This is a genomic window from Arthrobacter sp. ISL-85, assembly GCF_018613675.1.
Lineage (GTDB): Bacteria > Actinomycetota > Actinomycetes > Actinomycetales > Micrococcaceae > Arthrobacter.
Genome location: NZ_JAGGPQ010000024.1, coordinates 113,444 through 208,510, shown reverse-complemented (window position 1 = coordinate 208,510; position 95,067 = coordinate 113,444). Strand labels below are relative to the sequence as shown.

Genomic DNA, 95,067 nt, shown 5'->3' with positions numbered 1-95,067 from the left:
GGGACGTGGTGCACGTGGCGATGGCAGCACGCGGAGCTAACTCGAGAAACCGCTATGAGCAGACGGACCAAACCGTCGACGCTCGATCCTAGACACCGATAACGCTCCAGCCGAACACATCGTCATGCGGTAACCAACCCGCGAATGTCAGCCTGACACTGCCAGTCGAAAACGACTCGCCACCACCACTCACACCACGACCGGACCGGCACCCGATGAGCGGCCCCCGGAACCACACGGGCCCAGGAGCCGCTCATCTCTGCCCTCTTGACAATCCAACCTACATATCAGCGGTGACGTGCGCGGCGGAAGATCCAGTGCCGCAGCATACTGAAGCGCACGGCGGTGGCCAGGAAGCCGGACAGCGTGGTGGCCACCAGCTCGTCGCCCACGCTTGCATCCGGATTGAACCAGTGCAGGACGCCCAGGCTGCTCCCCGTGATCACCAGGGCAACGGCAATCACCACCAGGCCATCGAGGTGGTCACGGGTACGGCGCTGCTGGCTTGCAATTTTGAAGGTCAGCCACCGGTTCAGGGCCGTGTTCAGCAGGGACGTGAGAACCAGGGCCACGGCATTGGCCAGCTGGGCGCCAAGCCACGGCCGCAGCAGCGCGTAAATCCCCAGGGACGCCGCCGTGCAGATGACGCCGACGCCGGAGAAGCGGATCAGCTGCCGGATGACGGGAAAGCGCAGGATCCCGCGGTAGTGCCTGGTGGCGGGAAAGCGGTGGCTGGTGGTCTCGGGGATGGCGGGGGCGGACGTACCGTCCCTCACGCGGCGTTACCGGGGACCGCCGGCATCAGTACAGCTCGCCCACAGGGATGTCCACTGCCAACCGGTTGGACGGCCCGGGCAGGGGGCATGCCCACGCTTCGTTGTAGGCGCAGGAGGGGTTGTAGGCAAAGTTGAAGTCCAGCACGAACGCGGCGCCCGGCCCGGTGCCGCTGACTCCGTGGAATGCGCCCTTGAGGGTGTCCAGCAGGTAGCGCCCCGCCCCGTAGCTTCCGCCCGGCTGGCCGGCCGTGGCGTCGCGGAACGGAACGAAGATACCGCCGCCGTATCCATGGATCTTCCACACCCCCAGCTGGCCCATTTCCGGAAGGTCGAACGTGCCGAGCCGGACAAAGTGGACCACGCCGTCGGTTCCTGTATCCACGCTCAGCTCCCGGCCCGCGCCTTCCTTGGTGAGCGGGACGTGGAACCGGTAGATGGGATCGTAGTCGGCTGTTTTCAGGCCGGAAAAGCGTGCCTTGTCCGCCGCAGTCAGCGCTGAAGCCGGATGCGTGGCGAACATCAGGTCGCGCTGATGGCGCCAGTATGAGTGCGCTTCGGACGGGCTTTCGGCTGAGATCCGGCGGACGGTGTCGTAGAGTGCGAAAGTCCGGAGCCGCCAGTCGGCGATGTCCAGGGCGGATATGTCCGCGGGATTCTCTTCGGCTGCGCCGTGCTGCTCTTCCGACATAGTCTCCAGCCTAGTCCCAGCCCGGGGTGATAAAGGTCCGACGGCGACACGCCGGGCAGCTGCCGCGGCCGGCGGGCCGGTTGCCTGGCGGCTGAGGGGCCGCGCCGGGGGCTGCAGGAAACACCTCCGCGACAGGCAGGAGAGGAGGAGCAGCCCCCATTAGGCTGTGTCCCATGACAGGTTCGCCAGCAAAGGCTGTTCTTTCCGGTATGGCCCTGGCGGCCGCCGCGGTTCTGCTGGCCGGTTGCTCCGGACCCCAGGCCGGCAGCCCGGCCTGGACCGCGCAGCCGGAACCTTCCCGAACAGCAACGTCGGGGCCAGCAACTTCCGGAACAGCGTCGCCTTCGGCAGGCAGCGGCACCGCATCCGCCCCGGCTCCTTCCGGGGAACCCCAGAGTGTACCCACGGCAGCGTCGTGGAAGACGTTCTCCGATCCCGCGAAGACGGTCAGCTTCGATTTGCCGTCGGACTGGATCGCCCAGTCCGTGGCGCCGGAGGAAGGCGTCCTGCCCGGCGGACTGAAGGTTGACGTGAAGAAGCCCGACGGGACCTTTGTGGCCTCGCTCCGGACGGGACTGCCGCCGTCGTCCGCTGAGTGCCCGGAAAGCGCACGGCACCCGTATACGGTGATCAGCAGCGTACCGTTTGATCTCGCCGCAGAGGGCGGCGACGGAACCATCCCGCCGCGCATGGTCTACCGGGTGATCCAGGGCTACCGGTTCTTCGGTTCCTACGGCATCACCAACCTGGCGGGTGGAACTGACGGGCAGGCGTGCGTCCTGCGCAATGTGGTGCGGGGACCGGCCGCCAAGGGGGACTATTCGTTTGGCGACCTTGTGACCCTCAAAGCCTTCGCGCCGGAGGAGAAGGTGGCTCCGGCGAAGGCCTTCGACACCCTGGGCCAGGCGGCCCAGTACGTCAGCGAGAGCCCTGACTTCGCCAACGTGCAGCGGATGCTAATGTCGCTGAAGGTCAAAAACTAGTCCCGCTGCCGGCGCTCACCAGATGCCGGGGCACCCGACTTGCCGCCCGCCCCCACACCCCCGGAGAGACATGGAACGCACTGTTTCCGCACGCCTGGCCTTCAGGACCATCGCCAACACCAAGGTTGCCATGGCCATCGCCGTGGCGAGGAACAGCGGCTACTCCTCCTTTGAAGAATCACTGTCCGTCCTGGCCGGCGGAGCGGAGGTTCCACTCACGGAAGTTTCGGACCACCACGGCGGCCGGTTCCACTACATGGAGTTCGCCGGGGCCACCGAGGTCACTGTTGAATATTCGGCCAGGGTGGCAGGACGGGCCGTGCCAGAAGAGGCCAGCCTGGCCGACCGCATCCGTTACGTCCGTCCCAGCCGTTATGCCGAGTCGGACCGGCTGCTGCCCACTGCCTACGCCGAGTTCGAAGGTGTCCAGGGGGCGGACCTGGTGCATGCGGTCCGCGACTGGGTTAACGGCGAATTGCGGTACATCAGCGGTTCCTCCCGCGGCACGGACGGTGCGGTGGAGACCCTCCTCAGCCGGCGGGGTGTTTGCCGGGACTTCGCGCACTTGGCCATTGCCCTCCTGCGGTCCAAGGACATCCCCGCCCGTCTCGCGGCGGTCTACGCCCCCGGCCTGAACCCCATGGATTTCCACGCGGTGGCGGAAGCCTATGTGGAGGGGGCCTGGCACATCATCGACCCCACGGGGCTTGCCCCGCGGGAGTCGATGCTGCGTATCACTGCGGGCCGGGACTCGTCGGACACGGCCTTCCTTTCCACGGTTGGCGGGAGCCTGGTGTTGAACCAGCTGCGCGTGACCGCGGTGGTCAACGGGGACCTGCCCGCCGAGGACCCCGCCCGGCTGGTGCAGCTGGGCTAGCGCTTCCCCAGGGAGTTCCGCAGCTTGTCCGTAAGGCGCTTGAGCTCCTTCTGTTCGGCGGCGGTCAGCGCGGGACCCACCAGGGCCGAGATGTCCCGGACATGCTCCCGGCCAATCTCCTTCTGCAGTTCCCGTCCCTCGTCCGTCAGCTTGAGCAGTACGCCGCGGCCGTCATCGGGTGCCGGCATCCGCGCTACCAGTCCCCGCTTTTCGAGCCGCTCCACCAGCCGGCTGAGGCTGGACTGGCTCAGCAGGACGTTGTCGTTGAGTTCGTTGAGCCGCAGCCAGCCGGACGGGCAGCGGGAGAGCGTGAACAGCACGTCGTATTCATTCACGGCCAGCTTCCGGAACGCGGGTCCGGCCTGCAGTTTCCGCATCACCGCTACCTGCGTTCGGAACAGTGACTCCCAGGTTTCCGCCGCAAGCCGCACCGGCGATTCCGCTCCTCCCGCAGCCATCACGCCTCCGAGGTGGCTTTGTCGGCGTCCTGGGATGCCGCCTGGGAGGCCGCCGCAGACGCCTCCTGCGATGCCAGCAGGGCAGCCACGCGGCCGGCATGGGTGGGCGGCTCCGGAACGTGCGCGGGCTTGAGGGCCGCGTACTCCTTGCGCAGGACCGGCAGGACTTCCTCGCCGAACAGGTCCAGCTGCTCCAGGACGGTCTTCAGCGGCAGGCCGGCGTGGTCGATCAGGAACAGCTGGCGCTGGTAGTCACCGAAGTACTCGCGGAAGGTCAATGTCTTTTCAATGACCTCCTGCGGGCTGCCCACGGTCAGCGGGGTCTGCGACGTAAAGTCCTCAAGGGAAGGGCCGTGGCCGTAGACGGGGGCGTTGTCAAAGTACGGGCGGAATTCCTTGACCGCATCCTGGGAGTTCTTCCGCATGAAGAACTGGCCGCCGAGGCCCACGATCGCCTGGTCCGCCTTGCCGTGGCCGTAGTGTTCGTACCGCTCGCGGTAGAGGCCGATCAGCTGCTGGTAGTGCTCCTTGGGCCAGAAGATGTTGTTGGCGAAGAAGCCGTCGCCAAAGTAGGCGGCCACCTCGGCGATCTGTGGAGTGCGGATGGAGCCGTGCCAGACGAAGGGGGCAACGCCGTCGAGCGGACGGGGCGTTGAGGTGAAGTTCTGCAGCGGGGTACGGAACTTGCCGGACCAGTTCACCGTGTCCTCGTCCCACAGCTTGCGCAGGAGGCTGTAGTTCTCGATGGCCAGCTCCACGCCGTCCTGGATGTTCTTGCCGAACCACGGGTACACCGGGGCCGTGTTGCCGCGGCCCAGGACCAGGTCCACGCGCCCGTCCGACAGGTGCTGGAGCATGGCGAAGTCTTCGGCGATCTTCACCGGGTCATTGGTGGTGATCAGCGTGGTGGCCGTGGAGAGGATGATGCGTTCGGTCTGGGCTGCGATGTAGGCCAGGGTGGTGGTGGGGGAGGAGGAGAAGAAAGGGCGGTTGTGGTGCTCGCCGATGGCGTAGACATCCATGCCGATTTCCTCCACCTTTTTGGCGATGGCGACCGACGCCTTGATGCGCTCGTGTTCGGTGGGGGTACGGCCCGTGGTGGGGTCCGTGGTGATATCGCTGACGCTGAAAACACCGATTTGCATGGCGTGCCTTTCCGTTCCTGGGCTTGGGGCTTGGTTCCAGTGTAGACCAATGTAGATGCATTTGCATCTATCGCCGGGTATAACGGAGTCGTGCTGGAAATATTCCGCTGATTTATTAGGCGTCGCCGGGAGCGGCGCGCCGGCCGGTGACCTTGGGCACTTGTCCGGTGGTCCAGTCCCTGAACTCGGCGTCGATGTCGGAACCCGGGCCGCCCTGTGGACGGGCCTGCAGGTCCCGCAGCAGCGCCCTCTTCTCCCGCCGCCCCTCCACCAGCCGGTAGAGCACCGGCACCAGGATCAGGGTCAGCGCCGTGGAGGACACCAGGCCGCCGATTACCACCACGGCCAGCGGCTGGGAGATGAACCCGCCGCCACCCGTGAGGCCCAGGGCCATGGGGGTCAGCGCAAAGACGGTGGCAAGGGCTGTCATGAGGATTGGCCGGAGGCGCTGCCGGGCGCCGTTCGTGATGGCGTCCGCCACGTTCATGCCGGGCCGGCCGTCGCGGGGCTGCCGGTACTGGTTGATCAGGTCGATCAGCACGATCGCATTGGTGACCACGATGCCCACCAGCATCAGCATGCCGATGAGCGACGGCAGGCCCAGCGGCACCCCGGTGAGCAGCAGCAGGGCCACCGCGCCGGTCGCCGCGAACGGAACCGAGACCAGCAGGATCAGCGGCTGAATGAGGGACTTGAAGGTGGCCACCATGATCACGTACACGATGGCGATGGCTGCCAGCAGGGCCAGGCCCAGTTGCCGGAAGGACTCCGCCTGCTGGGTGGTGGCCCCGCCGATTTCGGCGGTGACTCCAGGCGGCAGCTGGACGCCAGCCATGCGCTTTTGGACTTCGGTGTTCACGGCGCCCAAGTTGGAGCCCGACGGCGTAATGGACACCTTGGCGGTGCGCTCACCGTTGCTGGAAGTGATGGAGACGGGGACGTCCACCTGCTCCACGGATGCGATGCTTCCCAGCGTCACCGGCCGGCCGCCGGCGGGTAACGGGATGTTCCGGACCGCATCGATGCTGGTGAACTTCGTACCCTGGCCGATCCGGACGGGGAAGTCATTGGTATCAATCCGCACCGTGCCGGCCGGGATAGGGCTGATGGTGGAGGCGAGGACACCGGCCACCTGTTCCTCGTTCAACCCGGCGGCAGTGGCTTTGGCCCGGTCCACCTTGACCTGCACCACGGGGTTGCTGGCTGCGAGGTTGCTGGCCACCTCGCTGGTGCCCGGGACGCCCGTCATGGCCGCCACCATGGTGTCGCTGGCTGTCCGCAGGTCTGCGCTGGAGGCAGCCTTCAGCGTGATGTCAACGGTGGATGAGGTGCCGAGGCCGCCCTGCTGGGTTCCTACGGAGACCTTTCCGGAATCGGGAACCTTGGCGAGCTCCGACCGTACGGTGTCCTGGAGGCGTTCCTGGTTGGCCTTTTCGTCCGTGACCACCGTGAATGTCGAGTTTGAGGATCCGGTGGAGGTGAGTGCGGCGAAGCCGGCCTGCGCGTTGCCGGAAGTAACCTGGACGTCCTTGATGCCGTCGATGCCGCGCAGGACCCCTTCGAGGCGGATGGCGGCGGCACTGGTGTCGGCCAGGCTGGTCCCGGCCGGGAGCACCTGGCGCACGGTCAGGCTGTTCTGCCCCGAGTCTCCCAGGAGGTTGGTGGCCAGCAGCGGCGTCATGGCACCGGTGGCGCCGAGCACCAGGACAGCCGCCACCAGTGTGATCACGGGATGCTTCTGCGTGGACCGGAGGATGGGGAGGTAACCGCGCTGCAGCCGGCTGCGCTGCTCGGCGTCGTGGGCCCTGGCCTTGGCCTCGTCGGCCATGCGCCGGGCCTCGACGGAGCCTGCGGGCGCGACGGCGGGGCCACCCTTGGGATTCTTGAGGAACCAGTAGGCCAGCACCGGAACGATCGTCAGCGACACCAGCAGCGACGCCAGCAGCGCCATGGTGACCGTCAGGGCGAACGGCCGGAACAGTTCACCGGCCAGTTCACCGACGAATGCGATGGGCAGGAACACCGCCACCGTGGTCAGGGTGGAGGCAGTGATCGCGCCGGCCACTTCCCTGATGGCGGTGAGGATCGCCGTCGACTTTTCCTCCCCGTAACTGAGGTGTCTCTTGATGTTTTCGATGACGACGATCGAGTCGTCCACCACGCGCCCGATTGCGATGGTGAGCGCGCCGAGCGTCAGGATGTTCAACGAGTAGCCGGTGCCGGACAGGCCGATGAACGTGATCAGCAGTGACAGCGGAATGGACACTGCCGTGACCAGCGTGGAGCGGGCGGACATCAGGAAGAGCAGAATGACGGCGACGGCGAACCCAAGCCCCAGCAGGCCTTCCGTGGTGAGGTCCTTGATGGACTTTTCGATGAAGGGTGCCTGGTCGAAGACGGGGGTGAACTTGGCGTTGGAGCCCAGTTCAGCCTCCAGTTGATTCAGGGAGTCCCGCACGGCGTGGGAAATCGCCACCGTGTCGCCCTCGGGCTTCTTGGTCACTGAGACGGCAAGGGTCTCTGCCCCGTTGGTGCGGGTGATGGAGGTGCGCTCATCGTCCTTGAGGGAAACATCGGCAACCGAACCGATGGTCGCGGCGTTCTTCGCGCCAGCCAGCGGCAGGGCCTTGATGGCGTCGAGGGAGTCAACCGGGCTGCCGACCTGCAGCGAGAGGGTCCTGCCCTGGTCCTCGAGGGTCCCCGCAGGCACCAGCGCACCGTTGTTGGACAGGGCGTCGCGGATGGCGGTGACGCTTGTCCCTGCCGCGGCGATGGCGTCGGCCCGCGGGAGGATCTCGATGTGCTGGGAGGCGCCGCCCGTGACATCGGCACTGCGGACGCCGTCGATCTTCTGCAGCCGGGGGACGCTGAGGCGCTGCAGGTCGGCGTTCAGTTCGCTCAGCGGCTTGTCCGACGAAACGGCGAGGAAAACGATGGGAAAGTCGCTGATGCTTCCGGCGATGGCCTGCGGCTGGACGTCGCTGGGCAGGGTCCGCTTGGCGTTGGAAATGGCCCGGTCGATCTGGTTCCGGGCCCGGTCCAGGTTCGACCCGTAGGTGAAGACCATGGTGATCTGGGAGACGCCGGTCCGCGACGTGGAGGAGGTGGATTCCAGCCCCTCCACGCCGTTGAGCGCCTTCTCCAGTGGACCGCTGACCTGCTTGTCCACTACTTCCGGTGATGCGCCCGGCATGGAGCTGAGCACCGTGATCTGCGGGAACTCAATGGAAGGAATGAGTTCCTGCTTCAGCGAGGACATGGTGATCACGCCGAAGACCGAGGCAAAGACAGTGATCAGCGCGATCAGGGCCCGGTTCGCCAGGGAAAGGTGCGCCAGCCGGAACATGGGTGGTCTCCTGAGGGGTTAAGTGACTGGTACATGCCCTGGGGGGTGCCAGCCGCTGGCCCCGGCAGGGTCAGTGGCTGGCGGAAACACTCTCCAGCTGGAGGGACTTGGCCGTTGCCCGCTCCAGCTCGGCGGCGAGGTCCGGATTCTCATCCAGCTTCACCCCGTAGCCGGGCATCATGTCCTGGAGCTTGGACTGCCAGCCCTTGAAGTTCTTGGGGAACGTCTTCTGGAGCAGCTCGATCATGATGGGGACAGCGGTCGACGCCCCCGGCGAAGCGCCCAGGAGCGCACCGATGGAGCCGTCACGGCCGGCAATCACTTCCGTGCCAAACTGAAGGATGCCGCCCTTCTGCGGGTCTTTCTTGATGATCTGTACACGCTGGCCGGCGGTGATGAGTTCCCAATCCCTGCCCTTTGCCTCGGGGTAGTACTCGCGCAGCGCCTCCACCTTCTGGTCGTGCCGCTTGACCACTTCCTTCACCAGGTAGGCGGTGAGGTCCATGTTGTCCTTGGCCACGGCCAGCATCGGGATGATGTTGCCCGGGCGGATGGACAGGGGCAGGTCCAGGTAGGAGCCGTTCTTCAGGAAGTTGGTGGAGAAACCCGCGTACGGGCCGAACAGGAGGGAACGCTTCCCGTTGACGTAACGGGTGTCCAGGTGCGGGACCGACATGGGCGGGGCGCCCACCGAAGCCTGGCCGTACACCTTGGCGCTGTGCTGTGCGGCGATAGTCTCATCAGTGCAGCGGAAGAACTGGCCGGAGACCGGGAATCCGCCGTAGCCTTTGCTTTCCGGAATGCCGGATGCCTGGAGCAGGTGCAGGGCCCCGCCGCCGGCGCCGACAAAGACGAACTTGGCGTGGATCTTGCCGTGTTCCCCGGACCGGGGGTACTTCAGCGTCAGGTCCCAGCCGCCGTCGGACGCGCGGGTGATCCCGGTGACGTCGTGGCCATAGTTGATTTCGACGCCGTTGTTCCCGAGGTAGGTGGTCAGCTCGCGGGTCAGGGCGCCGAAGTCGACGTCGGTGCCCTCGGCGGCACGGGTGGCGGCAATGCGCTGCTGCGGGTCGCGGCCCTTGACGATCAGTGGTGCCCACTTGGCGATCTGGGCGTGGTCTTCGGAGTATTCCATGCTGCGGAACAGGGGGTGCGGCTTGAGCGCCTCGTACCGGGTCTTCAGGAACCGGGTGTGGTCCTCGCCGATCACGAAGCTCATGTGCGGGACGGTGTTGATGAAGCCCTTGGGCGAACCGATGAGGCTGTTGTCCACCAGGTGGGACCAGAACTGGCGGGAGAGCTGGAACTGTTCGTTGATGAGCAGTGCCTTGGCGGGGCTGACCGAGCCGTCTTTGGCTGCGGGGGAGTAGTTGAGTTCGCAGAGGGCGGCGTGGCCCGTTCCTGCGTTGTTCCAGGGATCCGAGCTTTCGAGCCCGGGCTGGTCCAGGCGTTCGAACAGGGAGATGGTCCAGTCCGGCTCCAGCTGCTTGAGGAATGCCCCCAGCGTGGCGCTCATGATGCCGCCGCCTATCAGGACAACGTCGGCGTGTGGGGTCTTGGAAATGAAGGTCACGATCAGTCTCCGATTGCAGCGGCTCTGGCTGTCACAGAATATCCCCGGGCAGCCCGCATACTGAAATTGGCCCGGCCCGTCAAGGCTTTAGCTGTACCTTGGTGAAAACTTCATTTAAGACCGGTGATGCGGGGTAGCTCAGCACGCGGTCCGACAAGGCCAGTGCGGAGATCGGGAAGGCGATGGGAACAGCTGGCACCGTGGCCGCGATCTGGGCGTTGATGGTGTGATAAAGCTCATCCCGCTCCTTGCCGTCAGGCAGTCCCCGCGCCCGGTTGATCTTCGAAAAGACCTGCGGATCCTGGTACCCGAATTCGCCGTTTTTCTCCCCAAAGAGGGGGCCTACGAAGTTGTCGGCGTCGGAGTAGGAGCCGTTCCAGCCAAGGATATGGAGCGCATGGTCGCCGGTGGACTGGACCTTTTGCAGGTAGCCGTCCGACCAGTCAACGGGAACGGGCTTGATGTTGAACCCGACGGCGGTGAGCTGTCGGCTGAGCTCGGCATAGACCTTTTCCGGGGTGGGCAGGTAGGGCCGGGTGACATTCATGGGGTAGTAGAACTTCAGCTCCTCGCCCGCGTATCCGCCTTCCTTCAGGTAATCCTTGGCCTTCGCCGGATCATGGCCGAGTTCCGGCGCCTCATTGTTGAAGCCGCTGATCTTGGGCGGGACAAACTGCGTGGCCTTGGCAGTGTTGTCGATGAAGAACTTCCGGATCAGCGTTTCCTTGTCGATCGCGAGCTCCACCGCCTGCCGGATCTTCTGGTTCTGGAGGACCGGGATGTCCTGGTTCAGGCCCACGTACATCACCGAGAACGGGTCGCGTTGCACGATCTGCTTGCCACGCTTGACCAGCTGGTCGAAATTCCCCACGGTCACGGCGTCGTAGCCGTCGATCGTGCCGTCCAGCAATGCCTGGAGGCGGGTTTGGGGGTGGTTGTAAGCCAGGAAATTGATGGTGGCGATCTGGCCCCGGTCGCCCCAATATGTCTTGTTGCTGGCCAGCGTGACGTTGTCGGTGCCCCACGCGGCAAGGGTGAAGGGGCCGGTGCCGACAGGGTTCGTGGCGAACGCGGACATCGCCTGACCGCCCCGGTTCTGGTCCAGGATGTCCGCTCTCCCCGCGGCGAGGGCTGCAGGGGATGCGATGGCGAAGGCTGGGAGGGTCAGTGCCTGGAGGAAGGCCGTGAACCGCTGGGTGAGGTCTATCTGTACCGTGTCCGGCGCCAGCGCCGTGCAACTCTTGAAAATCGATAATCCGGGCTCGTCGGAATATGCCTTGAACACGCCCTTGAAGGAGCTGCCCGGCGCCTGCTTCCGAAGCTCCGGAGGAAACGCGAACCAACGGTTGAAGTTGGTGCAGACGGCGTCAGCATTAAACGGGGTGCCGTCCTGGAATGTAACCCCGGTCCGGAGTTTGAAGGTGTAGGTCCGGCCTTCGTTGGAGTCGCTCCATTCCGTCGCCAGCAGCGGGGTGGGCTTGCCGGTGGTCTGGTCCACCCCCACCAGGCCTTCCAGGATCTGCCGGGTGATGCGCTGGGACTCCACGTCATTCGACAATGCAGGGTCCAGTCCCAGGGGCTGGGCGGCGGTGCCGAAACTGAACGTGGCCTCAGGCTCCGTCGGCGTGGAGGTGGACGGCCCGGACGTGGGGGAGGGGGCCGGCATGCCAGTGCACGACGTCACGCCCAGCGCCATGAGGACGGCGCCGGCCTTGATGACCGTCCGCCGCGATGTACTGCTGGGCACTCGTTAATCACCTCTGGATGCTGCCGGCTCCGCCGCTTGCGGGCCGGGATCCAGTCTAGGGGACAGCGCCTGCGGCCCGCCCCAGTAAGCGCGTGACGCGCCAGGGCCGGGTCCGCCGGGTTGCCGGCGGACCCGGCCCTGTGTCGGGGCGGGGGAGAGTGCTTACTTGGGCATGAGGACTGAGTCGATCAGGTAGACCGTTGCGTTCTTGGTCTTGACGCCGCCGCAGATGACGTTGGCGTTGTCCACCTTGAGGGTGTCGCCGCTGCCGGTCACAGTGACGGAGCCGCCCTCAACCGTGGCGTGCGTCCCGGCGATCTTGTCGGGGGTGATCTGGCCGGGAACCACGTGGTAGGTCAGGATCTTGCTCAGCAGTGCATCGTCCGTCTTCAAGGTGTCGATGGTGGCGGCGTCGACCTTCTTGAAGGCGTCATCGACTGGTGCGAAGACCGTGAACTCGCCGCCGTTGAGCGTGTCAACCAGGTTGACCTTGGGGTTCAGCTTGCCGGAAACCGCCGCGGTAAGCGTGGTCAGGATGGGGTTGTTCGAGGCTGCGACGGCCACGGGGTCCAGCGCCATGCCCTCCACCGAACCTGCGCCAGTGGGAACCTGCTTGGCGTAGGCCGCGCAGCCGGGTCCAACCAGGTTGGCGGCCGGGGCCATGCCTGCTGCCGGGGAGCTCGCGGACGGGGACGCCATGCTGGAGCTCGACGGCGATGCCATGCTGGAGCTGGGGGCCGATGACATCGGCGCCGACGACGCCGTGGAGCCGGAGGTGCTGCCGGAACCGCCACATGCCGTGAGGCTGAGCAGTGCCGCCGCTGCAACGCCTGCGACGGTGAAAGTTGTGCGCTTGAAGGTCTGCATTGGGTTCTCCTTGGATCGTTTGCCTGCCGCCGACGGACGGTGTGTTCGGGGCGTGCAGCCTGCCTTGGGGTGGGCACCTGCCCTTGGCCGGTGTCTCAATGGCTATTCGGCCGGTGGGCAGCGGCGGATGGGTGGATCTTTGGAGTTTCTCGGTTCGTCGCACCAATGCGGCAGCAGGGTTGCCGCATTGGTTAACGCAAGAATCCCCCGGCCGGAGCCGGGGGATTCCCTGTGCGCAAGGGGGGACTTGAACCCCCACGCCCGAAGGCACAGGAACCTAAATCCTGCGTGTCTGCCAATTTCACCACTCGCGCGCGGCTTCCTGGCGTGAACGCGAAAACGTTCGACGGCGGATGCCAGTGTCCATTGTAGCGTTGCGCCGGGCAAGGTCCCCGGCAGCTGCGGGCCGGGTCAGGCGTCCAGGTTGAGGTCTCGCCGGAGTTTGGCCACGTGGCCGGTGGCCCGGACGTTGTACTGCGCAAGCGCCACCTTGCCGTCAGGGCCCACCACGACGGTCGATCGGATCAGGCCTTCATAGGTCTTGCCGTAGTTCTTCTTTTCGCCCCAGGCGCCGTAGGCCTCGGCCACGGCATGGTCCGCGTCTGAGAGCAGCGGGAAGGTCAGCGACTCGTTGGAGGCGAACTTTGCCAGTTTTTCGACGGGATCGGGGGAAATGCCAAGGACGTCGTAACCGGAGGCCTGCAGCGAGGCAAGGCTGTCCCGGAAATCACAGGCTTCCTTGGTGCAGCCCGGAGTGGAGGCCGCCGGGTAGAAGTAGACGATGGTGGAGCGGCCGGGCCGGGGAGCCAGGCTGACGTCCTTGCCGGTGGAATCCTGCAGGGTGAAAGCGGGCGCATTGTCCCCGGTAATGAGTCTTTCAACCATTGTTTTTCTCCTTGTTGCGGGCGGGACACAACAGCCTAGTAAGCAGGTGGAGCGAGTGCTAATCGGCATTTGGCTATACTTGCTGCTATGCCTGATATGGATCACTGGCCCACAGGGCGCCTTCTGTCCACTGCTGCGCGACTCGTTGAGCACTCCTGGAATGAAAAACTCGGCGCCATCGGACTCACGCATGCCGGTGTTATCGCCATCGAAGTCCTTGCCGCGCAAGGGCCCATGACCCAGGCCCAGCTTGCCCAGTACGTCCGCGTGCAGGCCCAGACCATGGGCAAGACGCTCAGCCGGCTTGAGTCCCACGGCCACATTGCGCGTGTCCGCAGCACCTCGGACCGCAGGAGCCACGTGGTGTCGCTGACCGAGCAGGGCAAGGAAGCCGTTGCCCAGGCCGTGGAGATGGAGCGCTCCGTCCTGGCCTCTGCCTCGATAGACCCCGAACTGCTGCGGCAGGAACTCAAGGCTGTGGTCCGGGAACTGGCCAGCCAGTTTTCCACCACGCCCAGCAACGCCGGAGCCCTCATGGACAAGGTCGCCAAGTAGCCGTCGGCGCTACAGACCGTATAAGGAAAGCGTGGCCCTGGCTTGCAAAGCCGGTGCCGCGCTTTTTTGTGCCCGGCTGGACGGTCAGCCGCCGAACCTCTCCGTCCAGCCCCTCCACCACCATCCATTGCTGCGTAGCTGCCCTCTTGGGTCCCGAAAACGGCAGTTACGGAGCAACCGATGATGGGGGCCCGGCCTGAGCTTTGCGAAGGTGGGCAATTGATGATGCAGGCCGGCAAAACAAAACAGCCCCCGGTTTGTGTTTCCACAAACCGGAGGCTGTTTTCCCAGTGGTGCACCCCCCGGGACTTGAACCCGGAACCCATTGATTAAGAGTCAATTGCTCTGCCAATTGAGCTAGAGGTGCATCTTATTTGCTTTCATCCCCGGGCTATTTCTTTCCCGTTGATCTCCGCAACGACATGAAACTCTACACGAACTTCCGGTGCAAGTGAAATCGGCTCTGGCGGAGGCATTCGCTTCACGGAGAGAGCCGCAAAACCAGCACGAAATCAGGGTTTTGGTTGTTCGTCAGCAGCCACAAGCCTCCGCTGGGGGTCCGAATTACGTCCCGGATCCGGCCATACTTGCCTGTGAAATAGGCCACAGGACTGCCGGCTTCCGTTCCATGCAGCGGTACAGCCCAGAGCCTTTCGCCCCGAAGCGCACCGAGGTAGGCAATTCCGCCGAGGATTTCCAGCCCGCTGGGGGACGACTCGCTGGTCGAGGGCCATACGGCTTTTGCATCCTGGAAGCCGGGGCGGTGCGGCGCCCCGGTGACGTCCGGCCAGCCGTAGTTGGCACCGGGCAGGATCAGGTTCAGCTCGTCGTCCACGTCGGGGCCGAACTCACTGGCCCACAACCGGCCGGATTCGTCCCATGCCAGGCCCTGGACGTTCCGGTGGCCAAGGCTGTAGACGGCGTTTCCGAAGGGGTTGCCGGGCGCGGGTCTGCCGTCCGCACTGAGCCGAAGGATCTTCCCGCCCAGGGCTTTGGGGTCCTGGGGCTGCTCGCGGCGCTGGGCGTCGCCGGTGCCCACGTACAGGAAACCGTCCGGGCCAAACCGGATCCTGCCCCCGTTATGGGTGTTTGCTTTTGGGATTCCTGAAAACACGGTCTGTGGCTGGCCCAGCGTCAGTGAACCGTCCGCGTTGGCATCGACGGTAAGCCTGACCACCCGGTTGTCCTCCCGCGTAGTGGTGTAGGCATAGAGGAACCGGTCAGCGTCAAAATGCGGCGAGAGCGCCAGGCCCAACAGCCCACCCTCTCCGGCGGGGGCCACCTCCGGGACTTTCCCGAGGATTGTGGCCTTGCCGTTTCGGACAGCCTTCAACAGTGCGGTCCCGCGCTCGGAAATGATGGCCGTGCCCTCCGGAAGGAATACCGCCGCCCAGGGCGTGTCCAGCTGCAACTCCAACCGCTCCTGCACCGTGGGCGGCGGAAGGGTGGGCGCAGGGACTGCGACGGCGGCTCCTGGCGACGTCTCGCCGCCGGCAGGGCTTGTGATGGGCGCAGGAGGCCCCAAGGTGCCAGTGCAGGCGGCCAGCGCCAGGCACAACGCCAGGCAAGGAAGGACGGCCGCAACATGGCGGGCCTTCCTGCTGCTAGAGCCGTTTGCGCCGTGGAGCGCGGAAGCCCGCAGCCTCCGCATGCGCGGCGGATTCAAACCAGACTTCCGCCCGGGTCTGCTCATAGTCGGGATGACCTTCTTCGTAGTAGACCATTGCTGCGGCATCACCCTTGACGGTGTAGTCCGAAGGTCCGCTGCCATCGGGGCCTGCCGCAGCCGAACCTGCGCCGTACGGCTCATCGGCTGCCAGGTGCCCGGCCGGCTCGGGGGCAGCTGTGGTCTGTTCCTGGGCGAAGTCCTGTCCCTGCCCGGATGGCTGGTGCTGGTTCACTGATCCTGGGTTGTCCGCCCGGCGCTGGGGCGCCTGGCTGCCGGCGAGCCCGCCAGCTGCCGTACCGCCGTCGTCCACTCCCTCCACGGCGGCCGTTTCTGCGCCGGGAAGCGTGGGGGCGTGGGGTGCCGTGTATTCGTCATGGTGGACGGGCTGGGATGCAGCGGGGATTGCCTGACCGGAGGGCGCATCGGCGCCCGCGCCGGACTGGGCCGCCATCTGCGGGGGAGCTGCGGCCGCCCCGGTAACCGAGGAGCCGGACCGGGGCCCGGCTCCGGCCTCGGACCACTGGGTTTCCCATTCACCCTGGCCGGCAGCCTCGTCTACGGTGTTGTCCTGGGGCGAAGTGGCTGTGCCGGAAACGCCGTGGCCAGCTGCCTCGTCCGCCGGCTCGGTAGGCGCGGGAGCAGAGGGACGTGCCGGGGGAGCGGAAGAGGCGGACGACTCGGCCGGCTCCTCGGCCGTGACTGGCGGGGCAGGCTCGGCGGCCTTCCCGAAACCAGCTGCTGTTGGGATGCCGGTGGTCCCCGCAGCCGCCGCCGACGCGGCGGCACTCCCCCCTTCAAGGGCTCCATCGGCACGGGTTCCGTCGGTCCTTGCGCCGGCTGACGTTCCGCCCGGCGAATTGGCGGACTTGTTGCGTTTAAGCAGCCACCAGACGATGACGGCAATGACGACTACGAGGATGATCCAGAAGACAATGTCCATTTGAGGCCCTTCGGTACGGGTGGCGGGTGTCCTGTCCCCGACGCTACGTCGGGTCCCCACTGCTGTCCATAGATGCCGTGGGGCGCGGGAGAGGGCGTGATGGAAAGCTGGCCCGGTCGCACCCAGGTTCACGACCCAGCGTGTCTCAATATATGAGATGAACGTCCATTATTTGGCACCTACTTTCGGTATTTTCCCCAAAACCGGGCGCCGGCGGTCGTTCAGCCACTGTTCGAGCCCTAGACTTTCCCCATGAGTGACAGCCGGAGCGCAACCGATACCAAGCCTGACATCAAGCCGCGCAGCCGCGTCGTAACCGACGGGATCCACGCAGCCCCTGCACGTGGCATGTTCCGTGCCGTTGGCATGGGGGATGACGACTTCGCCAAGCCCCAGGTGGGCGTGGCGAGCTCCTGGAATGAGATCACCCCCTGCAACCTTTCGCTCAACCGGCTGGCGCAGGGCGCCAAGGAGGGCGTGCATGCGGGCGGCGGTTTCCCCATGCAGTTCGGCACCATTTCAGTCTCCGACGGCATCTCCATGGGCCACGAGGGCATGCACTTTTCCCTGGTCTCCCGCGAAGTCATCGCCGACTCCGTTGAGACTGTCATGCAGGCGGAGCGGATTGACGGCTCCGTGCTCCTGGCCGGCTGCGACAAGTCCCTGCCCGGCATGCTCATGGCAGCCGCCCGCCTGGACTTGGCCAGCGTGTTCCTTTACGCCGGTTCCATCATGCCGGGCTGGGTCAAGCTGGAGGACGGCTCCGAAAAGGAAGTCACCCTGATCGACGCCTTCGAGGCAGTTGGTGCCTGCGCCGCCGGCAAGATGAGCATGGAAGACCTGACCCGCATCGAAAAGGCCATCTGCCCGGGCGAAGGCGCCTGCGGCGGCATGTACACGGCCAACACCATGGCCTGCATCGGGGAGGCCCTGGGCATGTCCCTGCCGGGCTCTGCCGCCCCGCCGTCGGCAGACCGCCGTCGTGATGAATTCGCCCGCAAGTCCGGCGAAGCCGTCGTCAACCTGCTGCGCCTGGGCATCACGGCCCGGGACATCATGACCAAGAAGGCCTTCGAGAACGCCATCGCCGTCACCATGGCCTTCGGCGGCTCCACCAATGCCGTCCTGCACCTGCTGGCGATTGCCCGCGAAGCCGAGGTGGAACTGACCCTGGACGACTTCAACCGCATCGGCGACAAGATCCCGCACCTGGGCGACCTCAAGCCATTCGGCCGCTACGTCATGACCGACGTCGACAGGATCGGCGGGGTGCCGGTCATCATGAAGGCACTGCTCGACGCCGGCCTGCTGCACGGCGACTGCCTCACCGTCACCGGCAAGACCGTCGCCGAGAACCTGGCAGCGATCAACCCGCCGGACGTTGACGGCAAGATCCTGCGCGCGCTGGACAACCCCATCCACAAGACCGGCGGCATCACCATCCTGCACGGCTCGATGGCTCCCGAGGGCGCGGTCGTCAAGAGTGCCGGCTTCGACGCCGATGTCTTTGAAGGCACCGCCCGCGTCTTCGAGCGCGAGCAAGGCGCGCTGGACGCGCTGGACAACGGCCGGATCCATGCCGGCGACGTCGTGGTCATCCGCTACGAAGGCCCCAAGGGCGGACCCGGCATGCGGGAAATGCTCGCGATCACCGGCGCCATCAAAGGTGCCGGCCTGGGCAAGGACGTCCTGCTCCTCACCGACGGCCGGTTCTCCGGTGGCACTACAGGGCTGTGCATCGGCCACGTTGCACCGGAAGCTGTCGACGGCGGTCCCATCGCCTTCGTGCAGGACGGAGACAGGATTCGGGTGGACATCGCCGCCCGCACCTTCGACCTCCTGGTGGACGAAGCGGAACTCGAGGCCCGCAAGGTGGGCTGGAAGCCCCTCCCCGCCAGGTACACCAAGGGCGTGCTCGCCAAGTACGCAAAGCTGGTGCACAGCGCAAGCCAGGGCGCCTACACCGGCTAATGCCTTCCCCGTCGTGCGGCGCTGGGCGCCGTACGACGGGGCCCCTCGGCATCAGCCTTATTAAGCCCTTCCGGGCATGGGTGCGTCGCTGAGGTAAGGGTCCTGTGCTGACGGGATCGATCAGTTAGTGGACAATGGGGTCCACATGGTGAGATTGGGTTGTTGCTCGTTGACACCCATCTTGCCAAGAGGGAAAACTGAACGCATGACTTCCGTTACCGCCGGCACCGTCGTCGTCGTCCTTACCAAGCGCGTGGCACATTAGCCCCTGGTAACGAACCGTCACGCGCAAACCCCTCACGAAGCCGCCAGGCCGAGGGGTTTTTTTATTTCCCACCGTTTGAACCAGTTCCACAACCAGAGAAGATCCACAAGGAAGAGTCCGATGAGCAAAGGATCGCCCATCAGCCCCTCGCTGATGGCCACCAAGTCCGCTGGAGCCCCCAAGGCTCCGGAACGCGCCGACCGGACGGCTGACCATGCCGCTGTCGTCGCTGACCTTGCTGCCGTCTCTCCTGTCCTTGGGCCGAACAACGTCGTACCCCCGACGGTGATGACCGGCTCGCAAGCGATCGTCCGCTCGCTCGAAGAACTCGGCGTCGACGACATTTTCGGTTTGCCTGGTGGCGCGATCCTGCCCACCTACGACCCCTTGATGGCCTCCACCATGAACCACGTGCTGGTCCGTCACGAACAGGGAGCCGGCCACGCCGCGCAAGGCTACGCCATGGTCACCGGGCGGGTGGGCGTCTGCATCGCCACCTCGGGCCCAGGTGCCACCAACCTCGTTACCGCCATCATGGATGCCCACATGGACTCCGTGCCCCTGGTGGCCATCACCGGCCAGGTATCCAGCGGCGTGATCGGCACCGACGCTTTCCAGGAAGCCGACATCGTGGGCATCACCATGCCCATCACCAAGCACTCTTTCCTGGTGACCGACCCCAATGACATCCCGCACGTCATGGCCGAGGCCTTCCACCTTGCCTCCACCGGCCGTCCCGGCCCGGTGCTGGTGGATGTTGCCAAGGACGCCCAAGTGGGCCAGATGACGTTCTCCTGGCCGCCCAAGATCGACCTGCCGGGCTACCGGCCGGTCACCCGCGGCCACAACAAGCAGGTGCGCGAGGCGGCGAAACTCATTGCCGCTTCCACCAAGCCTGTCCTGTATGTGGGCGGCGGTGTGGTCAAGGCCCATGCCTCGGCCGAACTGCTCGCCCTCGCCGAAGCCACCGGGGCGCCAGTGGTCACCACCCTCATGGCCAAGGGCGCCTTCCCCGATTCCCACCCGCAGCACGTGGGCATGCCCGGCATGCACGGCACCGTTTCAGCCGTCACTGCCCTTCAGCAATCCGACCTGCTGATCACCCTCGGCGCCCGTTTCGATGACCGCGTCACCGGCGTCCTGAAGACCTTCGCACCCAATGCAAAGGTCATCCATGCCGATATCGATCCGGCTGAAATTTCCAAGAACCGCACCGCTGATGTGCCCATCGTCGGATCCGTCAAGGAGATCATCCCGGACCTGACCGAGGCCGTGCGGAGCCAGTTCGAGGCGTCGGGCAGCCCCGACCTCACCACCTGGTGGGCGTTCCTGAACAATCTCAAGGAAACGTACCAGCTGGGCTGGACGGAACCGGACGACGGCCTCATCGCCCCGCAGAAGGTCATCCAGCGGATTGGCGCCCTCACCGGCCCCGAAGGCATTTACGTGGCAGGCGTGGGCCAGCACCAGATGTGGGCTGCGCAGTTCATCAAGTACGAGCGCCCGCACGCCTGGCTGAACTCGGGCGGCGCCGGCACCATGGGTTACGCCGTTCCGGCCGCCATGGGCGCCAAGGTGGGCGAGCCGGACCGCGTGGTCTGGGCCATCGACGGTGACGGCTGCTTCCAGATGACCAACCAGGAGCTGGCTACCTGCGCCATCAACAAGATCCCCATCAAGGTAGCTGTCATCAACAACTCCTCGCTGGGCATGGTGCGGCAGTGGCAGACCCTCTTCTACGAGGGCCGCTACTCCAATACGGACCTCAACACCGGCCATGACACCGTCCGCATCCCGGATTTTGTCAAGCTGGGGGAGGCCTACGGCTGCGCGTCGTTCCGCTGCGAACGCGACGAAGACATTGATGCGACCATCCAGAAGGCCCTCGAGATCAACGACCGCCCCGTGGTTATCGACTTCGTGGTGAGCCCCAACTCCATGGTGTGGCCAATGGTGCCCGCCGGCGTGAGCAATGACCAGATCCAGGTTGCCCGCAACATGACCCCGGAATGGGAAGAGGAAGACTGAGCATGAGCCGCCACACACTTTCCGTCCTGGTTGAGGACAAGCCCGGCGTCCTGACCCGCGTGGCCAGCCTCTTCGCCCGCCGCGCCTTCAACATCAACTCCCTCGCCGTTGGCCCCACTGAAGTGCCGGGTGTGTCCCGCATGACGGTAGTGGTCGACGCCGACGGCGACCTCATCGAGCAGGTCACCAAGCAGCTCAACAAACTGGTCAACGTCATCAAGATCGTTGAGCTCACCCCCGAATCTTCCGTACAGCGCGACCACATCCTGGTCAAGGTACGTGCGGATGCCGCAACACGCCTGCAGGTAACCCAAGCTGCAGACCTGTTCCGCGCTTCAGTGGTCGACGTCTCTACCGACTCCGTCGTCATTGAAGCCACCGGCCACCCCGAAAAGCTCACAGCCCTGCTCTCAGTGCTGGAGCCCTTCGGCATCCGCGAAATTGTGCAGTCCGGCACCCTGGCCGTTGGACGGGGATCCCGCTCCATGAGTGACCGGGCGCTCCGCTCCGCCTAGGCATTGCGCCCAGGCGGGACCACGCGCCCGTAACCGCAGCACCGCAAGACCACTTTTTACAACCACTCAAGAGGAGTTACGCAAGTGACTGAAATGTTCTACGACGACGACGCCGATCTCTCGATCATCCAGGGCCGCAAGGTTGCCATCGTTGGCTACGGTTCCCAGGGCCACGCCCACGCGCTCAACCTGCGCGATTCCGGCGTCGAGGTCGTCATCGCCCTGAAGGAAGGCTCCAAGTCGACCGCCAAGGCCGAGGATGCAGGCTTCACGGTCAAGAACGTTGCCGACGCCGCCGAATGGGCCGACGTCATCATGATCCTGGCGCCGGACCAGCACCAGCGCGCGATCTACAACGACTCCATCAAGGACAAGCTGACCCCCGGCAAGGCCCTGGCCTTCGCCCACGGCTTCAACATCCGCTTCGGCTACATCCAGGCACCGGAAGGCGTGGACGTCATCCTGGTGGCACCGAAGGCTCCCGGCCACACCGTCCGCCGCGAGTTCGAAGCCGGCCGCGGCATCCCCGACATCATCGCCGTGGAGCAGGACGCTTCCGGCAACGCCTGGGAGCTGGCCAAGTCCTACGCCAAGGCCATCGGCGGCACCCGCGCAGGCGTCATCAAGACAACCTTTACCGAGGAAACCGAAACCGACCTGTTCGGCGAGCAGTCCGTCCTGTGCGGTGGTGTCTCCCAGCTCATCCAGTACGGCTTCGAGACCCTGACCGAGGCTGGCTACCAGCCGCAGATCGCCTACTTCGAGGTGCTGCACGAGCTCAAGCTGATCGTTGACCTCATGTGGGAAGGCGGCATCGCCAAGCAGCGCTGGAGCGTTTCCGATACCGCAGAGTACGGCGACTACGTCTCGGGCCCGCGCGTCATCACCCCCGAGGTGAAGGAAAACATGAAGGCCGTCCTCGCCGACATCCAGTCCGGAGCCTTCGCCAAGCGCTTCATCGAGGACCAGGACAACGGCGGCGTGGAGTTCAAGGAACTGCGCGCCAAGGCAGAGCAGCACCCCATTGAGGCCGTTGGCCGCGAGCTGCGCTCCCTGTTCTCCTGGCAGCAGCAGGACGTTGACTACGTGGAAGGCTCTGCAGCCCGCTAAGGCTGCCAACGCAACCACATAGACGCCAACAGTGAGGCCGGGTTCACGCTTAACAATGTGAGCCCGGCCTTTCCGTCGGCCTAGACTTGTTCCATCCCCAGGACTGCAACGCAGAGGATCAGCCGTGTCAAAACCCGTAGTACTGCTCGCCGAAGAACTTTCCCCCGCCACCGTCGAGGCCCTTGGCCCGGACTTTGAAATCCGCCAGACCGACGGCGCCGACCGTTCCCAGCTGCTCTCGGCAATCAGTGACGTAGACGCCATCCTGGTCCGCTCCGCCACCCAGGTGGACGCCGAAGCCATCGCCGCGGCCAAGAACCTCAAGGTCATTGCCCGCGCCGGCGTGGGCCTGGACAACGTGGACATCAAGGCCGCCACCCAGGCCGGCGTCATGGTGGTCAACGCCCCCACGTCCAACATTGTGTCCGCCGCCGAACTCACCGTGGGCCACATCCTCAGCCTTGCCCGCCACATCCCGCAGGCCAGCGCGGCCCTCAAGGACGGCGAATGGAAGCGCTCCAAGTACACCGGCATCGAGCTGTTCGAAAAGAAAATCGGCATCATCGGCCTGGGCCGCATCGGTGCCCTGGTCGCGGCCCGGCTCAAGGGATTCGACACCAAGATCCTGGCCTACGACCCCTACGTCACCTCGGCCCGTGCCGCGCAGCTGGGCGTGCAGCTGGTCACCTTGGACGAGCTCCTGGCCCAGTCCGATTTCATCACCATCCACATGCCCAAGACACCCGAGACCGTGGGGATGCTGGGCACAGACGCCTTCAGGAAGATGAAGAAGACCGCGTATGTAGTGAACGTGGCCCGCGGCGGCCTGGTGGACGAGGAAGCCCTCTTCACCGCCCTCCAGGACGGTGAGATCGCCGGGGCCGGCGTGGACGTCTTCGCCAAGGAGCCCAGCACGGACCTGCCGTTCTTCAAGCTCGACAACGTCGTGGTGACCCCGCACCTGGGCGCCTCCACCGATGAAGCCCAGGAAAAGGCCGGCGTTTCCGTAGCCAAGTCCGTCCGACTGGCCCTCGCTGGCGAACTGGTACCGGACGCCGTCAACGTCGCCGGCGGCGTCATCGCCCCGGACGTCCGTCCCGGCATCCCGCTCATCGAGAAGCTGGGCCGCATCTTCACCGCGCTGACCCACGACTCCCTGACCCAGTTCGATGTCGAGGTGGCCGGTGAGATCTCCTCCCTCGACGTCAAGGTGCTGGAACTGGCGGCACTCAAGGGCATTTTCGCCGACGTCGTGACCGAACAGGTTTCCTACGTCAACGCTCCGGTGATCGCCGAACAACGGGGCATCAACGTCCGCCTCATCACCACGCCGGAGACTGAGTCCTACCGCAACGTCCTTACGCTGCGCGGCGCCCTCAGCGACGGCAGCCAGATCTCCGTGGCAGGCACCCTGACGGGACCCAAGCAAATCGAGAAGCTTGTGGGCATCAACGGCTTCGAAGTCGAGATCCCCATCAGCGAGCACCTGGTGGTGGTTGCCTACACCGACCGTCCCGGCGTGATCGGTACCATCGGCCACATCCTGGGCATGAACAACATCAACATCGCCGGCATGCAGGTGGCCCGTTCCAACGAGGGCGGCCAGGTCCTTGCGCTCTTGACCATCGACAGCTCCGTACCCCAGCAGGTGCTGGATGCCATCAAGGCCGGCATTGGCGCTGAAATGGTCCGTGAAGTGGACCTGGAGGACTAGAACTCCCGCGGGGAAACGCCGTAGAACCGGCGTCCGCTCGGCGCGTCCCGGCGCGGCCACGTATGATTGGCCGGTCTGCTTAAATGGTGTGGTCCCGTCTCAGGACCCGCCCGGCAGGCCGGCCAATACCTTTTGCACATCCGTCCGCCCAAGTCCATGTCAACGCCGGGCGGACATAGTTGTGCGCACGCAATCCAGGTTTCAGGGAGTTCCATGAACGCCGTCCAGAGGTTCATCAGAAGCAGGGTGCTGCTGTTGACCGCGGCCATTCTGATCGCAGCCATGTGCTTGTCGGTCCTTGTCCAAAGTCAGTCACAGGCTGCGCTCAACCGGACGGTTGATGAAAACTCGAGGGGGCTCTACGACATCCTGGTCCAGGCCAAGGCGCCTTCCGGGGCACTGCTGCAGCCTGAGATCGCCAACGGCGCGGGCGGCATCGGTTTCGACCAGCTGGACTCCATCAAGAAGCTGCCCGGCACCTCCGTGGCCGCCCCCATCAGCCTGGTCTCCCGCGTCACCCAGAACCTCGAGACGCCCCGCCTGGACGCCATGGACTACCTCGGCTACAACGCTGGCTTGGCCGGCACGGCAACGGCGGACCAGGCGGCGGGCGCAACCGCCCCGGACAAATGGCCCGCGGCTGAGTCCGTGCTGACCGATACCGCCAAGAAGTACCGGCTCACCGCCAGCGCGGTCAGCTCCGACGGAAACTCCGAGCAGACCCTCTTCAAGACCACGGCCGAGGGCACCCTGGGCAAAGCCCGGCTCGTGGAGGAGAAGGCCCCGGGCGGCAGCAGCATCCGCATCGCTGCCCCGGCAGGGGAGACCGGCATTAAGTTCCCCGCTCCGGCCGGCGGCTCAGAGCACAACCTCTTCAACCTCTCCGTGGCACTGCCGCCTGCCCCTGAGGTCACAGAATCCGTGGTGGCTGTTGACCCTGCCGCTGAAAGGGCACTGCTGGGCTCGGCCGGCGACTTCCTGGCTCCGCTGGAAAAGGCGCCGCCCGCTGACGCGCGTGACGCCGGCGCGGTGGGCCGCTACCTGGAAGGGCTTTTCACCAAGGGCATCAGCATGGACCAGCTTCAGGAAGGACCGGACTTCCTGGGCGTCAAGCTCAAGTACTGGGCGCCCTTGATGACCCAGTACCAGCAGGCCAAGCGCAACGGCCAGCTGACCAGCGGCTCACAGGCCGTTCCGCTGATCGTCCGTTCCGGCACGTCACTGGACCTGAAGTACAACGTCAAGATCGAAGAGATCGACGACGCCGGCAAGGTAGTCAAGGACGTCGGCACCGTTTCGAAGTCCCTGGGCAAGGATTACCTGCCCTTCGTTTCAAAGGACCCTTTCACTTTGTCCTGGCCGGGATCCACCGACCACTCGTCCCTGCTGGGCAGCAACGGCAACTTCAACCCGGGCCTCTACTCGCCGGCCAAGTGGAGCACTGCCTTCGCAGGCGCCCCCAAGTACACGGACGGCGGCACGGCCTCCAACGGCGCCGTTGATAAGACGGCTGTGCCCGGCGAATGGGTTACCGTCAACCGCCTGCCGGACAAGGCCGCCAACGGCGCACCTGTCGACCAGACCCAGCGTGATCCCGTGGATGAGCGGTCGTACCGGGACAACCTGCCCACCGGCCAGCAGCAGGCGGCAACGCCGCTGCCAATGGTCTACGGCACGTTCGACCCCGCCGCGGTGGAGGCAGCCTCCGGCGACGTCAACAAGCTTCCGCTGGGCGGGTACGACCCCACGCCGTTCACCCTGACCAAGGACGCCTCCGGCAAGGACGTTCCGGCAGCAGACCTGAAGCCTTCGCTGAGCGCCACCGGGCTGGCCGGCCAGTCCGCCGGTGCCATCACGGACTATTACGGCCTGGCCGCCGCACGCGGCTATAAGCAGAACGCCGCAGTCATCGATGCCGTCCGCGTCCGCGCCAAGGCACCGGGCAGCTGGAAGGATGCCCAGCCCGAGGTGGAAAAGCTCGCCGCCGAAATCCGGGACATGGGCCTGGACGCCACCGTCGTGGCCGGTTCGGCCCGTGAGGACACCAGCATTTTCGTGCCCGGCTACTCCAAGGATGGAGCCGGCAAGGAATCGGCGCTCGGCACGGTCAAACAGTCATGGGTCCGGCAGAACGCTGCCGAGGCCGTGACCGGCGCCCTTTCCGGCACCAACATCACCCTGCTTTTCCTCACCCTGTGCGGAGCAGCCCTGCTCACGGGCGCCTCTACCGTGAGCTACATCCGCAAACGCCGGAGTGAGGCCGGAACCCTACGGGCCATGGGCTGGACCCAGCGGCGGATCCGCAGCTGGGTGCTTGAGGAATTCGGCGTCGGGGCCGTGCTCCTTGCCGCCGCGGGCATCGTGCTGAGCCTGCTGAGCTGGAGCCTTGCCACGGCACTGGTGTGCGCGGCAGTCCTGGTGCTGTACTGCGGTGCGGCTCTGTTTGCCGCCCGGCAACTCCGCCACCGCGACGAGATCGACCAGGAGCCACAGCACGATGAACGCCTCATTCCGGTCGATTCCCCACTGACCTTCGCCAACCGCCAGCTGAGCACCAACAAGTTCAACACCTTGTCGCTGGCCGTCGCGGTGGGCGTCTTCGGTGCCGCCGTGGGTGGCCTGATCGCCCTGCTGATCGACATTCCGCGCGCAGCGGGTGCAAGTGCCCTCAGCGGTTTGGCCGCAGCCAGCGTGACGCTGCCAAGCATCCTGCTGGCGCTTGCCGGCGTGGCCGTGGGGCTGGTGCTCACCCTGGTGACGGGACGATTCGAGCTCAACGCCAAGCGGCAGTACCTGGGCATCCTCCAGGCCATGGGCTGGAACCCAGACATGCTCCGCCAGGTCCGGTTGTTTGAAAACGCCCTGGTGGGAACCGTGGCCCTGCCGCTGGGCGTGCTGGGCGCCCTTGGCATCGGCCTGCTGCTGGCTCCCTACGCGGCCATCTGGGCTGCCGTGGCCGGCCTGGTGGCTGTAATTTGCTGGATACCGATTGCAACGAAAGTGGTCCAATGACAAACCCGACGAACGTCCAGCGCAGCCGCAGGAGCGGCTCCAACGAGGTCCCCCTGCAGACCCGGGCCAACACACTCGTTAAGTCGGCCGACCACGCCACCCCACTGGAGATGCGCGACATCACCATCCGCTACGGCGGCGGAAAGGGCGGCGCCGAGGCCGTGAGCGTAGTGGAGGGCTTTGACCTGACCCTGCACGCCGGCGAGATGCACTGCGTTGCCGGCCGAAGCGGTTCCGGCAAGACAAGCATCCTGACGGTCGGCGCGGGACTCACCCTGCCCACCTCGGGGCGCGTGTTCTGGGAAGGTGATTCCCTCGAAAGCATGGGCGACGACGAAATCGCCGACCGCCGTCGTGCCTTGATCGGGTACGTCGACCAGGGCGGCGCTTTGATCGACGGCATGAGCGCCCTGGAGAACGTCCTCCTGCCCGCTGTTCCGGACGGCGAAGTGGAGCAACGGCGGGACATGGCCAAGGACCTGCTGGACCTGGTGGGCCTGGGCCGCCGCATGCGGCACCGTCCCGCCCAGCTCTCCGGTGGTGAACGGCAGCGTGTGGCGATCGCCCGCGCACTGATCCTGGGCACCAGGGTCCTGGTGGTGGATGAGCCCACCGCCAGCCTGGACCGCGCATCCGCCAACCGCATCATCAGCATCCTGAAGGACACCACCTCTGACGGGATCGCGGTCCTGGTGGCCTCGCACGACCACGAACTGGTCCGGCTGAGCGATACCCTGACAGAACTGATCTAACCCGCCCCCTTACGCACCGAAGGTAACCGTCCGAACGTGACTGCTCCAGAGAAAACGCCGTTCTACATCACCACGGCCATCACCTACCCCAACGGCGTGCCGCACATCGGCCACGCCTACGAGTACATCGCCACCGATGCCATGGCGCGCTTCAAGCGCCTGGACGGCTATGACGTGATGTTCCTGACCGGCACGGACGAGCACGGGATGAAGATCGCCCAGGCGGCGGAAAAGGAAGGGATTACTCCCAAGGAGCTGGTGAACCGGAACGCGGAGGTCTACAAGGCCGCGCACTCCGCCCTGGGGATCAGCTACGACCGCTTCATCCGGACCACCGACGAGGACCACTACGCTGCCTCGCAGGCGCTCTGGAAGAAGATGGAGGCCAACGGCGACATCTACCTCGACAAATATGAGGGCTGGTACTCCGTCCGCGACGAGGCCTTCTATGCCGAGGATGAGACGGTGGTGAAGGACGACGGCGTGCGCTACTCGAAAGAGACGGACACCGAAGTGACGTGGACGGCGGAGGAGAGCTACTTCTTCCGGCTCTCCGCCTACCAGGACAAACTGCTGGCGCTGTACGAGTCCCACCCGGAGTTCGGAGCTCCCCAGTACCGGTTCAACGAGGTGGTCAGTTTCGTCAAACGCGGTTTGGAAGACCTGTCCATCAGCCGCACCACCTTCGACTGGGGCGTTCCGGTCCCGGCCAATGACAAGCACGTCATGTACGTCTGGGTGGACGCGCTCACCAATTACCTCACCGGGGTGGGGTACCCGGACGTGGACTCGGAGACGTTCAGGAAGTTCTGGCCTGCCGATGTCCACATCATCGGCAAGGACATTTCCCGGTTCCATGCGATCTACTGGCCCGCTTTCCTAATGAGTGCCGGGCTGGAACTGCCCAAGCGGGTCATGATCCACGGCTTCCTGCACAACAACGGCGTCAAGATGTCCAAGTCCCTGGGCAACGTTGTGGCTCCTGCGGACTTCGTTGCCCGCTACGGCCTGGACCAGGTGCGGTTCTTCTTCCTGCGCGAGGTTCCGTTCGGTGCGGACGGCAGCTACAACCACGAGGCCATCGTGGGCCGGATGAACGCTGACCTGGCAAACAACTTCGGCAACCTTGCCCAGCGCTCCCTGTCGATGGTGGCCAAGAACTGTGATGCGGCCGTGCCCGCGCCGGGAGCCTTCACTGCCGAGGACAACGCCATCCTGGCGCAGGCGAACGGGTTGCTTGAGGCCGCCCGGGCAGCGTTCGACAAGCAGGAATTCAGCCGCGCCCTGGAAGCCATCTGGGCGGTGCTGCACCACACCAACGCCTACTTCGCCGAGCAGGCGCCCTGGGTGCTGCGGAAGACCGACGTCGAACGCATGAACACCGTGCTGTACGTAACGCTGGAGGTGCTGCGGATCGTGGCCATCCTCGCACAGCCGGTCATGCCCGACGCTGCTGCCCAACTCCTGGACGCGCTCGGCCAGGCCGAAGGCGACGCACGGCAGTTCGCCGCCGTCGCCACGCCGATCGTCCCAGGCACCCCGCTGCCTGCCCCCACCCCCGTGTTCCCGAAGTTCGAGGAACCCGCAGAGTAGGACCCCCGCAGAACCTCGGCGGACGCGCTCCTGTCCAAAACCTGAGACGGTTTGACCACTATGTGGTCGTCTTGGCTACCCTGAAAACATGAGCGCATCCACCATCGATCTTGCAGTTATTCCCGGCGACGGCATCGGGCCCGAAGTCATTGCCGAGGCCCTCAAAGTGCTGGAAAAGGCTGTGGCGGCGGAGGGCGTGGAACTTAAGCCCACGCACTATGAACTCGGCGCCGAGCACTGGCTCGCCACGGGGGAGACCCTGCCGGATGACGTCCTGGCAGACCTGAGGACGCGCGATGCCATCCTCTTCGGCGCCGTGGGGGCCGCTCCCGGCGATACCCGGATCCCGTCCGGAATCATTGAGCGTGAGCTGCTCCTCAAGCTGCGCTTCAGCCTGGACCACTACGTCAACCTGCGGCCTTCACGGCTCTACGGAACGGTCGGCAGCCCGCTTGCCAACCCCGGCACTATTGACTTCATCGTGGTGCGCGAAGGAACCGAAGGCCCGTACGTGGGCAACGGCGGCACCTTGCGCGCGGGTACTCCGCATGAGGTAGCCACCGAGGTCTCCCTGAACACGGCCCACGGCGTGGAGCGCGTGGTCCGCGACGCCTTCCGCCGCGCCAGCCTGCGGGAACGCAAGCACGTCACCCTGGTCCACAAGCACAACGTCCTGGTCTTTGCCGGGCACCTGTGGAAGCGCACCGTCGAGGCCGTGGCGCAGGAATTCCCCGAGGTCACCCACGATTACCTGCACGTGGACGCCGCCACCATTTTCATGGTCACTGACCCGTCCCGCTTCGACGTGATTGTCACTGACAACCTGTTCGGTGACATCATCACAGACCTCGCCGCGGCCATCACCGGCGGCATCGGCCTTGCCGCCTCCGGCAACATCAACATGGACCGCACCGCGCCATCCATGTTCGAGCCGGTCCATGGGTCTGCGCCGGACATCGCCGGCCAGGGCAAGGCAGACCCCACCGCGGCAATCCTCTCCGCGGCGCTCCTGCTGGACCACCTGGGCTACACGGAAGCTGCCCGCAGGATCGAAGCTGCAGTGGTTGCCGACGTCGAAAAGCGCGACGGCACCGCACGCAGTACCAGTGCCGTGGGCGACGCCATCGCCGCCGGCCTGTAGCCCGCGCCGGGGCCGCCGGCATCGGGCGTAAGCTTTACTCGAATCACCAAATGCCGCCTTTCCGTTCAGCGCTGAACCCCGGGCGGCCGATCGTGGAGGAACCATGACTCAGACCGCCCATGGCGTCGAATTCACCAGGCAGCCCTCGGAGAACCCGAAGTCTGCCGAAGAGCGTGCAGCCATCCTGGCAAACCCGGGATTCGGCAACTACTTCACCGACCACACCGCCATCGTCGACTACAGCGTGGACGCGGACGGCAACGGCGGCTGGCACGACGCCCGGATCGAGCCCTACGGGCCGATCGTCCTGGACCCCTCCGCAGCCGTATTCCACTACGGCCAGGAGATCTTCGAAGGACTTAAGGCCTACCGGCACGCCGACGGCTCCGTCTGGACCTTCCGGCCCGAGGCCAACGCGGCGCGGCTGAACAAGTCCGCCCGCCGGCTGGCCCTGCCGGAACTGCCGGCCGAATACTTCCTCGGCGCCATCCGCGAACTGGTGGCCGTCGACAAGGAATGGGTGCCCTCCGGCGACGGTGAGGCACTGTACCTGCGGCCCTTCATGATCGCCACGGAGGCGTTCCTGGGCGTCCGTGCGGCCCGTGAGGTCTCGTTCCGGGTGATCGCATCGCCGGCCGGGAACTACTTCGGCGGTGAGCTCAAGCCCGTCTCCATCTGGATCTCGCGCCAGTACGCCCGCGCCGGCCGCGGCGGCACCGGCGACGCAAAGTGCGGCGGCAACTACGCAGCCTCACTGATCGCGCAGCAGGAAGCGGAAGCCAACGGCTGCAAGCAGGTGCTGTTCCTGGACCAGGCCAACGATAACGCCGTGGAAGAGCTGGGCGGCATGAACGTGTTCTTCGTTATGAAGGACGGGTCCCTGGCCACGCCCGCGCTCACCGGCACCATCCTGGAAGGCGTCACCCGGATGTCCGTGATCCAGGTGGCCAAGGACATGGGCCGCGAAGTTTCCGAGCGGAAGATCACCCTCGACGAGTGGCGCGACGGCGTGGCGTCCGGCGCCATCACCGAAGTGTTCGCCTGCGGCACGGCAGCCGTCATCACCCCCATCGGGGTCCTGAAGGACGCCACCGAGTTCATTGGCTCCGAGGACGCCAAGGCCGGCGAAGTCACCATGGCCATCCGCGAAAAGCTCCTGGGCATCCAGACGGGCGCCGAACCGGACACCCACGGCTGGCTCACCCGCCTGGCGTAGTCCAGTTCCTTCGGTTCGTACGACGGCGCCTGCCGGACTTTTGTCTGGCAGGCGCCGTTCTGCGTCCCGGCCCGCAGTGGCTCGTTAGCGCCGTCCTGCCTTGCGGGCGGCGTTCTTCATGGCCTTGCGCGACACCGGCTTGAGTGCCTTACGCGCGGCTTCCTCCGCCAGGGCCCGGTTGCGCCGGGCGTCGATGATGTCGTTCCAGAGCGAGGTGGCAAAGGCGCCGCCGTCCTGGGCGTAGACGTCATAGGGGTAGCCGGCGAAGACGGAGGGGGTGAGGCCGCCGGTGAACAGGTCCTTCCCGTTGGCCTTGGCCACGGCGTCCCCAACGGCCCAGGTCCGCGTCAGGTGGCTGGTGAGGTTCTCCTGCACGAAGATGTTGGCGTCGCTGGACCGGGAGGCCTGGTCCAGCAGGGATTCCAGGTCTGCGGCCAGGATTGCGGCACCTGCCTGGTCGGCGGGCGCCGCGGCGGCGCCCAGTTCCGCGGTGGTGCTGCCGACGGCGCGCGCCCAGTCCGCCGTTTCACGGAACTTCTTCCACGTGGGAAACCAGACGATGCTGCCCGTGGCGTGATTGTGGACGTGCAGCAACCCCGTGGCCTTTTCGGTGGCCGAATGGTCGTGGCCGTCCGCGTCCGCTTGTGCGAGGAGGTCTGAGAGTGTTGTTGTGCTCATGGGGCGGTATCCGGCTTCCTGGTGGAGATCGTGTTGGTGTCATTGGTTGCCAACCCGGAGCCGCCGCTGTTCTATTCCGCCGGCGTGCGTGGGACGGGCTGGGGGAGGGACGGCCGCGGATGCAAGGATGGGTTGGTGACTTTCGATTCCGGGCCCGTCCTGCAGCGCAGCACCGGGCTCACGCAGTTCATCCTTGCCCCCAACCCCGGCCCCATGAGTTTGGACGGCACCAACTCCTACATCCTGGGCGCCCCCGGACAAGCCGCCGCGGTGGTGGTGGATCCCGGTCCCGAGGATGAAGCGCACTTGGCTGCACTGGCCGGCGTTGGCCCCGTGGAACTGATCCTGGTGACCCACCGCCACGCCGACCACACGGCGGGTTCTGCCCGCCTGCATGAACTGACGGGCGCACCGGTCCGCGCCCTGGACCCACGCCACTGCCACGGCGGGGGAGAACCCCTGGCCCGCGGGGAAATTATCCGGGCGGCGGGCCTGGAGATCTCGGTGGTGGCCACGCCGGGCCACACCTCCGACTCCGTCTGCTTCCACCTGCCCGCCGACGGGCAGGCCGGCTCTGTGCTGACGGGGGACACCATCCTCGGCCGTGGGACCACCGTGCTGGACTACCCGGACGGGACGCTGGGTGACTACCTCGCCTCCCTGGGCCGGCTGGAGGCACTGGGCCCTGCCACCGTGCTGCCGGCACATGGTCCGCTACTGCCCTCCCTGGCAGCCGCCGCCCGCGATTACCGGACGCACCGGGAGGATCGGCTGGCGCAAATCCGTGCCGCACTTGAGCGGCTGGGCCGGGACGCGACCGTCGATGAGGTGGCCGACGCTGTCTATGCCGGCGTCGGGCCTTCCGTCCGGCGCGCCGCCGAACTGTCGGTGGCCGCACAACTCTCCTACCTGCGCGGCGGCGAAGGGCAGGCGGCGCCGGCGGGACGGTAGGGTAGGAGCCATGCGTATTGCCAGGTTTGTCGTCGATTCCGATCCCCTGTACGGCGTTGTGGAAGGTGCACCCGGCAGTGAGGAAATCACTGTCATCCACGGCGACCCGTTCTTCAATGGCGTGGAGCGCACGCCGGTGCGCCACAAGCTGGAGGACGTTCGGCTGCTGGCGCCCATCATTCCCCGGAGCAAGGTGATCGGTGTGGGCCGGAACTTCGTGGAGCACGCCCATGAGCTCGGCAATGAGGTACCGGCCCAGCCGCTGCTGTTCCTGAAGCCCAACACATCTGTGGTGGGCCCCAATGATCCCGTGGTGCTGCCGGAATTCTCCGAAGAGGTCTCCTTCGAGGCCGAACTCTGCGTGGTCATCGGCCGCATCTGCAAGGACGTGCCGGAAGACCGCGTGGACGACGTCATCTTCGGGTACACCTGCGGCAACGACCTCACGGCCCGCGATGTCCAAAAGACGGACCTGCAGTGGACCCGGGCCAAGGGCTTCGACACCTCGGCGCCGCTGGGGCCCTGGATCGAGACCGACCTGGACACGGAAGACCTGCAGATCCAGGGCCGCCTCAACGGCGAGGTGCGCCAGGACGGCAGCACCAGCCAGATGATCCGGGGCGTGCGCGAACTGGTGTCGGTGGTGTCGCAGGCGTTCACCCTGCTGCCCGGCGACGTGATCATGACCGGCACGCCCGCCGGCGTGGGCCTGGTCAAGGAGGGCGACCGCTTCGAGGTGGAAATCGAGGGCATCGGCCGGCTCTCCAACCCCATCGTCCGCCGCTAGCACTTCCCTGCCGGGCCGGAAGGCCGCACACGGCCAGGCGGGTAAAGTTGAAGCCACTATGAGTATCGCTTCTTCGTCACCCGCTGCCTCCATCCCCCCCGTCACCGCCGAAACGCCGGTCCGCGTCCGTTTCTGCCCCTCGCCCACGGGTACCCCGCACGTCGGCCTGATCCGGACAGCCCTGTTCAACTGGGCCTACGCGCGCCACACCAAGGGCACGCTGGTCTTCCGGATCGAGGACACCGACGCGGCGCGCGACAGCGAGGAAAGCTACCACCAGCTGCTGGACGCGCTGAAGTGGCTGGGCATCGACTGGGACGAGGGCGTGGAGGTGGGCGGCCCGCATGAGCCTTACCGGCAGTCCCAGCGCGGCGACATCTACCAGGACGTCATCAAGCGGCTCCATGAGGCAGGGTTCATCTACGAGTCCTTCTCCACCCCGGAAGAGATCGAGGCACGGCACCGCGCCGCCGGCCGGGACCCGAAGCTTGGCTATGACGGTTTTGACCGGCACCTGACGGATGAGCAGCTGGCACAGTACCGGTCGGAGGGCCGCCAGGCTGTGCTCCGCCTGCGCATGCCGGATGAGGACATCACGTTCACGGACCTGGTCCGGGGCGATATCACCTTCAAGGCAGGGTCCGTCCCCGACTTCGCCGTGGTGCGGGCCAACGGTGCGCCGCTGTACACCCTGGTCAACCCCGTGGATGACGCCCTGATGGGCATTACCCACGTGCTCCGCGGCGAGGACCTGCTCAGCTCCACGCCGCGCCAGGTTGCCCTGTACCGGGCGCTGTACGCCATCGGCGTTGCCGAGTACATGCCCGAGTTCGGCCACCTGCCCTACGTCATGGGCCACGGCAACAAGAAACTGTCCAAGCGGGACCCCGAGTCAAGCCTGTTCCTGCACCGCGAGCGGGGCTTCATTCCGGAAGGGCTGCTGAACTACCTGTCCCTGCTGGGCTGGTCCCTGAGCGCGGACGAGGACATCTTCACGGTGGAACAGCTCGTGGAGCACTTCGATATCCACGACGTCCTGGGCAACCCCGCACGCTTCGACCTGAAGAAGGCCGAAGCCATCAACGGGACCCACGTCCGCATGCTGGAGCCCAAGGTGTTCCGGGACCGGGTGGCGCACTACCTGCGCGAGGCAGGCCTGGTGGGGGAGATCCTGACCGACCGCGAGGAGGAGATCCTGACCGAAGCGGCACCCCTGGTCCAGGAGCGCATCACGCTGCTGGGCGAAGCGCCCGTGATGCTCGCGTTCCTGTTCAAGTCGGACGACGCCGTGGATATTGCCGATGACGCGCGCAAAGGCCTTCCGGAGAACCTTCCCGAGGTGCTGGACGCAGCCCTTGCCGCCCTGGAACCGGTGGAGGACTGGACGGCGGAGAACATCCAGGCTGCACTCAAGCAGGCCCTGGTGGAGGACATGGGAATCAAGCCGCGGCTCGCCTTCGGACCGGTGCGCACGGCGGTTTCCGGCCGCCGCGTTTCGCCGCCGCTGTTTGAGTCCATGGTGATCCTGGGCAAGGAGTCCTCCCTGCGCCGGCTCCGCGCCTTCCGCGGCTGATGCCGGCCCCCAGCCAGGCACGCGCCGGCGTGTTGGAGACCCCTTTCGGTACTGTCCGGGGCGTCCTGTTCGACATCGATGACACCCTGGTGGACCTCGAATATTCAATGACCACCGCCCTGCGGGAGGTCAGCGAACACCTCCTGCCCGGCCTGGACCAGGCGGGGTGGGAGCGGTTCGGCCGCATCTTCACGCACGAAACCACGCATTACTACGACCGCTACCTGGCAGGTGAGCTGACGTTCAACGAACAGCGCCTGCTCCGGGGCCGGGCAGCCCTGGGTCACTTCGGCGTGGAACTTGCCGACGGCGAGGAATCGCACCGGTGGCTGAGTGCCTACATGGAGAAGCAGCCCGCCTACGTCAGGCCGTTTCCGGACGTCCTGCCGCTGCTGGACGTCCTGGACAGTGCGGGCATCCCCTATGGTGCAGTGAGCAACAATGTCCACGATTACCAGCGGGCAAAGCTGGACGGGGCCGGGCTGGAGCGGATCACCCATCTGGTGGGTACCGACACGCTGGGTGTCGCCAAGCCCAATGCCGCCATCTACCTTGAAGGTGTCAGGCTTTTGGGCACTGCTCCGGCCGAAACGCTGTATGTGGGTGACAACCGGCTGCTGGACGCGGAAGGTTCGACGGCGGCCGGCCTGGTGGGCGTGTGGCTCAACCGTGGCGGCGAGGTCGTGGAGGGCTTCGAGGGCGGCATGCTGGCCTCCCTGGACCAGCTGCTGCAGTAGGCCTCCGCACCTGGCGGCCGCGGCCCTGCTTTCAGGACCGCGGCCGCGTGGACGAAGGTGCTTCCGCTGTCAGGCCGCCGCTGCAGGGCGCAGGGAACGCCTTCGGAGAGCCAGGTATGCTCCTACAGCGGCGGCAACGAGCATAGCTACCAGCAGCAGCGCGACTGCGGGGCTGTCCAGCCACGACGACGGCGACACAGCAGCCACCTTCGAGTGCAGCTCCTGCGTTCCCGCCGCGATTCTCGAATTTCCGTCGGCCAGCTTGCCCGCACCATCGGCGAGCTTGCCCGAGCCATCGTCCAGCTTGCCGTTACCGTCCGCCAGCTGTCCTGTTCCGTCAGCCAGCTGGGCGGATCCGGCCTGCAGCTGGCCCGTGCCACTGCTCAGCGCCACGGTGCCGTCCGAGAGCGCCTCGGTTCCGGCCAGCAGGCCCGGATTGGCCGGATCGCCCGCGCCGTTGATTCCCGCGCTGAGCTTGGTGGTGCCGTCCTGCAGGTTGTTTGCGGCGTAGATCAGGCCGGGGCTGTCCGAGTTGCCCGGGACGCCGTCCATTCCTACCCTGATCTTGGCCGTGCCGTCGGCCAGCATGGAGGTTCCCAGAACCACGCCCGGGTTTTGCGGGTCCGTCGCATTGAGCTTTTCGGCCAACGTGGCGAAGCCCGCCTTCAGCCGGCCCGCGCCGTCGTTCACCTGGCCGGCTCCGGTGTTCAAACTGCCGGTTCCGGCCTTAAGCTGCCCGGCGCCGTCGTTCAGCTTCGCGGCTCCCGCGTCAAGCTGCCCCGCCCCTGCGTAGGCCCGCCGGCCACCATCGGCCAGTTTGGCGATCTGGTCCTTGATCACTGCCAGGGGCACCAGGCCCTGGGGCCCGTTCGCCGCCGCTTCAAGCTGGTCCAGCCCCTGGCTGAGCGCAGCGAGCCCGTCGCCCTTTGTGGGATCGTTGCCTGCGCCGGGGTAGCCCTTCAGCTGGGCTGTTCCGTTCTTCAGGGCCGCGGTCCCGGCGCTGAGGCTGGTGGCGCCGGCATCGAGTTGGCCAGCCCCGGCCGCGAGCTGCCCTGTGCCCGCTGCCAGTTGTCCAGCACCATCGGCAAGGTTGTTCGGCGCGTTTCCGGCAGCAGTGGGGGTCAGGGCCGCGGATAGAGCCACGGCACCGGCCTGGAGCTTCCGGGCGCCGTCATCCACTTGGTAAACGCCCGGGACGAGTTTGTTCAGGACGTCATTCTGCAGCTTGGTGGTGCCGGCATGCAGCTTGTCCACCCCCGGCGCCAGCTGGTCCCGGACTCCGGAAAAGATCTTCCCGGCGCCAGCCTGCAGGGCGGCGGCCCCGGTATTCAGCTGGGCACTTCCGTCCTTGACCTTGACGGAGCCGTCCTTCACCTGGACCGCGCCCTTGTTCGCTGCGCCAGCCCCTGCGGCCAGCTGCCCAGACCCGTCCTTGAGTTGTGCCGCGCCTGCAGCGGCCTGCTCGGCGCCGTCCATCAGCTGTGCTGCGCCGTTTGAGATCTGGCCCGTGAGGTAGGTGTAAAACGCTAGGAATAGAACGAGCAACAGGGACAAAGCGATGATCGCGATGGACCGGGGTCTGGGCCTGGCTGCGGCAATGGTTGCTGTGCGGGTTGTCAACGCTGACACTTCCTAACTTTCCGCCGGACGACGCTGCCCGGGTGGCGAAAACCGTGGCTGGTAAGGCGTTCCCATTTTCCTCGTGGGTGCCCCACAGGCGGGGCGAGGGAGTTGTTACTGATGGGTAACTTACTCGAGGGTAACCATATGATCGGGGAGCGGGCAAGGGTTGCTCAAATCGGCCGACGAGGTTGTCCCGCGCTTGCGCAGTCCTCGATTTGTGCGAGCCGGGAGTCTCGGGTAAAGTAATTTCTCGTGCTGAGGCGCACGGAGCAGGGAAAATGCCCTGAAAACCGGCCCGAAAGTGCCAATGGGATATGGTGTAATTGGCAACACTACGGTTTCTGGTACCGTCATTCTAGGTTCGAGTCCTGGTATCCCAGCTCTGGTTTGGAGGCTGTTTACAGCCGCAAAGCAGCAGGTTTCGACTCGGTTTTCCGATTTGAAACCACAGCAAAGTGTGTGAAATACTCACTGAGCTTGAGCAGCGGAAACGCTGCCGGAAGTGCATGGCCCCATCGTATAGCGGCCTAGTACGCTGCCCTCTCACGGCGGTAACGCGGGTTCGAATCCCGCTGGGGTCACCATCGGAAATGGTCCCGGGCAACAGCCCGGGGCCATTTTTGTTTTATCTTCCGCAGCCGCCCCCTGACCCTCCACGGCGTCGCCCAAAAGGCTGCAGAAGGTGATGGCGCGTTGTGCGTCCCGGCTGGCCGCCGCGCCGCGCCGGCGCTCCGGGGAACGCTCAACTGGCATGATGTTGCTGTGACCTCCCACAATGAGCACGGCCGCCCTTCCCAGCCTCCACCGCATGCCCTGGCCGCGGTGTCGCTGCTGGAAGAAATCCGGAGCGGCCTGGATGACGTCACGCTGCCGTTGGCCCTGCCGGGCGCAGACCAGGCCCGCCGCGATGCCTCAGCCGCAAGGGCGCAGCTGGATGACTACATCCTTCCGCGGTACCGCAGCCTTGACGCCCCCTTGCTTGCCGTCGTCGGCGGTTCCACCGGTGCCGGCAAGTCCACCCTCGTGAACGGGCTCGTGGGGCACCCGGTCACCCGCGCCGGCGCCATCCGCCCCACTACCCGCCAGCCCATCCTGCTGCACAATCCCGCTGAAGCAACCTGGTTTGAAGCCCAGCGGGTCCTTCCCGGGCTCAGCAGGATCCGCGGAACCCTCGCGGTCAGTCCCGTGCCCGGGGGCCAGGCGGGGGAGCCGGCCGGCGCCACCGACTCGCTGGTGCTGCTCGCTGATCCGGCAGTTCCTGCAGGCATCGCCATCCTCGACGCGCCCGACGTCGACTCCATCTCCGACCAGAACCGCCTGCTCGCCGGGCAGTTGCTGGCAGCGGCAGACCTCTGGGTGTTTGTCACAACAGCCAACCGGTACGCCGACGCCGTCCCGTGGAAGCTCCTTCTGGACGCCGCCGCCCGGGACATTACGGTGGCCGTGGTGCTGGACCGCGTGCCAGTGGGTGCCGAAGCCGAGGTGAGCCAGGACCTCCGGGGGCTGCTGGACCGCGAGGGGCTGGCAGGAAGCCGCCTGTTCATCATTGCCGAAACGGTCCTGGATCCACATGGCATGCTGCCCGCGGAAGCCGTGGCTGAGCTGCAGGGGTGGCTGGCGTCCCTGGCTTCTGATGCCGCGGGGCGGGCCGACGTGGCGCGCCGGACCTTGAACGGGACAGTCCGCGCTTTGGCCCAGCGCGTTGCGGACCTCGCCGGTTCTGTGAATGAACAGGAACGGGCGGCCGCCCGGCTTGAATCCGACGCCGTGGCGGCATACGGGGATGCGGCCACCCGGATCCTGGACGCCAGCCGTGACGGGGCCCTGCTGCGGGGCGAGGTGCTGGCCCGCTGGCAGGACTTCGTGGGCACCGGTGAATTCTTCCGCGCCCTGGAGCAGAATGTGGGCCGGTTCAGGGACCGCCTGGGGGCCTTCTTCCGGGGTGAACCGGCGCCGGCGGTGCGGGTGGAGGCAGCCATCGAGACCGGCCTGCAGGCTGTCATCATCGACGAAGCAGCCAACGCTGCCGAGGACACAGACCGGCGGTGGCGCTCAGACCCGGCAGGACGGCAGTTGCTGGCTTCGGACGACCTGTCGGGCACGTCGCCCGGATTCGCCGACCGGGCGGCCGCGGAGATCCGGGCCTGGCAGGAAGCGCTGATGGCGCTGATCCGCACCGAAGGCCAGGGGAAACGCACCCAGGCGCGCTGGCTGTCCCTCGGGATTAACGGGCTCGGTGCCGCGCTGATGATCGTGGTCTTCTCCATGACGGCGGGACTGACGGGTCTTGAGATCGGCGTGGCCGGTGGGACCGCCGTCGTAGGCCAGCGCCTGCTGGAGGCGGTGTTCGGGGAGGACGCCGTGCGCCGGATGGCGGACAAGGCACGGGAGGACCTGGCGGCGCGTTGCCAACAGCTGCTGATGGACGAGCAGCAGAAGTTCCTGCAGCGGTTGCCGGCAGGCAATCCAGCCCTGGCCCAAACGCTTGCCGGCCAGGCAAGAGAGCTGGCCCGGCTGGCGGATCGCGCGTGAGCCGCCACAGCGGGGCGCGGGAATCCTCGCGGCTGGACAGCCGGCTCCAGGCTCTCCAGGACGCCCGTGAACTGGGGGAGGGTGTTCTCCCGGACCAGGCGCTGCACGAAGCGTTCGGCGTCCTGGAACGTGCAAGTTCCCGCCGTTCCCTATCGGGCGACCACACGGTGGTGGGTTTCTTCGGGGCAACGGGAAGCGGCAAGTCGTCCCTTTTCAACGCCGTCAGCGGCGCGGAAATCGCGACGGCGGCAGCCCGCCGTCCCACGACCTCGGAACCTTTGGCAGGTGTCTGGGGAGCAGCAGGCAGCGAAGCACTCCTTGACTGGCTCGAGGTGGGGAACCGCCACCACGCAGCCCCGGTGGAGGGCTTCGCCGACGAACAGACCGGGCTGATCCTGCTGGACCTTCCTGATTTCGACTCCACCCGCACCGCCAACCGGGAGATCGTACAGCGAATGGTGGGCATGGTGGACGTCCTGGTCTGGGTGCTGGATCCGCAGAAGTATGCCGATGCGGCCGTCCATAACGGATTCCTGTCGCCACTGGCGTCCCACGGGGCCGTCACGCTCGTGGTCCTGAACCAGGTGGACCGGTTGCCCGCGCACGACGTGAAGCCGGTGCTTGACTCGCTGCACGCAATCCTTGCCGGTGAAGGGCTGGGACAGGTGCGGGTGCTTCCTTCGTCCGCCCTGACCGGGGCGGGGGTTGCTGACGTGCGCGCGGCGATCCGGAAGGTGGCGGTCCAGCGGCAGGCCCTGTCCCGGCGGCTGGAAGCCGATATCACCAGGGCGGCCGGCGACCTGCGGCTTGCGGCCGGTGACGGCGAGGCTGCAGGGATCCGTTCCGCCGACCGGACGCGCCTCGCTGACGAACTGGCCCTTGCGGCAAACGTGCCTGCCGTGGTGCGCGCCGTCGACCAGTCCTACCGCCTCGAATCCGTGCGCCGAACGGGCTGGCCGGTAACCCGCTGGCTCTCCAGGTTCCGTGTTGACCCGTTGCGGCGGCTCAATCTCCGCAGCAGTTCTCCTTCCGGCCTGAACAGGACGTCATTGCCTCCGGCCGGCGCACCGGAACGTGCCCGGACGGACGCGGCCGTCAGGGAATTCGCGGACGCAGCCAGTGCCGGAGCACCTGGCCCCTGGCGGGCGGCGATCCGGGGGGCCGCCAGGGCGGGCCGGGACCGGCTGCCCGATGCACTTGACCAGGCCATTGCCGGAACCGACCTTGGTGCCAACCGCAAGGCGTGGTGGTGGGGTGCGTTCAACGTGGTGCAGTGGCTGGCGCTGCTGACGGTGCTGGGCGGCCTGGGCTGGCTTGGCGTCCTGGCCGGGCTTGCCTACCTGCAGCTGCCGGTGCCGGAGGTGCCGCGCGCGGAGGGGTGGCCCGTGCCCACCCTGATGATCGCCTTTGGCCTGGTGTTGGGGATCTTCCTGGCGCTCACCGGGCGTTTCATTGCAGCCGGGGCTGCCCGGGCGAGGGCAGGCAGGGCACGACGACGGCTCAACAGTTCAGTTGCAGCCGCGGCGCAGGACCTGGTGGTGGAGCCGGTGGAGACGGAGGTCGGCAGGCTGGCGTCCTTCAATGAGGCATTAAAAAAAGCCGGGCACGCTTAGGGCTGGTGGTTAGCCCGCGGCCAGGGCACGCGCGGCGTCGCGGACCTTGATCAGCGTACGCAGGTTGCGGGTGGTGGTTGCGGCCTTGAATTTCGCCTTGGCGCTGATCTTGCTGAAGGGGTTATCCAGGGTTCCACCCACAGGAGCCAGCCAGGCAAGCGCCTCCGGGGACAGCCGCTGCTGGTCCTGGCCTTCCAGGGCTGAGCCGGCCGCCTCCAGTTCGTCCAGGACTGCGGTGTCGGAGGAAATGGTGATGTAGGCGTGGGTGGACTTGTCGTCTTCCGGATAGGGGCAGGCATCCACCAGATCGCCCACCCGGCCGGCGTCCAGGACCACCACCCACGCCTCGTAGCCAAAGGCTGCACGGAGGCACTTTTCGCACTCGTGCTTTACGGCTGCCGCGTCCAGGCTGCTGGAGAGCACCACGTTGCCGCTCGCCAGCAGGGTCTTGGCGTCCGGAAAGCCACACTTCTTCAGTGCGTCCCGAAGGTCCGCCATCTTGATATTGATTCCGCCAACATTGATGCCGCGGAGGAACACCGCATAGCTGCCCATGGGCACAGCCTAGCGGCCCCGGCCGCCGGGCGGGCGGGAGGTCTCAGTCGTTGTTCTTTCGCAGCGCTTCGGTCAGGATGCGTCCTGCGTTGCAGACCACTTCCGCATGCAGGCGTCCCGGCTGGCGGGTCAAGCGTTCGATCGGGCCGGAGATGGAGACGGCGGCGATCACCCTGCCGGACGGACCCCGCACCGGTGCCGAGACTGAGGCAACCCCCGGCTCGCGTTCACCGAGGCTCTGTCCCCAGCCCCGCCGTCGTACGCCTGCCAGGACGGTGGGCGTGAAGCGGGCCGACTGCAGGCCCTCAAGGAGCCGGTCGTGGTCCTCCCACGCGAGCAGGACCTGCGCTGCTGAGCCCGCCTTCATGGACAGCTGGGTGCCTACGGGGATGGTGTCGCGCAGGCCGATGGGGCGCTCGGCGGACGCGACGCACACGCGCCAGTCGCCCTGGCGCCGGAAGATCTGGGCGCTTTCGCCTGTGGCATCGCGCAACTGCATGAGCACGGGGCCGGCGGAAGCGATGAGGCGGTCCTCGCCGGCTGCGGAGGCAAGTTCAACGAGCCTGCTGCCGAGCACGAACCTGCCCTGGATGTCGCGGCTGACCAGCCGGTGGTGGACCAGCGCCAAAGCGAGGCGGTGGACGGTGGGCCGGGCCAGGCCGGTGGCCGCCACAAGCTGCGCCAGCGTCGTGGGCCCTGCCTCCAGGGCATCGAGCACCTGGGCCGCTTTATCAATGACACCGACTCCACTAGAATTGTCCATGTAATGATATTGCCGTCTCATTATCTGAGATGCAAATCTTTCGGGTGGCGCAGCGCGGAGCCCTCCTGATTCAGTTGGACTATTCAGCCAAACAGCAGTGAAGGGAGATGGCCATGGGAAAGACATTGGCCGAGAAGGTCTGGGACGCACACGTGGTGCGCAAAGGTGACGGCGATGGTGCCAACGCCCAGCCCGACCTTCTGTACATCGACCTCCACCTGGTCCATGAAGTCACGTCCCCGCAGGCGTTTGAAGGCCTGCGGCTGGCCGGGCGCAAGCTGCGCCGGCCGGACCTGACCATCGCCACCGAGGACCACAACACGCCCACCCTGGACATTGACAAGCCCATTGCCGATCTCACGAGCCGCACCCAGATCCAGACCCTGCGCAACAACTGTGCGGAGTTCGGGGTCCGGCTGCACAGCCTGGGTGACGCCGAGCAGGGCATTGTCCACGTCGTCGGTCCCCAGTTGGGCCTCACCCAGCCCGGCATGACGGTGGTCTGCGGCGACTCACACACGTCCACCCACGGCGCCTTCGGTGCGCTGGCCATGGGCATCGGCACCTCCGAGGTGGAGCACGTCATGGCCACCCAGACCCTGTCGCTGAAGCCGTTCAAGACCATGGCCATCAACGTGGAGGGCACGCTGCGCCCCGGCGTCACCGCCAAGGACATCATCCTCGCCGTGATCGCGAAAATCGGTACCGGCGGAGGCCAGGGCTACGTGCTGGAATACCGCGGATCGGCCATCCGGGCACTGTCCATGGAAGCGCGGATGACCATCTGCAACATGTCCATCGAAGCCGGCGCCAGGGCAGGCATGGTGGCACCTGACCAGGCCACCTACGACTACATGTTTGGCCGCCCGCATGCGCCCGAGGGCGCTGAGTGGGACGCCGCCGTCGAATACTGGAACACGCTGAAGACCGACGACGACGCTAGCTTTGACGTCCAGGTGGACCTCGACGCCGACGCGCTGGAGCCGTTCGTCACCTGGGGCACCAACCCGGGCCAGGGCGTGTCCCTGTCCCAGACGGTTCCGTCCCCCGAGGACTTTGGTGACGAGAACGCCAAGGCCGCCGCGGAACGTGCCCTGCAGTACATGGGCCTGGAAGCCGGGACGCCCATGAAGGACATCCGCGTGGACACCGTTTTCCTCGGTTCCTGCACCAACTCCCGGATCGAGGACCTGCGCGCGGCCGCGGACATCATCCGCGGCCGCGAAAAGGATCCGCAGGTCCGCATGCTGGTGGTGCCCGGGTCGGCCCGGGTCCGCCTCGAAGCGGAGGCCGAAGGCCTGGACCGTGTGTTCAAGGACTTCGGTGCCGAATGGCGGTTTGCCGGCTGCTCGATGTGCCTGGGCATGAACCCGGACCAGCTGGAGCCGGGGGAGCGGTGCGCCTCCACCTCCAACCGCAACTTCGAAGGACGCCAGGGCAAGGGCGGCCGTACCCACCTGGTCTCGCCAGTGGTGGCGGCAGCCACGGCCGTGCGCGGCACGCTCAGCTCGCCGTCGGACCTTGACCCGGCTCCTGAACCCGCCGCCATCCGCATCGACGCAGCCTAGGACAACACCATGGAAAAGTTCACCAAGCACACCGGCACCGGCGTCCCGCTGCGCCAGAGCAACGTCGACACCGACCAGATCATCCCCGCGGTGTACCTCAAGCGGATCACCCGGACCGGCTTCGAGGACGCCCTGTTCTCGGCATGGCGGAAGGACCCGTCCTTCATCCTGAACCAGGAGCCGTACAACGCGGGTTCGGTGTTGGTGGCCGGCCCCGACTTCGGTACCGGCTCCTCCCGCGAGCATGCGGTCTGGGCGTTGAAGGACTACGGCTTCAAGGCCGTGCTGTCTTCCCGGTTCGCCGATATTTTCCGCGGGAACTCCGGCAAGCAGGGTCTTCTGGCCGCCCAGGTGGCCCAGGACGACATCGAGCTCATCTGGAAGGAACTCGAGAACGCCCCGGGGACCCAGGTCACGGTGGACCTCGAATCCAAGACGGTGGTATGCGGCAACATCGTTGCACCCTTTGAGATCGACGACTACACCCGCTGGCGGCTCCTGGAAGGCCTGGACGATATTGGGCTGACCCTCCAGCACGAGGCCGACATCACGGCCTATGAGGCCACCCGCCCGGCTTTCAAACCCAAGACCCTGCCGGCTAAGATTTCCTAGCTCCGGTGCGCCGTCCGGCGGCGGGTGCGGGCCCCGCCACGCCCCGCCGCCGGTGCCCGCTTATTTCGGTTCGGTAACGCGACCTCCTATGCTTGGTTGGAGCCTTTGCAAGGTTTTGGGGGCTAGTGATCGTGAGGAAACCGGTATATGAGTAGTGTTCTGACAATCCGCGGCGGTGTCCCGCTGACAGGCCGCGTCAGCGTCCGGGGGGCAAAGAACCTTGTCCCCAAGGCAATGGTGGCGGCGTTGCTGGGCAACGAACCGTCGGTGCTGCGGAACGTGCCGGAAATCAAGGACGTGGAGGTCGTCACCTCCCTGCTGCAGCTGCACGGCGTGACCGTGGACAAAGACCCGGTCAGCGGTGACCTGACCCTCGATCCCAAGGCTGCAAAGACGGCGTCGAGCACTGCCATCGATGCCCACGCCGGCGACTCGCGTATTCCCATCCTGCTGTGCGGGCCGCTGATCCACGCGATCGGCGAAGCCTTCATCCCGGATCTTGGCGGCTGCAAGATCGGCGACCGGCCCATCGACTACCACCTGGACGTCCTGCGCCAGTTCGGCGCGGTCGTGGAAAAACGCCCCGGCGGCATCCACATTTCGGCGCCCAAGGGACTGCACGGCGCCAAGATTTCGCTCCCGTACCCGTCGGTGGGGGCCACCGAGCAGGTCCTGCTGAGCGCCACGCGCGCGGAAGGCATCACGGAGCTTTCCGGTGCTGCCACCGAACCGGAAATCATCGACCTCATCGCCGTGCTGCAGAAGATGGGCGCCATCATCAGCGTCCAGACGGACCGCACCATCCGCATCGAGGGCGTCCGCGACCTGGGCGGCTACAACCACCGTGCCCTCTCGGACCGCAACGAGTCGGCCTCCTGGGCATCGGCTGCGCTGGTGACCCGCGGCGACATCTTCGTTGAGGGCGCCTCCCAGCGCGACATGATGACCTTCCTGAACACCTACCGCAAAGTTGGTGGCGGTATGGATATCGGCGAGGACGGGATCCGGTTCTACCACAAGGGCGGAAAGCTGAACCCCCTGGTCCTCGAAACGGACGTCCACCCCGGCTTCATGACCGACTGGCAGCAGCCGCTGGTGGTGGCACTGACCCAGGCCGAAGGCGTCTCGATCGTCCACGAAACGGTGTATGAAAACCGCTTCGGCTTCACGGACGCGCTTATTCGGATGGGGGCCAGTATCCAGGTGCACAGGGAGTGCCTGGGCAGCGTTCCGTGCCGGTTCGGCCAGCGGAACTTCCTGCACTCAGCGGTAATTTCCGGACCCACCCAGCTCAAGGGAACCGATATCGACGTCCCTGACCTGCGCGGCGGGTTCAGCCACCTGATTGCCGCCCTGGCCGCCACCGGAACCTCCCGGGTCACCGGGATCGACATCATCAACCGCGGCTACGAACGCTTTACCGAGAAGCTTGCCGGCCTCGGTGCCGATTTCGACATCACCACCACGAAGTAGAGCGGGACTGTGAAGGAATCTGCCAAGAGCAGGGCCACATTTGTGTTCATCGCCGCCATTGCCCGGCCGCTGCTGAACCTCATGATGTCCAAGACGTGGGAAGGCACGAAGAAACTTCCCGCCGGCGGCTTCATCGCCGCGCCCAACCACTGCACCGAGATCGATCCCCTGGTGGTGGGGCACATGCTCTACAACCAGAAGCGGGCCCCGCACTTCCTGGCGAAGGCCGGGCTGTTCAAGGTTCCCGGCCTGGGCCCGCTCCTGCGCGCCACCAAGCAGGTGCCGGTGGAGCGTTCGACGACGGGAGCGAACCGGTCGCTGCAGGTGGCCCAGGAGATCGTGGCTGAGGGTGGTGCAATCATCATCTACCCCGAAGGCACCCTGACGCGTGATCCGGACCTGTGGCCGATGAAGGGGCACACGGGCGCAGCCCGGCTGGCCCTTGAGGGGGACATCCCGGTGGTTCCCATCGCCCACTGGGGCGCGCACGAAGTCTTTCCCAGGTATGGCAAGACATTCCACCTGTTCCCGCGGAAACGGTCGCGCGTCGTCGTGGGCGATCCGGTGGACTTGAGCGCCTTCCGGGGCCGTCCCTTGGACAAGGCCACGCTGACGGAGGCCACCGAACTGATCATGGACGCCATCACGGCACTCCTGGCGGATCTGCGTGGTGAGCAGCCTCCCGCGCAGCGCTGGGATCCCGCCAAACAGCAGCAGGCCAAGCACGGGCGCTTCGTGGAACGCGGACAGCAGCCGGGCACCGGAACGGAAGCTTCGTGACCGCTGACCGAAAGCCGGGAGCGGCCCGTACGGTGGCCGTCCTCGGCGCAGGATCATGGGGGACAACGTTCGCAAAGATCCTGGCGGATGCCGCCACCGCCACCGGTACCCCGCGAGCCATCAAGCTGTGGGGCAGGCGCGCCGAAGTGGTGGAGGAGATCAACACCAGGCACCGCAACAGCGACTACCTCAAGGACATCGTCCTGCCGGAGGCCATCACAGCGTCCACCGACATCCGGGAGGTCCTGGCAGGAGCAGAACTCGTGGTGGTGGCCGTTCCGGCCCAGTCACTGCGCCCCCAACTGCGGGAGTGGAAGGACATGATTGCCCCCGGGGCCGTCGTCGTCTCACTCATGAAAGGCCTGGAGCTGGGGACGGACGCGCGGATGAGCGAGGTTATCGGCCAGGAGCTGGACCTGCCCATGGAACGCATCGCGGTCGTCTCCGGACCCAACCTGGCCATGGAAATTGCGCGCGGGGAGCCTACCGCGTCAGTGGTGGCCTGCACCGACTCGGCGACGGCGGGCTGGCTCGCCAGGAGCTGCACCGCCCCCTACTTCCGGCCATACACCACAGCGGATGTTGTCGGCGTCGAAATTGGCGGCATCGTCAAGAACGTGATCGCCCTGGCCGTTGGCATCTGTGAGGGCAAGCAGATGGGGGACAACACCAAGGCCTCGGTGATAACCCGGGGGCTGGCGGAAACATCGCGCCTGGCGCTGGCATTGGGCGGCGACGCGAAGACCATGGCCGGGCTCGCCGGACTTGGCGACCTCGTGGCAACCTGCTCTTCCCCGTTGTCCCGGAACCACACTGCCGGCCGGCTGCTGGGCCAGGGCCTGACGCTGGAGGAGGTGGGCCGGAAGATGACCCAGACCGCCGAAGGCATCAAATCCGGCCAGGCTGTGCATGAACTTGCCGGTAAGCTCGGCGTCGAGATGCCCATCACTGCCGCCGTCGTGGCGGTGCTGGCAGGCAAGCTGTCCGTTGACCAACTGGGGCCGGTTCTGCTGTCCCGGGAATTGAAACCTGAAGGCGATTACTGAAAATGTCCCAAGACGAACCCACCACAGGTCAAACGGCCACCACCAGGAAGCCGCGCGTGGCAGTGCTCTTCGGCGGCCGCTCCAGCGAGCACGCCGTGAGCTGCGTAACGGCGGCAGGTGTGCTGGGTGCCATCAACAAGGACAAATACGAGGTCATTCCCATCGGGATTGCCAAGACCGGCCAGTGGGTCCTTGCCCCAGCTGATACCGGCCAGTGGTCACTTTCGGCATCGTCCCTCCCGGAGGTCGTGCCTTCGCCGCAGACGGTCACCCTGGCTGAAATCGGCGGGGAACACCAGCTGATCGTGGCAGCGCCCAACCAGGTTCCGCAGGAACTGGGCACCGTTGACGTGGTCTTTCCGCTGCTGCATGGCCCCTTTGGGGAGGACGGCACCATCCAGGGGCTGCTCGAGCTTTCCGACACCCGCTACGTGGGCGCCGGAGTCCTGGCGTCCGCCGTCGGCATGGACAAGCACTATATGAAGGTGGTCTTCGAAGCCGCCGGGCTGCATGTTGGCCCGTATGTGGCCGTGTCCGACCGGCAGTGGCGCAAGGACCCCGAAGCTGTGCGGAAACAGGTGGACCGGCTGGGGTTCCCCGTGTTCGTCAAGCCGGCCCGGGCAGGTTCCTCCATGGGCATCTCGAAAGTCGACTCCCTCGAGGAGCTGGACGCCGCCATCGAGGAAGCCCGCCGCCATGACCTCAAACTTGTGATCGAAGCCGGAATCATCGGCCGCGAAATCGAGTGCGCTGTCCTGGAAGGCAGGGGAACGGATGCGCCGCGGACATCGATGCCCGGCGAAATCTCCGTATCGGGGGGAACCCACGAGTTCTACGACTTCAATGCCAAGTACGTGGAGGATGACGCCGCAGCCCTGAGCTGCCCTGCCAACATCCCGGCGGAAGCGATCTCACGGGTCCGGGAGCTGGCTGCCGCCGCTTTTGACGCAGTTGGTGCCGAGGGACTGAGCCGCGTGGACTTCTTCTACACCCCCGAGGGCGAGTTGATCATCAATGAGATCAACACCATGCCCGGCTTCACGCCCAAGAGCATGTATCCGCAGATGTGGGCAGCCTCAGGACTGGGCTACGCCGACCTGATCGACGAGCTGATCTACCTGGCACTGAACCGCAGCACCGGCCTCCGCTGATCCCCACCACGGTGCCGGAACCTGCCGCTGCTACTGGCTTTGCGGCAGGTTCTGCAAGTCCTCCTGGCCCACGCAGTTTCGTGACGACGGCACCTTGGCCGCTGCTGCTGCCAGATCCGCCAGCACTGTCGCGGAGCTGATCTTGTCCGGATCCATGAGAATCTCCGTGGCCGGTTCACGTCCGTAGGTAGTCAGCGTCCACACCGGGTCGCCCTCTTTGATGACCCAGTCGACGCCGTTAACGGTGACGCAGCGGTCCGTCGTCGGCCCGGGGACGTTGACGCCGCAGCGAAGGATAACCACGGAGGGATCGCCCCAGGCTGCGGTGGCTTGGCTGTTGGTCTTTCGCAACCGCGAATCACCAATGGCATCCGGCAGGGCCACCATCATCGGTGCGCAGGCCGGGTTGGCGGCATCCTTGGCAGCTGTGACGTCCACCGTGGGGGAGCAGGCAGTCAAGGACAGGGCGGCGATCCCGCCAACCATCGCCATCCTGGCGGCACGGGCGGACAGGGGCAGCTGGGGATGGTGCATGGTTCCAGCCTATCGCCGCCGCCGTCCCCGTCCGGACACAATGTCGGCCGCTCGCGGTAGCGTAGTGGCGTGCCTGAAGACCTGCGTAACCGCGTTGACCGCCAGCCCACCGTGGCCGGACTTTCCGAAGCCGACCTGCTGGCACGGATCTTTCCGCGCCTGCGTATGGAAGGTGGCCACGCCGCAAGCACCCTGCTCGGGCCGGGAGACGACGCCGCCATCGTTTCGGCCCCGGACGGAAAGACCGTCATCAGCATCGACACCCAGGTCCAGGACCAGGATTTCCGGCTCCTGTGGCCCAACGGCTACCGCACCACCGGATTCGATGTCGGCTGGAAGGCCGCAGCACAGAACCTCAGCGACATCAACGCCATGGGCGCGCAGGCAACATCCATGGTGGTCAGCCTCACCCTCCCCGTTGACACGCCGGTGCGCTGGGTGGAGGACCTGGCGGACGGGCTGACGGCCGGAATCCGGGAACTCGGGGCAGTCCACTGTTCCGTGGCGGGCGGCGACCTTGGCCGGGGCCGGGAAATTTCGGTGACCGCGGCGGTCCTGGGAACCCTCGACGGCGGCCGACCGGTGCTCCGGTCCGGTGCCCGGCCGGGGGACATCCTCGCGCTGGCCGGAACGGTTGGCCATGCGGCGGCGGGCCTGGCCCTGCTCGAATCGGGCGTTGCCCTGGACACCCTTACCCCCGCAGAGCATGCCTTCATCGACCTTCAGTGCCGCCCGCGGCCCCCGTTGGAAGCGGGGCCTGACGCCCGGGCCGCGGGCGCCACCGCAATGCTTGATATTTCGGACGGACTTTTGCGCGACGGGAAGCGGCTTGCCACCGCCAGCAAGGTGAACGTCGCCCTCGATCCAGCGATGCTTACCCGGTTGGCGGACGTCCTGGCCCCCGCTGCGGGACGGCTGGGAGCGGATGCCGCACAGTGGGTGCTCGGCGGCGGTGAGGACCACGGGCTGCTGGCCACATTCCCTGCGGACGTTCAGCTGCCACGCGGATTCACTGCGCTAGGCTCGATACATGCACTCGGTACCGACGAAGGCCCGGGTGTCCTGATAGCTGGCCGGGCCGCGGACACCGGGGGATGGGATCACTTTGCACACTAAAGTTGCCGCCAACGCGCTGGCGATGAGGAGGTGGCTGGGCAAGGCTGAAACTGCCCTGGGTAACCACAGCGACCGGCTCAACGCCATCAACATCTTCCCGGTGGCCGACGGCGATACCGGCACTAACCTCTACCTCACGGTCCGCGCCGCCGCACGTTCGCTGGTGTTGGATCCAGACCAGCCGGCGCCAGTCGACGTCGGGGAAGTCCTTTCCATTGCAGGGCAGGCAGCCATGGAAGAGGCCAGGGGAAATTCCGGCACCCTGTTTTCGGTATTCCTGTGTGCTGCGGCTGAACCGCTGGCCGGACATACCCGCTTGACGTCCACGCTCCTGTCGGCGGCCCTGAACCGCGCGCAGATCCGCGCCTGGTCGGCCCTGAGTGATCCCGTTCCGGGAACCATGCTTTCAGTCATGGAGGCTGCCGCCCGTGCCGCTGCGGCCGTCGACGCGGGCCAGGACGGCGATGACAGCAACCATGCCCTGGGCCTTGCGCTGGACGCAGCGGTGGAGGGAGCCCTGGCGGCAGTAATCCACACCGAGGAGCAGCTCGATGCGCTTCAGTCCGCCCGGGTGGTGGATGCGGGCGGGGTGGGGATGCTGCTGATCCTCGACTGCCTCCGCTCGGCCGTCATGGGGGAGGAATTGCAGGGTGAGCTCCTTGATGGGCTGCACGGCTACGACGTCTCCGATCCCCACATCCATACCTCCATGCCGGACGACGACGGCGTGGAAGTCATGTGCACCATCAACCTTTCGCCCCTGAACGCCGCCACCCTCCGGCAGCGGCTGGATGAGATTGGTGAGTCAGTCATCATGAGCCAGGTGGGCAACGGGCCGGACGCTGAAGGCAACTACCGGTGGCGGGTGCACGTGCACGTGCCGGACGCCGCCCCGGCGGTAGAAATCATCCGGTCGCTGGGCGAACCTTCCCAGATCAGCATCAGCGAACTGGCGCTGCCCCGGGACCCGGATACGGATGCGGTGAACACCGGCGGGCATGAACGCTGAGCTGGAGCTGGCCCTGGAGCGGCGGATCGGGAAGCGTTCGGCGGCGGTCATTGAGAAACATCTCGGCATCACCACTGTGGAAGGCCTCCTCAACTATTTCCCGCGCCGCTACATGAGCCGCGGTGAATTGACGCCCATCACGGAGCTGCCGCTGGACGAGGAAGTCACCCTCATTGCCCGCGTTCTATCCAGCAGCACCCGCCACATGCAGGCACGGCGGGGAACCATCACCGACGTCATTGTTTCCGACGACGACGGGCAGCAGGGGCTGCGGCTGGTGGGTGGCCGGGATTACACCGGCAAAGTTCCCGGCACCCTCAAAATCAGCTTCTTCAACGGGTTCAAGGCGAAAAACGAACTCCTGCAGGGACGCCGCGCCTTGTTTTCGGGCAGGGTTACCAGCTTCAAGGGAAAGCTTGGCCTCACCAACCCGGACTTCCAGCTCCTGGACGAAGACCCGTTCAGCGACGGCGGGCAGGACCCCGAAAAACTCGCGGCCATGCCCATTCCGGTCTATCCGGCCACGGCCAAGCTGCCCAGCTGGAAGATCCATAAGGTGGTCTCCACGCTGCTCGAGACCTCGGACCTTGGCTCGGTGCCGGACCCGGTTCCTCCGGCGGTCGCAGCGAGGGAAAGCTTCCTGCCCGTGGCGAACGCCTACCGCCTCATACACATGCCTGAAACCGCTGGCGACTGGAAGCGTGCACGCGACCGGTTCCGTTACCAGGAAGCCCTGGTGCTGCAGTCAGCACTCGCCCGGCGCCGGGCCCAGCTCGCCGCGGAGGAAGCCACCGCACGGCGCCCCCTCAGCGAAGGCATCCTTGCCGCCTTCGACCAAAACCTGCCGTTCACGCTCACGGCAGGCCAGGCCGCCGTCGGCAAGACCCTCGCCGCGGAACTGGCGCAGGACACGCCCATGAACCGGCTGCTGCAGGGCGAAGTAGGCTCCGGAAAGACCGTCGTGGCGCTGCGGGCCATGTTGCAGGTGGTGGACGCCGGCGGCCAGGCCGCGCTCCTGGCCCCTACTGAAGTGCTCGCCGCCCAGCACTACGACTCCATCCGCAGGACCCTTGGTCCCCTCTCCAGCGACGGGCTCCTGGGCGGCCTGGCCGGGGGTGACGGGCCTTCCGTCCAGGTCACGCTGCTGACCGGGTCCATGCTCACGGCCGCCCGGAAGCAAGCCATGCTGGATGCCGCCGCCGGGACGGCAGGGATCATCATCGGCACCCATGCCTTGCTCAGCGACAACGTCTCTTTCTATGACCTTGGCCTGATCGTGGTGGACGAACAGCACCGCTTCGGCGTGGAACAGCGCGATGCCCTGCGGGCCAAGGCCCGGAAGCCGCCGCACCTGCTGGTCATGACCGCCACGCCGATTCCCCGCACCGTGGCAATGACGGTGTTCGGTGACCTCGAGACCTCCACCCTTGATGAACTGCCCAAGGGGCGGGCGCCAATCACCACGCATCTCGTTGGCCTCGCGGAAAATCCAGCCTGGGCAGCACGGATCTGGGCGCGGGCCAGGGAGGAGATCGACGCGGGCCACCAGGTTTATGTTGTCTGTCCCAAGATTGGAACGGACGACGACGGCGACTTCAGTCCGGGGGAGGCCGCGCCACCGGGCGTGGAGACGGAGGAGGCCCGGGAGCTGGCGTCCGTCACCGCCGTCGTGGACCATCTACTCACCGAGCCCTCGCTCACCGGGGTCCCGCTGGCTCCCCTCCACGGGCGCCAGGAACCCGATGTGAAAACGGACACCATGGCGGGGTTTACCGCCAACCGCATCAAGCTGCTCGTCTCCACCACCGTCATAGAGGTGGGGGTGGACGTCCACAACGCCACCCTGATGGTCATCCTGGACGCCGACAGGTTCGGGATCTCCCAGCTGCACCAGCTCCGCGGCCGTGTCGGCCGCGGCGGCCTGCCCGGGACCTGCCTGCTGGTCACCGCCCTCGAGCCCGGCCACCCAAGCCGGCGGCGGCTGGAAGCCGTGGCCGCAACCACGGATGGTTTTGTCCTGTCGCAGGAGGACCTCAAGCTGCGGCGCGAGGGCGATATCCTCGGTGCGTCCCAGTCCGGCGGCCGGTCCACCTTGAAGCTGCTGCGGGTCCTTGAACACGAGGACGTGATAGCCCGGGCGCGGGAAGACGCCCAGGTGATCGTTGGCGGGGACCCGCTGCTGTCGGGCCACCCCGAACTGGCCGATGCGATCGAGAAGTACCTCAACCCCGAGAAGGAGGCGTTCCTTGAACGCGGTTAGCAACGAAAGCGCACTGGTCGCTGCTGGGTCGCGGTGGGCGCCATGACGAGGATCATCGCCGGTGCGGCGGGTGGCACCCCGCTCGCGGCGGTCCCGGGATCGTTGACCAGGCCCACCACGGACCGGGTGAAGGAAGCGCTGTTCTCCCGCCTCGATGCGTTTGACGTGATTTCCGGCGCACGGGTTCTGGACCTGTATGCCGGTTCGGGCGCCCTGGGGGTGGAAAGCGGCAGCAGGGGAGCGCGGTCGGTGGACCTGGTCGAGTCGGACGCCAAGGCCAGCGCCGTGTGCCAGCGCAACGCCGACCTCATTAATGGAGTGCTGGGCCGCAAAATCGTCACCGTGCACCGCTCAAAGGTAGAGCCCTTCCTGGACCGCGCCGCTGAAACGGCCGCCTGGGATCTGGTGTTCCTGGATCCGCCGTACCCGCTGGAGGGTGGGGCGCTTTCCGCCGTGCTGCAGAAGCTTGCCGCGCACCTGGCCCCCGGTGCCGTGGTGGTGGTGGAACGGTCGTCGCGCTCCCCGGAACCAGGATGGCCGGACGGGATGACGAGGTTCGCCGAGAAGAAGTATGGGGAGACCCGGCTGTGGTTCGCGGAACCGTTCGTGCCCGACGCGATTGCGGCCGATGACGTGGCTGACGTTGACGGGTCCGGGGTGGGTGGAGCCGAGGCTGCCAGTCCCGGTTCCCCGGGCGCCTAGGGCGTGTCTCCTAATTCGGCGGCGAACTTATTGAAATGCTTGAGGGGTGTCTCGTACTTCTGTCTTGAGTGATGATCAGTGGTCCCGGATTGAGCCATTGCTGCCCAGCTCCGATGGTCGCCGTGGTCGACCATTTAGGGGCCACCGGCAAGTTGTGGAGGGCATTATCTACCGGTATCGCTGTGGCGTGGCCTGGCGGGATCTGCCGGCGGAGTTTGGTCCGTGGCAGACGATTTGGAAGAGGCACCGTCGGTTTGCCGCCGATGGAACCTGGGATCGAATTCACGCCAGGCTCCTGGCAGAGGCTGATGCCGCAGGTCAGATCGACTGGATGGTGTCGGTGGACTCGACCATCAACCGGGCCCACCAGCACGGGACGAACCTTCCCCGGACCACAGGGGGAACTCCCGAATTACAAGAAACTGTTTGCTGAACCGTCCGACCACGCCATTGGCCGGTCACGGGGCGGACTGAGCACAAAAATTCATCACGCCTGCGACGGCAGAGGTCGTCCGCTGGCCATGATGGTCGGCCCAGGACAGGCCGGCGACTCTCCGATGTTTCCGGTCGTGATGGACGCACTGCGAGTTCCGCGCCTTGGCGGCGGCCCTGCCAGAACCCGTCCGGACGCCGTGTTGGGCGACAAAGCGTATTCGTCCCGGGCGAACCGATCGATGCTGCGGAACCGAAAGATCAAGACCGTCATTCCTGAACCGTCCGACCAGAAGGGGCACCGCAAACGCCGCGGTTCACGGGGCGGCCGCCCCGTGAACTTCGACTCCAACACCTACAAAGGCCGCAACACCGTTGAAAGATCCTTCAGCCTCTTCAAGCAATGGCGCGCCATCGCAACCCGCTACGACAAACTCGCGCTGACCTACCGCGCAGGGGTCGTTCTCTATGCCGTTGTCATCTGGCTACGGCAATAAAGAGACACGCCCTAGCCCGAATAGGGATCCAGGTCCACTCCGGTCAGGACCCGTGCAGGGTGTGGGCCTCGTGCTGTCAGTTCAGCTGTCCAGGATTCCGGCCAGGGGCCCCGGGTCCCCGCCAGGATGATGTTGCCCGGATACCTGGCCTGGAACATGCCGGCTTCGGCGAAGGCGGCCACACCGGCCATGGCCTCCCGCATCGCAGCCACCTGGCTCCTGACGAGCGTGAGCGCAGGTTCATCACCCACATTGACGATCAGCAGGCCGTCCGGGCCCAGGCGTTCCCTGGCCTCACGGTAGAAACCCGTGGCGGCGATATGGGCCGGCGCCTCGGGGCCGGAGAAGATGTCCAGGATCACGACGTCGAACGTGAGGCGGGGATCAAGCGCACCGAGCGCTTCGCGGGCGTCGCCGATGATGGTGGTCAAGTCTGTTCCCTGCGGCATGGGAAGGTTCTTGAGGACAAAGTCCAGCAGCTCGCGCTCCAGCTCAACCGCGTACTGGGGTGAGCCGGGGCGCGTGGCCCGGATGTACCGCGCCAGTGTCAGCGCTCCCGCTCCCAGGTGGAGCGCCCTGATCGGTTCCCCGGGTGGGGCCGCGAGGTCCACCAGGTGCCCGATCCGGCGGAGGTACTCGTAAAAAATCTCTTCCGGCCGGTCAAGGTTGACGTGGGACTGTTCGGCTCCGCCGATGCTGAGCACGTAGCTGCCATCGGTAAACGCATCGGGCTCGATCGTGGCATGCTGGCCGGTGGTCCGCAGGAAGCGGCTGGCGCTGCCGCTGCGGCCGGACATCAGAGCCTGCCGCGCAGGGTTGCCAGCCGTGCGGCAGCCTCCTCCAGGACTTCGGTCTTCTTGCAGAAGGCAAACCGGAGCAGGCTTCGCGTCCGTTCCGCGCCTTCCGGATGGCAGAAGACGCGAACGGGAATGGCGGCGACACCGACCAGTGCGGGCAGGCGCCGGGCAAGGTCCAAGGCATCCGTGATGCCCAGCGGTGCGGTGTCCACATTGACGAAGTAGGTCCCCTGCGGAATGTAGACATCAAAGCCCGCGGCCCGCAGCCCAGCGCTGAGAATGTCCCGTTTCTGCTCCAGGGCGGAAGCGATGCCGGTGTAGAAATCATCCGGCAGGGCCAGTCCTGTGGCAATAGCTGCCTGGAAAGGAGTGCCGGAGCTGTAGGTGAGGAACTGCTTCACTGTGCGGACCGCGGCCACCAGTTCCTCGGGTCCGCTCAGCCAGCCGATCTTCCAGCCGGTCAGGGAGAACGTCTTGCCGGCCGAGGAAATGGTGATGGTCCGGGCAGCGGCGCCCGGAAGGGTGGCCACGGGGGTATGGCTTATCCCGAAGGTCAGATGCTCGTACACCTCGTCGGTAATGATGATGCTGCCGTACCGTTCCGCGAGGTCCACCACGCGCCGCAGAACAGCGGGCGGAAAAACAGCACCGGTGGGATTGTGGGGGTTGTTCAGCAGCACCACCCGTGTCCGCTCACTGAAGGCTGCCTCCAATGCCGCGAGGTCCGGCATGAAATCCGGGGCTGCCAAGGGCACCGTGATGTGGGAGGCACCGGAGAGTCCAATCACCGCCCCGTAGGAGTCGTAGAACGGCTCGAACGTGAGGACCTCGTCCCCCGGGCCGGCGAAAGCGAGAAGGGAGGCGGCAATGCCTTCGGTTGCTCCGGTGGTGATGATGACCTCGGTCGCCGGGTCCGGCGCAAGTCCGTAGAAGCGTTCCTGGTGCGCAGCAACCGCCTCCCGGAGCTCCGGGAGGCCCTTGCCCGGCGCGTACTGGTTGGCGCCGGCGGAAATGGCCGCCCTCGCTGCCTCCCTGATCTCAGCGGGCCCGTCCTCATCCGGGAAGCCCTGTCCCAGGTTGATGGCACCCGTCTGGACGGCCAGGGTTGTCATCTCTTCGAAGATGGTGACTCCGAGTCCGCCGTCGGGCGCCAGGAGGTTTGCTCCGAGGGCGGTGCGCTGCCAGGGAGCAGGAGCCAGGGGTGTGGAAAGTTCCCGTGCTGGATGCATCCAGTCATGGTATACCGGCCTTTCCATGCGGTAGGTTCGGAGCATGAGACGCGCTGTGTGCCCCGGATCCTTCGACCCCATCCACAACGGCCATCTCGAAGTCATTGCAAGGGCTGCGGGTCTTTTCGACGAGGTCATTGTGGCTATCTCCACCAACTACGCCAAGAAGTACATGTTCAGCCTGGAGGAGCGGCTGGAAATGGCTCGTGAAACCCTGGCGTCGCTCAAGGGGATCGTGGTGGAACCCGTGGGCGAGGGGCTCCTGGCGGAGTATTGCCGCCAGCGCGGGGTGTCCGCCATCGTCAAGGGGCTCCGGTCGTCATCGGACTTTGACTACGAGCTACCCATGGCCACCATGAACCGGCAGTTGAGCGGGGTGGAGACGGTCTTCCTCCCGGCGGAGGCCAGCTATCTCCACCTGTCCTCCACCCTGATCAAGGAGGTGGCGGTCCTGGGCGGCAGCGTCTCGGACTATGTGCCACGGTCCGTGCACCGGCGCATGGTTGCCGGCGAGCCTTCGCCGGATCAGCAGCCGAGGCGGTAGGCTGGATCGGTACTTCGGCGCTGCCTCCTGCCGGTTTGAGTCAGCATGGCTCTTCAGGCTAAGATGGTACGTCGGTCATATGTTCAACAGGAGTTCTCATTAACAGAGATGCTGGTTCGCCCTTGGCGTTCGACGTCAGGGATCTCGGGCGCAGCCCGGGAAGTATGCGGACACTGAAGGAACATGTACCCGCACCGGGTGATCTTGGTGTGGCGCTCATTGGTGTTCAGGAAGGCTCGGATGTCGAGCTCGACCTGAGGCTGGAGGCCGTACACGAAGGAATTCTGGTATCAGGAACTGTTCTCGCCGAAGTAACCGGCGAGTGCGGCCGATGCCTGGATCCCCTTGCGTATGACCTTGAGGTCAATGTGCAAGAACTTTTCTTCTACGAGGGCGCCGAGTTCTCGGACGGGGAAGAAGATGAAGAGCAACGTCGAGTCGAGCACGATGTAATCGATCTTGAACCGGTGTTGCGGGACGCGGTTGTCACCAATCTGCCGTTCCAGCCGGTGTGCCGGGAAGACTGCCAGGGCCTTTGCTCCGAATGCGGAGTTCGCCTGGAAGACGAGCCGGGGCACCACCACGAGGTCCTGGATCCTCGCTGGGCTGCCCTAGCTGATATGGCTAAGCCTGACCGGCAAAATTGATTTGTACGTGTTTGTCTAGAGAGAAATGAGTTAGCCGTGGCTGTTCCCAAGCGGAAAATGTCTCGCTCGAATACCCGCGCCCGCCGCTCGCAGTGGAAGGCGACCGCCCCCCACCTGGTGAAGACCGTTGAGAACGGCCAGGTCACCTACAGCCTGCCGCACCAGGCAAAGGTCGTTACCGACTCTGCTGGCACCGCGCTGTTCCTTGAGTACAAGGGCCGCAAGGTCGCTGACGTCTAATCGGCCCCAACAGGCTGACTGATGTCTTCAACTGAAGAGCTTCTGAAGCGTCTCGGTGTCACTATTGATGCCGGGACGCTTCGTCTTGCGCTTACCCACCGCTCGTACGCCTACGAGAACGGCGGTATACCCACCAACGAGCGCCTCGAATTCCTGGGCGACTCCATCCTTGGATTCTCCGTAACCGATGCCCTCTACCGGGACAACCCGGACCTGCCTGAAGGTGAACTCGCCAAGCGCCGGTCCGCCGTCGTCAGCACCCGGGCACTGGCCGGCATCGGACGCAGCCTTGGCATCGGTGAATTCATCTACCTGGGCCAGGGCGAGAAACTCACCCATGGAAAAAACAAGGCGTCCATCCTCGCGGACACCATGGAGGCCCTGATTGGGGCAACCTACGTCTCCAACGACATCGAGACGGCGCGCCAACTGGTCATGCGCCTGGTGGGTCCACTGCTGAAGGACGCGGCCGTCCTGGGTGCCGGCACCGACTGGAAAACCAGCATCCAGGAACTCGCGGCCAGCAGGCAGCTGGGCAGCATCCACTACGCGGTGGACGGCTCCGGCCCGGACCATGCCCGCACCTTCACCGCTGTCCTGAACATCGGTGGCACGGCCTATGGCAAGGGTTCGGGACATTCGAAAAAAGAAGCCGAACAGGAAGCCGCGGCGGACGCCTGGCGGGTGCTTTCGGGCGCCGAAACCCGGAATGCTGCCGGCACTTCTGCTGGTTCCGTCACCGCCAAGTAGTGTTCCGTGCCTGAACTGCCCGAGGTCGAAGTGGTGCGCCGCGGCCTGGTGAACTGGGTCCGCGGCAGGACCATCAGCGCTGTCGATGTCCTCGATCCCCGCTCCATCCGCCGCCATGCCCTGGGCGCTGGGGATTTCATCGGCAACCTCCAGGGCGCCACCGTCACCGACGTCGTGCGCCGCGGCAAATTCCTGTGGATGCCACTGACCGACACCGCGGCTGAACCGGGCCACCCGGAAACCGCGCCGGTGCCGGAAGTGGCACTCATGGCACACCTGGGCATGAGCGGCCAGCTCCTGATGCAGGATCCGGACGTCCCCGACGAAAAGCACCTCAAGGTCAGGCTTCGACTCAGTCCCCGGGACGGTATGCCGGCCCAGCTGCGGTTCGTCGACCAGCGGATCTTCGGGGGCCTCTTCGTCACCGCTTTGGTACCCACCGACGACGGCGGACCCGGCGGCCTCGCCGAGTCACCCCTCCCGCTCATCGCCGCGGAAGCCGCCCATATTGCGCGGGACCCCCTGGACCCTGCCTTTTCGTTCGACCTCTTCTACCAGCGCCTCCGCAAGCGCAAGACGGGCCTTAAACGGGCGTTGCTGGACCAGGGGCTGGTGTCCGGCATTGGCAACATCTACGCCGACGAAGCCCTCTGGCGGGCCCGCCTGCATTTCGCGCGGGCCACCGACACCCTTCGCAGGAGCGAGGCCCAACGCGTCCTGGACAGTGCCCGCGAAGTCATGCTCGATGCCCTGGCCGCCGGCGGGACCAGCTTCGACTCCCTCTACGTCAACGTCAACGGGGCGTCAGGCTACTTTGACCGGTCCCTGAACGCCTACGGCCGCCAAGGTGAGCCGTGCAGGCGGTGCGCCGCAGCGGGCATCAGTTCCACCATCCGGCGGGACCAGTTCATGAACCGTTCGTCCCATACCTGTCCGGTGTGCCAGCCGCGGCCCCGCAACGGCCGCTGGTAGTACCGCGCAGAACACCCGTCCGCCAGGGTGGGCAGGTCAGCGGGGACCGTAGTACTCCGCCAGCCGTGCCAGGCCCTCGTCAATCGAGACACCCGGCGTCCAGCCAAGGAGTTTTTGGGTCTCCCGCTGGTCGAACCAATGGGCGGTGGACAGCTGTTCGGCAAGGAACCTGGTCATCGGGGGCTCGCCCTGTTTACCGAGCCGGAGCCATACCCTTTCCACTGCCGATCCCGCAATCCGGGCAAGCTTCCCCGGCACTGACCATGACGGCGCGGGGACGCCGCCGGCGGCGCAGATCCCTGCAATGAGTTCGCCCACCGGCCGGGGCTCGCCGTTGGTGACGACCAGGGCCCTGCCATGGATGTGGCTGATGCGGTCCAGTGCAGCAACGATCGCTGCCGCCGCGTTGTCCACGTACGTGGTGTCGATCAGCGCGGCGCCCGCATCCAGCAGCGGCAGCCGCTTCCGGGCGGCCCGGGCCAGGACTCGTTCCACCAGTTGGGTGTCGCCCGGCCCCCAGACCACATGCGGCCGGACAGCGGCAACCCGGAAGTCCGGGGCGTCGGCGGCCAGGGCCAGCAGTTCAGCCTGCGCCTTGGTGCGCGAATAGTCACCGTGGGCGTGCACCGGGTCGGCCGGCTCCGCGCCAAGACCTGCGAGGGCGGTGCCCGAATTGGCCACCGACGGCGAAGAAACGAAGACCACGTCCCCGACCCCGGCTTCGCGCGCCGCGAGGAGCAGGCGCCGCGTTCCCTCTACGTTCACCTGATCAAAATCTTCGGCGCGGCCGGTGAAGGAGACTTTGGCGGCAAGGTGGATGACAGCCTCCGCGCCCCGGACTGCGGCCGCGACGGCTGCATCATCGGTGAGGGAACCGCACCGGTCCGCCGCGCCGTCGACCCCCGAGGGACGCCGCTGGAAGGTGGTGACGGTGTGGCCCCTGCGCACCAGCAGGCCTGCTACTTCCCGCCCCAGCAGGCCGCTTGCCCCGGTGACCAGGACTTTCACGGCATCCCCGGACGGCCGCCGGCCAGTACTGACGAGGCCCATTGGGACAGCCGCGACCTGTCAATCTTTGCGTTGTGGCGGATATCGGTGGGCTGCGCGGGGACCACCAGGACTGCGGCCACGGACACACCTGCTCTGTGGGCGGCCGCCCGTACCTTCCCGGCCAGTTCCGCGCCGGCAGGGCCGGCCTTACGGACGGGAGGAACGGTTTCGACGACGGCGGCGACGGCCTGGGTGCCTGCCGGTCCCACGCCGACAACGGCGGCCATACGTACGCAGTCCAGGCGTTCGATGGCCTGTTCGGCGCCCACCGGAGTGACCACCGCATCGGGCGCCGTGATGATGTGCGCCAGGCGCCCTTCCACCCACAAGCGGCCGTCGGCGTCGAAGTGGCCCACATCGCCGGTGCGGTGCCAACCAGCAGGGCCCGCGCTCACTTGTTCGGTCAGCCAAAGCCGGTCGTAGCCGTCCTTGACGTGCGCGGCGCTGACCAGGATTTCTCCCGTCACCCCCGCTTCCGTCACCGGCGCGGCCGCCGGTGCGGTACCGTCTGCCGCCAGCGGGACCACGGCAGTGCGGGCGCCACGGACCGGCCGGCCTACGCAGACACCGTTGCCCGCCCCGGGCACGGTTCCGGCCTCGGCATCGGCTGCGGCGGCCTGGATCTGTTCGAGGCTGATGTCGGTGACAGGCAGGGCCTCGGTCATCCCGTAGGGGGTGTGCAGCGACGCGGCCGGCAGGAGCCGCTGCACCTCTGCAAGGAGCGGTTCCGGAACCGGCGCGCCGGCGGAGAGCAGCAGTTCAACCCGGCCAAGTGCCGCTGTACCTTCCGCGGTGAGTCCGGCCTGGGTGGCAACGACGTTGCGCAGGGCGGCAGGGGACGCGAAGACCACGGTGGCGTCGATGGCCGCTGCGGCATCGGCAAGCGCGCCGGCCGTCAGGGTGCGGGGCGCGGTGACATCCATCGCCGGCGTCACGGACACGGTTCCCAGCGCCGGCCCCAGCAAGGCGAACGGCGCGAAGCCCGCCACCAACCTGTTGCCCGGCTGGATGCCGAAGGTTCCGGCCACGGTGTCCCGCATGGCGGCAAGCTGCCGGTGGGTGTACAGCACGCCCTTGGCGGGACCAGTCGAGCCGGAGGTAAAGAGCACCGCGGCGGGGGAGTCCGGGGCCGGACGGCGGGAAGGAACGGCCCCCGACCGGGCATTTTTCGCCGAGCCTTCCCTGGCCAAGGCGGCGAGGGAGGTCTCCACCCCGAGGAGCCGGCGCGGCCCTGCCGGCAGGTCCTTCACGCTGATGCGCCTGGCCGCCCACCCCAGAGCCCGGGCAGCGGCCAGGGCCTTGTCGATCCCGATGAGGACGTCGGGCGTCGCGCCTTTGACTGCCCGGCTGAGCCCCTTGGTGCCCAGGCCCGCATCCGCAACAACCACCACCGCTCCCAGCCGCAGGCAGGCATACAGGGCCACCGTCAGGTCCACCCCGGGCGGAACCATCAGGCTCACCCGGCTGCCCGGCCTTAGTCCGGCCCCCTCCAGACCTGCGGAGAGGTGCGCAACGCTTTCTTCCAGCTGCTGCCAGGTGAGCGAGCGGGCCACCGCGCCGTCCGGTGCCATTTCGACGACGGCCCTCTCACCTGCGGACGGTCCCGCGGCCAGATCCTTAAGGAGCGCCCACAGAGGTTTGAAGGCGTTTTCATCAGCCGGTCTGGCTGCTTCCGCGACGGCGGAGGCTTCGGCAACACTGTCCCCGCCGCACGTGATGCGACTGGCAAGCCAGTCGAAGACCGCCGGTGCGATGTTCCGGTCCTCTGCCACCAGGTGTCCCGCGCCCTCGTAACGGTGCACGTCCGCGTGGGGAAGGCGGGTGATGAGGTCCTTCAGGTAGCGGTCGGAGAAGATGGGGTCCCGCGGGCCCCACAGCATCAAGGCCGGCACGTCCAGGCCGCGCACGCCTTCCGCCACTCCATTAAGGGCAGCGAAGCTGGGATGTGAGGCGCCAACGGGAATATCGGCTACGAAGTTGCCCACCCCGGCGCGGCGTGAGGCTCCCCGGTACGGGACCATGAAGGCGTCCCGGACGTCTGCGGGCAGCGGCGGGTGTGCCAGCGCATGCGTCACCCGCAGGAAAGCGTCGGAGGTGGTGGTTCCCCACTTGTGCACCGCAGGGTGCAGGGCAAGGCGCAGCGCCGGCGGGATGGGGGAGCCGGCGGGCTGGTGGACGGCGGTGTTGGTCAGCACCACGCCGGCCAGTTGGTCGCGGTGGGCCAGGGCCCAGCCGAGGCTGATCACGCCGCCCCAGTCGTGGCCCACTGAAACCACCGGTCCCGCCAGGGCCAGGGCGTCGGTCAAATCGCCCAGGTCGTTGATCCTGTCCGCCAGGCGCCGGAAAGTTCCGGTCCGCTCGGAGAAACCCATGTCCAGCTGGTCCACGGCCACCACGCGCCAGGGGTGGGCGGGATCAGAGCCGGCGGCCAGCAGGCTTCGCCACAGGTAGGACCAGGTGGGATTGCCGTGCACGCACAGCAGGGTTCCCGTGGGAGTCAGGCCGCGGCGGGCAAGTTCTGCGCCATTGTCCAGCAGGTGCCAGCGGCGCACGGCGCCGGGCGCGTCAGCGCTTGAGGTGGAGGGAACATCGATTTCGCGCGACCATTCGGCGTTGACGCCCGGCCAGTCCGCGATCACCAAACGATTTCCAGCATGGCGGTGTTCAGGCCGGACCCGACGCCCATGCACAGCACCCGGTCCCCGCTTCCCAGGGACTGCGATTCGGCGGCGAGCGTCATGGGAAGTGATGCCGGCCCCACGTTGCCCCAGTGCGGGAAGGTGATGGGCACCTTGTCCGGGTCCAGGTCGATCGCATCGATGATGGCCTGGGTGTAGGCGTTGCTTACCTGGTGCGTGACGTAGCGGTCCATAGCTGCCCAGTCCCATTCGGGCTGGGCTTCCTGCCAGGCCTCGACCACCAGCTGCAGGCCGCCGTCGAGCAGTCCCTTCGTGTCGGTGTTCATGCCGTCGATGCCGCCCACGCACAACTCGTGGTGCTCGGTGCCGGCACGCATTACACCGCCCACTATCCGGTGCGCTCCGGGGTGGTCATCCGCGGGGCCCAGGACGGCTGCGGCTGCCCCTGACCCCAGGGTCAGTGTGGCGAACTCCCGGTTGAAGTCATCGCGCGTTGTCTCGGGCCGCTGCAGCCGGGCCAAGGTGGCCTCCTGGGTCAGCTGGGCGTCCTCGCCGTTGACAATGACGGCGTACCGGATCTGTCCGGAGTCGATCATGTTGGCTGCAAGGGTCAGGGCGTTCACGAATCCCAGGCAGGCGTTGGCAAGATCGAAGTTCATGGCCGACGACGGCAGGCTGAGGCTGTGGTGGATCTTCACCGCTACGGAGGGCTCGAGGTTGCGCCGCGTCACCGACGTGTTGATGAGCAGGCCGACATCGGACGCTTCGATTCCCGCCTCGGCCAGGGCCTTGGCACCGGCCTCCACCGCAGCATCGTCAAAGGATGTTCCGGCAGCCCACCAGCGGCGGTGCGTAATGCCTGCCACGCGCTCAAGCAGCCGCGGCGGAAACTTGAGGCGCTGCAGGGTTGATGCCAGCCGGCGGTCAAATTCCGTGGAGCTCACAATCCTGGGAGCCTCGACGCTGCTCACCGAGAGCAGCGCTGTGTTGCTGTGGCGGAAGGTCGCATTACCTGCCAATTCAAGCCCCTCTTCGTTTTCGTCCCGCATTCCTGCGGTGACTGTACCCACATATGCGCAGGCTCAAGAGCTTAACTATGCCTTTGTACTGCGGGAACATGCATATCCACCCGCAGCGCCCGTCGGTTCCCGGGTGCTGCTGCCGGGAATTGTCGGTCCTGCGCAGTAGATTGTAGTGAGCCGGTTCCAGCAAAGTGCCCTACCCGCTCCAGGAGACCAGAAAAGCCTTGCACCTCAAAAGCCTCACCGTCCGGGGGTTCAAGTCCTTTGCGTCCGCCACCACCTTCGACTTCGAACCCGGCGTCACCGCCGTGGTGGGTCCCAACGGATCCGGCAAGTCCAACGTGGTGGACGCCCTCGCTTGGGTCATGGGTGAGCAAGGGGCCAAAACCCTACGCGGCGGCAAGATGGAGGACGTCATTTTCGCCGGGACGTCCGGGCGCCCACCGCTGGGCCGCGCCCACGTTTCGCTGACCATCGACAACACCGATGGCGCCCTCCCCATCGAGTACAGCGAAGTCACCATTTCCCGGACACTGTTCCGGACGGGCGGCTCCGAATACGCCATCAATGGTGCCGGCTGCAGGCTGCTGGACATCCAGGAACTGCTCTCCGATTCCGGGCTTGGCCGGGAAATGCACGTCATCGTGGGCCAGGGCCAGCTGGACCGCGTGCTGCACGCCACGCCCGAGGACCGCCGCGGCTTCATCGAGGAAGCGGCGGGGATCCTCAAGCATCGCCGGCGCAAGGAGCGGACGGTACGGAAGCTGGAAGCCATGCAGGCCAACCTCCAGCGCCTCACTGACCTCACCGGAGAGATCCGCCGGCAGCTCACGCCCCTTGGGAAGCAGGCCGAGGTGGCGCGCCGCGCCCAGCGGGTCCAGTTCGACGTGCGGGACGCCCGCGCCCGCCTGCTCGCCGATGACCTCGTCCAGCTGCAGCAGGCACTGGAGCAGGACGTGGCGGACGAAGCCGCGCTCAAGGCCCGGCGTACCGCCGTCGAGCAGGACCTTGAAGCCGGGCGCAGGCAGCAGGCAGCGCTGGAGCAACTGGCTGCCGAAGCCACGCCCCGGCTCAATGCCGCCCGGGACACCTGGTACCGGTTGTCCACGGCACGTGAACGGCTTCGCTCGCTCGGCTCGCTGGCCACCGAACGGAGCCGCCTGCTGGGTTCGGACGATGCGGCGCCGTCCTCAGGCCGGGACCCGGAACAGCTGGAGCGCCAGGCAGCCAGGGTGCGGCAGGAAGTAGCTGAACTCGAGCAGGACATCCAGGCGAGGCGGGGCACCCTGGATGCGGCCAGCGGGGCGAAGGCGGAAGCGGAGCGGGCGGCGCTGGCCGAGGACCAGCGGCTCACCGCGCAGCTCCGTGCCGCAGCCGACCGGCGGGAAGGCCTGGCGCGGCTGGCCGGCCAGGTTGCGGCGGCCAGGTCCCGGGTGGAGTCCGCGCAGGCGGAACTGGGACGGCTGCGCGAATCCCTTGCCGCCGGAACTGAACGCCGTGCCCGTGCCCAGGCCGAATTCACCGCGCTGGAAAACCAGGTGGCCGGTGTTGAGGAGGGGGAGGAATCCCTTGACGCCGATTATGAGGCCGCCAGCGACGTCCTGGACGCGGTGCTTCGGGAGATCGCGGACCTCAAAGCGGCCGTCAACGAGGGGGTCCGCAAGCGGGACGCACTCGCCGCCCGCCTGGAGGCCCTGAAGCTCGGCCTTGACCGCAAGGACGGCGCCAGGCATGTGCTGGAGTCCGGGCTCCCGGGAGTGCAGGAGAGCCTTGCTGCCGGAATCACCGTCCAGGGCGGGTACCAGGCCGCCATCGCCGCTGCTTTGGGGGAGGCAGCCGAGGCAGTGCTTGTTGAGGACGGGGATGCTGCAGGCGCGGTGCTGCGGCGGCTCAAGGACGACGACGCCGGGAGGGCCTCGCTGCTCCTCGCATCGGCGGCAGCTGACCACCGGGGCGACGCGGAGGATGTGCCGCTGCCCGACGGCGCGCAGTGGGCCGCCGATCTTGTCGGCGGGCCTGCGGGGCACATGGTCCTGGTCCGCCATCTGCTGTCCCGGACCGTGATCGTCCCTGGTATCGACGCCGCCGCAGCGCTCGTGGCCTCGTTGCCTGGCCTGACGGCCGTCACCCGCGAGGGGGACGTCTTCACAGCCGTCTCCGCCACCGGCGGCTCTGCCAAGGCGCCGTCCCTCCTTGAGGTGCAGGCGGCAGTGGACGAGGCCGGCCGCGGACTGTCCGCGGTCACCGCGGACCTGGAGCGGAACAGGTTCGCCCTGGCCGCCGCCGAAGCCCGGCGCGCGGAGGCACAGGAGGAAGCCGACGCTGCGCTCGAGAAGCTGCACGAATCCGATGCCCGCCTCGCCGCTGTGGCCGAACGCCTGGGCCACCTGAACTCTGTCCTGCGCAGCGCCGTTGGCGAGAGCGAACGGTTGGCAGCATCCCTGGCCAGGGCCGAAGGAAACGTCGCGGCTGAGGAAGAAGCGCTCGCCGCCGTCGCCGCCCGCTTGGCGGCCGCGCAGGAAGCACCGGCGGAGGAAGAGCCTTCAACGGAGCAGCGCGACTCCCTTGCCCGTGCGGCGTCCGCCGCCCGGGCAGCCGAGGTGGAGGCCAGGTTGTCCCTGCGCAGTGCCGAAGAGCAGCTGGTGGCCACCCGCAACAGGGTGGCGTCCCTGGAACGCGCCGCCGCCACAGAACGCCGGGCCCGTGAGGAGGCGGCGGAGCGTGCCCGGCGCCGCCGCATCCAGGCCAGGCGGGCGGCCGCCGTGTCCGCGGGGGTGGAACTGGCTCTTGGCTATGTGGACGTCTCCGTGGACCTTGCCCGGCACGAACGGGACCTGGCCGAGGAGAACCGCGAGCTGCGCGACCGCGGGCTGCGGGAGATCCGGGAAGCCAACGATGCCCTGGCCCGGGAACTGGCCCAGCTCACCGACACCGTGCACCGGGACGAACTCGCCCGGGCCCAGCAGCGGGCCAGGATCGAGGCGGTGGAAACCCGTTCGGTGGACGAGCTGGGCATTACTCCCGAGGCGCTGGTCAACGAGTTTGGCCCGCATGTCCCGGTTCCCGTTCCGGCGGAGGAAACCGGCGACAAATGGGCGGCCCTGCGTGCGCCCGTCGACGCCGGCGGGGAGGAGATCAGGGAAGGTAAGCCCTATGTCCGGCAGGAGCAGGAGAAGCGGCTGCGGAAGGCCGAGCGCGATCTCGCGAGCCTGGGCAAGGTTAACCCCCTGGCGCTGGAGGAGTTCGCGGCACTGGAGGAGCGGCACCAGTTCCTCAGCACCCAGCTCGAGGACCTGAAAGCCAGCCGGCGGGACCTGCTGGACATCATCAAGGAAGTGGATGACCGGGTCCAGCGGGTCTTCGCCGAAGCATTCGAGGATACCCAGGCCCAGTTCATCCGGGTTTTCGAGCGGCTCTTTCCCGGCGGCGAGGGCCGCCTGGTCCTGACCGATCCTGCGGACATGCTCACCACAGGCATCGAAGTGGAGGCCCGCCCTGCGGGCAAGAAGATCAAGCGGCTGTCACTGCTTTCCGGCGGCGAGCGCTCCCTGACGGCGGTGGCACTGCTGGTGGCCATCTTCAAAGCGCGGCCTTCACCGTTCTACGTCATGGACGAGGTGGAGGCGGCACTGGATGACACCAACCTGGGCCGGCTGATCACCATCTTCGAAGAACTCCGGGAATCCAGCCAGCTCATCGTCATCACGCACCAGAAGCGGACCATGGAAGTGGCGGACGCGCTGTACGGCGTCACCATGAGGGGCGACGGCGTCTCCACCGTCATCAGCCAGCGCCTGGGCGCGGAGGTGTAGCAACGGCCCGGTGGTGTCGCAACAGCGCGCGGGCAGCTAAAGGGGGAGGTCAGCTGCCTGATGGCCGCCGGAACCGGAAAGGCCGATTGTGAGAAGCTAGGGGAGTGAATGACATCCTTCCCATTGTCCTGTCCATCCTTGCTGCGCTGGTGGTCATCGGCGGCCTGATTCCGGTCCTGCTCAAGACGCGGAGGAACATCACCCGGTACCCGGGTACACGGGATGCCAACGATCCGGAGGTCCGCTCCGGGGGCAGCACCGCCGTAGCGGACAAGGACGGCACCATCGAGCGCCAGGCCCCCGGGGGCATTGACCTCGAAGGGCTGGACACCACCACCGTTCCGGACAATGCCGCGGGACTGGAAACCATCCCCGTCGAAACCCCGCTCCCTGTCGCGGGACGCCTTACCCGGCTCCGTGAACGGCTGGCCCGCTCCAACAACATCATGGGCAAGGGCCTGCTGGCGCTGCTGTCCAGCGACCGGATCGACGAGAGCGTCTGGGACGAAGTGGAGGAAACCCTCCTGCTCGCGGACCTGGGAACCGAACCCACCATGCAACTGGTGGACGCTCTGCGGGAGCGCGTCAAGGTACTGGGCACGCGGACCCCGGAGCACGTCAAGACCATGCTCCGCGAAGAACTCATCAAGCTCGTGGACCCCAGCATGGACCGCAGCCTCAACGTCCAGCGCCATGCCGACAAGCCCGCCGTCATGATGGTTGTAGGCGTGAACGGCGTGGGCAAGACAACCACCGTGGGCAAGCTGGCGCGCGTGCTGGTGGCCGAGGACAAGGACGTCCTGCTTGGCGCCGCCGACACCTTCCGCGCTGCTGCCGCCGAGCAGTTGGCCACCTGGGGCCAGCGTGTGGGCGTCCCTACCGTGAAATCGGATATCGACGGTGCTGACCCCGCCTCGGTCGCCTACGAGGCCGTGAAGGCGGGCATCGAGCAGGAAGTGGACGTCGTTATGATCGACACCGCCGGACGCCTGCAGAACAAGGTGGGCCTGATGGACGAACTGGGCAAGGTCAAGCGCGTGGTGGAAAAGCTGGCCGAGGTGGACGAGGTCCTGCTGGTGCTGGATGCCACCACCGGCCAGAACGGCCTGAACCAGGCCAGGGTCTTCTCCGAGGTGGTCAACATCACCGGCATCGTCCTGACCAAACTGGACGGAACCGCCAAGGGCGGCATCGTCGTCGCCATCCAGAAAACCCTGGGGGTACCCGTCAAACTCATCGGGCTGGGCGAAGGCGCCGACGATCTCGCCCCCTTCGATGCCGAAGGCTTTGTCGACGCCCTGCTCAACTGACCGGCGATTCCGGCCTGCACCGCAGCCTAGGGGCCGGCCGTTCGCAGTGTCTCGCGGGTAGGCAGCCAGCCGGCGGCAGCGACGAGCATGATTCCCCCGGTCACTCCAAAAGCCCAGCCGAAACCCAGCCCGTCGGCGAGCATACCCGCCACGAGCGGCCCAACGATCGCGCCGACGTCGGACGTCATTTGGTACACAGCCAGCACCTTGCCCCCTGAGCGTCCGTTGCCAATGACATCCGCGACGGCGGCCTGCTGGGCCGGACCGAAAAGGCCGGACCCGACGCCGGCGAGCGTGGACGCCGCCAGGAACCAGGGCAGGTCGGAGGTAATGCCGATGGCTGCGGTGGACAGGGCCGCTACCAGCAGGCCCGAGATCATCATCGGCTTGCGGCCCAGGGAGTCCGCCAGCCGCCCTGAGAACGCCAGGGCGGCCGCGTTGCCCGCAGCGAAAACTGCCAGTGCTAGGCCGGCCGCCTGCGGGCCTGCTCCGAAGGCCGCCGCGGCGAACAGCGGCACCGTTGCCATCCGGACGCCAAAGGTGGCCCACCCGTTGGCGAAGCTGGAGATGAGCGCAGACCGGTACGTTCCGGCAGCCAGGGCTTCGCCAAACCGCATGTCCGGTGCCCGGTCCGGTACCTCCCCGGCACCCCGGCGCTGGTGGCTCAGCTGGGTCTGGACCACGAATGCGGCCACCAGCAGTGCGGCGGCATAGGCAAGGAACGGGACCCGCAGGCCAAACCCCGCCAACAGACCGCCCACGATTGGACCGCACACATTTCCGATCAGGAAGGCCGACGCGTAGGCTCCCGAAACCCGGCCCCTGCTCTTGGGCGGCGCCAGCCGGACCACCAGGGCCATTGATGCCACGGTGAACATCACCGAACCCGCCCCGCCGAGGCCGCGGAAGACCAGCAGCTGCCAGTAGTCCTGGGCAAAGGCGCACGCTGCTGTGGACAGCGCCACGATCAGGAGCCCGGCCACATAGACGGGACGCTCGCCGCGCCTGCCGATCAGGGCGCCGCCGGCAGGGGCGAAAACCAGCCGCATGAAGGCGAAGATCGCCACGATGGCAGATGCCTCCGTGTTCCCCACCCCAAAGGTTGCCGCGAACTGCGGCAATACCGGCGCAACAAGCCCGAAGCCAAGCGCGATGAGGAACGCCGCGGCCAGCATCACCTTGATGTCACGGGGGAGTTTCTCCCGCTGCGGCTTGAGCCGGGCCAAAAACCTCGAAGTGGCGCCGCTTGCGCGGGGTGGTGCCGTCATGGTGCAGGAGTCCTTGCTGGAAAGGGAGCCAACTGGCTGCGCGGGTGAGGAAACATAACCGTAACAAGCCCGATATGCACCATTTACTTCCTAGAGGTTCTTGTAACAGGGCGGCAATCTAAATCCTCCGCGTGCGAAACACGCCGCCCACAAACTCATTACAGGACGCAAATGGCGTTGGCAGGCGGACCAGTCCGCACCAAAAGCAAGAGAGGACGTAGGCCATGGAACTCACCGCAGGTCTCGTTTGGCTCCTGGTGGCTTCAGCCCTCGTGCTGTTCATGACCCCGGGCCTGGCATTCTTTTATGGCGGCATGACGCGCGCCAAATCGGCACTGAACATGATGATGATGAGCTTCGTGGCCATTGGAACGGTCGGCATCATTTGGGTGCTGTGGGGTGCGTCGATGTCCACGAGCAACGAGGACAACTTCTACCAGATCTTCGCCAACCCGTTCAGCCACTTTGGGCTGCACAACTTCACGGACCCGGCAGATCTGTTGAAGGTGGGCTATGCCGCAACCTTCGCCATCATCACGGTTGCACTGATTTCCGGCGCCGTCGCAGACCGGGCAAAGTTCTCGGCCTGGGTCATCTTCACCCCTATCTGGGCAACGCTGGTGTACGCGCCGTTGGCGTTCATGGTTTGGGGCGGAGGCCTGTTCTCGAAGGACGGCTGGTTCGGCCAGACATTCGCTCCGGTCATCGACTTCGCCGGTGGCACCGTGGTCCACATCAACGCCGGTGTGGCTGGCCTGGTGCTGGTGCTCATCATCGGAAACAGGAAGGGCTTCGGTAAGGACCCGAACCACCGCCCCCACAACATCCCGTTCGTGATGCTTGGCGCAGCCATCCTTTGGTTCGGCTGGTTCGGCTTCAACGCCGGAGCTGCTGCTACGGTTGAGCAGGCCGGCTTGATCTGGATCAACACCCTGGCAGCACCGGCGGCCGCCATGCTGGGCTGGTTGGCTGTCGAACGGATCCGGGACGGGCACCCCACTTCCCTGGGCGCCGCCTCCGGCGTTGTTGCCGGACTTGTCGCCATCACCCCGGCCTGTGCCAACGTCTCCCCGCTCGGCGCGATTGCCCTGGGCATCGTCGCCGGTATCGCCTCGGCACTGGCAGTCGGCTTGAAATTCAAACTCGGCTACGACGATTCCCTGGATGTTGTGGGCGTCCACCTCGTCTCGGGTGTGATCGGTACTGTCGCCATCGGCTTCCTCGCCACTCCCACCCAGGGAGCTGCGGGCCTGCTGTACGGCGGTGGCGCCACCCAGCTCGTCGCCCAGGTTCTGGCCGCCCTGTTCTCGGTTGCCTTCACGGCTCTCATGACCCTGATCATCGCCTACCCCATCCACAAAATACTGGGCTTCCGCATCTCGGAGCGCCAGGAGATCGCCGGCGCGGACCTCAGCCTCCATGCCGAGACTGCCTACGAGTTCGGTGTCGGCGGCCACGGTGGCAGCTTCCAGCCGCTGCACGACATGATCATCGGCAAGGTCGCTGCGGAGCCCGTGGACCCGTCCCTCGCCGGTACAGCGAAGACACGGCCGGCAACAGGTAAGGAAAGCGTGGGGGCATGAAACTGATCACTGCAATCGTCAGGCCGGAAAAACTCGACGCCATCAGGGAAGGCCTGGAAGCCTACGGCGTTCAGGGCCTGACCGTCAGCGCAGCCAGCGGATACGGCCGGCAGCGCGGCTACACCGAGGTCTACCGTGGAGCGGAATACAACGTGGACCTCCTGCCCAAGATCCGGGTGGAAGTCCTGGCCACCGACGAGCAGGCCGACGACATCCTTGACGTGATCATTGCCAGTTCCAATACCGGCAGGGCCGGGGACGGCAAGGTCTGGACCATGGACGTCCATGAAGCGGTGCGGGTCCGGACCGGGGAACGCGGAGTCGCCGCCATCTAGGACGGAGCGCCACGGCCCGGCAGGGCAACAACTGAAGTGTGAGGCAGGACGGGCGGGAACCAAAAGGTTCCCGCCCGTCCTGCCTTCGTGGAGGCTTAGCCGTTGTGCCCGTTGGTAGGCCATGCCGCGGGGCCGGCCGACCCGGCGTCGTACTCCTCCAACGGAACTTTGCCCTCCTCCCAGGCTTTGAGCACCGGTTCAACAATCCGCCAGCAGTCCTCGGCGGTGTCGCTCCGGACGGACAGCAGCGGGTCGCCGGCCAGGACACCCTCCAGCACTTCGCCGTAGGGCAGGAGGTCCGAGGCACTGAGTTCCGCTTCCAGGGTGACCCGGCCCAGGCTGAAGATATTTCCGGGACCGTTGACGTCGACGTCGAACTCCAGCGTGTCCGGGCCAAAGCCGATCCGCAGCTGGTTGGGGGAGTCCACCCCGGTAAAGCCCTGGGGGAGGTGGGGCACCGGGAGGAAGGTGACCACCGCTTCCTTGCGCTTGTCCCCGAGGGCCTTGCCCGAGCGCAGGATGAAGGGGACGCCCCGCCAGCGCCAGTTGTCGATCCCCACCTGGATCTCGGCGAGGGTTTCCGTTCCCCGCGCGGCATCCACCCCATCCTCACGGGCGTAGTCGGGCACCTCCTTGCCTGCCACCGAACCAGCCGTGTAGCGGGCCCGGCGGGAGTCAGCGAGGGGATCCTTGACGCTGCTGGCGCGGAGGACGGCGGAGACCGCATCACGCAGATCGCGCTCGCCGATGGTGGCCGGAGGTTCAATCGCCATGATGGCCATGACCTGAAGGAGATGGCTCTGGATCATGTCGCGGAGCGCGCCGGCACCGTCGTAGTAGCGCGCACGGCTTTCCAGCGCCAGGTCCTCGTCGAAGAAGATCTCCACCTTTTCCACGTGCTGCCGGTTCCACACGGGTTCCAGGAAGTTGTTGGCGAACCGCAGGCCCAGGATATTCAGGACAGTAGCCTTGCCCAGGAAGTGGTCCACCCTATGGATGTGGTCCTCGGGGACCAGCCGTGCCAGCGTGCGGTTCAGCGACCGGGCTGATTCCTCGCTGGACCCGAACGGCTTCTCCATCACCAGGCGGGTGCCTTCCGGGACCTCCTGGGGCTGGAGGGTTTCGCAGGCACGTTGGCTGATCCGGGGCGGAAGCGCGAAGTAGACCGCCACCGGGCCTTGCAGCCCGGTGAGCAGGGCAGCGAGGGCGCCGCCGGCAGTGACGTCCACCTGGTGGTAGGCCGTCTCCTTTTGCACCGACTCCAGGGCGTCTTTCCCCAGTTCATCGGCCGCGCCGGCCGCCGCGGCAAAGGACGATTCCACCCGCTCCCGCCACTGTTCGGGTGTCCATGGATCCGAGCCTGCCCCCACCAGGGTGAGGCCCTCCGCCCGGCCTGCCGCCACAAGCCGGGCAAGTCCAGGCAGCAGGAGCCGTCCGGTGAGGTCGCCCGAGGCGCCGAGGATGAGCAGGGTCTTGACAGTTATTTGGCTCGTCATTTTGCCAGCATGCCATCTACCGTGCCTGACTTGGTACCCTAGATAGTCGAGTCCCGATCATCTCCTGAAAGAAGTTCACGGCGCGTGTTCAATTCACTCTCTGACCGGTTGACAGCAACCTTCAAGAATCTCCGCGGCAAGGGCCGCCTTACGGAGGCCGATGTTGATGCCACCGTCCGCGAGATCCGCCGTGCCCTTCTGGACGCCGATGTGGCCGTTCCGGTGGTCCGCGAATTCACCGGGCGGGTCCGCGAACGCGCGCTGGGTGCCGAGGTCTCGGCCGCACTGAACCCCAGCCAGCAGATCGTCAAGATCGTCAACGAGGAACTCCAGGAGATCCTTGGCGGCGAAACCCGGCGGATCCGGCTGGCAAAGAACGGCCCCACCGTCATCATGCTTGCCGGCCTCCAAGGTGCGGGCAAGACCACCCTGGCCGGCAAACTGTCCAAGTGGCTGAAGGCCCAGGGCCACAGCCCCCTGCTGGTGGCCTGCGACCTGCAGCGCCCCAACGCCGTCACCCAGCTCCAGGTAGTGGGCCAGCGGGCAAACGTACCGGTCTTCGCCCCGCATCCGGGCGCCACCTCCACCGAACTGGACCAGCCTGCCGGTGACCCGGTCGCCGTCGCCCGCGCCGGTGTGGAGGAAGCGCGCCAGAAGCTGCACGACGTCGTCATCGTGGACACCGCCGGCCGCCTGGGCGTGGACGCCGCCATGATGGAACAGGCCCGCCAGATCCGCCGGGCCATCGTCCCGAACGAAGTCCTCTTCGTGATCGACTCCATGATCGGCCAGGACGCCGTCAACACTGCCCTGGCCTTCGACGAGGGCGTGAACTTCACCGGCATCGTGCTGTCCAAGCTCGACGGCGACGCCCGCGGCGGTGCCGCGCTTTCGGTCGCGTCGGTCACTGGCAAGCCGGTCATGTTCGCCTCCACCGGCGAAGGCCTGGACGACTTCGAGCTCTTCCACCCGGACCGGATGGCCTCGCGCATCCTGGACATGGGCGACATCCTCACGCTCATCGAACAGGCCGAAAAGGCCTGGGACAAGGATGAAGCTGCCCGGATGGCGAAGAAGTTCGCCGACCAGGAAGATTTCACCCTCGAAGACTTCCTGGCCCAGATGCAGCAGATCCGCAACATGGGCTCCATGAAGAAGATGCTCATGATGATGCCGGGCGCCCAGAACATCCGGCAGCAGCTGGAGCAGTTCGACGAGCGGGAGATCGACCGCGTTGAGGCGATCGTCCGGTCCATGACCCCCCACGAGCGGTTGGCGCCAAAGATCATCAACGGCTCGCGGCGTGCCCGCATCGCCCGCGGCTCCGGCGTCCACGTCTCAGAGGTCAACGGCCTGCTGGAGCGCTTCGCCCAGGCCCAGAAGATGATGAAGAAGATGGCCCAGGGCGGCATGCCGGGAATGCCAGGGATGCCGGGCCTGCCCGGGGCCGGTGGCGGGGCGCGGAAGAACGCCAAGAACGCGCCCAAGAAAAAGCCAAAGTCGGGCAACCCCGCCAAGGCTGCCCAGGAGCGCAAGGACGCGGAAGCCCGCCGTGCCAACGCCGCGAAGGCACTGCCCACCGGGGCTGCGTTCGGCCAGCAGGGCGGCGACTTCGACCCGTCCCAGCTGAATCTGCCCAAGGGCTTCGACAAGTTCCTGGGCAAGTAGCAGCCCGCCAAAGTAGCGCCGGGCACTCGTTTTGACCGGTCAAAACGACACCTGGTGCTGCTTACTTGGGATGTCGGCACCGTGGAATAGGGTTGGGACATGTTCAAGCAAAGGGTAGTGTTCGTGCACGGCGCCGGGACGTATGGCGCCGCCGCATGGCCCCGCCAGCACGGCATGGCACTGTCCTATGACGCCCTGTTCCTCCGCCGGCACGGCTACGATGCCGTCGCGGAACCGCAGGAGTCCTCGTTCGCGGAAGACACCGCGATTATCCTGCGGTCCCTGGCCGACGACGGCCGGGGCGCCGCCGGCGGACACGTGGTGGCACACGCGCAGGGCGCAATCGCCGCCATGATGGCCGCCGTCGAACGCCCGGACCTGGTCTTTTCGCTGACCCTGGTGGAGCCGGCCTGCCTCTCCCTGACAGCGGAACTACCAGCCACTGCCGCGCATATCAGCCTGATGCAGCCCCTTTTTGACGTCCGCCACCAGCTCAGCGACGAAGACTTCCAGCGCGAATTCGTCCGGCGGATCTACGCCACCGACCTCCAGCAGCCGGCAACGGCCGAGGAGAAACGGTCGGCCCGCAGGCTGCGCCTCCAGGCACCGTCATGGGAAGCCCCCCTGCACATTGTGCCCGGCGTGCCCACGCTTGTCCTGACGGGCGGGTGGGAGCCGCTTTACGAGGAAATTGCCGGTTATCTGCGGGAGACCGGTGCCCTGCACCGCGTTGCCGCGGGAGGGCACCGGCCCCAGGACTCCCTGGACGGGGACCGGGCCATCCGGCAGTTCATCAGCGGGGTCAGCCGGAGCCAGCCGGCCCGGGCGTCCTAGCCGTCCGCCGGAACCCGCAGCTCCGGCAGGTACACCTTGCCGCCGGCCGCCAGGAACTCCTCGCTCTTCTCCCGCATCCCCGATGCCATCCCGGCCAACGCTGCCTGCGCCTCCGCGGACCCAAATTCATCGCGGATGTCCTGGCTGATCCGCATGGAACAGAACTTGGGGCCGCACATCGAACAGAAGTGTGCCGTCTTGGCAGGCTCGGCGGGCAGCGTCTCGTCGTGGAACGCCTCCGCAGTCACCGGGTCCAGGGACAATGCGAACTGGTCGCGCCAGCGGAATTCGAAGCGGGCCTTGGACAGGGCATCATCGCGCTCATGCGCCCCAGGGTGGCCCTTGGCCAGGTCCGCCGCGTGCGCCGCGATCTTATAGGTGATCACCCCGGTCTTCACGTCGTCCTTATTGGGCAGGCCCAGGTGCTCCTTCGGCGTGACATAGCAGAGCATGGCGGTGCCGTACCGGGCAATCTCGGTGGCACCGATAGCCGAGGTGATGTGGTCATAGCCGGGTGCAACGTCAGTCACCAGCGGCCCCAGCGTATAGAAGGGCGCGCCCTTGCACAGCTCCTGCTGCCGCTCAACATTCTCCCGGACCAGGTGGAACGGAACATGGCCGGGGCCTTCCACCATCACCTGCACGTCGTACTCCCAGGCGCGCTGCGTGAGCTCGGCGAGCGTGTCCAGTTCCGCGAACTGGGCGGCATCATTGGCGTCCGCCGTCGAGCCGGGCCGGAGGCCGTCGCCCAGCGAGAACGCGACGTCGTACTTGGCGAAGATTTCGCACAGCTCATCGAAGTGCGTGTAGAGGAAGTTCTCCTGGTGGTGGGCCAGGCACCAGCCGGCCATGATGGACCCGCCCCGCGAGACAATCCCGGTGACCCGGTTGGCCGTCAGCGGTACGTACCGCAGGAGGACACCAGCGTGGATGGTCATGTAGTCAACGCCCTGTTCGCACTGCTCCACTACCGTGTCCCGGAAGATCTCCCAGGTCAGGGCGTTGGCCTCGCCGTTGACTTTCTCCAGGGCCTGATAGATGGGCACGGTCCCGATGGGGACGGGGGAGTTCCGGATGATCCATTCCCGGGTGGTGTGGATGTCGTCGCCGGTGGACAGATCCATGACGGTGTCGGCGCCCCATTGCGTGGCCCACTGCAGCTTGTCCACCTCCTCCGCGATTGAGCTGGTTACGGCGGAGTTGCCGATGTTGGCGTTGATCTTCACCAGGAAGGCCTTGCCGATAATCATCGGTTCGGACTCCGGATGGTTGATGTTGCTGGGGATAATCGCGCGGCCGGCCGCCAGTTCGCTGCGGACCAGTTCAACATCGCAGTTTTCGCGCAGCGCCACGAACCGCATCTCCGGGGTGACCATTCCTTTCCGCGCGTAGTGCATCTGCGTCACCGTCCGGCCGTCGACGGCGCGGCGGGGCACCGGCTGCGCACCCTTCCACTCCGCGGAGGCGGCACCGCGGCGCACGGCGGAGCGGCCGTCGTCGAGCAGGTTGCGTGCCCTGCCGCTGTAGGCTTCGGTGTCCTCACGCGCCGCGATCCACTCCGAGCGGAAAGGTTCCAGCCCGCGGACGGGGTCGCTGCCCGGCCCCGCGGTCCGGTAGGTCCGGAAGGGCGCGTTGGGCTGGCCGTTCGGCGAGTCCTCCAGCGCGATTTCCGTCACCGGTACCCGGATGCCGGCACCGGGGTCTTCAATGAACGCCAGCGAATGCGACTTCAAGGACTGCGTCACCTGGGTCACGGACCCGGTACCGGACTCCCCGGCGGACTGCATGCGGGCAGGGGTCAACTGGGTGTTTTGTGTACTCAAGGGAATACTCACTTCCTTCGCCGGCATTACCCGGACAGGTTCAACGGTCGCAGGCTGCCTCAGCCCGATCTCAGCCCCTGCAAGGGCTCCCGTGTGGTCAGGAACGAAGCTACCACAGGCTCTGGGACACGCCTTGTCACATTTGCGGGTGCTAGCCTGGCCGGGCACCGGAAGGAGCCGGAATGGCAGCAGTAATCCACTTTCGCGGACCCGTTTTGACCGCGCCGGACCAGGTACGGCAGGGACTCTGGTCCGTGGACGGCAGGCTGACCTTCAGCAAGCCCCCAGCCCCTCCGGACCGGGTACTGTACGGCTGGGTCCTGCCCGGGTTCGCAGATGCGCACTGCCATATCGGTTTGGGCCCCGACGGTCCGGTGGGGGCCGGGGGCGCCCGGGACCAGGCACTGGCCGACCTCAACGCAGGAACCCTGCTGGTGCGCGACGCGGGCTCGCCGGCAGACACCCGCTGGATGCAGGGCGGCCGGGACTTCCCGTTACTGATCCGCGCCGGCCGGCATATCGCGCGGACGCGCCGCTACCTGCGGGGCTTCGCTGAGGAAGTAGAGCCGGAGGGCCTTGTAGAAGCCGTACGCAAGCAGGCGCGCGACGGTGACGGTTGGGTCAAGCTGGTGGGGGACTGGATTGACCGGGGCATCGGTGACCTGGCGCCGTCCTTTCCTACCGGCTTCGTGCGCGACGCTGTCCAGGCGGCCCATGACGAAGGTGCCCGGGTGACGGCGCACTGCTTCGCCGAGGAGACCATGGACCAGATGCTGGACGCGGGCATTGACTGCGTTGAGGATGCCACCGGGCTCCTGCCGCGGCACCTGCCCCGGTTCGCGGAACAGGGCGTACCGATCGTGCCCACCCTCATCAATATCGCCACTTTCCCGGACATTGCCGCCCAAGCGGATCCCAAATTCCCGCGCTATGCCGCCCACATGCGCGCCCTGTGGGAACGCAGGCTGGAGCGGGTGGCGGAAGCCCACGCCGCGGGCGTACGCATCTTCGCAGGCACCGATGCCGGCAGCGTGATCGGGCACGACAGGATCGCCGACGAAATCCTCGCACTGTACAGCGCTGGCCTGCCCATGGATGCAGCCCTTGACTCCGCCTGCTGGGCAGCCCGTGCGTGGCTGGGAGTGGACGGGCTGGCCGAGGGAGCCCGCGCCGACGTCGTGGTGTGCCGGGAAGATCCGCGGGCAGTACCGCAAACCATCACAGCGCTGGAACATGTAGTGCTGGGAGGCCGCATCATTCGCTGATCGGGTGGCTGGGGGGACTTGGAATAAATTGAAGCTTCAAGTAATTTTAATATGTGACAGGCCGCCACCGGGACGGCCGCCAATGCAAGGAGCCGTCAATGACCGCATCAGCCAGCAGCCAGGATCTTCTTCCCGCCGACCTCGCCATGGGCACAGTGATGCTCAAGGTGGGTGACATGAAGGTCATGACCGACTACTACCAGCGCGCCCTGGGCCTCGAGGTGGTGGCCGAGCAGGACGGCGGGCTCTACCTCGGCCGGCTCGGCAGGCCATTGGTCCACCTTGCCCCGGCCCCTGGGCTGCACCTTCCCGGCAGGGGAGAGGCAGGCCTGTTCCACACCGCACTGCTGTTTGAGGACCAGGCGTCCCTTGCTGCCACCGTCGCCACGGCTGCACAATATGAGCCGCGGGCCTTCACGGGCAGCGCCGACCACCTGGTGAGCGAAGCCTTCTACTTCACCGACCCTGAGGGTAACGGCATCGAGCTCTACTGGGACCGCCCGCGCAGCAACTGGTCCTGGAATGGGACCGATGTGGTCATGGACAGCCTGGCGCTGCCGCCCCAGCGCTACCTTGAGCAGTACCTCACCGAGGAGTCCCTGGAAGGCCAGCGGCAAACAGCCGCCGGCGTGGGGCATGTCCACCTCCAGGTTGGCGATGTCCAGACCGCCCGGGACTTCTACGTGGGAACACTTGGGTTCGAAAAGACGGCGGGCTGGCACGGGCAGGCATTGTTCGTTTCCGCAGGCCGCTACCACCACCACATGGCCATGAATGTATGGAACAGCCGTGGCGCCGGCCCCCGCAAGGACACCCTGGGCTTGGGTGAGGTGCTCATCGAGGTTCCCTCCGGGGACGACGTCGGGGCGCTGGCTGACCGCCTGAAGGTCGCCGGGGTGCCCGCCCATCACACCGGCGCCGAGCTGCGGTTCGAGGATCCGTGGCGCAACCGGATCCGCGTGGCCGTCGGCTGATCAACACCGCATCCTGCGGTACTCCGCGGCAGGCCTCCCGGGTGTGCGCCGGCGGGCCCGCAACTACTAGGCTGATCCCGTACGGCCGGGTGGCACGCAGCACCCGGCGCGCAGTTCCGCCAACGGAAGAAGGGCACCAGCAATGGGCTTCACCGAGATCTTTGTCGCCACCCATGACGCCGCACTGAAACACGCCGGCCTCCTTGATGAAGGACGCGGCTCCGCCATGGAGGGCGGCCCCGACGGCCAGGCGGTGCGCATCCAGGGAATCAGCGACTTTGAAGTGGAGCAGCTCGGCGATCTTGCCGGGACGGCCGTCCACGCCGGCGGAGCAGATTATGAGCTGACCATGGTGGATGTTGCCAGCGACTCCCTCCTTGCCGTCCCGCCGGCCATGGTCCGTGCGCTGGCGGACCTGCTCACCTACGAAACCGAAGGTGAAGGCAATGTCCTCGAGGACGTCGCCGAGCAGTGGGCCGCCCAGGAGGACATCCCGTTCGGCGCGGCCCAGGCAAGGACCTACGTTGAACAGCTCGCCAGGCTTGCGGCCGGGCTGGATGACTCCCAACGGACCGGGCTGTACGTCTGGTCCGCTTGACCCGCCCGCGGCGCCAAGTCGAAATAACAGCGCTCATCTGGCACAATAGACAGGTACTCGATCCGCGTGGCCCCTCTCTCCGCGTCCGGATCCTGTCCTTCGAACCCGCAAGTATGGCCCGCCCCACGGGTGCAGAACGCCGGGTTCACCCCTTTTTCTGAAACAGGAGTGACCACAAAAGTGGCCGTAAAGATTCGCCTTAAGCGCTTCGGCAAGATGCGCGCCCCGTACTACCGCATCGTCGTCGCGGACTCACGCACCAAGCGTGATGGTCGTGCCATCGAAGAGATCGGCAAGTACCACCCCACCGAAGAGCCCTCGTTCATCGAGGTCAACTCCGAGCGCGCGCAGTACTGGCTCTCCGTCGGCGCCCAGCCGTCCGAGCAGGTTGCCGCGATCCTGAAGATCACCGGTGACTGGCAGAAGTTCAAGGGCCTGCCGGGCCAGGAAGGCACCCTCAAGACCAAGGTCGCGAAGGAATCCTTCGTTGCTCCGGAAAAGGGCTCGGTCATCATCCCGGAAGCCATCACCAAGAAGGCCTCCAAGTCTGACGCTGCCGAGGCCCCGGCCGAGGCCGAAGCTGAGACCACCGAGGCTGAGTAGATTGCTGGCAGAAGCGCTGGAGCACCTGGTCCGCGGAATCGTTGATTCCCCGGATGACGTCAAGGTCAGTTCCAAGAACAACCGCCGCGGGGACACCCTCGAGGTGCGCGTTCACCAGGACGACCTCGGACGGGTGATCGGCCGCCAGGGCCGCACCGCACGCGCACTGCGCACCGTGGTGGCTGCACTGGCCGGCGGCGAACCGGTAAGGGTCGACGTCGTCGATACCGACCGCCGCCGCTGAGCGCTCGGCAATACCAGTTTTTGCTCCGGCCCCTCCACCACCAGGTGGAGGGGCCGGAGTTCTTTCACAGCAGGGTGCTTTCCGTAGAAGCACCACAACCGGAACAGAGGAACAGATGCAGCTTCAGGTGGCACGGATTGGCAAGCCGCACGGCATTCGCGGGGAAGTCACCGTCCAGGTGTTGACCGACGCCCCGGAGGACAGGTTTGTCCCCGGAACGGAGTTCGTGGTTGAGCCTGCCGCCTCCGGTCCCCTGACCGTGAGCAGTGCCCGCTGGAACAAGGACATCCTGCTGCTCGGTTTCGAGGAAGTGACGGACCGGAACCAGGCGGAGACCCTCCGCGGAGCCAGGCTCTTCGTCGAAACCGAAGAGCTGGACGAGGACGACGACGAAGGCTGGTACGAGCACGAACTGGTGGGCCTGGAAGCCCGGGTCGGCTCACAGGTGGTGGGCAAGGTAACGGCGCTGAACACCTTGCCGGTCCAGGACCTGCTGGTGGTCACCACCCCGGACGGCGACGAGATCCTCATCCCGTTCGTGGAGCAAATCGTGCCCGAGGTGAACGTGGAAGAAGGCTTTATCCTCCTCACCCCGCCTGACGGCCTGTTCGACATCAATACTGCAGAAGCCGCCGCCCCGGAAGCCGAAGGCAGCGCTTAGATGCGCATCGACGTCGTCAGCATCTTTCCCGAATACCTCGCCCCGCTCGAACTCTCACTGATCGGCAAGGCCCGGCAGGACGGCATCCTGGACCTGCACGTCCACGACCTGCGCAGCTTCGCCACTGACAAGCACCGTTCCGTCGACGACACCCCGTATGGCGGCGGCGCCGGCATGGTCATGAAGCCCGAACCCTGGGCGCAGGCCCTCTCGGCCGTTGCCGAAGGGCGCCCGGACCAGGACGGCAGGCCCGTACTGATTGTTCCCTCGCCGGCGGGGGAGCGGTTCACGCAGGCCCTCGCCTACGAACTGGCCGAGGAGCAGCACCTCGCGTTTGCGTGCGGGCGGTATGAGGGCATCGATGAGAGGGTCATCGAATGGGCGCAGGAGCACTTCGACGTCCGGCCCGTCAGCCTGGGCGACTATGTGCTCAACGGCGGGGAAGTGGCCGTCCTGGCTATGGTGGAGGCCATTGGCCGGCTGCTCCCGGGCGTTGTGGGGAACCCCGAGTCCCTGGTGGAGGAGTCCCACTCTGACGGGCTGCTGGAGTATCCGGTCTACACCAAGCCGTCCGTGTGGCGGGACCGCGGCGTGCCCCCGGTGCTCCTCAGTGGCAACCACGGGAAGATCGCGCAGTGGCGCCGCCACGAACAGTACCGCCGGACAGCGGAGCGCCGCCCGGACCTGCTGGAGGGGTTCGACGCCGGCAGCCTCCCGCGTGCAGACCGCACCGAACTGCACAACCTGGGCTACGACGTCGTGGACGGCAAACTTGCCCGGCGGCCGGAGTCGGCAGCCGAACCGAAGGACTAGCGCCGGCGGAATTGGCGTAACCCTGCTGCTGTGGCAAAATTAACCCTTGTGTCTGCTGGGTCCGCTCCTGCCACAGGGGGTAGCGCGGCCAACAGCCGGACAACCGGCCCCATCAAGCCTTGAAGCGGCCGGATACTTTCTACTTCGGCGGTGAGACCCCGGCCTACCTTCCAGCAGCCGGACTTGCCTGCCGTGACCTAAAGTGAATGACCTGTGGCGTTCACCAGGAGTGCAATCATGCATATTCTCGATTCCGTCGATGCAGCTTCGCTGCGCAACGATGTTCCCGACTTCCGCGCGGGCGACACCCTCAAGGTGCACGTGAACATCATCGAAGGCAAGAACACCCGTGTCCAGGTCTTCCAGGGCTTCGTCCTGGGCCGCCAGGGTGACGGCGTGCGCGAAACCTTCACCGTCCGCAAGGTCTCCTTCGGCGTCGGCGTGGAGCGTACCTTCCCGGTGCACTCCCCGATCATCGAAAAGATCGAGGTCGTCACCAAGGGTGACGTCCGCCGCGCCAAGCTGTACTACATGCGCGCACTGCGCGGCAAGGCCGCCAAGATCAAGGAAAAGCGCGACTTCAGCACCGCCAAGTAAGTCCTCCCCGGATTTACCGCCAGGCTGGAGCGCGGCCGTAGCCGGCAAGCGCCGGAGCAAAGCACCAGCGCCAGGATACGGACCATGCACCAGACGAAACGCCAGCCCCGCAAAATGGGCTGGCGTTTCGTTTTTCCCGCACTGCTCCTTGCCGTCGCCCTCAGCGGATTGGTGAGGTCCCTGTGGCTCGATGTCTACTTCATTCCCTCTGAGTCCATGGAGCCGCTCCTGGAAGGCGGGGACCGGATCCTGGTATCGCGCACGGACTTCCAGGCCGAACCCATCCGGCGTGGGGACGTTGTTGTCTTCGACGGGCGTGGCAGCTTCGCGCCCCTTAGCAGCGGCAGGGGCCCGCTGGTTGACAGCACAACCTCCGCGCTGCAATGGCTCGGGCTGGCCGGGAGCGACACAACCTACGTTAAGCGGGTGATCGGCCTTCCCGGCGACAAGGTGGTTTGCTGTGATACGAGCGGAAAGGTCACCGTCAACGGGACAGCGCTGGATGAGCTCTACGTCTTCCCCGGGGATGCGCCAAGTACGCAGAAGTTCAGCACGGAGGTTCCCGAGGGCAGGCTCTGGCTGATGGGGGACCACCGGTCAGTATCCGCCGATTCACGCAGCCTGCTGGGCGCCCCCGGCGGTGGGCTCGTTCCGCTGGACCGGGTGATCGGCCGGCCGGTCCAGATCCTCTGGCCGCTTGATAGATTTGCCCCAGTAGCACGGCCGCCGGCGCCGGGGCCCACAACACAGAACGGACGGTAAATGCCCGAGAACCACGCGCGGAAACCTGAACCGCGCCACGACGGCGCATCCGAGCCGGCGGCCGTTCCAGCTGCCCCTGCATCGAGTGACGGCCCGGAGGCGGCAGTGCCGGTCCACCGGCGCAGCCGGAAGGTGTCAAAAGCTGCCGGGAAGTCCGCCGGCAATCCTTTGCTGGGATGGCTGAAGGAGATTGCCACCGTAGTGGTCATCGCGGTGGTGCTGTCCTTCCTCATCAAGACCTTCCTGTTCAGGGCCTTTTTCATCCCGTCCGAATCCATGGTGAACACCCTGGACGTGGACGACCGGATCTTCGTCAACCTCCTGGTTCCCGAGCCCTTTGCGCTGAGCCGCGGGGACGTTGTGGTGTTCCGTGACACCAAAGGCTGGCTGCCTCCGGCCCCGGCCAAAACGCAGGGTCCGTTCACCTGGGTCCAGGACGGCCTGACGTTCGTTGGACTCCTGCCGGACAATTCGGAGCAGCACCTGGTCAAGCGGGTTATCGGACTGCCTGGCGACCACGTGGTTTGCTGCGACGCCGGCGGTAAACTGACCATTAATGGGACCGCCGTCGACGAGGCGTACATCAATCCCGCCGAAGTTCCGCAGGTCCGCAACTTTGACGTCACCGTCCCGGAGGGCAAGGTGTGGGTGATGGGTGATAACCGGAACCACTCTGCGGATTCCCGTGCGCACATGGAGACCGACGGCGGATTCGTCGACCTCAAGGACCTCGAAGGCAAGGCTGCCGTGATCGCGTGGCCGCTGAACAGGATCAAGACCCTTGACAACTATCCGGACGTCTTCAAGAACGTCCCGGCGGCGCACTGACCATGTCTTCCGCAGTACAGGCCTCTCCGGCAACCAAGGCTTCCCCGCCAGCAAAGGCGGTGTCCGGCACCAAGGCCGCTTCCCGCGGCCCCAAGGCGCCCACCCTGCGGCATGAACGCACCTTCAAGGCCCAGGGAGTGCGGTTCCTCGCCGGCGTTGACGAGGTTGGCCGCGGCGCCCTTGCCGGGCCTGTGAGCGTGGGGATCGCCGTGGTGGACCTGGAGCGCCAAAAGCCGCTGGCAGGCGTGCGTGACAGCAAGCTCCTGAGCCCGGCCGAGCGCGAACGGCTGGATCCACTGGTGCGGCGCTGGTGCGTTGCTTCCGCCGTGGGGCACGCCACCGCCAGCGAAATCGATTCGCTCGGCATCATCGCTGCCCTGCGGCTGGCCGGAACCCGGGCCTGGTGCAGTGTCCTCGCTGCGGGCGTCTACCCGGAAGCCGTGCTGCTGGATGGAAGCCATAACTGGCTTTCCCCCGTGGAGCAACTGTCCCTGTTCGACCAGCCCACCCTGGAGGCCGCATGCGAGGCCCCGGTCCACACCAGGATCAAGGCCGACATGCAGTGCCTTAGCGTGGCCGCCGCAAGCGTCATCGCCAAGGTGGAGCGGGACCGGATGATGCGCGAACTGCACACCGAATTCCCCGATTACGGCTGGGACATCAACAAGGGCTACGCCACCGCCGGCCATCGGACCGTGCTTCGCGCAGCCGGGCCCACACCGTACCACCGGGTCAGCTGGAGGCTTCTCGGCGGCGAACTGCAGGGTTCGGTGGTCCCCGACGGGGACGAGCTGTACGGAGACTGACTCCTGCCGCCGGGCGCCCGCCGTGCCGGACATAGTGCAAGATGGAAGCATGAGTGCTGAAGATCTTGAGAACTATGAAACCGACATGGAGCTTCAGCTCTATCGTGAATACCGCGACGTCGTCGGCCTGTTCAGCTACGTTGTCGAGACCGAGCGGCGCTTTTACCTTGCCAACCACGTGGACCTGCAGGCCCGCAGCGCTGACGGCGAGGTCTACTTCGACCTGACCCTCCAGGACGCCTGGGTCTGGGATGTCTACCGTTCTGCCCGCTTCGTCAAGAGCGTCAGGGTTCTGACCTTCAAGGACGTCAACGTCGAGGAATTGCCCCGCAACGAGGAGCTGGCACTGCCCAAGGACGTGGACCTGGGGAACTAGCAAACCCCGGAAAGCCCAACTTCCCCTCCACACAGGCCCCTGTCCACATAGGACAGGGGCCTTCTGTTTTCCGCCTGCGTCCGCCGCCAGGCTGGTTGCGGAGGTAGAAATGAAATCGAAGGACCTGTTGGGCAGGCGCGGCGAAGACCTCGCCGCGGAATATCTTGAAGCACTGGGCATGCTGGTGGTGGACCGCAACTGGAGGTGCGCCGAGGGCGAGATCGACATCGTTGCCCTGGACGGTGATTCCTTGGTCATTGCCGAAGTCAAAACACGCCGCTCCCTGGATTACGGCCACCCGTTTGAGGCAGTGGGCCCCGAAAAGCTGGCGCGGCTGCACCGCCTCGGTGCCGCGTGGTGCCGCGACCGCGAGCTGCGGATGCCGCTGCGCCGTGTGGACGTGGTCGCCGTCGTGGACGACGGCGGCGGGGAACCCGTGGTGGAACACCTCAAGGGGGTGGGTTGATGGCGCTCGGCCGGACCTACTCCATCGCCCTTGTGGGGCTGAACGGCTACATCGTCGAAGTCGAGGCGGACATCGGCCAGACGCTCCCGGCATTCGTCATCCTCGGGTTGCCGGACGCTTCGCTGAATGAAGCCAGGGAGCGCATCCGCTCCGCCGCAAAGAACTCCGGGATCCCGCTCAGCCGCCGGAAGATCACCGCCAACCTCATTCCAGCCTCGCTGCCCAAGCGCGGCTCCGGCTTCGACCTTGCCGTCACCATGGCAGTGCTCCGGGCCGCGAATGACATCAAGCCCACCGGACGCACCGTCTTCATCGCTGAACTGGGACTTGATGGCAGGCTTCGGCCCGTGCGGGGAATCCTGCCGGCCGTCATGGCGTCCGTTCAGGCCGGCTACCCCGAGGTCGTGGTGGCCCGGGCCAACCTGGCCGAGGCCTCCCTCGTCCCGGGAGCCACCGTCCGCGGCTACCACACGCTCGCCAGGCTTGCCCTCGACTTCGGTGCCGATCCGCAGGAACTGGCCCTTGACTTCGAACCGTACGACGCTGACGAAGCCGGAGACGTCCCCGCCCTTGCGGGCCCATGTCCCGACATGGCAGATGTCTCCGGCCAGGGCGACGCCCGCAGAGCCCTGGAGGTGGCCGCCGCGGGGGCCCACCATCTGCTGCTCACCGGGCCGCCGGGCGCCGGCAAGACCATGCTGGCGGAGCGGTTGCCCGGTCTTTTACCCGACCTTGGCGACCACGAGTCCATGGAGGTCACGGCCATTCATTCGCTGTGCGGTCTGCCGTCTTCCTCCGTGCAGCTCCTGCGCCGGCCGCCCTTCGAGAACCCGCACCACTCAGCCACCGCTGCAGCCATCATCGGCGGTGGATCGGGCCTGCCCAGGCCGGGCGCGGCCTCCCGCGCCCACCGGGGCGTGCTCTTCCTTGACGAGGCGCCGGAATACGAACGGCGTGTCCTGGACGCGCTGCGGCAGCCCCTGGAGAGCGGGGAACTGGTGATTCACCGCTCGGCGGGGACGGCTGCCTACCCGGCCCGGTTCCAGCTGGTGCTTGCGGCCAATCCCTGCCCGTGCGGCAAGGCCGCCGGCAAAGGACTGGACTGCACCTGCACTCCCATGATGCGCCGCCGTTACCTTGCCAGGATGTCCGGCCCTCTGCTGGACCGGGTGGACATCCAGTTGCAGGTGGAGCGGGTTTCCCTGGCCGAATTCGGCCAGGCGGGGGCTGAAGAGGACACAGCTTCGGTGGCGCGCCGGGTGCGGGACGCACGTGTGCGGCAGGCCGAACGCCTGCAGTGCTTCGGCCTCGAGACGAACTCGCAGGTGCCGGGACGCATCCTCCGCGGAGAATTGCGGCTCGCCCCGGCAGCAACCAGGATCCTGGACCAGTCCCTGGAACGGGGCGTCCTGACCGCCCGCGGCTACGACCGCGTCCTTCGCCTCGCCTGGACCCTCGCGGACCTGGGCCACCGGGACATACCGGACACTAACGACATCGGCCAGGCACTGGGCCTGCGGCAGGCTGCGGCGGCCGCGGCATGACAAACCTCCAGGACCGGAACGAAATGAAGGAACTGCGGGTGGAGAAGGAGCGGGCCGTGGAAAAGACGCGGAGCACGGAAACGGAACGGTTGGCCCGGGCCGCCCTTTCACGGCTGATGGAACCGCAGGATGCGGCGGGCCTCGCCCTGGTGCAGATCGCAGGGGCAACGGACGCATTGCGGATCGCCACCGGGCAGGCGGCGGCCGGCCCCGACCTGGAACGGGAGATCACCGCACTGCTGGCAGACAGCGGGGCGGGCGGCAGCTGGGCCGGGCTGGCAGCAGCGTTGAAGCGGTGGCAGCCCCGGCTCACTGACCTCGCCCCCGAACGCGACCTGGCCACCATGGCGCGGCTCGGCGGACGCCTCATCATCCCCGGTGATGACCTGTGGCCTGTCCAGCTTGCGGACCTGGGAATCCAGGAACCCATCTGCCTCTGGTGGCGTGGACAAGAACAGCCGCTGCCGACACTGGACAAGTCCATAGCCCTGGTGGGATCCCGGGACAGCACCAGCTATGGGGCAGCGGTCACCGGAGACCTCGCGTACTCCCTTGCGCAGCGGGGCTTCACGATCGTCTCGGGCGGAGCCTACGGCATTGACGCCCATGCTCACCGGGCAGCCCTCGCCGGCGGATCCTCCGCTGTCCCCACTATCGCAGTCATGGCCGGGGGAGTGGACAGGTTCTATCCGTCAGGCAATGAAGACCTGCTGCGCGCCGTGGCCAACCAGGGAGCAGTGCTGGCTGAGGTACCACCAGGTTCGGCCCCAACCCGCTACCGCTTCCTGCAGCGGAACCGCCTGATTGCTGCCCTCTCCGCGGTGACGGTTGTGGCCGAGGCGCGCTGGCGCTCCGGGGCGCTCAATACGGCCCACCACGCTGAGACCCTGGGCCGTGCCGTTGGTGCCGTTCCCGGATCGGTCCACAGCGCCAACTCTGCCGGGTGCCACCGGCTTCTCCGGGACGGAGGGGCAGTCTGCGTCACTGATGCGGCGGAAGTCGCCGAGCTTGCCTCGCCCAGTGGCACGGCGCTGCCCGACCACCGTACCAGCGAAGCGGCAGTCCAGGACGGCCTGACCCTCGAGGACCTGATCCTGCTGGACGCGTTGCCGCTTCGGTCCACCACATCCGTAGAAAAGCTCTGCACCGTGGCCGGGCTGGGACAGGACTCGGTGCGGGCAGGACTTGGCCGGCTGGGCCTGCTGGGACTTGCTGTGTCGGAGCGGGGCGGCTGGAAACGCGGCAAGGGGTGACCGTGTCCGTGCGCGGTGCGGGCCACGCAACTGGGAAGGTAGAGGAGTGGAACATGAAGAACTGCCCGGGGAACTCGGCAAGGCACTGGATGCGTTCGCCGGCTACCTGTCGGGGGAGCGAGCGGTGTCGGCCCACACCAGCCGCGCGTACCTGGGCGACCTGCACAGCCTCCTGGCCCATGCGGGATCGGAAGGCGTGGCAGGACTAAAGGATCTTGAACTGGGAACCTTCCGCCGGTGGCTCGGAAGCCAAAGCTCTGCGGGCGCCTCGCGGGCCACCCTTGCGCGCCGCTCCGCCACGGCGCGGGTATTCACCGCCTGGGCACTCCGGGAAGAACTCATCGACACCGACCCCGCGCTTCGCCTGAAGGCACCCAAACGGGATGGATCCCTGCCGGGGGTGCTTCAGGCATCGCAACTCACGCGCATCCTGGAGGAACTGGAAACGTCGGCCACAGAAGGCGAACCTGTTGCAGTCAGGAACCGGGCCATGGTGGAACTCCTCTATGCCACGGGTATCCGCGTGGGCGAACTTGCCGGTCTCGATGTCGACGACCTTGACCCGGACCGCCGCACGCTGCGGGTCATCGGCAAGGGCAACAAGGAACGCACAGTCCCCTTCGGCGTCCCTGCCGCCGTGGCCGTCGACGACTGGCTCCGGCGGGGGCGCCCCGCACTGGCGAAGGACAGCAGCGGCCCCGCCCTCTTCCTGGGGGCGCGCGGCAGACGCATTGACCAGCGCCAGGTCCGTGCCCTGGTCAACACGCTCTTTGAAGCACTGGGGGACACCTCTGCGTCCGGACCCCACGCGTTGCGGCACTCGGCTGCCACGCACCTGCTCGACGGCGGCGCTGACCTGCGCGCCGTGCAGGAGATCCTGGGCCACAGCAGCCTGGCCACCACGCAGATCTATACCCACGTCTCGGTTGACCGCCTTCGGAAGAGCTATCAGCAGGCGCATCCCAGGGCCTGAACGGTGTGGCGAATCGCACTGGCGTAATTCCACGGGGTACGGCACAATAAGAGTCACGTCCGGCAACTTTCAAGTGTCGCTTGAAGCTCCCTGAGCTTCGTGCGGCGCGGCAAGCCCGGACTCAGCTTTATGTGATACATCTAAATACACGCAGGGAATCACCGCCGCAGAGCAGGGCACGGCAGTTCCATCCAGGCAGAGGTCGTTGGGGAAGACGTACCTAGAGCTATGGAGGATGGAATGTCTGTTGCAATGACCCGCGGTGTGCTGTTCGTTCACTCGGCCCCTACGGCGCTGTGCCCCCACGTTGAGTGGGCAGTCGGCGCTGTGGTGGACAAGCGGACGGACCTTGAGTGGACCCCGCAGCCTGCCGCGCCCGGCATGTTCCGGGCCGAGTTGTCCTGGACCGGGGCCCCCGGTACCGGATCCAAACTGGCGTCCTGCCTCCGTGGCTGGGCGCATCTCCGCTATGAGGTGACGGAGGAGCCCAGCCAGGGCGTGGACGGCGGCCGCTGGTCACACACGCCGGAACTGGGGATCTTCCATGCCGTCACGGACGTCCACGGCAACATCATGGTCTCCGAGGACCGCATCCGCTACGCCTACGAGTCCGGTGCGGGCGATCCGGCCGCCGTCTATCACGAACTGTCCCTCGCCCTCGGCGAAGCCTGGGACGAGGAACTTGAACCGTTCCGCCACGCTGCCGAAGGCGCCCCGGTGCGTTGGCTCCACCAGGTGGGCTGACCGCCGTCGTCCGTCCCCGGCGGTGACCTCACTGCCGCAACACATCCATAGCAAAATGGGAGGCCCCGCCGAACTGGCGGGGCCTCCCATTGGCTTCCGGGGAACATGCCCCGGCATAAGAGCTACACGCTGCGGATGGCCACAACGGCGTTGTGGCCGCCGAAACCAAACGAGTTGCTGAGCGCCACGATGCTGCCGGCAGGCAGGTCCCGGGCGGAGGTGACAACGTCGAGCGGGATCTCAGGGTCCTGGTTCTCAAGGTTGATGGTGACCGGCGCCTTGCGCTCATGCACCGCGAGGACCGTGAGGACTGCCTCCACAGCGCCGGAAGCGCCCAGGAGGTGGCCCATCTGTGACTTGGTGGCAGAGACTGCCACGTTGTCCACGTGGGTGCCCAGTGCCGCACGCAGGGCCGTGTACTCGGGCTTGTCGCCGACCGGTGTGGAGGTGGCATGTGCGTTCACGTGCACCACGTCTTCAGCCTGGATCCGGCCGTCGAACATGGCGGCCTTCAGGGCGCGGGTGGCGCCAAGTCCTTGCGGGTCCGGGGCCGTGATGTGGTACGCGTCGGCTGTGACGGATGTGCCGGCAAGTTCGGCATAGATGCGGGCGCCGCGGGCCAGGGCGTGTTCCTCGGCCTCGAGGACCAGGGCACCAGCGCCTTCACCCATGACGAAGCCGTCACGCGCGGTGTCGTACGGGCGGGAAGCGCGCTCCGGCGCA

General features: G+C 66.4%; 83 protein-coding genes, 4 tRNA genes and 1 riboswitch (1 of these 88 running past the window's edge). Of the genes, 60 read left to right on the top strand and 27 right to left on the bottom strand.

From position 1 onward, the window contains the following. Window positions 1-287 precede the first annotated feature (287 nt). A complete protein-coding gene (locus J7I84_RS18190; RefSeq protein ID WP_214945922.1) occupies window positions 288-776 on the bottom strand; it encodes a GtrA family protein in 489 nt (162 codons plus the stop codon). Between the two features lie 25 nt (window positions 777-801). Then, window positions 802-1,464 carry a DUF1684 domain-containing protein gene (locus tag J7I84_RS18185; protein WP_214945921.1) on the bottom strand — a complete coding sequence of 221 codons (663 nt, stop codon included), beginning with the start codon at window positions 1,462-1,464 and terminating at the stop codon, window positions 802-804. Between the two features lie 173 nt (window positions 1,465-1,637). Here J7I84_RS18185 and J7I84_RS18180 point away from each other — a divergent pair, with 173 nt between their 5' ends. Further along, complete coding sequence (locus tag J7I84_RS18180) at window positions 1,638-2,447, top strand: hypothetical protein (protein WP_251046759.1); 810 nt, start codon at window positions 1,638-1,640, stop codon at window positions 2,445-2,447. 70 nt (window positions 2,448-2,517) lie between these two features. Then, the gene (locus J7I84_RS18175) at window positions 2,518-3,324 is read left to right on the top strand and encodes a transglutaminase family protein (protein ID WP_214945920.1); all 807 of its coding nucleotides are present in this window, start codon (window positions 2,518-2,520) and stop codon (window positions 3,322-3,324) included. Here J7I84_RS18175 and J7I84_RS18170 read toward each other — a convergent pair. The 8 genes from J7I84_RS18170 to bcp form a co-directional block, all read right to left on the bottom strand. After that, window positions 3,321-3,782, bottom strand: a complete 462-nt coding sequence (locus J7I84_RS18170; RefSeq protein WP_214945919.1) for a MarR family winged helix-turn-helix transcriptional regulator — start codon at window positions 3,780-3,782, stop codon at window positions 3,321-3,323. The two genes, J7I84_RS18175 and J7I84_RS18170, sit on opposite strands and share 4 nt — an antisense overlap. Continuing rightward, window positions 3,782-4,927, bottom strand: coding sequence for an LLM class flavin-dependent oxidoreductase (locus J7I84_RS18165; protein WP_214945918.1), 1,146 nt, complete (start codon window positions 4,925-4,927; stop codon window positions 3,782-3,784). Before J7I84_RS18165 ends, J7I84_RS18170 begins: the two co-directional genes overlap by 1 nt. Before the next feature lie 115 nt (window positions 4,928-5,042). Beyond that, window positions 5,043-8,273 carry an efflux RND transporter permease subunit gene (locus J7I84_RS18160; RefSeq protein WP_214945917.1) on the bottom strand — a complete coding sequence of 1,077 codons (3,231 nt, stop codon included), beginning with the start codon at window positions 8,271-8,273 and terminating at the stop codon, window positions 5,043-5,045. Between the two features lie 70 nt (window positions 8,274-8,343). Further along, entirely contained in the window at window positions 8,344-9,846 is a 1,503-nt protein-coding gene (locus J7I84_RS18155; protein ID WP_214945916.1) for a malate:quinone oxidoreductase, read from the bottom strand. Window positions 9,847-9,925: 79 nt separating this feature from the next. Further along, the gene (locus tag J7I84_RS18150; protein WP_396020084.1) at window positions 9,926-11,593 is read right to left on the bottom strand and encodes an ABC transporter substrate-binding protein; all 1,668 of its coding nucleotides are present in this window, start codon (window positions 11,591-11,593) and stop codon (window positions 9,926-9,928) included. Window positions 11,594-11,755: 162 nt separating this feature from the next. Continuing rightward, complete coding sequence (locus tag J7I84_RS18145; RefSeq protein ID WP_214945915.1) at window positions 11,756-12,460, bottom strand: fasciclin domain-containing protein; 705 nt, start codon at window positions 12,458-12,460, stop codon at window positions 11,756-11,758. Between the two features lie 232 nt (window positions 12,461-12,692). Then, a tRNA-Leu gene (locus J7I84_RS18140) sits at window positions 12,693-12,774 on the bottom strand. A 97-nt stretch (window positions 12,775-12,871) separates the two neighbouring features. Beyond that, window positions 12,872-13,345 carry a thioredoxin-dependent thiol peroxidase gene (gene bcp, locus J7I84_RS18135; RefSeq protein ID WP_214945914.1) on the bottom strand — a complete coding sequence of 158 codons (474 nt, stop codon included), beginning with the start codon at window positions 13,343-13,345 and terminating at the stop codon, window positions 12,872-12,874. A 96-nt stretch (window positions 13,346-13,441) separates the two neighbouring features. Here bcp and J7I84_RS18130 point away from each other — a divergent pair, with 96 nt between their 5' ends. Continuing rightward, on the top strand, window positions 13,442-13,900 hold the full coding sequence (locus J7I84_RS18130; RefSeq protein WP_214945937.1) for a MarR family winged helix-turn-helix transcriptional regulator: 459 nt from the start codon (window positions 13,442-13,444) through the stop codon (window positions 13,898-13,900). Window positions 13,901-14,191: 291 nt separating this feature from the next. Here the strand turns inward: J7I84_RS18130 and J7I84_RS18125 are convergent. The 3 genes from J7I84_RS18125 to J7I84_RS18115 form a co-directional block, all read right to left on the bottom strand. Beyond that, a tRNA-Lys gene (locus J7I84_RS18125) sits at window positions 14,192-14,267 on the bottom strand. Window positions 14,268-14,381: 114 nt separating this feature from the next. After that, window positions 14,382-15,551 carry a PQQ-dependent sugar dehydrogenase gene (locus J7I84_RS18120; RefSeq protein ID WP_396020083.1) on the bottom strand — a complete coding sequence of 390 codons (1,170 nt, stop codon included), beginning with the start codon at window positions 15,549-15,551 and terminating at the stop codon, window positions 14,382-14,384. Next, window positions 15,505-16,509 carry a hypothetical protein gene (locus J7I84_RS18115; RefSeq protein ID WP_214945912.1) on the bottom strand — a complete coding sequence of 335 codons (1,005 nt, stop codon included), beginning with the start codon at window positions 16,507-16,509 and terminating at the stop codon, window positions 15,505-15,507. Before J7I84_RS18115 ends, J7I84_RS18120 begins: the two co-directional genes overlap by 47 nt. 252 nt (window positions 16,510-16,761) lie before the next feature. Here J7I84_RS18115 and ilvD point away from each other — a divergent pair, with 252 nt between their 5' ends. The 10 genes from ilvD to J7I84_RS18065 all read left to right on the top strand — a co-directional run bounded on the left by ilvD (window position 16,762) and on the right by J7I84_RS18065 (window position 31,826). Then, the gene (gene ilvD, locus J7I84_RS18110; protein WP_214945911.1) at window positions 16,762-18,480 is read left to right on the top strand and encodes a dihydroxy-acid dehydratase; all 1,719 of its coding nucleotides are present in this window, start codon (window positions 16,762-16,764) and stop codon (window positions 18,478-18,480) included. 385 nt (window positions 18,481-18,865) lie between these two features. Beyond that, window positions 18,866-20,773, top strand: a complete 1,908-nt coding sequence (locus tag J7I84_RS18105; RefSeq protein WP_214945910.1) for an acetolactate synthase large subunit — start codon at window positions 18,866-18,868, stop codon at window positions 20,771-20,773. 2 nt (window positions 20,774-20,775) lie between these two features. Then, a complete protein-coding gene (ilvN, locus tag J7I84_RS18100; protein WP_043453275.1) occupies window positions 20,776-21,288 on the top strand; it encodes an acetolactate synthase small subunit in 513 nt (170 codons plus the stop codon). Window positions 21,289-21,372: 84 nt separating this feature from the next. Beyond that, entirely contained in the window at window positions 21,373-22,398 is a 1,026-nt protein-coding gene (ilvC, locus tag J7I84_RS18095; protein WP_214945909.1) for a ketol-acid reductoisomerase, read from the top strand. Window positions 22,399-22,522: 124 nt separating this feature from the next. Continuing rightward, entirely contained in the window at window positions 22,523-24,112 is a 1,590-nt protein-coding gene (gene serA, locus J7I84_RS18090; RefSeq protein ID WP_214945908.1) for a phosphoglycerate dehydrogenase, read from the top strand. A 213-nt stretch (window positions 24,113-24,325) separates the two neighbouring features. After that, window positions 24,326-27,124 (top strand): FtsX-like permease family protein, encoded by a 2,799-nt coding sequence (locus tag J7I84_RS18085; RefSeq protein WP_214945907.1) that lies wholly within the window; start codon window positions 24,326-24,328, stop codon window positions 27,122-27,124. Beyond that, complete coding sequence (locus tag J7I84_RS18080) at window positions 27,121-27,876, top strand: ABC transporter ATP-binding protein (protein ID WP_214945906.1); 756 nt, start codon at window positions 27,121-27,123, stop codon at window positions 27,874-27,876. Before J7I84_RS18085 ends, J7I84_RS18080 begins: the two co-directional genes overlap by 4 nt. 36 nt (window positions 27,877-27,912) lie before the next feature. Then, the gene (metG, locus tag J7I84_RS18075) at window positions 27,913-29,469 is read left to right on the top strand and encodes a methionine--tRNA ligase (RefSeq protein WP_214945905.1); all 1,557 of its coding nucleotides are present in this window, start codon (window positions 27,913-27,915) and stop codon (window positions 29,467-29,469) included. Window positions 29,470-29,557: 88 nt separating this feature from the next. Further along, a complete protein-coding gene (locus tag J7I84_RS18070; protein WP_214945904.1) occupies window positions 29,558-30,610 on the top strand; it encodes a 3-isopropylmalate dehydrogenase in 1,053 nt (350 codons plus the stop codon). Window positions 30,611-30,713: 103 nt separating this feature from the next. Next, entirely contained in the window at window positions 30,714-31,826 is a 1,113-nt protein-coding gene (locus J7I84_RS18065; protein WP_214945903.1) for a branched-chain amino acid aminotransferase, read from the top strand. A gap of 84 nt (window positions 31,827-31,910) precedes the next feature. On the opposite strand, the gene J7I84_RS18060 is transcribed toward J7I84_RS18065, so the two are convergent. Further along, window positions 31,911-32,504, bottom strand: a complete 594-nt coding sequence (locus J7I84_RS18060) for a hypothetical protein (protein WP_214945902.1) — start codon at window positions 32,502-32,504, stop codon at window positions 31,911-31,913. 135 nt (window positions 32,505-32,639) lie between these two features. Here J7I84_RS18060 and J7I84_RS18055 point away from each other — a divergent pair, with 135 nt between their 5' ends. From J7I84_RS18055 to J7I84_RS18040, 4 genes are read left to right on the top strand one after another with little or no spacing between them, the layout of a single operon-like run. Continuing rightward, the gene (locus J7I84_RS18055; protein WP_214945901.1) at window positions 32,640-33,455 is read left to right on the top strand and encodes an MBL fold metallo-hydrolase; all 816 of its coding nucleotides are present in this window, start codon (window positions 32,640-32,642) and stop codon (window positions 33,453-33,455) included. Window positions 33,456-33,465: 10 nt separating this feature from the next. Continuing rightward, complete coding sequence (locus J7I84_RS18050) at window positions 33,466-34,242, top strand: fumarylacetoacetate hydrolase family protein (protein ID WP_214945900.1); 777 nt, start codon at window positions 33,466-33,468, stop codon at window positions 34,240-34,242. A gap of 58 nt (window positions 34,243-34,300) precedes the next feature. Next, on the top strand, window positions 34,301-35,815 hold the full coding sequence (gene gltX, locus J7I84_RS18045) for a glutamate--tRNA ligase (RefSeq protein ID WP_214945899.1): 1,515 nt from the start codon (window positions 34,301-34,303) through the stop codon (window positions 35,813-35,815). After that, window positions 35,815-36,552, top strand: coding sequence for an HAD family hydrolase (locus J7I84_RS18040; protein ID WP_214945898.1), 738 nt, complete (start codon window positions 35,815-35,817; stop codon window positions 36,550-36,552). The genes gltX and J7I84_RS18040 overlap by 1 nt, the downstream gene beginning before the upstream one ends. A gap of 69 nt (window positions 36,553-36,621) precedes the next feature. Here J7I84_RS18040 and J7I84_RS18035 read toward each other — a convergent pair whose 3' ends face one another. Then, the gene (locus tag J7I84_RS18035; protein WP_311381162.1) at window positions 36,622-38,181 is read right to left on the bottom strand and encodes a hypothetical protein; all 1,560 of its coding nucleotides are present in this window, start codon (window positions 38,179-38,181) and stop codon (window positions 36,622-36,624) included. A 302-nt stretch (window positions 38,182-38,483) separates the two neighbouring features. Here J7I84_RS18035 and J7I84_RS18030 point away from each other — a divergent pair. The 4 genes from J7I84_RS18030 (at window position 38,484) to J7I84_RS18015 (ending at window position 42,320) form a co-directional block, all read left to right on the top strand. Next, window positions 38,484-38,555: transfer RNA gene (locus J7I84_RS18030), tRNA-Gln, on the top strand. 128 nt (window positions 38,556-38,683) lie between these two features. After that, a tRNA-Glu gene (locus J7I84_RS18025) sits at window positions 38,684-38,759 on the top strand. A gap of 178 nt (window positions 38,760-38,937) precedes the next feature. Then, window positions 38,938-40,707, top strand: a complete 1,770-nt coding sequence (locus tag J7I84_RS18020; RefSeq protein ID WP_214945897.1) for a dynamin family protein — start codon at window positions 38,938-38,940, stop codon at window positions 40,705-40,707. Next, window positions 40,704-42,320: a GTPase gene (locus tag J7I84_RS18015; RefSeq protein WP_214945896.1), complete on the top strand. Its 1,617-nt coding sequence runs from the start codon at window positions 40,704-40,706 to the stop codon at window positions 42,318-42,320. Before J7I84_RS18020 ends, J7I84_RS18015 begins: the two co-directional genes overlap by 4 nt. 9 nt (window positions 42,321-42,329) lie before the next feature. On the opposite strand, the gene J7I84_RS18010 is transcribed toward J7I84_RS18015, so the two are convergent. Beyond that, a complete protein-coding gene (locus tag J7I84_RS18010; protein WP_214945895.1) occupies window positions 42,330-42,875 on the bottom strand; it encodes a DUF1697 domain-containing protein in 546 nt (181 codons plus the stop codon). Window positions 42,876-42,918: 43 nt separating this feature from the next. Beyond that, entirely contained in the window at window positions 42,919-43,638 is a 720-nt protein-coding gene (locus tag J7I84_RS18005) for an IclR family transcriptional regulator (protein ID WP_009356552.1), read from the bottom strand. A gap of 113 nt (window positions 43,639-43,751) precedes the next feature. On the opposite strand from J7I84_RS18005, the gene leuC reads away from it, so the two are divergent. The 6 genes from leuC to J7I84_RS17975 all read left to right on the top strand — a co-directional run bounded on the left by leuC (window position 43,752) and on the right by J7I84_RS17975 (window position 50,268). Continuing rightward, a complete protein-coding gene (leuC, locus tag J7I84_RS18000) occupies window positions 43,752-45,206 on the top strand; it encodes a 3-isopropylmalate dehydratase large subunit (RefSeq protein ID WP_214945894.1) in 1,455 nt (484 codons plus the stop codon). Window positions 45,207-45,215: 9 nt separating this feature from the next. Further along, window positions 45,216-45,818, top strand: coding sequence for a 3-isopropylmalate dehydratase small subunit (gene leuD, locus J7I84_RS17995; RefSeq protein WP_214945893.1), 603 nt, complete (start codon window positions 45,216-45,218; stop codon window positions 45,816-45,818). 147 nt (window positions 45,819-45,965) lie between these two features. Next, window positions 45,966-47,291, top strand: a complete 1,326-nt coding sequence (murA, locus tag J7I84_RS17990; protein ID WP_214945892.1) for a UDP-N-acetylglucosamine 1-carboxyvinyltransferase — start codon at window positions 45,966-45,968, stop codon at window positions 47,289-47,291. A gap of 9 nt (window positions 47,292-47,300) precedes the next feature. Next, window positions 47,301-48,071: a 1-acyl-sn-glycerol-3-phosphate acyltransferase gene (locus J7I84_RS17985; RefSeq protein ID WP_214945891.1), complete on the top strand. Its 771-nt coding sequence runs from the start codon at window positions 47,301-47,303 to the stop codon at window positions 48,069-48,071. Beyond that, the gene (locus J7I84_RS17980) at window positions 48,068-49,117 is read left to right on the top strand and encodes an NAD(P)H-dependent glycerol-3-phosphate dehydrogenase (protein WP_214945890.1); all 1,050 of its coding nucleotides are present in this window, start codon (window positions 48,068-48,070) and stop codon (window positions 49,115-49,117) included. Before J7I84_RS17985 ends, J7I84_RS17980 begins: the two co-directional genes overlap by 4 nt. Window positions 49,118-49,119: 2 nt before the next feature. Next, window positions 49,120-50,268, top strand: a complete 1,149-nt coding sequence (locus J7I84_RS17975; protein WP_214945889.1) for a D-alanine--D-alanine ligase family protein — start codon at window positions 49,120-49,122, stop codon at window positions 50,266-50,268. Between the two features lie 30 nt (window positions 50,269-50,298). Here the strand turns inward: J7I84_RS17975 and J7I84_RS17970 are convergent, their stop codons facing one another. Next, on the bottom strand, window positions 50,299-50,802 hold the full coding sequence (locus J7I84_RS17970) for a DUF3515 domain-containing protein (RefSeq protein WP_214945888.1): 504 nt from the start codon (window positions 50,800-50,802) through the stop codon (window positions 50,299-50,301). 69 nt (window positions 50,803-50,871) lie between these two features. Between J7I84_RS17970 and thiL the strand changes: the two genes are divergently transcribed. The 5 genes from thiL to J7I84_RS17945 all read left to right on the top strand — a co-directional run bounded on the left by thiL (window position 50,872) and on the right by J7I84_RS17945 (window position 56,818). Further along, complete coding sequence (gene thiL, locus J7I84_RS17965) at window positions 50,872-51,918, top strand: thiamine-phosphate kinase (protein WP_214945887.1); 1,047 nt, start codon at window positions 50,872-50,874, stop codon at window positions 51,916-51,918. Between the two features lie 22 nt (window positions 51,919-51,940). Then, window positions 51,941-52,927, top strand: coding sequence for a DAK2 domain-containing protein (locus J7I84_RS17960; protein ID WP_214945935.1), 987 nt, complete (start codon window positions 51,941-51,943; stop codon window positions 52,925-52,927). Next, window positions 52,917-55,187: an ATP-dependent DNA helicase RecG gene (locus J7I84_RS17955; RefSeq protein ID WP_214945886.1), complete on the top strand. Its 2,271-nt coding sequence runs from the start codon at window positions 52,917-52,919 to the stop codon at window positions 55,185-55,187. Before J7I84_RS17960 ends, J7I84_RS17955 begins: the two co-directional genes overlap by 11 nt. A 42-nt stretch (window positions 55,188-55,229) precedes the next feature. Continuing rightward, window positions 55,230-55,889, top strand: a complete 660-nt coding sequence (gene rsmD, locus J7I84_RS17950) for a 16S rRNA (guanine(966)-N(2))-methyltransferase RsmD (RefSeq protein WP_214945885.1) — start codon at window positions 55,230-55,232, stop codon at window positions 55,887-55,889. Window positions 55,890-55,935: 46 nt separating this feature from the next. Further along, window positions 55,936-56,818 (top strand): IS5 family transposase gene (locus J7I84_RS17945; protein WP_396020082.1). Its coding sequence is split into 2 segments (ribosomal slippage): window positions 55,936-56,295 and window positions 56,297-56,818, totalling 882 coding nucleotides; the frame shifts between segments, so codons are not numbered across the junction. A gap of 11 nt (window positions 56,819-56,829) precedes the next feature. Here J7I84_RS17945 and J7I84_RS17940 read toward each other — a convergent pair. Both J7I84_RS17940 and J7I84_RS17935 read right to left on the bottom strand, forming a co-directional pair. Next, on the bottom strand, window positions 56,830-57,615 hold the full coding sequence (locus J7I84_RS17940; protein ID WP_214945884.1) for a spermidine synthase: 786 nt from the start codon (window positions 57,613-57,615) through the stop codon (window positions 56,830-56,832). Then, window positions 57,615-58,844, bottom strand: coding sequence for an aminotransferase class I/II-fold pyridoxal phosphate-dependent enzyme (locus J7I84_RS17935; protein WP_214945883.1), 1,230 nt, complete (start codon window positions 58,842-58,844; stop codon window positions 57,615-57,617). The genes J7I84_RS17940 and J7I84_RS17935 overlap by 1 nt, the downstream gene beginning before the upstream one ends. 43 nt (window positions 58,845-58,887) lie before the next feature. On the opposite strand from J7I84_RS17935, the gene coaD reads away from it, so the two are divergent. The 5 genes from coaD to mutM all read left to right on the top strand — a co-directional run bounded on the left by coaD (window position 58,888) and on the right by mutM (window position 61,997). Continuing rightward, entirely contained in the window at window positions 58,888-59,388 is a 501-nt protein-coding gene (gene coaD, locus J7I84_RS17930) for a pantetheine-phosphate adenylyltransferase (protein ID WP_214945882.1), read from the top strand. Window positions 59,389-59,510: 122 nt separating this feature from the next. Then, window positions 59,511-60,035: a DUF177 domain-containing protein gene (locus J7I84_RS17925; RefSeq protein ID WP_214945881.1), complete on the top strand. Its 525-nt coding sequence runs from the start codon at window positions 59,511-59,513 to the stop codon at window positions 60,033-60,035. A gap of 36 nt (window positions 60,036-60,071) precedes the next feature. Continuing rightward, window positions 60,072-60,275: a 50S ribosomal protein L32 gene (gene rpmF / locus J7I84_RS17920; protein WP_009356569.1), complete on the top strand. Its 204-nt coding sequence runs from the start codon at window positions 60,072-60,074 to the stop codon at window positions 60,273-60,275. Window positions 60,276-60,296: 21 nt separating this feature from the next. Next, a complete protein-coding gene (rnc, locus tag J7I84_RS17915) occupies window positions 60,297-61,025 on the top strand; it encodes a ribonuclease III (protein ID WP_214945880.1) in 729 nt (242 codons plus the stop codon). Window positions 61,026-61,031: 6 nt separating this feature from the next. Then, entirely contained in the window at window positions 61,032-61,997 is a 966-nt protein-coding gene (mutM, locus tag J7I84_RS17910; RefSeq protein WP_214945879.1) for a bifunctional DNA-formamidopyrimidine glycosylase/DNA-(apurinic or apyrimidinic site) lyase, read from the top strand. A 36-nt stretch (window positions 61,998-62,033) separates the two neighbouring features. Here the strand turns inward: mutM and J7I84_RS17905 are convergent, their stop codons facing one another. The 3 genes from J7I84_RS17905 to J7I84_RS17895 are packed head-to-tail and all read right to left on the bottom strand — an operon-like array spanning window position 62,034 to window position 66,735. After that, on the bottom strand, window positions 62,034-63,005 hold the full coding sequence (locus J7I84_RS17905; protein ID WP_214945934.1) for an NAD-dependent epimerase/dehydratase family protein: 972 nt from the start codon (window positions 63,003-63,005) through the stop codon (window positions 62,034-62,036). Next, window positions 63,002-65,689 (bottom strand): alpha/beta fold hydrolase, encoded by a 2,688-nt coding sequence (locus tag J7I84_RS17900; RefSeq protein ID WP_214945878.1) that lies wholly within the window; start codon window positions 65,687-65,689, stop codon window positions 63,002-63,004. The genes J7I84_RS17905 and J7I84_RS17900 overlap by 4 nt, the downstream gene beginning before the upstream one ends. Next, entirely contained in the window at window positions 65,683-66,735 is a 1,053-nt protein-coding gene (locus tag J7I84_RS17895) for a 3-oxoacyl-ACP synthase III (protein ID WP_214945877.1), read from the bottom strand. Before J7I84_RS17895 ends, J7I84_RS17900 begins: the two co-directional genes overlap by 7 nt. A gap of 197 nt (window positions 66,736-66,932) precedes the next feature. On the opposite strand from J7I84_RS17895, the gene smc reads away from it, so the two are divergent. Then, the gene (gene smc, locus J7I84_RS17890; RefSeq protein WP_214945876.1) at window positions 66,933-70,520 is read left to right on the top strand and encodes a chromosome segregation protein SMC; all 3,588 of its coding nucleotides are present in this window, start codon (window positions 66,933-66,935) and stop codon (window positions 70,518-70,520) included. Between the two features lie 104 nt (window positions 70,521-70,624). Continuing rightward, the gene (ftsY, locus tag J7I84_RS17885) at window positions 70,625-71,830 is read left to right on the top strand and encodes a signal recognition particle-docking protein FtsY (RefSeq protein ID WP_214945875.1); all 1,206 of its coding nucleotides are present in this window, start codon (window positions 70,625-70,627) and stop codon (window positions 71,828-71,830) included. Window positions 71,831-71,856: 26 nt separating this feature from the next. Here the strand turns inward: ftsY and J7I84_RS17880 are convergent, their stop codons facing one another. Further along, complete coding sequence (locus tag J7I84_RS17880) at window positions 71,857-73,098, bottom strand: MFS transporter (RefSeq protein ID WP_214945874.1); 1,242 nt, start codon at window positions 73,096-73,098, stop codon at window positions 71,857-71,859. Between the two features lie 224 nt (window positions 73,099-73,322). Between J7I84_RS17880 and J7I84_RS17875 the strand changes: the two genes are divergently transcribed. Continuing rightward, entirely contained in the window at window positions 73,323-74,681 is a 1,359-nt protein-coding gene (locus J7I84_RS17875) for an ammonium transporter (protein WP_214945873.1), read from the top strand. Next, window positions 74,678-75,016, top strand: coding sequence for a P-II family nitrogen regulator (locus J7I84_RS17870; RefSeq protein WP_141160148.1), 339 nt, complete (start codon window positions 74,678-74,680; stop codon window positions 75,014-75,016). Before J7I84_RS17875 ends, J7I84_RS17870 begins: the two co-directional genes overlap by 4 nt. Before the next feature lie 95 nt (window positions 75,017-75,111). On the opposite strand, the gene J7I84_RS17865 is transcribed toward J7I84_RS17870, so the two are convergent. Then, window positions 75,112-76,512: a glucose-6-phosphate dehydrogenase gene (locus J7I84_RS17865; RefSeq protein WP_214945872.1), complete on the bottom strand. Its 1,401-nt coding sequence runs from the start codon at window positions 76,510-76,512 to the stop codon at window positions 75,112-75,114. A gap of 84 nt (window positions 76,513-76,596) precedes the next feature. Here J7I84_RS17865 and ffh point away from each other — a divergent pair, with 84 nt between their 5' ends. Next, window positions 76,597-78,180: a signal recognition particle protein gene (gene ffh / locus J7I84_RS17860; RefSeq protein ID WP_214945871.1), complete on the top strand. Its 1,584-nt coding sequence runs from the start codon at window positions 76,597-76,599 to the stop codon at window positions 78,178-78,180. Window positions 78,181-78,279: 99 nt separating this feature from the next. Continuing rightward, window positions 78,280-79,014: an alpha/beta fold hydrolase gene (locus tag J7I84_RS17855; RefSeq protein WP_214945870.1), complete on the top strand. Its 735-nt coding sequence runs from the start codon at window positions 78,280-78,282 to the stop codon at window positions 79,012-79,014. Here J7I84_RS17855 and thiC read toward each other — a convergent pair. After that, window positions 79,011-80,837: a phosphomethylpyrimidine synthase ThiC gene (gene thiC, locus J7I84_RS17850; RefSeq protein WP_214945869.1), complete on the bottom strand. Its 1,827-nt coding sequence runs from the start codon at window positions 80,835-80,837 to the stop codon at window positions 79,011-79,013. The two genes, J7I84_RS17855 and thiC, sit on opposite strands and share 4 nt — an antisense overlap. Continuing rightward, a riboswitch (TPP riboswitch) is annotated at window positions 80,833-80,940 on the bottom strand. It overlaps the preceding gene by 5 nt. A 79-nt stretch (window positions 80,941-81,019) precedes the next feature. Between thiC and J7I84_RS17845 the strand changes: the two genes are divergently transcribed. From J7I84_RS17845 to J7I84_RS17765, 17 genes are all read left to right on the top strand, one after another. Beyond that, the gene (locus J7I84_RS17845; protein ID WP_214945868.1) at window positions 81,020-82,102 is read left to right on the top strand and encodes an amidohydrolase family protein; all 1,083 of its coding nucleotides are present in this window, start codon (window positions 81,020-81,022) and stop codon (window positions 82,100-82,102) included. Window positions 82,103-82,200: 98 nt separating this feature from the next. Continuing rightward, entirely contained in the window at window positions 82,201-83,076 is an 876-nt protein-coding gene (locus J7I84_RS17840; protein WP_214945867.1) for a VOC family protein, read from the top strand. A gap of 142 nt (window positions 83,077-83,218) precedes the next feature. Beyond that, window positions 83,219-83,674, top strand: coding sequence for a hypothetical protein (locus J7I84_RS17835; protein WP_214945866.1), 456 nt, complete (start codon window positions 83,219-83,221; stop codon window positions 83,672-83,674). A 180-nt stretch (window positions 83,675-83,854) separates the two neighbouring features. Further along, on the top strand, window positions 83,855-84,277 hold the full coding sequence (rpsP, locus tag J7I84_RS17830) for a 30S ribosomal protein S16 (RefSeq protein ID WP_214945865.1): 423 nt from the start codon (window positions 83,855-83,857) through the stop codon (window positions 84,275-84,277). Between the two features lies 1 nt (window position 84,278). Further along, window positions 84,279-84,521 (top strand): RNA-binding protein, encoded by a 243-nt coding sequence (locus tag J7I84_RS17825; protein WP_018759999.1) that lies wholly within the window; start codon window positions 84,279-84,281, stop codon window positions 84,519-84,521. A gap of 115 nt (window positions 84,522-84,636) precedes the next feature. Continuing rightward, window positions 84,637-85,182, top strand: coding sequence for a ribosome maturation factor RimM (rimM, locus tag J7I84_RS17820; RefSeq protein WP_214945864.1), 546 nt, complete (start codon window positions 84,637-84,639; stop codon window positions 85,180-85,182). Continuing rightward, on the top strand, window positions 85,183-85,995 hold the full coding sequence (trmD, locus tag J7I84_RS17815; RefSeq protein WP_214945863.1) for a tRNA (guanosine(37)-N1)-methyltransferase TrmD: 813 nt from the start codon (window positions 85,183-85,185) through the stop codon (window positions 85,993-85,995). 237 nt (window positions 85,996-86,232) lie between these two features. Then, window positions 86,233-86,592 carry a 50S ribosomal protein L19 gene (gene rplS / locus J7I84_RS17810; protein WP_214945862.1) on the top strand — a complete coding sequence of 120 codons (360 nt, stop codon included), beginning with the start codon at window positions 86,233-86,235 and terminating at the stop codon, window positions 86,590-86,592. Between the two features lie 84 nt (window positions 86,593-86,676). Further along, window positions 86,677-87,354, top strand: coding sequence for a signal peptidase I (gene lepB / locus J7I84_RS17805; RefSeq protein ID WP_214945861.1), 678 nt, complete (start codon window positions 86,677-86,679; stop codon window positions 87,352-87,354). Further along, window positions 87,355-88,182, top strand: coding sequence for a signal peptidase I (gene lepB / locus J7I84_RS17800; RefSeq protein ID WP_214945860.1), 828 nt, complete (start codon window positions 87,355-87,357; stop codon window positions 88,180-88,182). 2 nt (window positions 88,183-88,184) lie between these two features. Further along, window positions 88,185-88,988, top strand: coding sequence for a ribonuclease HII (locus J7I84_RS17795; RefSeq protein ID WP_214945859.1), 804 nt, complete (start codon window positions 88,185-88,187; stop codon window positions 88,986-88,988). 49 nt (window positions 88,989-89,037) lie between these two features. Further along, entirely contained in the window at window positions 89,038-89,364 is a 327-nt protein-coding gene (locus tag J7I84_RS17790) for a DUF2469 domain-containing protein (RefSeq protein ID WP_056335405.1), read from the top strand. A 109-nt stretch (window positions 89,365-89,473) separates the two neighbouring features. After that, window positions 89,474-89,830, top strand: a complete 357-nt coding sequence (locus J7I84_RS17785) for a YraN family protein (protein WP_214945858.1) — start codon at window positions 89,474-89,476, stop codon at window positions 89,828-89,830. Beyond that, complete coding sequence (locus J7I84_RS17780; protein WP_214945857.1) at window positions 89,830-91,374, top strand: YifB family Mg chelatase-like AAA ATPase; 1,545 nt, start codon at window positions 89,830-89,832, stop codon at window positions 91,372-91,374. The genes J7I84_RS17785 and J7I84_RS17780 overlap by 1 nt, the downstream gene beginning before the upstream one ends. Window positions 91,375-91,397: 23 nt before the next feature. Further along, entirely contained in the window at window positions 91,398-92,627 is a 1,230-nt protein-coding gene (gene dprA, locus J7I84_RS17775; RefSeq protein ID WP_214945933.1) for a DNA-processing protein DprA, read from the top strand. A gap of 46 nt (window positions 92,628-92,673) precedes the next feature. Beyond that, entirely contained in the window at window positions 92,674-93,600 is a 927-nt protein-coding gene (locus J7I84_RS17770; protein WP_214945856.1) for a tyrosine recombinase XerC, read from the top strand. A gap of 240 nt (window positions 93,601-93,840) precedes the next feature. After that, window positions 93,841-94,344 (top strand): DUF3145 domain-containing protein, encoded by a 504-nt coding sequence (locus J7I84_RS17765; RefSeq protein ID WP_188571271.1) that lies wholly within the window; start codon window positions 93,841-93,843, stop codon window positions 94,342-94,344. A 122-nt stretch (window positions 94,345-94,466) separates the two neighbouring features. On the opposite strand, the gene J7I84_RS17760 is transcribed toward J7I84_RS17765, so the two are convergent. Continuing rightward, a protein-coding gene (locus tag J7I84_RS17760) for a beta-ketoacyl synthase (protein WP_214945855.1) crosses the window boundary here: on the bottom strand, window positions 94,467-95,067 show its final stretch. It continues 635 nt past the right edge of the window; only the last 601 of its 1,236 coding nucleotides appear in the window; its start codon lies beyond the right edge, outside the window — the gene reads right to left on this strand; the stop codon is at window positions 94,467-94,469.

What these genes read in the sequence shown, in the direction of transcription:
- J7I84_RS18185 (WP_214945921.1), bottom strand. Translation starts at nt 1,464, where the DNA reads ATGTCGGAAGAGCAGCACGGCGCAGCCGAAGAGAATCCCGCGGACATA.
- J7I84_RS18180 (WP_251046759.1), top strand. Translation starts at nt 1,638, where the DNA reads ATGACAGGTTCGCCAGCAAAGGCTGTTCTTTCCGGTATGGCCCTGGCG.
- J7I84_RS18175 (WP_214945920.1), top strand. Translation starts at nt 2,518, where the DNA reads ATGGAACGCACTGTTTCCGCACGCCTGGCCTTCAGGACCATCGCCAAC.
- J7I84_RS18170 (WP_214945919.1), bottom strand. Translation starts at nt 3,782, where the DNA reads ATGGCTGCGGGAGGAGCGGAATCGCCGGTGCGGCTTGCGGCGGAAACC.
- J7I84_RS18165 (WP_214945918.1), bottom strand. Translation starts at nt 4,927, where the DNA reads ATGCAAATCGGTGTTTTCAGCGTCAGCGATATCACCACGGACCCCACC.
- J7I84_RS18160 (WP_214945917.1), bottom strand. Translation starts at nt 8,273, where the DNA reads ATGTTCCGGCTGGCGCACCTTTCCCTGGCGAACCGGGCCCTGATCGCG.
- J7I84_RS18145 (WP_214945915.1), bottom strand. Translation starts at nt 12,460, where the DNA reads ATGCAGACCTTCAAGCGCACAACTTTCACCGTCGCAGGCGTTGCAGCG.
- bcp (WP_214945914.1), bottom strand. Translation starts at nt 13,345, where the DNA reads ATGGTTGAAAGACTCATTACCGGGGACAATGCGCCCGCTTTCACCCTG.
- J7I84_RS18130 (WP_214945937.1), top strand. Translation starts at nt 13,442, where the DNA reads ATGGATCACTGGCCCACAGGGCGCCTTCTGTCCACTGCTGCGCGACTC.
- J7I84_RS18120 (WP_396020083.1), bottom strand. Translation starts at nt 15,551, where the DNA reads ATGCGGAGGCTGCGGGCTTCCGCGCTCCACGGCGCAAACGGCTCTAGC.
- J7I84_RS18115 (WP_214945912.1), bottom strand. Translation starts at nt 16,509, where the DNA reads ATGGACATTGTCTTCTGGATCATCCTCGTAGTCGTCATTGCCGTCATC.
- ilvD (WP_214945911.1), top strand. Translation starts at nt 16,762, where the DNA reads ATGAGTGACAGCCGGAGCGCAACCGATACCAAGCCTGACATCAAGCCG.
- J7I84_RS18105 (WP_214945910.1), top strand. Translation starts at nt 18,866, where the DNA reads ATGAGCAAAGGATCGCCCATCAGCCCCTCGCTGATGGCCACCAAGTCC.
- ilvN (WP_043453275.1), top strand. Translation starts at nt 20,776, where the DNA reads ATGAGCCGCCACACACTTTCCGTCCTGGTTGAGGACAAGCCCGGCGTC.
- J7I84_RS18085 (WP_214945907.1), top strand. Translation starts at nt 24,326, where the DNA reads ATGAACGCCGTCCAGAGGTTCATCAGAAGCAGGGTGCTGCTGTTGACC.
- J7I84_RS18080 (WP_214945906.1), top strand. Translation starts at nt 27,121, where the DNA reads ATGACAAACCCGACGAACGTCCAGCGCAGCCGCAGGAGCGGCTCCAAC.
- J7I84_RS18070 (WP_214945904.1), top strand. Translation starts at nt 29,558, where the DNA reads ATGAGCGCATCCACCATCGATCTTGCAGTTATTCCCGGCGACGGCATC.
- J7I84_RS18065 (WP_214945903.1), top strand. Translation starts at nt 30,714, where the DNA reads ATGACTCAGACCGCCCATGGCGTCGAATTCACCAGGCAGCCCTCGGAG.
- J7I84_RS18060 (WP_214945902.1), bottom strand. Translation starts at nt 32,504, where the DNA reads ATGAGCACAACAACACTCTCAGACCTCCTCGCACAAGCGGACGCGGAC.
- J7I84_RS18050 (WP_214945900.1), top strand. Translation starts at nt 33,466, where the DNA reads ATGCGTATTGCCAGGTTTGTCGTCGATTCCGATCCCCTGTACGGCGTT.
- gltX (WP_214945899.1), top strand. Translation starts at nt 34,301, where the DNA reads ATGAGTATCGCTTCTTCGTCACCCGCTGCCTCCATCCCCCCCGTCACC.
- J7I84_RS18040 (WP_214945898.1), top strand. Translation starts at nt 35,815, where the DNA reads ATGCCGGCCCCCAGCCAGGCACGCGCCGGCGTGTTGGAGACCCCTTTC.
- J7I84_RS18010 (WP_214945895.1), bottom strand. Translation starts at nt 42,875, where the DNA reads ATGGGCAGCTATGCGGTGTTCCTCCGCGGCATCAATGTTGGCGGAATC.
- J7I84_RS18005 (WP_009356552.1), bottom strand. Translation starts at nt 43,638, where the DNA reads ATGGACAATTCTAGTGGAGTCGGTGTCATTGATAAAGCGGCCCAGGTG.
- leuC (WP_214945894.1), top strand. Translation starts at nt 43,752, where the DNA reads ATGGGAAAGACATTGGCCGAGAAGGTCTGGGACGCACACGTGGTGCGC.
- leuD (WP_214945893.1), top strand. Translation starts at nt 45,216, where the DNA reads ATGGAAAAGTTCACCAAGCACACCGGCACCGGCGTCCCGCTGCGCCAG.
- murA (WP_214945892.1), top strand. Translation starts at nt 45,966, where the DNA reads ATGAGTAGTGTTCTGACAATCCGCGGCGGTGTCCCGCTGACAGGCCGC.
- J7I84_RS17975 (WP_214945889.1), top strand. Translation starts at nt 49,120, where the DNA reads ATGTCCCAAGACGAACCCACCACAGGTCAAACGGCCACCACCAGGAAG.
- J7I84_RS17970 (WP_214945888.1), bottom strand. Translation starts at nt 50,802, where the DNA reads ATGCACCATCCCCAGCTGCCCCTGTCCGCCCGTGCCGCCAGGATGGCG.
- J7I84_RS17960 (WP_214945935.1), top strand. Translation starts at nt 51,941, where the DNA reads ATGAGGAGGTGGCTGGGCAAGGCTGAAACTGCCCTGGGTAACCACAGC.
- J7I84_RS17955 (WP_214945886.1), top strand. Translation starts at nt 52,917, where the DNA reads ATGAACGCTGAGCTGGAGCTGGCCCTGGAGCGGCGGATCGGGAAGCGT.
- rsmD (WP_214945885.1), top strand. Translation starts at nt 55,230, where the DNA reads ATGACGAGGATCATCGCCGGTGCGGCGGGTGGCACCCCGCTCGCGGCG.
- J7I84_RS17940 (WP_214945884.1), bottom strand. Translation starts at nt 57,615, where the DNA reads ATGTCCGGCCGCAGCGGCAGCGCCAGCCGCTTCCTGCGGACCACCGGC.
- J7I84_RS17935 (WP_214945883.1), bottom strand. Translation starts at nt 58,844, where the DNA reads ATGCATCCAGCACGGGAACTTTCCACACCCCTGGCTCCTGCTCCCTGG.
- coaD (WP_214945882.1), top strand. Translation starts at nt 58,888, where the DNA reads ATGAGACGCGCTGTGTGCCCCGGATCCTTCGACCCCATCCACAACGGC.
- rnc (WP_214945880.1), top strand. Translation starts at nt 60,297, where the DNA reads ATGTCTTCAACTGAAGAGCTTCTGAAGCGTCTCGGTGTCACTATTGAT.
- J7I84_RS17895 (WP_214945877.1), bottom strand. Translation starts at nt 66,735, where the DNA reads ATGCGGGACGAAAACGAAGAGGGGCTTGAATTGGCAGGTAATGCGACC.
- J7I84_RS17880 (WP_214945874.1), bottom strand. Translation starts at nt 73,098, where the DNA reads ATGACGGCACCACCCCGCGCAAGCGGCGCCACTTCGAGGTTTTTGGCC.
- J7I84_RS17875 (WP_214945873.1), top strand. Translation starts at nt 73,323, where the DNA reads ATGGAACTCACCGCAGGTCTCGTTTGGCTCCTGGTGGCTTCAGCCCTC.
- J7I84_RS17870 (WP_141160148.1), top strand. Translation starts at nt 74,678, where the DNA reads ATGAAACTGATCACTGCAATCGTCAGGCCGGAAAAACTCGACGCCATC.
- J7I84_RS17865 (WP_214945872.1), bottom strand. Translation starts at nt 76,512, where the DNA reads ATGACGAGCCAAATAACTGTCAAGACCCTGCTCATCCTCGGCGCCTCG.
- J7I84_RS17855 (WP_214945870.1), top strand. Translation starts at nt 78,280, where the DNA reads ATGTTCAAGCAAAGGGTAGTGTTCGTGCACGGCGCCGGGACGTATGGC.
- J7I84_RS17845 (WP_214945868.1), top strand. Translation starts at nt 81,020, where the DNA reads ATGGCAGCAGTAATCCACTTTCGCGGACCCGTTTTGACCGCGCCGGAC.
- J7I84_RS17840 (WP_214945867.1), top strand. Translation starts at nt 82,201, where the DNA reads ATGACCGCATCAGCCAGCAGCCAGGATCTTCTTCCCGCCGACCTCGCC.
- J7I84_RS17835 (WP_214945866.1), top strand. Translation starts at nt 83,219, where the DNA reads ATGGGCTTCACCGAGATCTTTGTCGCCACCCATGACGCCGCACTGAAA.
- rimM (WP_214945864.1), top strand. Translation starts at nt 84,637, where the DNA reads ATGCAGCTTCAGGTGGCACGGATTGGCAAGCCGCACGGCATTCGCGGG.
- trmD (WP_214945863.1), top strand. Translation starts at nt 85,183, where the DNA reads ATGCGCATCGACGTCGTCAGCATCTTTCCCGAATACCTCGCCCCGCTC.
- rplS (WP_214945862.1), top strand. Translation starts at nt 86,233, where the DNA reads ATGCATATTCTCGATTCCGTCGATGCAGCTTCGCTGCGCAACGATGTT.
- lepB (WP_214945861.1), top strand. Translation starts at nt 86,677, where the DNA reads ATGCACCAGACGAAACGCCAGCCCCGCAAAATGGGCTGGCGTTTCGTT.
- lepB (WP_214945860.1), top strand. Translation starts at nt 87,355, where the DNA reads ATGCCCGAGAACCACGCGCGGAAACCTGAACCGCGCCACGACGGCGCA.
- J7I84_RS17795 (WP_214945859.1), top strand. Translation starts at nt 88,185, where the DNA reads ATGTCTTCCGCAGTACAGGCCTCTCCGGCAACCAAGGCTTCCCCGCCA.
- J7I84_RS17790 (WP_056335405.1), top strand. Translation starts at nt 89,038, where the DNA reads ATGAGTGCTGAAGATCTTGAGAACTATGAAACCGACATGGAGCTTCAG.
- J7I84_RS17785 (WP_214945858.1), top strand. Translation starts at nt 89,474, where the DNA reads ATGAAATCGAAGGACCTGTTGGGCAGGCGCGGCGAAGACCTCGCCGCG.
- J7I84_RS17780 (WP_214945857.1), top strand. Translation starts at nt 89,830, where the DNA reads ATGGCGCTCGGCCGGACCTACTCCATCGCCCTTGTGGGGCTGAACGGC.
- dprA (WP_214945933.1), top strand. Translation starts at nt 91,398, where the DNA reads ATGAAGGAACTGCGGGTGGAGAAGGAGCGGGCCGTGGAAAAGACGCGG.
- J7I84_RS17765 (WP_188571271.1), top strand. Translation starts at nt 93,841, where the DNA reads ATGTCTGTTGCAATGACCCGCGGTGTGCTGTTCGTTCACTCGGCCCCT.